General features: G+C 70.6%; 93 protein-coding genes, 4 pseudogenes and 1 riboswitch (2 of these 98 only partly in view). Of the genes and pseudogenes, 55 read left to right on the top strand and 42 right to left on the bottom strand.

Features of this window, described 5'->3' with window-relative positions; translation table 11 throughout:
• Together ACFYPA_RS01760 and ACFYPA_RS01755 are read right to left on the bottom strand one after the other, a co-directional pair.
• Positions 1–517: the 5' end (the start) of a glycosyl hydrolase family 18 protein gene (locus ACFYPA_RS01760; RefSeq protein WP_359084076.1), read on the bottom strand. It extends 1,250 nt beyond the left edge of the window; 517 of the gene's 1,767 nt are visible here — the first part of the coding sequence; the start codon lies at positions 515–517; its stop codon lies beyond the left edge, outside the window.
• A gap of 235 nt (positions 518–752) precedes the next feature.
• The gene (locus ACFYPA_RS01755; RefSeq protein WP_389128774.1) at positions 753–3,176 is read right to left on the bottom strand and encodes an ABC transporter; all 2,424 of its coding nucleotides are present in this window, start codon (positions 3,174–3,176) and stop codon (positions 753–755) included.
• A 139-nt stretch (positions 3,177–3,315) separates the two neighbouring features.
• On the opposite strand from ACFYPA_RS01755, the gene ACFYPA_RS01750 reads away from it, so the two are divergent.
• Entirely contained in the window at positions 3,316–3,807 is a 492-nt protein-coding gene (locus ACFYPA_RS01750; protein ID WP_359084073.1) for a hypothetical protein, read from the top strand.
• Between the two features lie 15 nt (positions 3,808–3,822).
• Here the strand turns inward: ACFYPA_RS01750 and ACFYPA_RS01745 are convergent, their stop codons facing one another.
• Entirely contained in the window at positions 3,823–4,038 is a 216-nt protein-coding gene (locus ACFYPA_RS01745; RefSeq protein WP_359084072.1) for a dodecin, read from the bottom strand.
• A gap of 202 nt (positions 4,039–4,240) precedes the next feature.
• Here ACFYPA_RS01745 and ACFYPA_RS01740 point away from each other — a divergent pair, with 202 nt between their 5' ends.
• The 3 genes and pseudogenes from ACFYPA_RS01740 to ACFYPA_RS01730 all read left to right on the top strand — a co-directional run bounded on the left by ACFYPA_RS01740 (position 4,241) and on the right by ACFYPA_RS01730 (position 7,361).
• Positions 4,241–5,497 carry an extracellular solute-binding protein gene (locus tag ACFYPA_RS01740; protein ID WP_359084071.1) on the top strand — a complete coding sequence of 419 codons (1,257 nt, stop codon included), beginning with the start codon at positions 4,241–4,243 and terminating at the stop codon, positions 5,495–5,497.
• Between the two features lie 206 nt (positions 5,498–5,703).
• Positions 5,704–6,519 (top strand): annotated as a pseudogene (locus tag ACFYPA_RS01735) (GNAT family N-acetyltransferase).
• Positions 6,516–7,361 (top strand): lysophospholipid acyltransferase family protein, encoded by an 846-nt coding sequence (locus ACFYPA_RS01730; protein WP_389128771.1) that lies wholly within the window; start codon positions 6,516–6,518, stop codon positions 7,359–7,361. Before ACFYPA_RS01735 ends, ACFYPA_RS01730 begins: the two are co-directional and overlap by 4 nt.
• On the opposite strand, the gene egtD is transcribed toward ACFYPA_RS01730, so the two are convergent.
• From egtD to egtA, 4 genes are read right to left on the bottom strand one after another with little or no spacing between them, the layout of a single operon-like run.
• Positions 7,304–8,266: an L-histidine N(alpha)-methyltransferase gene (gene egtD, locus ACFYPA_RS01725; protein WP_389128768.1), complete on the bottom strand. Its 963-nt coding sequence runs from the start codon at positions 8,264–8,266 to the stop codon at positions 7,304–7,306. The two genes, ACFYPA_RS01730 and egtD, sit on opposite strands and share 58 nt — an antisense overlap.
• Entirely contained in the window at positions 8,263–9,018 is a 756-nt protein-coding gene (gene egtC / locus ACFYPA_RS01720) for an ergothioneine biosynthesis protein EgtC (protein WP_389128765.1), read from the bottom strand. The genes egtD and egtC overlap by 4 nt, the downstream gene beginning before the upstream one ends.
• On the bottom strand, positions 9,018–10,367 hold the full coding sequence (gene egtB / locus ACFYPA_RS01715) for an ergothioneine biosynthesis protein EgtB (RefSeq protein ID WP_359311855.1): 1,350 nt from the start codon (positions 10,365–10,367) through the stop codon (positions 9,018–9,020). The genes egtC and egtB overlap by 1 nt, the downstream gene beginning before the upstream one ends.
• Positions 10,364–11,680, bottom strand: coding sequence for an ergothioneine biosynthesis glutamate--cysteine ligase EgtA (gene egtA, locus ACFYPA_RS01710; RefSeq protein ID WP_389128762.1), 1,317 nt, complete (start codon positions 11,678–11,680; stop codon positions 10,364–10,366). Before egtA ends, egtB begins: the two co-directional genes overlap by 4 nt.
• 147 nt (positions 11,681–11,827) lie before the next feature.
• On the opposite strand from egtA, the gene ACFYPA_RS01705 reads away from it, so the two are divergent.
• Complete coding sequence (locus tag ACFYPA_RS01705) at positions 11,828–12,670, top strand: TIGR02452 family protein (protein ID WP_359311858.1); 843 nt, start codon at positions 11,828–11,830, stop codon at positions 12,668–12,670.
• A gap of 111 nt (positions 12,671–12,781) precedes the next feature.
• Here the strand turns inward: ACFYPA_RS01705 and ACFYPA_RS01700 are convergent, their stop codons facing one another.
• A complete protein-coding gene (locus ACFYPA_RS01700; protein ID WP_359084062.1) occupies positions 12,782–13,249 on the bottom strand; it encodes a type II toxin-antitoxin system PemK/MazF family toxin in 468 nt (155 codons plus the stop codon).
• A gap of 177 nt (positions 13,250–13,426) precedes the next feature.
• Between ACFYPA_RS01700 and ACFYPA_RS01695 the strand changes: the two genes are divergently transcribed.
• Both ACFYPA_RS01695 and ACFYPA_RS01690 read left to right on the top strand, forming a co-directional pair.
• A complete protein-coding gene (locus ACFYPA_RS01695) occupies positions 13,427–14,449 on the top strand; it encodes a LacI family DNA-binding transcriptional regulator (protein ID WP_359311860.1) in 1,023 nt (340 codons plus the stop codon).
• Between the two features lie 359 nt (positions 14,450–14,808).
• A pseudogene (locus ACFYPA_RS01690) lies at positions 14,809–15,006 on the top strand (hypothetical protein); the annotation flags it as partial.
• Between the two features lie 83 nt (positions 15,007–15,089).
• Here the strand turns inward: ACFYPA_RS01690 and trxA are convergent.
• Positions 15,090–15,470 carry a thioredoxin gene (trxA, locus tag ACFYPA_RS01685; protein ID WP_359311863.1) on the bottom strand — a complete coding sequence of 127 codons (381 nt, stop codon included), beginning with the start codon at positions 15,468–15,470 and terminating at the stop codon, positions 15,090–15,092.
• 116 nt (positions 15,471–15,586) lie between these two features.
• Between trxA and ACFYPA_RS01680 the strand changes: the two genes are divergently transcribed.
• The 4 genes from ACFYPA_RS01680 to ACFYPA_RS01665 all read left to right on the top strand — a co-directional run bounded on the left by ACFYPA_RS01680 (position 15,587) and on the right by ACFYPA_RS01665 (position 20,744).
• Entirely contained in the window at positions 15,587–17,035 is a 1,449-nt protein-coding gene (locus tag ACFYPA_RS01680; RefSeq protein ID WP_359311865.1) for an NAD(P)/FAD-dependent oxidoreductase, read from the top strand.
• A 103-nt stretch (positions 17,036–17,138) separates the two neighbouring features.
• On the top strand, positions 17,139–17,729 hold the full coding sequence (locus ACFYPA_RS01675; RefSeq protein WP_389128757.1) for a gluconokinase: 591 nt from the start codon (positions 17,139–17,141) through the stop codon (positions 17,727–17,729).
• Positions 17,730–17,952: 223 nt separating this feature from the next.
• Positions 17,953–18,795, top strand: coding sequence for an SDR family oxidoreductase (locus tag ACFYPA_RS01670; RefSeq protein WP_389128754.1), 843 nt, complete (start codon positions 17,953–17,955; stop codon positions 18,793–18,795).
• Positions 18,796–18,890: 95 nt separating this feature from the next.
• A complete protein-coding gene (locus tag ACFYPA_RS01665; protein WP_389128751.1) occupies positions 18,891–20,744 on the top strand; it encodes a glycoside hydrolase family 15 protein in 1,854 nt (617 codons plus the stop codon).
• A gap of 106 nt (positions 20,745–20,850) precedes the next feature.
• On the opposite strand, the gene ACFYPA_RS01660 is transcribed toward ACFYPA_RS01665, so the two are convergent.
• The gene (locus ACFYPA_RS01660) at positions 20,851–21,486 is read right to left on the bottom strand and encodes a histidine phosphatase family protein (RefSeq protein WP_359311870.1); all 636 of its coding nucleotides are present in this window, start codon (positions 21,484–21,486) and stop codon (positions 20,851–20,853) included.
• A 124-nt stretch (positions 21,487–21,610) separates the two neighbouring features.
• Positions 21,611–21,704: riboswitch (adenosylcobalamin (AdoCbl) riboswitch) on the top strand.
• Positions 21,705–21,749: 45 nt separating this feature from the next.
• Between ACFYPA_RS01660 and ACFYPA_RS01655 the strand changes: the two genes are divergently transcribed.
• Together ACFYPA_RS01655 and ACFYPA_RS01650 are read left to right on the top strand one after the other, a co-directional pair.
• Entirely contained in the window at positions 21,750–21,965 is a 216-nt protein-coding gene (locus tag ACFYPA_RS01655) for a CbtB-domain containing protein (protein ID WP_359311872.1), read from the top strand.
• 29 nt (positions 21,966–21,994) lie between these two features.
• Complete coding sequence (locus tag ACFYPA_RS01650) at positions 21,995–22,783, top strand: CbtA family protein (protein WP_389128748.1); 789 nt, start codon at positions 21,995–21,997, stop codon at positions 22,781–22,783.
• Between the two features lie 147 nt (positions 22,784–22,930).
• On the opposite strand, the gene ACFYPA_RS01645 is transcribed toward ACFYPA_RS01650, so the two are convergent.
• Positions 22,931–23,440, bottom strand: coding sequence for a GNAT family N-acetyltransferase (locus ACFYPA_RS01645; RefSeq protein ID WP_359084049.1), 510 nt, complete (start codon positions 23,438–23,440; stop codon positions 22,931–22,933).
• Positions 23,441–23,548: 108 nt separating this feature from the next.
• The gene (locus ACFYPA_RS01640; protein WP_359079844.1) at positions 23,549–23,905 is read right to left on the bottom strand and encodes a tetratricopeptide repeat protein; all 357 of its coding nucleotides are present in this window, start codon (positions 23,903–23,905) and stop codon (positions 23,549–23,551) included.
• A 143-nt stretch (positions 23,906–24,048) separates the two neighbouring features.
• On the opposite strand from ACFYPA_RS01640, the gene ACFYPA_RS01635 reads away from it, so the two are divergent.
• The gene (locus ACFYPA_RS01635) at positions 24,049–25,014 is read left to right on the top strand and encodes a pirin family protein (RefSeq protein WP_389128745.1); all 966 of its coding nucleotides are present in this window, start codon (positions 24,049–24,051) and stop codon (positions 25,012–25,014) included.
• Positions 25,015–25,137: 123 nt separating this feature from the next.
• On the opposite strand, the gene ACFYPA_RS01630 is transcribed toward ACFYPA_RS01635, so the two are convergent.
• Positions 25,138–25,506, bottom strand: coding sequence for an MmcQ/YjbR family DNA-binding protein (locus ACFYPA_RS01630; protein ID WP_389128742.1), 369 nt, complete (start codon positions 25,504–25,506; stop codon positions 25,138–25,140).
• Positions 25,503–25,898, bottom strand: coding sequence for an MmcQ/YjbR family DNA-binding protein (locus ACFYPA_RS01625; RefSeq protein ID WP_389128739.1), 396 nt, complete (start codon positions 25,896–25,898; stop codon positions 25,503–25,505). The genes ACFYPA_RS01630 and ACFYPA_RS01625 overlap by 4 nt, the downstream gene beginning before the upstream one ends.
• Here ACFYPA_RS01625 and ACFYPA_RS01620 point away from each other — a divergent pair.
• Both ACFYPA_RS01620 and ACFYPA_RS01615 read left to right on the top strand, forming a co-directional pair.
• Positions 25,897–26,245 (top strand): annotated as a pseudogene (locus tag ACFYPA_RS01620) (hypothetical protein); the annotation flags it as partial. The gene ACFYPA_RS01625 and the pseudogene ACFYPA_RS01620 sit on opposite strands and share 2 nt — an antisense overlap.
• A gap of 131 nt (positions 26,246–26,376) precedes the next feature.
• Positions 26,377–26,967, top strand: a complete 591-nt coding sequence (locus ACFYPA_RS01615; RefSeq protein WP_359079852.1) for a TetR family transcriptional regulator — start codon at positions 26,377–26,379, stop codon at positions 26,965–26,967.
• A 65-nt stretch (positions 26,968–27,032) separates the two neighbouring features.
• Here ACFYPA_RS01615 and ACFYPA_RS01610 read toward each other — a convergent pair whose 3' ends face one another.
• From ACFYPA_RS01610 to ACFYPA_RS01600, 3 genes are all read right to left on the bottom strand, one after another.
• Positions 27,033–27,326, bottom strand: coding sequence for an antibiotic biosynthesis monooxygenase (locus ACFYPA_RS01610; protein WP_359080472.1), 294 nt, complete (start codon positions 27,324–27,326; stop codon positions 27,033–27,035).
• A 32-nt stretch (positions 27,327–27,358) separates the two neighbouring features.
• Positions 27,359–29,920, bottom strand: coding sequence for a GH32 C-terminal domain-containing protein (locus ACFYPA_RS01605; RefSeq protein ID WP_389128736.1), 2,562 nt, complete (start codon positions 29,918–29,920; stop codon positions 27,359–27,361).
• A 217-nt stretch (positions 29,921–30,137) separates the two neighbouring features.
• The gene (locus ACFYPA_RS01600; protein ID WP_359079856.1) at positions 30,138–31,100 is read right to left on the bottom strand and encodes a carbohydrate kinase; all 963 of its coding nucleotides are present in this window, start codon (positions 31,098–31,100) and stop codon (positions 30,138–30,140) included.
• 247 nt (positions 31,101–31,347) lie between these two features.
• Here ACFYPA_RS01600 and ACFYPA_RS01595 point away from each other — a divergent pair, with 247 nt between their 5' ends.
• The 4 genes from ACFYPA_RS01595 (at position 31,348) to ACFYPA_RS01580 (ending at position 35,414) form a co-directional block, all read left to right on the top strand.
• Positions 31,348–32,370, top strand: coding sequence for a substrate-binding domain-containing protein (locus tag ACFYPA_RS01595; RefSeq protein WP_359079857.1), 1,023 nt, complete (start codon positions 31,348–31,350; stop codon positions 32,368–32,370).
• Positions 32,371–32,498: 128 nt separating this feature from the next.
• Positions 32,499–33,494: an ABC transporter permease gene (locus tag ACFYPA_RS01590; RefSeq protein WP_359079859.1), complete on the top strand. Its 996-nt coding sequence runs from the start codon at positions 32,499–32,501 to the stop codon at positions 33,492–33,494.
• Positions 33,491–34,324, top strand: coding sequence for an ATP-binding cassette domain-containing protein (locus ACFYPA_RS01585; protein ID WP_359079861.1), 834 nt, complete (start codon positions 33,491–33,493; stop codon positions 34,322–34,324). Before ACFYPA_RS01590 ends, ACFYPA_RS01585 begins: the two co-directional genes overlap by 4 nt.
• 73 nt (positions 34,325–34,397) lie before the next feature.
• Complete coding sequence (locus ACFYPA_RS01580; protein WP_359079863.1) at positions 34,398–35,414, top strand: LacI family DNA-binding transcriptional regulator; 1,017 nt, start codon at positions 34,398–34,400, stop codon at positions 35,412–35,414.
• 138 nt (positions 35,415–35,552) lie between these two features.
• Here ACFYPA_RS01580 and ACFYPA_RS01575 read toward each other — a convergent pair whose 3' ends face one another.
• The 5 genes from ACFYPA_RS01575 to ACFYPA_RS01555 all read right to left on the bottom strand — a co-directional run bounded on the left by ACFYPA_RS01575 (position 35,553) and on the right by ACFYPA_RS01555 (position 41,464).
• Positions 35,553–37,034, bottom strand: coding sequence for a glycoside hydrolase family 32 protein (locus ACFYPA_RS01575; protein WP_389128731.1), 1,482 nt, complete (start codon positions 37,032–37,034; stop codon positions 35,553–35,555).
• Between the two features lie 76 nt (positions 37,035–37,110).
• Positions 37,111–37,983 (bottom strand): carbohydrate ABC transporter permease, encoded by an 873-nt coding sequence (locus tag ACFYPA_RS01570; protein ID WP_389128728.1) that lies wholly within the window; start codon positions 37,981–37,983, stop codon positions 37,111–37,113.
• A gap of 1 nt (position 37,984) precedes the next feature.
• Positions 37,985–38,911, bottom strand: a complete 927-nt coding sequence (locus ACFYPA_RS01565) for a sugar ABC transporter permease (RefSeq protein ID WP_359312407.1) — start codon at positions 38,909–38,911, stop codon at positions 37,985–37,987.
• Positions 38,912–38,983: 72 nt separating this feature from the next.
• A complete protein-coding gene (locus tag ACFYPA_RS01560; RefSeq protein ID WP_389128725.1) occupies positions 38,984–40,285 on the bottom strand; it encodes an extracellular solute-binding protein in 1,302 nt (433 codons plus the stop codon).
• Between the two features lie 144 nt (positions 40,286–40,429).
• Positions 40,430–41,464, bottom strand: a complete 1,035-nt coding sequence (locus ACFYPA_RS01555) for a LacI family DNA-binding transcriptional regulator (RefSeq protein ID WP_359079869.1) — start codon at positions 41,462–41,464, stop codon at positions 40,430–40,432.
• A gap of 607 nt (positions 41,465–42,071) precedes the next feature.
• On the opposite strand from ACFYPA_RS01555, the gene ACFYPA_RS01550 reads away from it, so the two are divergent.
• The 4 genes from ACFYPA_RS01550 to ACFYPA_RS01535 all read left to right on the top strand — a co-directional run bounded on the left by ACFYPA_RS01550 (position 42,072) and on the right by ACFYPA_RS01535 (position 49,695).
• The gene (locus tag ACFYPA_RS01550) at positions 42,072–44,861 is read left to right on the top strand and encodes a GH32 C-terminal domain-containing protein (protein ID WP_389128722.1); all 2,790 of its coding nucleotides are present in this window, start codon (positions 42,072–42,074) and stop codon (positions 44,859–44,861) included.
• A 334-nt stretch (positions 44,862–45,195) separates the two neighbouring features.
• Positions 45,196–46,545, top strand: a complete 1,350-nt coding sequence (locus ACFYPA_RS01545) for a VCBS repeat-containing protein (RefSeq protein WP_359311895.1) — start codon at positions 45,196–45,198, stop codon at positions 46,543–46,545.
• Between the two features lie 317 nt (positions 46,546–46,862).
• On the top strand, positions 46,863–48,983 hold the full coding sequence (locus ACFYPA_RS01540; RefSeq protein WP_389128718.1) for a phosphocholine-specific phospholipase C: 2,121 nt from the start codon (positions 46,863–46,865) through the stop codon (positions 48,981–48,983).
• A gap of 208 nt (positions 48,984–49,191) precedes the next feature.
• A complete protein-coding gene (locus tag ACFYPA_RS01535) occupies positions 49,192–49,695 on the top strand; it encodes a MarR family winged helix-turn-helix transcriptional regulator (RefSeq protein WP_389128715.1) in 504 nt (167 codons plus the stop codon).
• Positions 49,696–49,986: 291 nt separating this feature from the next.
• On the opposite strand, the gene ACFYPA_RS01530 is transcribed toward ACFYPA_RS01535, so the two are convergent.
• Positions 49,987–51,441, bottom strand: coding sequence for a glycoside hydrolase family 76 protein (locus ACFYPA_RS01530; RefSeq protein ID WP_359311902.1), 1,455 nt, complete (start codon positions 51,439–51,441; stop codon positions 49,987–49,989).
• A gap of 488 nt (positions 51,442–51,929) precedes the next feature.
• Between ACFYPA_RS01530 and ACFYPA_RS01525 the strand changes: the two genes are divergently transcribed.
• Both ACFYPA_RS01525 and ACFYPA_RS01520 read left to right on the top strand, forming a co-directional pair.
• The gene (locus ACFYPA_RS01525; protein ID WP_389128712.1) at positions 51,930–54,752 is read left to right on the top strand and encodes a PQQ-dependent sugar dehydrogenase; all 2,823 of its coding nucleotides are present in this window, start codon (positions 51,930–51,932) and stop codon (positions 54,750–54,752) included.
• The gene (locus tag ACFYPA_RS01520; RefSeq protein ID WP_389128709.1) at positions 54,749–56,527 is read left to right on the top strand and encodes a ThuA domain-containing protein; all 1,779 of its coding nucleotides are present in this window, start codon (positions 54,749–54,751) and stop codon (positions 56,525–56,527) included. Before ACFYPA_RS01525 ends, ACFYPA_RS01520 begins: the two co-directional genes overlap by 4 nt.
• Before the next feature lie 579 nt (positions 56,528–57,106).
• Here the strand turns inward: ACFYPA_RS01520 and ACFYPA_RS01515 are convergent.
• Positions 57,107–57,520, bottom strand: a complete 414-nt coding sequence (locus ACFYPA_RS01515) for an arsenate reductase ArsC (protein WP_389128706.1) — start codon at positions 57,518–57,520, stop codon at positions 57,107–57,109.
• Positions 57,521–57,612: 92 nt separating this feature from the next.
• On the opposite strand from ACFYPA_RS01515, the gene ACFYPA_RS01510 reads away from it, so the two are divergent.
• Positions 57,613–57,921 carry a metalloregulator ArsR/SmtB family transcription factor gene (locus tag ACFYPA_RS01510; RefSeq protein ID WP_359079885.1) on the top strand — a complete coding sequence of 103 codons (309 nt, stop codon included), beginning with the start codon at positions 57,613–57,615 and terminating at the stop codon, positions 57,919–57,921.
• A complete protein-coding gene (arsB, locus tag ACFYPA_RS01505; protein ID WP_389128703.1) occupies positions 57,918–59,039 on the top strand; it encodes an ACR3 family arsenite efflux transporter in 1,122 nt (373 codons plus the stop codon). Before ACFYPA_RS01510 ends, arsB begins: the two co-directional genes overlap by 4 nt.
• 190 nt (positions 59,040–59,229) lie before the next feature.
• On the opposite strand, the gene ACFYPA_RS01500 is transcribed toward arsB, so the two are convergent.
• Entirely contained in the window at positions 59,230–59,604 is a 375-nt protein-coding gene (locus tag ACFYPA_RS01500; protein WP_359311919.1) for a metalloregulator ArsR/SmtB family transcription factor, read from the bottom strand.
• A 103-nt stretch (positions 59,605–59,707) separates the two neighbouring features.
• On the opposite strand from ACFYPA_RS01500, the gene ACFYPA_RS01495 reads away from it, so the two are divergent.
• Together ACFYPA_RS01495 and ACFYPA_RS01490 are read left to right on the top strand one after the other, a co-directional pair.
• Positions 59,708–61,090, top strand: coding sequence for an NAD(P)-binding domain-containing protein (locus ACFYPA_RS01495; RefSeq protein ID WP_389128700.1), 1,383 nt, complete (start codon positions 59,708–59,710; stop codon positions 61,088–61,090).
• Between the two features lie 232 nt (positions 61,091–61,322).
• Positions 61,323–62,108 (top strand): VOC family protein, encoded by a 786-nt coding sequence (locus ACFYPA_RS01490; protein ID WP_359079893.1) that lies wholly within the window; start codon positions 61,323–61,325, stop codon positions 62,106–62,108.
• A gap of 15 nt (positions 62,109–62,123) precedes the next feature.
• On the opposite strand, the gene ACFYPA_RS01485 is transcribed toward ACFYPA_RS01490, so the two are convergent.
• From ACFYPA_RS01485 to ACFYPA_RS01475, 3 genes are all read right to left on the bottom strand, one after another.
• Positions 62,124–63,653, bottom strand: a complete 1,530-nt coding sequence (locus tag ACFYPA_RS01485) for an FAD-dependent monooxygenase (protein ID WP_389128697.1) — start codon at positions 63,651–63,653, stop codon at positions 62,124–62,126.
• 55 nt (positions 63,654–63,708) lie between these two features.
• Complete coding sequence (locus tag ACFYPA_RS01480; RefSeq protein WP_359079897.1) at positions 63,709–64,401, bottom strand: helix-turn-helix domain-containing protein; 693 nt, start codon at positions 64,399–64,401, stop codon at positions 63,709–63,711.
• A 217-nt stretch (positions 64,402–64,618) separates the two neighbouring features.
• Entirely contained in the window at positions 64,619–66,151 is a 1,533-nt protein-coding gene (locus ACFYPA_RS01475) for an FAD-dependent oxidoreductase (protein ID WP_359311929.1), read from the bottom strand.
• Positions 66,152–66,649: 498 nt separating this feature from the next.
• Between ACFYPA_RS01475 and ACFYPA_RS01470 the strand changes: the two genes are divergently transcribed.
• Together ACFYPA_RS01470 and ACFYPA_RS01465 are read left to right on the top strand one after the other, a co-directional pair.
• Positions 66,650–67,324 carry an HAD family hydrolase gene (locus ACFYPA_RS01470; protein ID WP_389128693.1) on the top strand — a complete coding sequence of 225 codons (675 nt, stop codon included), beginning with the start codon at positions 66,650–66,652 and terminating at the stop codon, positions 67,322–67,324.
• Between the two features lie 465 nt (positions 67,325–67,789).
• A complete protein-coding gene (locus ACFYPA_RS01465) occupies positions 67,790–68,830 on the top strand; it encodes an NAD-dependent epimerase/dehydratase family protein (RefSeq protein WP_359079903.1) in 1,041 nt (346 codons plus the stop codon).
• A 120-nt stretch (positions 68,831–68,950) separates the two neighbouring features.
• Here ACFYPA_RS01465 and ACFYPA_RS01460 read toward each other — a convergent pair whose 3' ends face one another.
• Positions 68,951–70,054 carry a lytic polysaccharide monooxygenase gene (locus ACFYPA_RS01460; RefSeq protein ID WP_389128691.1) on the bottom strand — a complete coding sequence of 368 codons (1,104 nt, stop codon included), beginning with the start codon at positions 70,052–70,054 and terminating at the stop codon, positions 68,951–68,953.
• Between the two features lie 440 nt (positions 70,055–70,494).
• On the bottom strand, positions 70,495–71,517 hold the full coding sequence (locus ACFYPA_RS01455; protein ID WP_359079907.1) for a LacI family DNA-binding transcriptional regulator: 1,023 nt from the start codon (positions 71,515–71,517) through the stop codon (positions 70,495–70,497).
• Positions 71,518–71,928: 411 nt separating this feature from the next.
• Between ACFYPA_RS01455 and ACFYPA_RS01450 the strand changes: the two genes are divergently transcribed.
• From ACFYPA_RS01450 to ACFYPA_RS01440, 3 genes are all read left to right on the top strand, one after another.
• Positions 71,929–73,302 (top strand): cellulase family glycosylhydrolase, encoded by a 1,374-nt coding sequence (locus ACFYPA_RS01450; protein ID WP_359079909.1) that lies wholly within the window; start codon positions 71,929–71,931, stop codon positions 73,300–73,302.
• A 169-nt stretch (positions 73,303–73,471) separates the two neighbouring features.
• Positions 73,472–74,791 carry a M20 family metallopeptidase gene (locus tag ACFYPA_RS01445; RefSeq protein ID WP_359351938.1) on the top strand — a complete coding sequence of 440 codons (1,320 nt, stop codon included), beginning with the start codon at positions 73,472–73,474 and terminating at the stop codon, positions 74,789–74,791.
• A 112-nt stretch (positions 74,792–74,903) separates the two neighbouring features.
• Positions 74,904–75,371 carry an Asp23/Gls24 family envelope stress response protein gene (locus tag ACFYPA_RS01440; RefSeq protein WP_359311938.1) on the top strand — a complete coding sequence of 156 codons (468 nt, stop codon included), beginning with the start codon at positions 74,904–74,906 and terminating at the stop codon, positions 75,369–75,371.
• A gap of 71 nt (positions 75,372–75,442) precedes the next feature.
• On the opposite strand, the gene ACFYPA_RS01435 is transcribed toward ACFYPA_RS01440, so the two are convergent.
• Together ACFYPA_RS01435 and ACFYPA_RS01430 are read right to left on the bottom strand one after the other, a co-directional pair.
• Complete coding sequence (locus tag ACFYPA_RS01435; protein WP_359079915.1) at positions 75,443–77,059, bottom strand: NAD(P)/FAD-dependent oxidoreductase; 1,617 nt, start codon at positions 77,057–77,059, stop codon at positions 75,443–75,445.
• 63 nt (positions 77,060–77,122) lie between these two features.
• Positions 77,123–77,608 carry an SRPBCC family protein gene (locus ACFYPA_RS01430; RefSeq protein WP_359079917.1) on the bottom strand — a complete coding sequence of 162 codons (486 nt, stop codon included), beginning with the start codon at positions 77,606–77,608 and terminating at the stop codon, positions 77,123–77,125.
• A 358-nt stretch (positions 77,609–77,966) separates the two neighbouring features.
• On the opposite strand from ACFYPA_RS01430, the gene ACFYPA_RS01425 reads away from it, so the two are divergent.
• The 5 genes and pseudogenes from ACFYPA_RS01425 (at position 77,967) to ACFYPA_RS01405 (ending at position 86,344) form a co-directional block, all read left to right on the top strand.
• Entirely contained in the window at positions 77,967–81,053 is a 3,087-nt protein-coding gene (locus tag ACFYPA_RS01425; RefSeq protein WP_389128685.1) for an FAD-binding and (Fe-S)-binding domain-containing protein, read from the top strand.
• Positions 81,054–81,076: 23 nt separating this feature from the next.
• Entirely contained in the window at positions 81,077–82,888 is a 1,812-nt protein-coding gene (locus ACFYPA_RS01420) for a thiamine pyrophosphate-requiring protein (RefSeq protein WP_359080476.1), read from the top strand.
• 7 nt (positions 82,889–82,895) lie between these two features.
• Positions 82,896–83,420, top strand: a pseudogene (locus tag ACFYPA_RS01415) (enolase C-terminal domain-like protein); the annotation flags it as partial.
• Between the two features lie 68 nt (positions 83,421–83,488).
• Positions 83,489–85,273, top strand: a complete 1,785-nt coding sequence (locus ACFYPA_RS01410; RefSeq protein ID WP_389128682.1) for a glycoside hydrolase family 15 protein — start codon at positions 83,489–83,491, stop codon at positions 85,271–85,273.
• 66 nt (positions 85,274–85,339) lie between these two features.
• Entirely contained in the window at positions 85,340–86,344 is a 1,005-nt protein-coding gene (locus ACFYPA_RS01405) for an SDR family oxidoreductase (protein ID WP_389128679.1), read from the top strand.
• A gap of 18 nt (positions 86,345–86,362) precedes the next feature.
• On the opposite strand, the gene ACFYPA_RS01400 is transcribed toward ACFYPA_RS01405, so the two are convergent.
• The gene (locus ACFYPA_RS01400; RefSeq protein ID WP_389128677.1) at positions 86,363–87,229 is read right to left on the bottom strand and encodes an alpha/beta fold hydrolase; all 867 of its coding nucleotides are present in this window, start codon (positions 87,227–87,229) and stop codon (positions 86,363–86,365) included.
• A 75-nt stretch (positions 87,230–87,304) separates the two neighbouring features.
• On the opposite strand from ACFYPA_RS01400, the gene ACFYPA_RS01395 reads away from it, so the two are divergent.
• Positions 87,305–88,162 (top strand): helix-turn-helix domain-containing protein, encoded by an 858-nt coding sequence (locus ACFYPA_RS01395; RefSeq protein ID WP_359079927.1) that lies wholly within the window; start codon positions 87,305–87,307, stop codon positions 88,160–88,162.
• Here the strand turns inward: ACFYPA_RS01395 and ACFYPA_RS01390 are convergent.
• Positions 88,083–88,979 carry a methyltransferase domain-containing protein gene (locus ACFYPA_RS01390; RefSeq protein WP_389128674.1) on the bottom strand — a complete coding sequence of 299 codons (897 nt, stop codon included), beginning with the start codon at positions 88,977–88,979 and terminating at the stop codon, positions 88,083–88,085. The genes ACFYPA_RS01395 and ACFYPA_RS01390 overlap by 80 nt on opposite strands.
• Before the next feature lie 28 nt (positions 88,980–89,007).
• Between ACFYPA_RS01390 and ACFYPA_RS01385 the strand changes: the two genes are divergently transcribed.
• Positions 89,008–90,513 carry a PLP-dependent aminotransferase family protein gene (locus ACFYPA_RS01385; RefSeq protein WP_389128672.1) on the top strand — a complete coding sequence of 502 codons (1,506 nt, stop codon included), beginning with the start codon at positions 89,008–89,010 and terminating at the stop codon, positions 90,511–90,513.
• Positions 90,514–90,556: 43 nt separating this feature from the next.
• Here the strand turns inward: ACFYPA_RS01385 and ACFYPA_RS01380 are convergent, their stop codons facing one another.
• Positions 90,557–91,384: an MBL fold metallo-hydrolase gene (locus ACFYPA_RS01380; protein ID WP_389129290.1), complete on the bottom strand. Its 828-nt coding sequence runs from the start codon at positions 91,382–91,384 to the stop codon at positions 90,557–90,559.
• A gap of 322 nt (positions 91,385–91,706) precedes the next feature.
• Here ACFYPA_RS01380 and ACFYPA_RS01375 point away from each other — a divergent pair, with 322 nt between their 5' ends.
• Positions 91,707–92,198: a hypothetical protein gene (locus ACFYPA_RS01375; protein ID WP_389128670.1), complete on the top strand. Its 492-nt coding sequence runs from the start codon at positions 91,707–91,709 to the stop codon at positions 92,196–92,198.
• The gene (locus ACFYPA_RS01370; protein ID WP_389128668.1) at positions 92,195–92,560 is read left to right on the top strand and encodes a transcriptional regulator; all 366 of its coding nucleotides are present in this window, start codon (positions 92,195–92,197) and stop codon (positions 92,558–92,560) included. Before ACFYPA_RS01375 ends, ACFYPA_RS01370 begins: the two co-directional genes overlap by 4 nt.
• On the opposite strand, the gene ACFYPA_RS01365 is transcribed toward ACFYPA_RS01370, so the two are convergent.
• Entirely contained in the window at positions 92,542–93,147 is a 606-nt protein-coding gene (locus tag ACFYPA_RS01365) for an NAD(P)H-dependent oxidoreductase (RefSeq protein ID WP_359079936.1), read from the bottom strand. The genes ACFYPA_RS01370 and ACFYPA_RS01365 overlap by 19 nt on opposite strands.
• Before the next feature lie 366 nt (positions 93,148–93,513).
• On the opposite strand from ACFYPA_RS01365, the gene ACFYPA_RS01360 reads away from it, so the two are divergent.
• Positions 93,514–94,194, top strand: coding sequence for a HemK2/MTQ2 family protein methyltransferase (locus ACFYPA_RS01360; protein WP_359311956.1), 681 nt, complete (start codon positions 93,514–93,516; stop codon positions 94,192–94,194).
• Complete coding sequence (locus tag ACFYPA_RS01355) at positions 94,178–94,408, top strand: CDGSH iron-sulfur domain-containing protein (protein WP_359079940.1); 231 nt, start codon at positions 94,178–94,180, stop codon at positions 94,406–94,408. Before ACFYPA_RS01360 ends, ACFYPA_RS01355 begins: the two co-directional genes overlap by 17 nt.
• 103 nt (positions 94,409–94,511) lie before the next feature.
• Here the strand turns inward: ACFYPA_RS01355 and ACFYPA_RS01350 are convergent, their stop codons facing one another.
• Positions 94,512–95,078 carry a DinB family protein gene (locus tag ACFYPA_RS01350; protein WP_389128664.1) on the bottom strand — a complete coding sequence of 189 codons (567 nt, stop codon included), beginning with the start codon at positions 95,076–95,078 and terminating at the stop codon, positions 94,512–94,514.
• Positions 95,079–95,213: 135 nt separating this feature from the next.
• Positions 95,214–96,836 (bottom strand): family 20 glycosylhydrolase, encoded by a 1,623-nt coding sequence (locus ACFYPA_RS01345; RefSeq protein ID WP_389128661.1) that lies wholly within the window; start codon positions 96,834–96,836, stop codon positions 95,214–95,216.
• Between the two features lie 217 nt (positions 96,837–97,053).
• On the opposite strand from ACFYPA_RS01345, the gene ACFYPA_RS01340 reads away from it, so the two are divergent.
• Both ACFYPA_RS01340 and ACFYPA_RS01335 read left to right on the top strand, forming a co-directional pair.
• Entirely contained in the window at positions 97,054–98,349 is a 1,296-nt protein-coding gene (locus ACFYPA_RS01340) for a family 1 glycosylhydrolase (RefSeq protein WP_359079946.1), read from the top strand.
• Positions 98,350–98,359: 10 nt separating this feature from the next.
• Positions 98,360–98,947: a TetR/AcrR family transcriptional regulator gene (locus tag ACFYPA_RS01335; protein ID WP_359079948.1), complete on the top strand. Its 588-nt coding sequence runs from the start codon at positions 98,360–98,362 to the stop codon at positions 98,945–98,947.
• Between the two features lie 63 nt (positions 98,948–99,010).
• Here ACFYPA_RS01335 and ACFYPA_RS01330 read toward each other — a convergent pair whose 3' ends face one another.
• Together ACFYPA_RS01330 and ACFYPA_RS01325 are read right to left on the bottom strand one after the other, a co-directional pair.
• Positions 99,011–100,282: a serine hydrolase domain-containing protein gene (locus tag ACFYPA_RS01330; RefSeq protein ID WP_389128656.1), complete on the bottom strand. Its 1,272-nt coding sequence runs from the start codon at positions 100,280–100,282 to the stop codon at positions 99,011–99,013.
• Between the two features lies 1 nt (position 100,283).
• Positions 100,284–102,614: a glycoside hydrolase family 3 C-terminal domain-containing protein gene (locus tag ACFYPA_RS01325; RefSeq protein WP_359351900.1), complete on the bottom strand. Its 2,331-nt coding sequence runs from the start codon at positions 102,612–102,614 to the stop codon at positions 100,284–100,286.
• A 365-nt stretch (positions 102,615–102,979) separates the two neighbouring features.
• Between ACFYPA_RS01325 and ACFYPA_RS01320 the strand changes: the two genes are divergently transcribed.
• Positions 102,980–103,912 (top strand): SGNH/GDSL hydrolase family protein, encoded by a 933-nt coding sequence (locus ACFYPA_RS01320; protein ID WP_359351897.1) that lies wholly within the window; start codon positions 102,980–102,982, stop codon positions 103,910–103,912.
• Here the strand turns inward: ACFYPA_RS01320 and ACFYPA_RS01315 are convergent.
• Positions 103,902–104,561, bottom strand: a complete 660-nt coding sequence (locus tag ACFYPA_RS01315) for a TetR/AcrR family transcriptional regulator (RefSeq protein ID WP_389128652.1) — start codon at positions 104,559–104,561, stop codon at positions 103,902–103,904. The genes ACFYPA_RS01320 and ACFYPA_RS01315 overlap by 11 nt on opposite strands.
• A 275-nt stretch (positions 104,562–104,836) precedes the next feature.
• Here ACFYPA_RS01315 and ACFYPA_RS01310 point away from each other — a divergent pair, with 275 nt between their 5' ends.
• The 5 genes from ACFYPA_RS01310 to ACFYPA_RS01290 all read left to right on the top strand — a co-directional run bounded on the left by ACFYPA_RS01310 (position 104,837) and on the right by ACFYPA_RS01290 (position 112,130).
• A complete protein-coding gene (locus ACFYPA_RS01310; protein ID WP_389128649.1) occupies positions 104,837–106,372 on the top strand; it encodes an ABC transporter substrate-binding protein in 1,536 nt (511 codons plus the stop codon).
• Between the two features lie 28 nt (positions 106,373–106,400).
• Positions 106,401–107,342, top strand: coding sequence for an ABC transporter permease (locus tag ACFYPA_RS01305; RefSeq protein ID WP_359079960.1), 942 nt, complete (start codon positions 106,401–106,403; stop codon positions 107,340–107,342).
• Complete coding sequence (locus ACFYPA_RS01300) at positions 107,339–109,159, top strand: dipeptide/oligopeptide/nickel ABC transporter permease/ATP-binding protein (protein WP_359079962.1); 1,821 nt, start codon at positions 107,339–107,341, stop codon at positions 109,157–109,159. The genes ACFYPA_RS01305 and ACFYPA_RS01300 overlap by 4 nt, the downstream gene beginning before the upstream one ends.
• A complete protein-coding gene (locus ACFYPA_RS01295; protein ID WP_359079964.1) occupies positions 109,156–110,001 on the top strand; it encodes an ATP-binding cassette domain-containing protein in 846 nt (281 codons plus the stop codon). The genes ACFYPA_RS01300 and ACFYPA_RS01295 overlap by 4 nt, the downstream gene beginning before the upstream one ends.
• Positions 110,002–110,315: 314 nt before the next feature.
• Positions 110,316–112,130: an ABC transporter ATP-binding protein gene (locus tag ACFYPA_RS01290; RefSeq protein WP_359079966.1), complete on the top strand. Its 1,815-nt coding sequence runs from the start codon at positions 110,316–110,318 to the stop codon at positions 112,128–112,130.
• Positions 112,131–112,161: 31 nt separating this feature from the next.
• Here the strand turns inward: ACFYPA_RS01290 and ACFYPA_RS01285 are convergent, their stop codons facing one another.
• Entirely contained in the window at positions 112,162–113,145 is a 984-nt protein-coding gene (locus tag ACFYPA_RS01285) for a LuxR family transcriptional regulator (RefSeq protein WP_359079968.1), read from the bottom strand.
• 192 nt (positions 113,146–113,337) lie between these two features.
• Between ACFYPA_RS01285 and ACFYPA_RS01280 the strand changes: the two genes are divergently transcribed.
• Positions 113,338–114,469 carry the 5' portion of an aminopeptidase P family protein gene (locus tag ACFYPA_RS01280; protein WP_359079969.1) on the top strand. The gene runs 281 nt beyond the window's last position, so only the first 1,132 of its 1,413 coding nucleotides appear in the window; the start codon lies at positions 113,338–113,340; its stop codon lies beyond the right edge, outside the window.

Below are 114,469 nucleotides of genomic sequence, written 5' to 3'. Positions count from 1 at the left end.
GGTCGATCCCGGCACTGTTCTCCAGCGAGTTGTCCTCGATGTCCATGTCGAGGCGGGACACGTCGTAGGTCGTGATGACCTTCTCGTACGCCGCCGCGATGGAGTCGACGCTCGTACAGCTGTCGGCGATCTCGGTACCGCCGTTGTCCGCCGAGTAGCCGCCGAACGACGGGATCACATCGCCGCCTCGCGAGCGGATGGTGGTGAAGTCGGCGCCGAACTCGGACTGGGCGATGGGGGTGCCCGCATCCCCGTTCCAGTAGGGGGTGCAGGAACCTCGGGCCTCCGTCTGGATGAAGGCCATGGTCAGGTACTTGGCGCCGGACGCCTGGGAGAGCGCGGCCGGGCTGTCGCCGTTCCACGCCTCGAAGTACGGGGCGAAGACGTGCGCGGGCAGGGGAGTGGCGGCGGTCGCGGCGGCGTGCGCGCCGGCGCCTGATCCGAGGACCAGGCCTGCGGACGCGACGACGGTGGCCAAGGCGCCGAGGACGGCGCCGGCTGTTCTTGGACGTCTCATGGGGCAGCTCCCAGCGGGGTGGGACAACGGGGGATCGCACGGCTCGGCCGCGCCCGGTGAGGGGCGCGGCCCGTTCCTGTGATTCCCGGCCGGGGTCACATGCCGCACGGCAAGGAACGACCGTGAGGCATGCCCATGATTGGTCTGGACCAGCTAACTGTCAACGTTCTTTACTGTTTCATTCCTCTTTGCTTGCCGGAGGTGGCAACTCGTATGTCCTCAGAGGGAGTTGTGGTCAGTCGAGATGAAGCGCCGCCCGCAGGTACGGGGCCGTCCGGCTTCCCCGCACGCGGGCCACCTCCGGGGGCGGCCCTGCCGCCACGATCCTGCCGCCCCGGTCGCCGCCGCCCGGACCGAGATCGATCACCCAGTCGGCGCCCGCGACCACCGCCATGTCGTGCTCCACGACCACCACCGTGCTGCCCTGGTCGACCAGCCCGTGCAACTGCCGCATCAGCACCTCGACATCGGCCGGATGCAGCCCCGTCGTCGGCTCGTCGAGCAGATACAGGGTGTGACCCCGGCGGGCGCGCTGCAGTTCCGCCGCCAGCTTGATGCGCTGCGCCTCACCACCGGACAGCTCCGTCGCCGGCTGCCCGAGCCGCAGATAGCCGAGCCCGACATCGAGCAGCGTCCGCAGGCTCCGCCCGGCTGCGGGCGTGTCCGCGAAGAACCCGGCCGCCGACTCCACCGTCAGGTCCAGCACCTGAGCGATGTTCAGCCCGCGCAGGGTGACATCGAGCGTCTCCGGGTTGTACCGCGCGCCGTGGCAGTCCGGGCAGGGCGCGTAGGTGCTGGGCAGGAAGAGCAGCTCCACCGAGACGAACCCCTCGCCCTGGCAGGTCTCGCACCGCCCGCCCGTCACGTTGAAGGAGAACCGGCCGGCCCGGTACCCCCGCGCACGCGCCATGTCCGTCGCGGCGAACAGCTTGCGCACGACGTCGAAGAGGCCGGTGTACGTGGCCAGGTTGGAACGGGGCGTACGGCCGATGGGCCGCTGGTCGACCTGGACCAGCCGGTCCACCGCCGCCAGCCCCTCCGCCGAGGCGCAGCCGGGAGCCGGTCGTTCCACAACCTCCTCCGGGGCGTCCACGGCCCGCCGGTCGGCCAGTACACCCGCCAGCACCTGACCCACCAGCGTCGACTTGCCCGAGCCCGAGACCCCGGTGACGGCCGTGAACACCCCGAGCGGGAAGGCCGCGTCCACGCCGCGCACGTTGTGCCGGTCCACCCCGCGCAGCCGCAGCCACCCCGAGGGCGTGCGCACCTCGCGCACGGGGGCGGGTGCGTCGTCGAAGAGGAAGCGCCGCGTCGCCGACTCCGTCACCTCGGCGAGCCCGGCCGGTGGCCCGCTGTGCAGGACCCGGCCGCCGTGCTCACCGGCCAGCGGCCCCACGTCGACCAGCCAGTCCGCCTGCCGCACCACGTCCATCTGGTGCTCCACGACGAAGACCGTGTTCCCGGCCTCCTTGAGCCGGCCGAGCACCGCGAGCAGCGACTCCGTGTCCGCCGGGTGGAGCCCGGCCGACGGCTCGTCCAGGACGTAGACGACGCCGAAGAGCCCCGACCGCAGCTGGGTGGCCAGCCGCAGCCGCTGGAGCTCGCCGGAGGAGAGCGTAGGAGCCGTACGGTCGAGGCTGAGATAGCCGAGCCCCAGCTCGGTGACCGTCCCGATCCGGGCCAGCAGATCTCCCGTCAGCACCCGGGCGGTGTCGTCCCCGTCGGCCGCCGTCAGCACCTCGGCGAGATCCGTGAGCGCGAGGCCCGCCAGCTCCGCGACGTTACGGCCCGCGAAGGTCACCGCCATGGCCTCCGGCCGCAGCCGGCTGCCACCGCAGACCGGGCAGGGCGCGCTCGTCAGGAAGCGTTCGGCCTTCGCGCGCAGCGTACGGCTGCGGGAGTCGGCGAACGTGTGCATCACATAGCGCCGCGCGCTCATGTACGTGCCCTGGTACGGGCGTTGGATCCGGCTCGCGTCGCGCACCGGGTGGACGGTGACCACCGGCTGCTCGTCGGTGAACAGGATCCACTCCCGGTCGGCCGGATCGAGCTCGCGCCACGGCCGGTCGATGTCGTAACCGAGGGCGTCCAGCACATCGCGCAGGTTCTTGCCCTGCCACGCTCCCGGCCAGGCCGCGATCGCCCCGGCCCTGATGGACAGCCCGGGGTCGGGGACGAGGAGTTCCTCGGTGGTGCGGTGGATCCGGCCGAGACCGTGGCACTGCGGGCAGGCTCCGACGGCGGTGTTCGGCGAGAAGGAGTCCGAGTCCAGCCGCTCCGCCCCCGGCGGGTACTGCCCGGCTCGCGAGAACAGCATCCGCAGGGAGTTGGACAGCGTGGTCACCGTACCGACGGACGAGCGGGCGCCGGGCGCCGAGCGGCGCTGCTCCAGCGAGACGGCGGGCGGCAGCCCGGTGATCTCCCCGACCTTCGGTGCGCCCACCTGGTGGATGAGCCGCCGGGCGTAGGGCGCGACGGACTCGAAGTAGCGGCGCTGGGCCTCCGCGTAGATCGTCCCGAAGGCCAGTGACGACTTCCCGGAGCCGGAGACGCCCGTGAAGACGGTGAGGGTGTCGCGCGGGATGTCGACCCGGACGTCCCGCAGGTTGTTCTCGCGTGCGCCGCGGACCCTGACGTACGCATCGTGGGGGGTGGGCATGAGGGCGGGGCTCCGTAGGGCTCGGGGCGGGCTGACCGGGACAAACGGTTCGATTCTAGGTGCCGGCGCCCGGGCGCGGAGAGGTGCGGCCGGACGTGCCGGGTCGTCGATCGCCGCCATGCCTTGGTTTGCTGAGCACATGAGAGACGACGACGCGCGGCCGCTGGCCGTTTTCGATCTGGACGGCACACTCGCCGACACCGCCCACCGCCAGCACTACCTGGAGGGCCCCCGGCGCGACTGGGCGGGCTTCTTCTCGGCCGCTCCCGCCGACCCGCCGCTGCCCGAAGGCGTACGCCTCGCCCTGAGCAGTGCCGAGGAGTGCGAGGTCGTCTACCTCACCGGCCGGCCGGAGCGCTGCCGCAAGGACACCGTGGCCTGGCTGACCCGGCAGGGGCTGCCCGGGGGGCGGCTCCACATGCGGCGCGACGACGACCGCCGGCCGGCCCGCAGAACCAAGCTGGAGATCCTGCGACAGCTGGCCCGGGGCCGTGCGGTGCGCATGCTGGTGGATGACGACGAGCTGGTCTGCGACGCCGCCGAACTGGCCGGATTCACCGTCGTGCGCGCCCGCTGGACGCCCGCCTCGGCCGCCCTGAAGGACGCCCAGGAACGCGAGGGCCGCACCTGACCGGGGGCGGAGCGGTCACTCCGGGTCGTCGAGGCGGAAGCCGACTTTCAGGCCGACCTGGTAGTGCTCGATCCGGCCATCCTTGATCTGTCCGCGCACCTGTGTGATCTCGAACCAGTCGAGATTGTGCAACGTTTCCGAAGCTCTCGCGACGCCGTTGCGGATCGCCGCATCGATGCCGTCATGGGAGGTTCCTACGATCTCTGTGACGCGATACGTGTGATTGGACATGGTTTGTCTCCTCTCGCTTTTACCAAGGTGCCCCACCTGGGCGAGGTTCGCGAGAGGTCGCGGGGAGCCGGTCTGTCCGGAACCGCCCTTGACCAAAGGATTGGTCCATACCAAAATCCAGCCACGCCCGTGCGAGCGCAGCCCGCAGTCCCCCACACCGGGTCCGCAAGTCTGTCCTGCCGTTTCGCAGAAGGTGACCCCCGTGAAGAACCGCGTGCTCGTCGGAGCCATTGCCCTGCTTTCCACCGTCGCGCTGGGCGGGTGCGGAATGCTGCCCGGCGCGGGCGGTTCGGGCGACAAGAAGGTCACGATCTGGCTGATGAAGGACAGTGTCACCGCCGACTTCCTGGACCGCTTCAAGAAGTCGTACGAGGACGAGCACTCCTCGGTCGAACTGGAGTTCAAGATTCAGAACTGGAGCGGAATCGGGCCGAAGGTGCTCGAAGCGCTGGGCGGCAAGGACACGCCGGACGTCATCGAGGTCGGGAACACCCAGGTCGCCCAGTACGCGGAGAGCGGCAATCTGCGTGACCTCACCCTGGAGTCCATGCGTGACCTGGGAAGCGAGGACTGGCTGCCCGGCCTCGCCGAGCCGGGCAGCATCGGCGGCGTGCAGTACGGAATCCCCTGGTACGCCGCCAACCGCGTCGTGATCTACAACAGGGACCTGTTCGAGCAGGCGGGAATCAAGAGCCCGCCGAAGACGCGCAAGCAGTGGATAGAGGACAGCGAGAAGCTGAACCAGGGCGGCAATCAGGGCATGTACCTGCCGGGCCAGAACTGGTACGTACTCGCCGGATTCATCTGGGACGAGGGCGGTGAACTCGCCGGCGACAAGGACGGCGACTGGCAGGGAGCGCTCGGCAGCTCCGCCGCGCTCAAGGGCATGGACTTCTACGCGGAGCTCCAGGCGCTCGGCGACGGGCCCAAGGACGCGGACGAGGAAAAGCCCCCGCAGAGCGACGTGTTCGCCAAGGGAAATGTCGCGCAGATCATCTCGACCCCCAGCAGCGCGACCCTGATCGAGAAGGCGAATCCCGAACTCCAGGGAAAGCTGGGCTATTTCCCGATCCCGGGCAAAACCGCGCAGGCTCCCGGTTCCGTGTTCACCGGCGGCTCCGACCTGATCATCCCGCAGAAGGCGGACGAGCGCAGCGCGGGATTCGAGGTCATCAAGGCACTGGCCGGGGCGAAGTGGCAGGAGGAGCTCGCCAAGGTCATGAGCTACGTGCCCAACAAGCCCTCCCTGGCCCATGTCATCGAGGGGGAGGAAAGCACCGCGGCGATGGCCGCAGGTGCCGCGCGCGGCCACGCCACCCCCAACTCGCCGCAGTGGGCGGCCGTCGAGGCGGCCAACCCGATCAAGCCGTACATGACGGCGGTCCTCCAGGGCGGGGACCCGGCGACCGAGGCGAAGACCGCTTCCGAGAAGATCACCGCACTCCTCGCGGGCAGCTGACCGGCGACCGTCGCCCGGGCCCGCGCCGCACAACCGCCGCGCACCGAGGGCCCGCAGCGCACCGCGGGATTCAGCCGCCGCACATCCGCGCTCCCCATGGCGGACACGTCGAATCCAGCCAGTCACGGAAGAAGTAGGGAGCCGGGCCTCCGCACCAGTGCGCAGGCCCGGCAGCCGCCCCTGCCGACCCGTCCCCGGAGTCCGTCATGCATGTGCTGCCACCCGCTTCCCCCCTCGTTTCCCCCGTCCCGCTACAGCGCCCCGACCCCGCCGGCCCGCCCGCACCGCCGCGCTACCGGGTCTCCCTCGCCGTGGACCAGGCGGAGATACGTGCCGCCCAGCGCCTGCGCCACCAGGTCTTCGCCGCCGAATTCGGCGCCCGGCTCGACGGCCCCGAACCCGGTCTGGACAGCGACGCGTTCGACGCGTACTGCGACCACCTCCTGGTCCGGGAGACGGCCACCGGCGAGATCGTCGCCACGTACCGGCTGCTGCCGCCCGAGCGCGCCCGCATCGCCGGACGTCTCTATGCCGAGAGCGAGTTCGACCTCACCCGGCTCGAACCGGTCCGGGACGACCTGGTCGAGGTCGGCCGCTCCTGAGTCCACCCCGCCCACCGCGACGGCGCCGTCATCGCCCTCATCTGGGCCGGCCTGGCCCGCTACATGCAGCGCGGCGGGTACGACTGGCTGGCCGGCTGCTGCTCGATCCCCCTCTCCGACGGCGGTACGGCCGCCGCCCGGGCCTGGGAGACCGTACGGACGAAGCACCTGGCACCCGAGGAGTACTGGGTCTCTCCGCACCGGCTGTGGCAGCCTCCGGCCGCGCTCCCGGACGGCCCCGGAGGGCTGTCCTCGCTCCCGCCCCTGCTGCGCGGCTATCTGCGGCTCGGCGCCCGGGTGTGCGGCGCACCCGCCCACGACCCCGAGTTCAACGCCGCCGATCTGTACGTCCTGCTCTCGCTGCGTGCCACCGACCCCCGCTACCTGCGCCACTTCCTCTCGCTCGTCCCGCAGCAGTGAGCACCTGGCTGCCCGCCTCGCCCTGCACCCCGCCGGGCTGCGCCACCCACGACGGGCCCGCCCGGCACCCGCTCCCGGCAGCGGCCCTGCTGCTCGCCGGCTGCGCGCTCGCCCTCACCGGCGCGCTCTGCACCCCGATCGCCCTGCTCCTGGGCCGGGACCACCGGGAGCGGCTGACCCGGGCCTGGGCGTACGGGGTGGTCCGGGCCTTCGGGGTGCGGGTACGCGTCGTCGGCCGGCCGGACGCGCACCGGGGCGGGCCGGGGGTCCTCGTCGTCGCCAACCACGTCTCCTGGCTGGACATCCCCCTGATCGCGGCCGTGTGCCCCGGCCGGATACTGGCCAAGAGCGACATCAGGCACTGGCCGCTGCTCGGGCCGCTGGCCGCGCTCGGCGGCACCCTCTTCGTGGAGCGCGAACGGCTGCGCGCGCTGCCCGCGACCGTGTACGCCATCGCCTCGGCGCTACGGAGCGGGGCACGGGTCGTGGTCTTCCCGGAAGACAGCACCTGGTGCGGCCGCGGGCCCGGAGGCCGGTTCCGGCCCGCCGCGTTCCAGGCGGCGATCGACGCCGGAGCCGCGGTCCAGCCGGTGCGCGTCCGCTACTTCGGTGCTGCCGCCCGGCGCCGGGCGGCAGCGGGGGCCGCCGCGTTCGTGGGTGACGATCCGCTGGCCGCCTCCCTGTGGCGGGTGGTGCGGGCGGCCGGGCTGACCGCCGAGATCCACGTCATGGAGCCGATCCCGGCGAGCACTGTCCACGGCCGCCGCGCACTGGCGGGGCTGGCTCAGTCCACGGTGGCCAGCGACAGGGCGAACCTGCCGGCCGAGTCGGTCCACCACTGACTCAGCCGAAGGCCCGCAGCGGCGAGTTCCCCGCGTACACCCTCCTTGCGGAACTTCGCCGACACCTCCGTCCGCATCTCCTCACCGGCCTCGAACGGCACCAGCAGATCCAGCTCGGGGATCTTCACCGTGAGCGCCCGGCGGGCCCGCAGCCGCATCTCGATCCACTCCTGCCGCGGGTCCCACCGGGCCACGTGCTCGAAGTCGTCCGGTGCGAAGTCCGCGCCCAGCTCACGGTCGACGACCGACAGGACGTTCCGGTTGAACGCGGCCGTCACCCCGGCCGCGTCGTCGTACGCCGCGACCAGCACCTCCTCGTCCTTCACCAGGTCCGTCCCCAGCAGCAGCGTGTCACCGGGGGACAGCAGCGACCGCACCGACGACAGGAACGCGGCCCGTTCGTCCGGGAGCAGATTGCCGATGGTGCCGCCGAGGAACGCCACCAGCCGGGGGCCCGGAGTGTCCGGCAGCGACAGCTTCGCGGTGAAGTCGGCGATCAACGCGTGCACCGACAGGTCCGGCCGCTCCTGGAGCAGGGCGTTCGCCGCACCGCGCAGCGCGCTCTCGCTCACGTCGACCGGCACGTAGGTGTGCAGGTCCGGCAGCGCGTCCAGCAGGTGCCGGGTCTTCTCCGAGGAACCCGAACCCAGCTCGATGAGTGTCCGGGCACCGGAAGCGGCCGCGATCTCGGCCGCCCGGTCGATCAGGATCTCCCGCTCCGCGCGCGTCGGGTAGTACTCGGGCAGGCGGGTGATCTCCTCGAACAGCTCACTGCCGCGGGCGTCGTAGAACCACTTGGGCGGAAGCGTCTTGGGCTGCCGTGTCAGACCGGCCAGCACATCGGCGCGCAGCGCCGCGTCCGTCGCGTCCACCGGCAGGGTTCGGGTCAGCAGGAAGGGACTCACTGGGCGGGCTCCTTGAGCGGGGTCAGCAGGACATCGGCGCGGGTCGCGGTCAGCAGCGTGCGGTCGGGCACCTCGCGCCATCGTGGATCGTCGTCGTACGGCTCCGAGGCGACGACCGTGTGCCTGCCGGGGTCGGCCAGATACCACAGGGTGTCTCCCCAGGCCGTCGCCACGATCGTGCCGCCGTCGGTGAGCAGCAGGTTGAGCCGGGAGCCGGGGGCCGCACCCGCGACCTCCAGCACGGTGTCCGCGACGGCCTGCGGGAGCGCGTCGCCCACCGCCAGCCGTCGTTGGATCAGCGCCCAGACCAGCGCGGAGTCGCAGCGCGCGGTGAGCCGGAGCAGTTCGGCCGGCGGCAGCGTCGCCGCCAGCGGTGCCACCGATCCGGGCCAGCCCTTTACCGCGCCGTTGTGGCTGAAGAGCACACTGCCGCCGCTGAAGGGCGCGGCCGCGGCCTCGCCGTCGGGGTCCGCCTCGGTCGCGTCCCGGACCGCGGCGAGGAGGGCCTGGCTGCGCACCACCCGGGCCAGATCGGCGAAGGTCCGGTCGCCCCAGACAGGGCCCTGCCGGCGGTACCGTCCCGGCACCGGGTCCCCGTCCGCGTACCAGCCGACACCGAAACCGTCCGCGTTGACGGTCCCGTGCCGCTGCCGGCGCGGCTCCCAGGACTGCCGCACCAGCGAGTGCGCCGGCTGCGTCAGAATCGCGCCCAGCGGCACCGGCGGCCCCACGTACGCGATGTGACGGCACATCAGGCGTCCCTGGCCGTGCGGAAGCCGGAGAAGATCTGGCGCCGCACCGGCAGGTCCCAGTTGCGGAACGTGCCCCGGCAGGCCACCGCGTCCACCGCGAACGAACCGCCGCGCAGCACCTTGTGCTCCGGGCCGAAGAACACCTCCGAGTACTCGCGGTAGGGGAACGGGGCGAAACCCGGATACGGCAGGAAGTCGCTCGACGTCCACTCCCACACGTCACCGATCAACTGCCCGGCACCCGACGGTGCGCGCCCGGCGGCGTATGCCCCCGCCGGTGCCGGCCGCAGATGGCGCTGCCCGAGATTGGCGTGTTCCGCCGTCGGGTCCTCGTCGCCCCACGGGTAGCGCCGGGAGCGCCCGGAGCCGGGATCGTGGCGGGCCGCCTTCTCCCACTCCGACTCGGTGGGCAGCCTGCGGCCGGCCCAGCGGGCGTACGCGTCCGCCTCGTACCAGCTCACGTGCAGCACCGGCTCGTCCGCCGGGACCGGCTCGGTGACCCCGAACCGGCGGCGCAGCCACTGCCCGGCGTCCCGGTGCCAGAACAGCGGCGCGGTCAGCTCGTGCTCCCGCACCATCGCCCATCCCTCGCCCGTCCACCAGCGCCGCTCCGTGTAGCCGCCGTCCTGGATGAAGGCGAGGTAGGCGCCGCAGGTCACCGGTGCGGTGTCGATGAAGAAGCCGGGTACCTCACGCCGGTGCGCGGGGCGTTCGTTGTCGAGCGCCCACGGTTCGGTGGACGTACCCATGGTGAACGGGCCGCCGGGCACCAGGACTTCCGGAGCCAGGGTGACCGCGTCGACAGCCTGCGGCGGCTCGGGCGCGCTGAGGGCCGCCGGCCCGGTGCGCAGCTGATGGGTGATCAGCATGGTCTCGTCGTGCTGCTGTTCGTGCTGGGCGATCATCCCGAAGACGAATCCGGACCGCAGCAGCGGCCGGTCGCCCAGTGGGGTCGACTCCAGTACGTCCAGCGCGTGGCCGCGCACCTGCGAGGCGTACGAACGGGCCTCGGCGGGTGCCAGCAGGGGCAGGGAGGGCCGGGCGGCCCGGGGGTGCTCGAAGGCGTCGTAGAGACCGTCGATCTCCGGACGCATGGCCTCGCGGCCGGCGACACCGCGCAGCAGCCACAGCTCCTCCTGGTTGCCGATGTGCGCGAGGTCCCAGACCAGCGGCGACATCAACGGGGAATGCTGTGCGGTGAGTTCGTGGTCGTCCACGCTGTCGGTCAGCAGTCCCGTGCGCTCGCGGGCGGTGAGCAGCGCGGCGAGCGCGCGCTCCCGGAGCACCTCGGGGTCCTGTGCGTCCTGGGCCTGCGGGCCGTACCGCGACGGTGCGGGGGAGTCGGTCATGAGAGGGTCCCCTTCGGATGGGCCGGACCGTGGTGCCGGTCCGTGGTGAGCAGATCCCGCAGGTCGTCCGCCGGACACCGGCCCCGCGCGACGTAGCGGTCCCGGAAGCCGGCCACCGCGTCCTGTACCGTCCTCGTCGCTCCCATGCGCGGCAGTGCCTCCAGAGCGAGGTCGAAGCAGGAGGCCGCCGCCGCGCGCAGTTCCGGATCGCTCAGCCCGTCGCGGGCGGCCGCGACCCACAGCGGATTGCGCGGCGCGGCCGACGGGCCCGCCGTCTCGGCCAGGGGTTTGACGGTGCGGTACACGGTCTCGGCGGCCTCCGGGTCGTCGAACAGTGCGGTGGTCACGGCAAGCGGCACGAGCCAGCCGTCGTCGCCGGACTGCGCGTCGATCATGCGCAGCTCCAGGTGCCCGCGCGGGCGTACCGGCGGGAACAGCGTGGTGATGTGGTAGTCGAGATCGGCCCGTACGGGCCGCCGGGGTTCCCCGCGGCGGATCCAGTCACGGAAGGTCAGCCCCTCGGGCGCCTCCCATGGCCCCTCGTCGCCCCGGATGCACAGGACGGGGGTGTCGAGCACATGGGCCGCCCAGGCGTCCCGGGGCGGCAGCTGCCCGGCCGGGGCCAGCGTGCGCAGCGGATCGAGGCCGGCCCACAGCGACTGGCGCGTCGACCGCCACGGCGCCGGCTTCCCCAGCCGGAACGGAGAGTTGGCGAACGCGGCCACGAGTACCGCGCCCAGGAGGTGGGACAGCTGCCAGCGCCGTCCGTACCCGAGCGGACCCGGCTCCTCCTCACCCGCGTCGAGACAGACCTGGACGGACGCGGTCGTGCACATCATGGCCCGGCCCGCCGGGCCCGACCGGTCGAATGCGGTCTCCATGGCGTCGTAGCGGGGCTGGTGCAGCAGCCGGCGCGGCGGATGCCAGGGATCGACGCCGATCCCCGCCGGAGCGAGGCCCAGCCGGCCGAGGGTGTCGCGTACGGCGACGAGATCGGCGGCCGTATCGTCGATACAGGCCATCAGGGAGTCGGCGGGGCGCGAGCTGAGCTCCAGCTGGCCGCCGGGTTCGAAGGTGAGCGCCGCGCTCAGCGGCAGCGCCCGGACGGCTTCCGCCGCCTCTTCGAGACGCTGGGGCGTGACGGGCAGGTCGGGCCGTTCACGGTCGTGCAGGAGCCATTCGAGCTCGACCCCCACGACGCGGGGCGGTCCTGTCTTGAAGCAGATACAGCGCAGTAAATCCTCGGCCTCGACCTCGCCGATGGGCGAGGTCCGTCCGGGCGGACCGTATGCGCCTGGTGTGTCGGGTGACATGCCGGGCCTCCTGTTCCGGTGCGACCGTCCTACCCAAACCCGTGCCGGGAGATCGCACAAGAGTGCCCCTGTGCGTCGGAAACTCACTTGCGGCCATGCGGTGGGGACATCGAGGATGCCCCGTATGCACCATAAGGGGGAGGGGTGATGAGCGCCCGGCTGCGCGGCATCGCGCGAGAGACCGAGACCATCGTCGAGGCGGGTCACTACCGCACACCGCAGGGCCGCGAGGTCAGCATCGAGCGTGCGCTGACGGCCGCCCTGTCGGGTACCAGGCTGTACGGCCCCGAGCCGGTGCACGTCGCGGCCCTGGACGGGGACCGCACCCCGCGCATCGAGGTCACCGCGGAGAGCAGCCTGCAAGCGGCTGCCCGACTGACCGGCGAGCGGCCCGGCAAGGTCGCCGTCCTGAGCTACGCCTCCGCCCGCAACCCCGGCGGCGGCTATCTCAACGGGGCACAGGCGCAGGAGGAGGCCCTGTGCCGCGGCTCCGCCCTGTACGCGACGCTGCTGCGGGCCCCCGACTACTACGCCCACCACCGGGCCGAACGCAGCGCCTTCTACACCGACCGCGTCATCCACTCTCCGGGCGTGCCCGTCTTCCGCGACGACCGCGGCCGACTGCTCGACACCCCGTACGCGGCGGGATTCCTCACCTCTCCGGCGCCCAACGCCGGGGTGATCCGCAGCACGACCCCGGACGCCGCGCACCGCATCCCCGCCGCCCTCGCCTCGCGCGGCGAACGGGTACTGGAGGTCGCGGCGGTGCGGGGCTACCGCAGGCTGGTGCTGGGCGCCTGGGGATGCGGCGTGTTCCGCAACGATCCGGCCGAGGTGGCGGGCGCCTTCCGCGCGCTGCTCACCGGCGGCGGCCGTTTCGCGGGCCACTTCGAGCAGATCGTCTTCGGCATCTTCGACCGCAACGACGATTCGCCCACCAGGGCTGCCTTCGAGTACGCGTTCGCTACCGAGGGTCAACCCTCAGGCTGATGCTGAGCCATAGGGTTCGACTTCGGCCGACGCGCCGGGCCTGGGCCGTTCGGGTCGGCGGGCCCGCCACAGCCGCATGGACAGCCGGGGCGTGACGGGCGCCGACGAGCGTCACTTCCAGCCGTAACGCTCCCGCAGCCGCTCGACGACCAGATCGAACCTGTCCCGGTCCAGCGCGCACGCCTCACGCCGCATGCCGTCCTCGTGCACCCGCAGCACCCGGTCCAGGTCAGCCCACGACGGACGGCCCGAACTGTCCCACGGGCCCGCGCCCAGCCCCACCCATTCGCGGTCCTGGTCATGCTGCTTGCTGGAGAGCTGCACGGCGAGCAGCGTCCCCGCCGCCTCGCGGGCGACCACGAGAACCGGACGGTCCTTGCCGCGCCCGTCGTTCTCCTCGAACGGAACCCAGGTCCAGACGATCTCGCCCGGATCGGGATCGCCGTCGCGGTCGGGGGCGTACGAGGTACGGACCGGGCCCACGTCATGCGGGTCGGCCTGGGAAGTGGCGGTGGGGCCGGCCTGGCCGGGGAAGCCCGCCGTGAGGTCATTGCTGTCGCTGCGGTGCTGGATGGTCATCGCAATACCGTAGGACCTGCACGGCCCCGCGCGTGGATCGGGTCCGGCGTACGGGCCGCGGGCCGTGACCCCGAGCCCCCGCCCCCGGCCGGGTCCGGACCCGGACCCGGGGCCGACGCCCGGTCGGGGCCCCGGCGCGTTCCCGTGCCGAACGGGTCTGGGAGACTGCCCGACGCCATGATTCAGTTACCCGAGCAGCCCGCCGAAGGCCCCGTTCCGACCAGCGCCGACGTGGCGCGGCTCGCGAGGGTCTCGCGGGCCACCGTGTCGTACGTACTGAACAACAACACGGCCGTACGGATCAGCGATCCGACCCGCCGCCGGGTGCGGGAGGCCGCCACCGAACTCGGTTACGTACCGCACGCGGCCGCCCGGAGTCTGCGCGCCGGACACTCACGCATGGTGCTCCTGCCGACCGCCAACCTTCCCCCGGCGCCGCTGCACCACCGCTTCCTGCACGGGCTGGAATCCGGCTTGCGGCGCCTCGACTACACAGTCGTCCAGTACGGATCCATCGGCCTGGCCCCGGACGAAGCCGCCCGTGCGTGGGCCGAACTGCGGCCCGTCGCCGTCATCGCGCCGGGCTCGGTTCCCGTCACCTCGCACGGCATCGCCGTACTCCGGCGCTCCGGCGCGAAAGCCGTCATCACTCTCGGGCCGCAGCCGGTGCCCGGCGCCCACGCGCTGATCACGGACCAGCGGGAGGTGGGCGACAGCGCCGTCCGGCATCTGCTGGAGCGCGGACGGCGCCGGATCGGCGTGGTGATGCCCGGAGATCCCGGTCTCGCGCTGTTCGCCGGCCCCAGACTGGCCGGCGCGCGGCGGGCCGCGGAGTCGGGCGGGGCCCGGGTCGAGGAGCTCCCGCTCCGGTACACGGAGGAATCGGCCGCCGGCCTGGCAGCCCGCTGGCACACGCTCGGTCTGGACGCGGTCTTCGCGTACGACGACAGCTACGCGATGCTGTTGATGCGGGCCCTCCAGGACGCCGGCATCGAGGTGCCCGCCGAGACCGCGGTCATCGGCGCGGACGATTCCATGCTGGGAAGGCTCCTGCGGCCCAGGCTCAGCAGCGTACGGATGGAACTGGCCACGGTGCAGCCGCTGGCCGACCTCGTCGACCGGCTGGTCCGGTACCCGGGGGCGGAACCGGAGCGGCACGAACTGCTGCGCACCCGGACCGTCCACCGCGAGTCCAGCTGAACCGCCCTCAGCGCGGCAACATGCGCGCCGGACGCCCCGTGCTTAGCGTCATGACCATGAGCCATCCGCAGAGCTACGAGATCCTGTTGGTCCCCGCGTTCACCGACGGCAGGGGCACGGCGGACAAGGCAGCCGACAAGGACCCGACAGCAGCCGCGAAGCCGACAGCGGACGCCGAGCCGGCTGCTGACACGAAGCAGGCAGACGACGCCAGGACAACAACCGACACCGGCCCGGCAGCCGGCACCGAGGCGTCCGGCGCCGAGGAATACCGCCCCGCGGACGCCGGAGCCGAGGACCCCGACACACAGGACGCGGCCCCCGAGGACTCCGGCAGTCGCGCTGCCGGGAGCCTCCGGCCCGGCACGGCCATCCGCTCGGCGATCGTGGCAGCCACGGGGGAGACGGGCGCGTCGGGATACCCCCGCTACGCCGGCGACGGGATGGTGGCGGACATCGACCCCGCCACCCACACCGTCGAGGCCCTGCTCATCGACGGTTTCGAGCTGGACTACGGGCTCTCGGTCCGTGTCTCGGAGCGCGACGTGAACGGCTGAGCCGCGCGGCTCGCGGCACCCGCACAGTCAGGGCCCGGCCGTCACCGGCCGGGCCCTGAGGTACGCGCGGCCAGTGGCCTCGCCTACTGCTGCTCCTTCTGGTCCTTCTGCTGCTCCTCGACGGACTTGCGGACCTCGTCCATGTCCAGCTTCCTGGCCTGGCCGATCACGTCCTCCAGGGCAGCCTCGGGCAGCGCGCCCGGCTGCGAGAAGACGGCCACGTTGTCCCGGACGATCATCAGCGTCGGGATGGACCGGATATCGAAGGCCGCCGCCAGCTCCTGCTGGGCCTCAGTGTCGACCTTGGCGAAGACCAGGTCGGCGTGACGCTCGGACGCCGCGTCGTAAACCGGCGCGAACTGCCGGCACGGGCCGCACCAGGAAGCCCAGAAGTCGATCAGCACGAACTCGCTCTCACTGACGACCTGATCGAAGTTTTCCTTGGTGAGCTCTACGGTGCTCATGCTGCGCTACCTCTTCCTGTGCCCGTGACGACGTGTCCGGGACAACGGTGGCTGTGCTTGCGCTATTCCGCCTGCCCATGTGGCCTCCGCGCACACCCATGACCAGAATGGGGGCCATGACACAAGCTGTGGAGTCCGTCGCGTACGACGTCGTGGTCATCGGTGCGGGTCCGGTGGGGGAGAACGTGGCCGACCGCGCCCGGGCCGCCGGGCTGAGCGCCGCGATCGTGGAGTCCGAACTCATCGGCGGCGAATGCTCCTACTGGGCCTGCATGCCCAGCAAGGCCCTCCTGCGCCCCGTCGTCGCACGCGCCGACGCCCGCCGGGTACCGGGCCTCGCCGCGGCCGTCCAGGGGCCGCTCGATACCGCCGCCGTGCTCGCGCACCGCGACACGTACGCCTCGCACTGGAAGGACGATGGCCAGGTCGCCTGGCTCGAGGGGATCGGTGCCGACATCTTCCGCGGGCACGGCCGGCTGGCCGGCCCCAAGGCGGTCACCGTCACGGCGCCCGACGGTACGGAACACCGGCTCACGGCCCGGCACGCGGTGGCCGTCTGCACGGGCAGCAAGGCCGTCGTGCCCGAGCTGCCCGGCATCGACGGTGCCCGCCCCTGGACCAGCCGGGAGGCGACGAGTGCCAAGGAGGTGCCCGGCCGCCTCGTCGTCGTCGGCGGGGGAGTGGTCGGCGTGGAGATGGCCACCGTGTGGGGCGCCCTGGGAGCCCGGATCACGATGCTGGTCCGCGGCAAGGGGCTGCTGCCCCGCATGGAACCGTTCGCCGGTGAGCTCGTCGCCGAAGCGCTGACCGACGCGGGGGCCGACATCCGTACGGGCGTCTCGGCCACCTCCGTGCAGCGCTCCGCACCGGACGGACCGGTCACCGTGGAACTCGACAACGGCGAACGGATCGAGGCCGACGAGATCCTCTTCGCCACCGGCCGCGCCCCGCGCACCGATGACCTGGGCCTGGAGACGGTCGGGCTGAAGCCGGGCTCCTGGCTGACCGTCGACGACAGCTGCCAGGTCGAGAACACCCCGTGGCTCTACGCCGTCGGCGACGTCAACCACCGGGCGCTCCTGACCCACCAGGGCAAGTACCAGGCCCGCATCGCGGGCGCGGCGATCGCGGCACGGGCCAAGGACGTCACGTCCCTGGACACGGACCGCTGGGGCGCCCACGCGGCCACCGCCGATCACGCCGCCGTTCCGCAGGTCGTCTTCACCGACCCGGAGGCCGCCTCGGTCGGCCTCACCCTCGCCGAGGCGGAGCAGGCCGGTCACCGGGTCCGGGCCGTCGACCACGATCTGGCAGCGGTCGCGGGCTCCGGCCTGTACGCGGACGGCTACCGGGGCCGGGCCCGCATGATCGTCGACCTGGACCGGGAGATCCTCCTGGGGGTCACCTTCGTGGGCCCGGGCATCGGCGAGCTGCTGCACTCGGCGACCGTCGCGGTCGCGGGAGAGGTCCCACTCGCCCGCCTCTGGCACGCGGTTCCCGCCTACCCCACGATCAGTGAGATCTGGCTCCGGCTGCTGGAGACGTACCGGGACAGCGGAGCGTGAACCGCGTGGGGCCGGCTCGTCCGCCGGCCCGCACCCCGGTGTCCGTCACGGCGGAGGCACGCCTCCTGCGGGCCGCCCCTGCGGGCCGGTCCGAGAGTCTGTGATGTCCGGCCCGCCGGCGGACGAGACCCACGGCGGGGCGGCCGGGCCGGCGCTGGTCGTCGGGATGGCGGGCTCCGGCAAGACCACCGTGGGCCGGCTTCTCGCCGAGCGGCTCGGCTGGATCTACCGGGACGCGGACGATTTCCACTCACCGGACGCCCGCGCCGGGATGGCGGCCGGCCGGGCCCTCACCGACATCGATCGCGGACCCTGGCTCGACGCCATCGCCGCCTGGCTCGACCACGCGATCGCCACGGGGCGGCCGGCGGTGGTGAGCTGTTCCGCTCTCAAGCGCGCCTATCGCGACCGGCTGCTGCGCGGGAGACCCGAGGTACGGCTGGTGTACCTGCACGGCACACCGGAACTGATCGCCGCGCGCCTGGCCGCCAGGCAGGGCCACTTCTTCCCGGCCGGCCTGCTGGAAAGCCAGCTCGCCGACTTCGAGGAGCCGGAGCCGGACGAACATCCGCTGGTGGTGGAGATCGATCAGCCGCCCGAGGCGATCGTCGCCGCGCTCGTCCCGCTGCTGCGCCCCTCCACCGGCTCCGGCCGGCCGGAGGGCGGTCCGCGCAATTCCCGGCCTCCTGGATGATGTGCGCGAGCCCCTTCGGCTGCGACCGTGATGACGGCGACGCGGCTGCTCGGCTGCCGTACGCGAGCCTCCGGGGTTGAGCCGAGGGGGGCGGCCGATCCGCCGGACGGCCCAACAGCGGCCCCCCGGGGCTGCCGACAGGGTCTTCCGGTGGTTGCCTGTAGCCCGCGTGCCGGCCGGAGACGGCCGTACCGGAGCGGGCCAGCGAGGAGACGGAAACGCCATGGATTCCCACGTAGAGGCACCGAAGGCGGCCGCGCTGCCGACCGACCTGCTGAAGGGCCAGACAGCACTGGTGACGGGCGCCAATTCAGGCCTTGGCAAGGCCACCGCCCTCGCCCTCGGCCGGGCGGGGGCCGACGTGATGGTCAACTACGTGAGCGACCGCGAGACGGCGGAGGAAGTGGTCCGGGAGATCTCCTCGTTCGGCGTGCGCGCGGTGGCCCACGAGGCCGATGTCTCGCAGGAGACCCAGGTGGCCGCGATGGTGGACCGCGCGGTCCAGGAATTCGGAACCCTCGACATCCTCGTCGCCAATGCCGGAATGCAGCGCGATGCCCCGTTCACCGAGATGACTCTCGCGCAGTGGCAGAAGGTGCTGGACGTCAACCTGACCGGCCAGTTCCTGTGCGCACGTGCCGCGACCGAGGAGTTCCGCCGGCGCGGAGTGGTTCCCGAGGTGTCCCGGGCGGCCGGAAAGATCATCTGCATGAGCTCGGTGCACCAGGTCATCCCCTGGGCGGGGCACGTGAACTACGCCTCGTCCAAGGGCGGCGTACAGATGATGATGCAGACCCTGGCCCAGGAGCTCGCACCGGAGAAGATCCGGGTGAACGCGGTGGCCCCGGGGGCGATCAGGACTCCCATCAACCGCAGTGCCTGGGAGACGCCGGAGGCCCGCGAGGACCTGCTGCGGCTGATCCCCTATGACCGGATCGGGGATCCCGAGGACATCGCCCACGCCGTCGTCCTGCTCGCGTCCGACCTCATGGACTACGTGGTGGGGACGACGCTCTACGTCGACGGCGGGATGACGCTCTTCCCCGGCTTCGCGACAGGCGGCTGACCTCCACCTCGTCGCCTCCGCGCTTCATTTTCCCGGGAGGACGTCGTCCTGCCCGTCGGCATACGATGAGCAACCGGTGCCGAAAGGGGCGCAAAGTGGATGAATACCCCCTGATCGAGAATCACGGTCTGATCGGTGATCTGCAGACCGCGGCCCTCGTGACCACGGACGCGACGATCGACTGGTTCTGCTGTCCGCGCTTCGATTCACCCAGTGTCTTCGGCGCCCTGCTCGACCGTCGCAAGGGCGGTCACTTCACCGTCAGGCCGGTCGCGGAGACCTACACCAGCAAGCAGCTCTACCATCCCGACACGGCCGTGCTGGTGACGCGTTTCATGACCGAGGCCGGCACCGGTGAGGTGGTGGACTTCATGCCGGTGACCGGAACGACGGCGACGGACCGGCACCGCCTGGTGCGGATGCTGCGCTGCGTCCGGGGCAGCGTGACTTTCGAAGGGGAGATCGCTCCGCGCTTCGACTACGGCCGCCAACCGCACGAGCTGCACATCACGGAGCGCGGGGCGCTGTTCACTTCACCGGACATGAACCTCGCCGTCCACGCGGTCCGCGAGCCCGGGGACGAGCGGCTGCTGAACATCCTCTCGGGTGACAACGATCTGCGCTTCACCCTGACCTTGCGGGCCGGCCAGCAGCGCGGCCTGGTCATCGAGTCGTCCCCCGACGGGCCGCCGCACGAGGTCCCCGTGGCGGAGTTCCAGCAACTCTTCGACGACACCGTCCAGTTCTGGCGCACTTGGCTGGGCCAGTCCACCTACGCGGGCCGGTGGCGGGAAGCGGTGGAACGCTCGGCCGTGACCCTGAAGCTCATGACGTACGCGCCCACCGGCGCCCTGGTGGCCGCCCCCACGGCGGGCCTGCCCGAACAACTGGGCGGAGAGCGCAACTGGGACTACCGGTTCACCTGGATCCGTGACGCGTCGTTCTCCGTGTACGCGTTGCTGGGTCTCGGATTCAGGGAAGAGGCAAGGGCGTTCATCAGCTGGCTGCACGACCGCGTGAAGGAGGAGGCCGGCCACGAGGGCGGCACCGGCCCACTGAACATCATGTACCGCGTGGACGGCTCCTCCGACCTGGTCGAGGAGACCTTGGGTCACTGGGAGGGGTACGGCGGATCGGCCCCGGTTCGCATCGGCAACGGTGCGGCGGGCCAGCTGCAACTGGACATCTACGGTGAGGCGCTCGACAGCATCTACTTCGCGCACCAGCACGGCATGCACCTGGACACCAGGGGCTGGGGCGCGCTGCACACCCTTCTCGACTGGCTGGTCGATCACTGGGACCAGCCCGGTGAGGGGCTGTGGGAGACCCGCGGCGGCAAGAAGGACTTCACCTATGGCCGCGTCATGTCCTGGGTCGCCTTCGACCGCGCCGTCCGCATCGCCTACGACGACGGCCGCCCCGCGGCCCGCGGCCGCTGGGTGGACGCGCGGGACACGATCTACCAGCAGGTGCTGAACCGGGGCTGGAACCCGGAGAAGCAGGCCTTCGTCCAGCACTACGGCGACGACGTGCTCGACTCGTCCCTGCTGCGCATGCCGACGGTCGGCTTCATCACGCCGGACGATCCGATGTGGACGACCACGCTGGACGCGATGGAACACGAGCTGGTCAGCGACAGCCTCGTCTACCGCTACAACCCCGAGGCATCACCCGACGGCCTGCGCGGTTCGGAGGGAACGTTCTCCCTGTGCACGTTCATGTACGTCGACGCCCTGGCGCGGGCCGGACGCGTCGACCAGGCCCGGCTGGTCCTGGAGAAGATGCTCACCTACGCCAACCATCTGGGCCTGTACTCGGAGGAGATCGCCCTGACGGGTCAACAACTGGGCAACTTCCCACAGGCGTTCACTCATCTCGCCCTGATCGACGCCGCCATCACCCTGGACGCGAGGCTCAACGCGGCACGCGGGGGCGCGGGCAGGGTGTGAAGACGCCGGTTGTTCCCGCTTACGTCGTCCCCACTAGGAGCGCGCCCCCCCGGCCCGTACGGTGCCCGCTCCTCCCGATGCTCCCGCTCCTCCCGCGCCGAAATCGTCAGATGCTCGCTTCCGCACCGAGTGGCCGGCCGCAACGCAAGTTCCACCGCCCCGACCTGCCGCTGAGCTCCGTCACCGTCAGCGGGGCCACGTCCAGCCGCCAGAATGCCTGCGGCGGGAGGCCCAACGCATGGACGACCGCGGCCCGGACCACGCCGGGCTCGACCACTCCCAGGACCCGGCCCACATCCTTCCCGCCCGCACCGGACTCGGCCACTTCCTCCCGGACCTGACCGGAAGTCGCTCCGTGCAGGGAGTCGAGCCAAGCGCCCACGCGGGCGCACAGCTCCCGCAGTGACTCGCCGCCGTGCGGAGCGGCCGACGGGTCCGCCAGCCAGGCCGCCACCCCGTCCGGCTCGTCCACGCTCACCTCGGCCAGTCGTGCGCCGGACCAGCGTCCCATCTCCCAGTCCCGCAGGGCGTGTTCGGCGTCGGGGCGCAGGCCGAGGGCCTTCGCGGTCGCGGTGCAGCGCCGGGACGGACCGCTCAACCACCGGTCCGCGGCGGGCACCGAGCCGGCGGCAGCCCGTGCCTGGGCGAGCCCGGAGCCGTCGAGGGGTGCGTCGCCCGCGAACCGGGCCTCGCGCAGGGCGGCGTTCATACCCGGTGAGACCAACATCACCCGTACCGTCATTCCCGCTCTCAACTCCCTGAACTATGGCCACGTTGCCATGCACACCTTGGCATCCGGGGCCTTCCGGCCGATCCACGGGCACCATGGCGGCTCTCCCGCCCAGGCGGTATGGTCGCGACGACATGACGAGGGTGTGACGGAAGTCCGGTGAGAATCCGGCACGGTCGCGCCACTGTGAACCCGTACGTGTGCGGGAAGTCAGACCCAGCACCTTCGTCTCAGGCACCACGATCGGGACGCGTGTTCCCTCAGGAGGTTCTGCCATGGCACAGACTGCTGCCCCCGCCACGGTCTCACCCGCCATCACCCCCATCTCGCTGAAGGCCATCGCCCCTTGGGCGGTCTTCTTCGGCGTCCTCATGCTGATCCTGCTGTACTTCGTCGGCGCGGAGCAGGGCGCCACCGCGCTCATCTCCGGCGAAGGCGTGCACGAGTGGGTCCACGACGGACGCCACCTCCTCGGTTTCCCCTGCCACTGATCCATCCGGCTGATCCAGGGGAATCCCTCATGAACTCCATATCTGTCAGAGCTCTGCTGGTCCGCGGCATGCTGGCCGGTCTCGTCGCGGGTGCGCTCGCACTCGTGGTGGCCTACTTCCTCGGGGAGTCGCGCGTCGACGCGGCCATCGCCCTCGAAGAGGCGCACAGCCACAGCCACAGCCACGACCACGGCGGCGGCGAGGAACTCGTCAGCCGGGGCATGCAGGCCACCGGGGGCCTCGCCACCGGTGTACTCGTCTTCGGCGTCGCCGTCGGCGGCATCGCCGCACTCGTCTTCTGTTACGCCCTCGGCCGGTTGGGGCGGTTCGGCCCCCGGGCGACGGCTGCCCTGATCGCGGGAGCGGCCCTGCTGACGGTGTACATCGTGCCGTTCCTGAAGTACCCGGCCAATCCGCCGGCGGTCGGCGAAGCGGACACCATCGGCCGGCGCACCGCGTTGTTCTTCCTGATGGTCGCGCTCAGCGTCCTGCTGGCCGTGGCCGCCGTCATTCTCGGAAGACGGCTCGCTCCGCGCCTGGGCAACTGGAACGCCACCATCGCTGCCGCCACCGGCTATGTGCTGGTGACCGGCCTCGCCTACGCCTTCCTGCCCTCGTTCGACGAGGTCGGGAAGGACTTCCCGGCTTCTCTGCTCTGGGAGTTCAGACTGGCCACGCTCGCGGTGCAGGTCACACTCTGGACCACTTTCGGGCTGGTCTTCGGTTATCTCACCGAACGCCTGCTGGTGCCGGGGCCGGATGTGGCTGCGGCAACGGACGGCACGATGAGCCGGCCCGCCACCACCGCCGCAGGCTGACTCCGGGAGCCGTCACGGCCCTGACAGGCCGGCGCGGAGCGGCGTGACGTGGGCGGCAGGACGGTGCGAGCCGCGTCCACGGCACGTATGGAGCCCGCCGGGGTGACCCCGGCGGGCTCCATACGTGTGCGGGAGCAGTCCGCTGCCTCACTCCTCGGCGGCGGGCCCGTCCCAGTCGATCCGATAGTGCTTCAGCGAGGCGTCCTCCTGCACCAGGCGCATGCCTGCCGCGGTCATGACGTGCTGGGAGGCGATGTTGTCGAGGTCGGTGTCGCCGTGGACGCAGGCGATGCCCCGGTCGCGGGTGAAGCGCAGCAGCCCGCGAAGCGCCTCGGAGGCGTATCCCTGTCCTCGTGCCGACTCCACGAGGCCGTACCCGATCGTGACGTGTCCGTTCTCGTCGGGCGCCCCGTGGAACCCTGCCCCGCCGATCAGCAGCCCGTCCTCACGCCGCCGTATCGCGTACGGACCGTAGGGGCTCGGGTCGCCCGTGTCGGCGCAGGTCTCCAGGAACCGCTGGGCCGCCCTCATCTCGCCCGGTGAGGGATAACCGGGAGCCCAGCGCGCACCGTCGGCGGGCCGGCCCGACGCCACCTGCCCGGCTTCCACAGCGGTCATCGGGCTCAGGAGCAGGCGTGGGGTGACGAGGTTGGTCATGCTCTGTGAAGTATCACGCGACGCGGCTCGGCCGCACCCGGATATCCGGGTGCGGCCGAGCCGCGTACGGCACTCCGACGTCGGGGTGCCCCTGGGTGCGTGCCGCGGTCAGGCACCGCCTGCCGGAGGGAAGTCCCCCGACAGGGCGGCCGCCATCCGCAGTTGCGTGTCCGCCTCGGCCTGCCGGCCCTGACGCTCCAGCGTGCGGCCGAGCATCAGCCGGGCGTACTGCTCGACCGGGTCGAGTTCGAGCACCGCCCGCAGTTCCGTCTCGGCCGGGCCGAGGCGCGCCGAGTGGTAGTAGGACCGCGCCAGCAGCAACCGCGGTGCGACCTGCTCCGGCACCTCCTCGACCAGTCCGCCCAGGATCCGGGCCGCGATCGTGTACTCCTTCGACCCGAAGAAGAACTGAGCGCGCTCCCAGCGCTCGGCAGCGGTACCGAACTCGTAGTAGGTGTCGCTCATGTGACCTCCTCGGTCGAGGGGTGCCGCCGGGCCGCTCCCGTAGGTATCCAACCGCCACAACACCCACAGATGGTTTAACATTCCACTAAATATTCGGCGTGGGTACGGCCCGCCCGAAGTCGCACGGGAATAGGTTGACCGCCATGAGCAATCTCGATCGCCAAGCTTCGCCCTCCGTCTGCGGAGGGCGGGGCTTCGTCGTCGCCGAACCCGTACGTGAACTCCTCACGCCACGTCATGTCCGGCTCGGCGAGTCCACCGAGGTCCGCAGGCTGCTGCCCAATCTGGGCCGCCGCATGGTCGGGGCCTGGGCCTTCGTCGACCACTACGGCCCCGACGACATCGCCGACGAGCCCGGGATGCAGGTGCCGCCGCACCCCCACATGGGACTGCAGACGGTCAGCTGGCTGCATGAGGGCGAGGTCCTGCACCGCGACAGCCTGGGCAGCCTGGAGACGATCCGTCCGCGCGAGCTCGGCCTGATGACGTCCGGTCGCGCCATCAGCCACTCCGAGGAGAGCCCCAGGCCGCACGCCGCGCTGCTGCACGGCGCCCAGCTCTGGGTCGCCCTCCCCGCTGCCCACCGGGACGTCGAGCCGCACTTCCAGCACCACACGGACCTCCCGAAGGTCACCGCCCCAGGCCTCACGGCCACGGTGATCCTCGGCAGCCTCGACGGAGCCACCTCGCCCGGCACCGCGTACACCCCGATCGTCGGCGCCGACCTCGCCCTGAGCGGCGGGGCCGAAGTGCGCCTCCCGATGGACCCCGACTTCGAGTACGCCGTGCTGTCGATGTCGGGCGAGGCGGAGGTCGACGGAGTCCCCGTCCTGCCCGGCTCCATGCTCTATCTCGGCTGCGGCCGCACGGAGCTCCCGCTGCGCGCGAAGTCCGACGCCGGTCTGATGCTCCTGGGCGGTGAGCCCTTCGAGGAGGAGATCGTCATGTGGTGGAACTTCGTGGGCAGGACCCAGGCCGATATCACGCAGGCCCGTGAGGACTGGATGAACGGTGACCGGTTCGGCTCAGTACGCGGGTACGACGGTGCGCCGCTCCCTGCTCCGGCGTTGCCCCCTGTGCCCTTGAAGGCCCGGGGGCGCGTGCGCTGACCTCGCGTTTCCCGTCGCGGCATGCACGCCCCGTCCTGGCCGTCGGCGACGGTGCCTCGGTTTTCGGAACCACGGGGCACTGACAGGCGCGGGCTCAGAGGCGCGTGAGCGCGCTTGCGGTGCTCATCGGGTACGGGGGCGGTCGCGCCCGGGCAGCCGCTCGACGGCCAGGTCATAGGAGTCCTCGACTGCGTCGGTGACCAGCCGCTCGGCGATGCCGGGGCCCGGCCCGAGCGAGATCCAGTGCCGTTTGTCGAGGTAGCGGCCCGGTGTGATCGAGGCATAGCCGTGAACGAGCGCGCGGGCGTGTTCGGGTTCGCACTTGACCGTGATGATCTGTTCGTCAGGGTCGTCGGTGATGATCAGGAACACCTTGCCCGCGACCTTGTACACGTCCAGGTGCTTGGTGAACGGGTAACCGTGGTCCGTCCCGGGCAGCGCGAGGGCCGCCTGGCGGGCGATGTCCTGGAGCCGTTCACCGGCCGTGCTCACCGGGCCGCCCGCGTGCGGCTGCCGTAGGTGTGCGGGTCGACAGGTCGCTCGGCCCGGGGCAGGTGAGCGACCACGAGCCGGTAGGAGTCGGTGACGAGCTCATCGACGAGTTCCTTGTCGACGCCGTCCCTGCCCTCCAGCGTGATCCAGTGCTTCTTGTTCATGTGGTATCCGGGGGTGATGTGGCTGTACTGCTCCCGCAGTGCGTGGGCCTCACCGGGGTCCGCCTTGAGGATCACGACGGGGCGCCCCGGGACTTCGGTCATCAGCGTGAACACCTTGCCGCGCACCTTGAAGACCTCCCAGTCGTCGCCGAATGGATGCTCCAGCCGGGATCCGGGAAGCTCCTCGGCACAGTCGGCGGCGGTCTTGTGCAGGGCCGTTCCGTTCATGGGGCGTTGCCTTCCTCACGGGGTGGTCGCGGCGGTACACCCCATTCTTCCGCCCCGTCCGGGGCGCGCCACCTTCCACTACCTCATTGCCGTCACCGAGGGCGAGTTGCGGCACCACGTCGACCACGTCACCCGGACCGTCGCCCCCGGCCAGTGGCTGTGGGTGCGCCCGGGGCAAGCGCAGTGCCGGCATCCTCTCGGTGCCGCCCGCGGCCCGTTCATCCTGTTCGAACCGGATGTACTGCGGCCCGACGTCGCCCGCCTGCCGGCCCCGCTCACCGTCCGACCCGGTCTGGCTCCAGCAGACGGCACTCCAGCTTCTGGACGAAGACCGCGCACTCGGGCGCTTCTTCCGTGACCGCACCGGCCTCACCCCGGCCGCCTTCACGGCCCGCGACACCACGGCCCACCCGTGACAGCAGCCGGGCTCCGGAAGTTCATGCGGCGGGACCGTTGGTCGATTCACAGGTCCGTTTGAGTGGGGGGCAGACCCGCACGCCAGCGCATTCTCACCGCTGCCATGGAGGAGTTCGCCGGGCACGGCATCGCCGGCGCCCGAGTGGACCGCATCGCCAAGCTCGTCAGGACCAGCAAAGAACGCGTCTACGCCTACTTCCGGGGCAAGGACGCCCTTTATGGCGCCGTCGCCGCACGGGAGTACGTCGTCATCGCCGAGGCCACCCAGATGGACCCGTCAGACCTCCCCGGCTACGCGGGCCGCCTGTTCGACTACTTCGCCTCCCGACCGGACCACTACCGTCCGATCACCTGGGGCCGCCTCGAACTGCCGGGCACCACAGCCGTTGCCGACGATCCCGACCAGGCGCTGATCGCCCGCACGATCGACCAGCTCCGCCAGGCGCAACGGGCCGGAAAGCTCGACCCCGGCCGGGATCCGGCCGACGTCCTCGCCCTGGTCAACCAGATCGCCATGACCTGGGCGTCCCAACCCGAACTCGGCGAGGCCGCCGCCGCCCACGCCGCGGATCCCACCACTGCCGCCCGCCGCGGCGCGGCCTTGTCTGTGCCTATCCGGTGCCGCCGGCCCTCGGGAGGACGTGGAAGGTGATGTGCGCTCGCCCTGCCGACCGGAAGTTACTGGGTTCGCGCAGCGTCCTGGCAGTCACTATGCCGTCAGGACTCGGCATCAAGGAAGGTCAGGCGAGAGGCGGTCTCCTCGATCAGTGGGGCGAGGGCTGTGTTGAAAGGGTCGGCGTACGGAGCCGTGAGGTGACGCTGAAACGCGGCCTCGTCCTGGTACGCCTCGAAAATGAGGTAGGCGCGAGAGTTGGACGCCTTGGTGTAGACCTCGAAGGACAGGTTGCCGACCTCCTTGCGCACCGTCCGGGTGTACTCCCGCAGAAGGTGTGCGACCGCGTTCTCCGCTCCCTCGCAGGCGGTGAATTCGGCAAGCAGAGTCTTCTTCACATCCGGTCCCTTGCGGTCGGGGATCACGCGCGTCACTTCCGAGAGGATTCGACGTGCCAGACGCGGGCGTGGTCCAGCTTCACCGAGCCGTTCTCGGCGAAGACCTCCACTCCCTGGCTGGCGGGATCGGGGAAGATCTGGTCCGTGATCACCGCTTCGCCGCTGCCGCCGAAGACCTCCACGGATGACCAGTCGACCACGATCCGCAGCTTCACCTTGCCCTTCACAGCGTGCAGGGGCGCGCGCTGGACGCCGGCAAAGGTGTCGCTGAAGTCCACGGCGCCGGATCGGGTCCGGTCGACGTACAGCTCCTGCGTCGTGGTGTCGTAACCGATGACGGTCTCCTCTTCGCCTGCACCCGTGCGCACTTTGATGCCGAACCTTTCGGCGTCCTTGAGGGAGAAGGCCGCCTCGATGTCGAGGGCCTTGCCCTTGGCCGCGCCGCGTCCCAGGGGCCGTGACGTGCTGGTCAACGTGGTGCCGGCCGACGCCACCGGTCGGCCCTCTCGCAGGGAGGTCAGGCTCCTCACCGGTTCGCTGGTCAGCTTGATCCGGCCGTCCACGGTGCGCAGGCCCATCTGGCGGGGGATGCTCTGCGCGCTGCGCCAGGGGGACGTGGGGATGGAACCGCTGTAGTCCCAGTTGTTCATCCACCCGATCATGTGCCGCGTGTCGCCCGGTGTGTCCTCCCAGGACACGGCCGCGTAGTAGTCCCTGCCGTAGTCGGCCCAGTCGGCACGCTGCACGGCGGACCTGGCGGGCGTTGCCGCAGCGGTGAACTGATCGGCCATGATCTGGCCCCAGCCGCCGGTGTTCATGTCGACGATCTGGATCTGAGCCTTCTTGCCGGCGTACGGGTGCATGTCGATGGAGGCCCAGTCCAGCGTCTCGCTGTTGGATCCGGTCGCGCTGCCGACGACCTTGCCGTCGACGACCAGGTTGACGGACGTCTCCCGGGAGATGGGCTGGGCCCGGGTGTCGGAGAGCACGATGTGGTCGACGTTGATGTGACCCCAGCCGCTCGCATTACCGTCGACGATCTGGATCCGGGCCTTCTTGCCGAGGAGCTCGCGGACGTCCCATGAGTCCCAGTTGAGTGCCTCGCCGTCGTGGCCGGTGGCGCTGCGCACCACCTTGCCGTCCACGAGGAGTTCGACGGCGGTGGGCTCGGCCTGGTTCGCGGGATGGTTGCCGCCGCCGATGAGGAAGTTGACGTAGTTCTTGTCGATGGTGAACTCCGGCGAGGTGAGGCTGCCGGTCGTGGAGTCTCCGTTCAGGAACGAGTTGGCCAGACCACCGCCGAGGAAGCCGGTGACCTCCTGCTGGCCGGCGTGACTGCCGGTGGCCGGCGCGGTTCCGAAGGCGTCGCCCGCGACCGTCCAGCCGCCGTAGGTGCCGCCTTCGAAGTCGGCGAGGGTCGTTCCCTCGGGCGCAGGTCCTCGTTCCTGTACGGTGCCGGCCTGGTGGGGGTGCCGCCCGCCGGCGACCTTGAAGTTGAGGTAGGGGCTGTCGACGGTGAAGGCCGGGGAGGAGAGGGTCCCGGTGCCGCCGTCACCCGCGTGGAAGCTGTTGGCAAGGCCCTTGCCCTCGAAGCCGCCGACGGGTCCTTGCCCGGTCAGTGCCCCGCTCGTCGGACCCTGGCCGAATGCGGTGCCGGTAGCCGTCCATGTGCCGAAGTCAGGCTTCTCGAAGTCCTGCATGACGGTGCCGGTGGGCGGGGTGTAGGAGCCCTGGTCGTCGGCGGTGAACTTCGTGCCGTCGAAGTCACCGACGAAGTACTGGGCGCCCGAGCCGCCGGCGATGCCACCGGGGTTGATGTTGACGACCAGGACCCACTTGACGTTCTTCTTGTTGCCGTCGACCGCGAGAGGGAACAGGTCGGGGCATTCCCATACGCCGCCGGCCGCCCCGGACGGCCCGAACTCGCTGAGCAGGTCCCAGTCCTTGAGATCCTTCGAGGAGTAGAACCGCACCTTGTGCTCGGTGGAGAGCGACACCGTCATCAACCAGCTCTTGGTCGGCGCGTACCACTGGACTTTGGGGTCGCGGAACTCCTTTGAGCCGATGTCGATGACGGGATTGCCGTCGTACTTGGTGAACGTACGTCCGCGGTCGGTGCTGTAGGCGAGCGACTGGGCCTGCGTACCGGTGCTTCTGTCGTAGCTGGTGTAGATCGCCACCATGGGCGGGTTCTTCTTCGTGCCGAAGCCGGTGGTGTTGTGCCAGTCGATGACGGCGCTGCCGGAGAACACCATCTCCTCGTCGTCGTGGGACAGGGCGAGCGGCAGCTCCTTCCAGTGCATGAGGTCGGTGCTCACCGCGTGTCCCCAGGACATGTCGCCCCAGGAGTTGCCGTTGGGGTTGTACTGGTAGAAGAGGTGGTACTCGCCCTTGTAGTACACCAGTCCGTTGGGGTCGTTCATCCAGTTCTTCTGCGGCGTGTAGTGGAACTGAGGCCGGTAGGTCTCGGTGTACGGCCGGGTTCCGGAGGCTACGGCCTCGGGTGTCAGCAGGGCCGCGGACAGGGCGCATACGGTTGCGGTCGCCGCGATCATCCGTGTGCGGGCATGCCGGGTCATGCGTCTTGAAGTCATGGTGTCTCCTGGGCTGCGGCCGTTTCCGCAACCGGGTGCTTCCCGGCGCGCGGACGGAACGAGAGGGGAGGATCTGCCGACGCTTCGCACCGCGTCGGCCATGAATGTCATCGTTGACTTATGTCAGCGATGACACCTGGTGGGCCGATGATGGACGCATCCCGGCCGACGCGTCAACGGTCGGGACGCGTTTTCCCCGGTTCGACCGGGCCGCCCGTCACACGATGCTCTGTGATGTGTACTGCGGCAGCTGGCTCGGCCACGGAGGATTCGGGCCGGCGACCGAGCAGGTCAGGGCCGCGACGTGGGCGGCGAACAGGCAGGATTCCGCCACCTCGTCCAGGCGGAGAGCGGTCAGCCGCCCCCCGAGGAGTCCACGTGCGCCCAGGTGGTGCAGCAGACCCGCCGTGAAGGAGTCACCCGCCCCGACCGTATCGACGACCCGCGTCGTCACGGCCGGCACGTGCATCCGCTCGCCGTCCAGCGAGACAAGCGCGCCATCGGCGCCACGTGTGACCACGACGAGGCGTGCGCCGGCGGCGTGCCAGACGTCGCATGCCTGCTCGAGGGGCATTTCCGGCAGCAGGAGCCCGAGGTCTTCCTCGCTCAGCCGCAGGATGTCCGCGAGGTCGCACCAGCGCCGCAGTTTCGCGCGGTAGGTCTCTGGACGCACCAGCAGCGGCCGGACGTTGGGGTCGATGCTGATGGTGGCCTGGGGCGAGGCCGTTGCCAGGAACTCCTCGACCGCCGCCGCCCCGGGCTCCCGGACCAGGGCGAGCGAACCCGTATGCAGGCAAGCGGTGGAGGAGAGGTCCACACCGGCCAGTTCGGCGCTCGACCACTGCCAGTCGGCCGTGCCCTGCGCGTGGAACGAGTACGCGGCCTGTCCCTGGGCGTCCAGCTCCGCCACCGCCAACGTGCTCGGCTCCGACGCCACGACGGTGTGCGACAAGTCCACCCCTGAAGCCTCCAGGTGAGCCCGGAACAGCCGGCCGAACACATCCCCGGACAGTCGAGCGAGGAAGCGGGACGGAGTGCCCAGGCGAGCCAGGGCCACGGCCGTGTTCGCCGGCCCCCCACCGGGCAGTACACGCAGGTCGAGCTCATTCGGAACACTTGCGGGCCGGGCGAACGCGTCCGCGACGCATTCGCCCAGGACGGTGATCTGACGCGGACTCATGGACTGCTCTTCTCTGACGAACGGATGGGCAAACCGAGTTCGCCGCGGCACGGGCGTTGCGGCTGCGGGTGAGTGACGGCCGGGGACGTTGCCGATTTGTAACATCGGCAAACCATTGACGTGCCCGGGAGACGGAGTCCATCATCCTCGGCAAGCAGTGTCAACGATGACATAAGTCAACGATGACATCCCGGGACGGCATGCTTCGATGCCGGCCGAGCCGCACGAGATCCTGCAGGAGTCGTTCATGCCTCGCACCATTCGTCTGACCCCCTCTCTGATCAGAGCCGCTGCATGCACGGGTATCGCGGCTCTCACCCTGACGGCCTGCGGGTCCGGGTCCGGCTCGGACTCCGCGAACTCCGGCTCGGGCCGCGTCAAGGTCGGCTTGATCACCAAGACCGACACCAACCCCTTCTTCGTGAAGATGAAGGAGGGCGCGGAAAAGGCGGCCAAGGAGAGCGGCGCCCAACTGATCTCCTCAGCAGGCAAGTTCGACGGAGACAATGCCGGTCAGGTCACCGCCATCGAGAACATGGTCGCCTCGGGAGTGAAGGGCATCCTCATCACCCCCAGTGACTCCAAGGCGATCGTGCCCGCCCTCGAGAAGGCACGGGCCAAGGGGATCATGGTCATCGCCCTGGACTCCCCGACCGATCCCCAGAGCGCGGTCGACGCCCTCTTCGCCACCGACAACCTCGCGGCCGGCAAGCTGATCGGCGCCTACGCCAAGGCTGCCATGAAGGGCAAGGCAGCCAAGATCGCCACCCTCGACCTGGCGCCGGGCGTCGCCGTCGGCGTCCAGCGGCACGACGGCTTCCTCAAGGGCTTCGGCCTCGGCGAGAACGACCCGGCCATCGTCTGCTCCCAGGACACCGGAGGCGACCAGGCAAAGGGCCAGACCGCCATGGAGAACTGCCTGCAGAAGGCACCCGGCATCAACGTCGTCTACACCATCAACGAGCCGGCCGCGCTCGGCGCGTACACCGCCCTGAAGGCCAAGGGAAGGGAGAAGGACGTTCTGATCGTCTCCGTGGACGGCGGCTGCACCGGGACGCAGGCCGTCAAGGACGGCAAGATCGCCGCCACCTCCCAGCAGTATCCGCTGAAGATGGCCGCCGAAGGTGTCGGGGCGGTCGTGAAGTACGCCGAGGACGGCAAGAAGGCGACCGGTTACACCGACACCGGCGTCAGCCTGATCACCGACAAGGCACAGGCGGGGGTCGGATCGAAGGACACCGCCTACGGCCTGGACAACTGCTGGGGCTGAGTCGCCCCTCCGGCCCGAGCGGCCGCAGTCCGAAACCCATGGGCGGGGTGGCCGGCCCTGCCCGATCAGGGGCGGCCGCCCCCACCCGTCCTCCCCGAGGACCGCTGCTTTTCCGACAAGGACTTCGCATGACAGCCACAATCGCGCCGTACGCCGAGCTCAAAACGCCGACCACGGCCCGCAGACTTCTCACCGCGCCGACCACCGGCCCCCTGGCCGCTCTCCTCCTCGCCTGTGTGTTCTTCTCCCTGTCGACGGACCAGTTCCTCACAGGCGGGAACTTCTCGCTGATCGTGCAGCAGGTCATGGTCGTCGGCACCCTCGCCATCGGCCAGACCCTGATCATCCTCACCGCCGGCATCGACCTGTCGTGCGGCGCCGTCATGGCGTTCGGCAGCATCGTGATCGCCAAGACGGCGGCCGAGGGCACCCTGTCCCCGCTCCTCGCCATCACCATGGGTCTGGTCGTCTGCGGCGGCTTCGGACTCCTCAACGGGCTTCTGGTGCAGAAGATCCCGCTGCCTCCGTTCATCGTGACACTCGGCATGCTCAACGTGGCGTTCGCCCTGACGCACATCTACTCCGAGGAGCAGACCGTTACCGGCCTTCCCGGCCCGCTGACCGCCCTCGGAAAGACCTTCCCCCTCGGCCGGACGGACATCACCTACGGCTCCCTGGTCACCATCGTTCTCTTCCTGCTCCTGGCCTACGCCCTCAGCAGCACCGGCTGGGGCCGGCACGTCTACGCCCTCGGCAACAGCCAGGAAGCCGCACGCCTCAACGGCATCCGCACCTCCCGTCTGACCATCGGCATCTACACCGTGGCCGGCGTGCTGTACGGACTCGCCGCCCTGCTGCTCATCTCCCGCACCGGCGTCGGCGACCCGCAGGCAGGACAGACCGAGAACCTCGACAGCATCACCGCCGTGGTCCTCGGCGGTACCAGCCTCTTCGGTGGACGCGGTTCGGTCCTGGGCACCTTCATCGGTGTCCTCATCGTCGGTGTCTTCCGCAACGGCCTCCAACTGATGGGTGTGGCCTCCATCTACCAGACCCTGATCACCGGGATCCTCGTGATCCTCGCGGTGACCGTCGACCAGATGTCCCGGAGGAAGGCCCGATGACCACCACCACTCCCACCCCCGTTCTGCAGGCCCGCGGTCTGGTCAAGCGCTACGGGCAGGTCACCGCCATCGACGGCGCGGACTTCGACCTGATGCCCGGCGAGGTCCTCGCGGTCATCGGCGACAACGGCGCCGGCAAGACCAGCCTGATCAAGGCCCTCACCGGTGCGGTGACACCCGATGCGGGCGAAATACGCCTCAACGGTGAACTCATCCACTTCTCCGGGCCGCAGAGCGCGCGCGCCCACGGCATCGAGACGGTCTACCAGGACCTGGCCGTGGCCGCCTCGATGGACATCGCCTCGAACATGTTCCTGGGACGTGAACTGCGCCGGCCCGGTGTCCTGGGAAGCGCCTTCCGCATGCTGGACAAGAAGCGCATGCGCCAGGAAGCTGCCGAGCACATGGCCGACCTCAAGATCGGTCTCCGGTCGCTCACGCAGGCCGTCGAGACCCTGTCAGGCGGACAGCGGCAAGCCGTGGCGGTCGCGCGTTCCGTCGCCTGGGCGCGCAGCGTCGTCGTCATGGACGAGCCCACCGCCGCCCTCGGCGTCAAGGAGTCCGGGCAGGTCCTCGACCTGATCCGCCGGGTCCGCGACAGAGGCATGCCCGTGGTCCTGATCAGCCACAACATGCCGCACGTCTTCGAGATAGCCGACCGGATCCACGTGCACCGGCTGGGGCGTCGCGCCGCCGTGATCAAGCCCTCCGACCACAGCATGGCCGAAGTCGTCGCCATCATGACCGGCGCGCTGACCCTTGACGAGGGCGGAGGTACTGTCATAGCGGATTCCCAGGCCGCCAAGGCAGCGGGAGTCCAGGCCACCTGACACCCGACGAACCACTCACAGGTTCCGGCCGAGGCCGCGGCCGGAACCGACGAGCACAGGAGAGCCCCGCTCCATGGCAGCGAACCGCCGCCCCACGTTGGCCGACGTCGCGCGAGAAGTAGGCGTCAGCGCCAAGACGGTCTCCCGGGTGCTCAACGAGGACGGACCCGCCTCGGCCCGAACCAGGGAACAGGTTCTCGCCGCCGTGGCCAAACTCGGCTTCCAGCCGAATCTCATGGCTCGCAACATCCGTGTCGGAGGACCCGACACGACCATCGGTCTCGTCGTTCCCGACCTCGGGAATCCCTTCTTCGGAGCGGTGGCCGGTGGCATCGAGGACGTCGTGCGTGACCGCGGCCTGACCTTGCTCATGGGGTCCTCCGCAGACGAACCCGCACGCGAACGGGGCCTGACCGACAAGTTCCTGGCCCGTCGCATCAGCATCCTGATGGTCATCCCGTCCGTCGGCTCCGACCACTCCCACCTGCGGAGCCATCGGAGCACGGGGCTGCCCGTCGTCTTTGTCGACCGGCCGGGAGCCGGGCTGACCACGGACAGCGTCGTGAGTTCCAACCTCGCGGGGGCACACGAGGGTGTCGCCCATCTGATCGCCCACGGCCACCGCCGCATCGGCTTCGTCGGTGACCTCCCCACCAGCCTCTACACCCGCCGTGAACGCCTGGCCGGATACCGCTCGGCCCTGGCGGAAGCCGGCCTCCCTCACGACCGCTCCCTGGTCATCAACGCCCACGACCAGCGCGAGGCCTCCGTCTGCACTTCCCGCCTGCTGGGGTTGGCGACTCCCCCCACCGCCCTGTTCGCCGGCAACAACATCGTCGCACTGGGCATGGTCGCCGAACTGGCCCGGATCGAGCGGAAGGACGTCGCCGTGGTCGCCTTCGACGACGTGCCACTCGCCGAAGCACTCGAACCCGCCCTGACCGTCGTGGCCCAGGACCCCGAGGAGATCGGCCGAAAGGCAGCGGAGACGGCCCTGGCACGTCTGGACGGCGACCGCTCCCGCGCCCGCACCATCACCGTCCCCACCCGGCTGATCGTCCGAGGATCGGGCGAACTCGCTCTTTCCTAGGCGCAGGAGGCCGAAGACAGTGCGGGCCGGCAGCCCGTCTGCCCGGGATTCCCCGTACGCCGACGATACTCGTCGCGACTGTCGCAGGACTGCGTAGAGCGGGCACCGCGCTGAACAGGTCCGGTCAGGCGCGCCCGGTCAGACAGGGAGACAGCCGGTCGGCACCCATCCTCCAGCCGCAGGAGTCGGCTCCCTCAAGGCGTCTGCCTGGCACAGGTCCCAGGCTTCGACCGCGAACTCGCTGCGCAGGGTGCCCGTCGTACGGGCCTGGAGCCGCCACGGCCCTTCGCCCAGTGGGTAGAACCGCAGGGTGAGGACCTGTTCGTCGGCCAGGTAGATCTCGGCTATCGAGCGGTCCACGATCACGCGTAGTTCGACGGGGCTGCCCGGGCGCTTCATCGCTGGGAAGGGCAGGGTGTACGAGCCTCCCCTGGCCCGCGTGTCGAGCGAGGCGTGAGTGCGGTCCACGGTGAGGTGCCCAGCCGTGGGGTCGAGACGAATGTCGAGGTATTCGGCGCCATCGGCGGAGGTGATCAGTCGCAGCCCGCTCGTCCCAGTGGCGTCCGGAACGAGGGCGGCGGCCAGATCGAAGGTATGGCCGACTTGGCCGAGCTCGGCCGGTTCGGCCTGTGTGACGTGTCCGGTTCGGTGCAGCGTGCGTGCACCGCGCTGAGCGAGTACTTCGCGAGCGGGGCGTTGGACGACCGTTCCTTCGGCCGTCAGACTCACCTCACGGGGGAGGGTGAGGACACCGGCCCAGCCCGCCTCACGCGCCCAGGCGTCCTCGCGGGCCTCCCACGCCCAGGCCCACAACAGCCACCGGTCGTCCCCGGGGGCCTTCAGCAACGCGGGGGCGTAGAAGTCAGGGCCGTGATCCAGAGGCGCAGGGGGCGAGTCCGCTGCGAAGCGGCCGTCTTTCTCGCGGCCGGTGTGGACGGTGGTGTGACTGGGACCGTTCTGCGGGGTCCAGTCACTGACGATCAGTGCGCTCCGGTCGCCGAACGTCGCGTACTGCGGGCACTCCCAGCCGACCGGGGCGGTGCCGGCCGCGGCGCCGCTGGTGTGGAAGGGTCCGCGGTACGTCCAGTTCTCCATGTCATCGGACTCGTACAGCAACGCCGCGGCGCAGCCGTCGTCGAGGGCGGAGCCGACCAGCATCCGCCAGCGGTCGTCCTGCCACCACACGTACGGGTCTCGGTACATGGTGGTGCCGGCAGGGGGCTCAGGGATGAGCAGTTGGGGGCGTTTGGCCCAGGTGCGGCCGTTGTCCCGTGACTCGGCGGTGGTGATGGGCTGCCACCAGCGGTCGTTTCGGTGGGCGGAGTAGAAGGCCACTATGCGGTCGTCGACGGAGACGGCGTTGCCCGAGTAGCAGCCGTCGGCGTCGTAGCCGTCGGGCGTGGGGGCAAGGGCGACGGGGAGGGGCTCCCAGTTGATCAGATCGGGGCTGCGGAAGTGGCCCCAGTGCACGTTCGAGTGCTGCGGTCCGTACGGGTTGTACTGGAAGAACACGTGGTAGTGGCCGTTGTGGAAGACCAGCCCGTTGGGGTCGTTGATCCAGTTGTGGGGCGGTCGCAAATGGAGGACCGGGAGGTGGGGGTCGGCAGGCAACGCGGACACACAGGGCCTTTCTCGGGGTGCGCGAAGCACACGGAAGTCATCAGGAGGAGGGCGAGCGGCTCGGGGGTGCCGCGGATCAGCCCTTGACGCCGCTGGAGGCGATGCTGTTGACGAAGGAGCGCTGGAACGCCACGAAGAGCGCCAGGATCGGCACGGTGATCATGGAGGAATACGCCATGATCTGGCCCCATCCCACATTCAGCTGGAAGAAGTAGGAGATACCCACCATCACCGGCCGCAGCTCCTCGCTCTGCACGACCATCAGCGGCCACATGTAGGAGTTCCAGGCCGGCAGGAAGGTCAGGATCGCCACGGTGGCGACGGCCGGCCCGGACAGCGGCATGACGATGCGGCGGTAGATGGTGAACCAGCCGGCGCCGTCCACGATCGCTGCCTCGTCCAGTTCCCTGGGGATGCTCTGGAAGTACTGGTGGAAGAAGAAGATGGAGAAGGCGTTGGCGACGAACGGCAGGATCTGCACCTGGTAGGTGTCCATCCAATCGGTGCTCCACTCCAGGTGGAATCCGTTGACGTTCAGCAGCGGAAGCTGGTTGACCCACCACACCAGCGGCAGTGCGAAGGTCTCGAACGGCACGATGAGAGTGGCGATGATCGCGGTCAGGACGAGCTTGCGGCCGGGCCACCGCATCCGTGACAGGGCGAAGGCGGCCAAGCTGTTGACGACGATGCCGAACACCACGGTGACCGAGGAGATCAGCACCGAGTTCAACAGGAACCGTGCCGCCGGAACTCGCTCGAACACCGCTGTGTAGTTGTCCAGCGACAGGGCCCCGACCGGCAGGAACGCGCGCAGGGAGTCCAGGTCGCCGAAGATCTGGTCGTCCGGCTTGAACGACGAGACGAACATGAAGACGAGTGGCAGTGCGAAGACCAGGGCCAGGACGATGCGGCCGGTGTGACCGCCGAGGTGCTTGAGGAAGGAAGCCATGTCAGTCCTTCTCCCGGGTCAGGAAACGCTGGACGAGTGACACGCTCAGTACGAGCACGAAGAAGATCAGCGAGACGGCCGCCGCGTAGGCGGTCTGCTGCTGGTCGTAGCCGCTGTGCACCGCCTGGTACACGACAGTGGTGGTGGAGTCGAGTGGGCCGCCCTGCGTCATCACCCTGATCTGGGTGAAGAGGCTGAGTGCCGCGATCGTGATGGTGACGAGCACGAACGTGCGGGTGGCGCGCAGTCCCGGCCAGGTGACGTGGAGGAAGCGGTGCCGGCCGGTGGCTCCGTCGAGGTCAGCCGCCTCGTACAGCTCGGCGGGGATGGTCTGCAGCCCGGCCAGCCAGATGATCATGTGGAAGCCGACGCCCTGCCACACCGACATCAGGATGATGGCGGGCATCGCGGTGGCCGGGTCGCCCAGCCAGTCCGGCCCGTGCACATGGCCGAGGGTGAGCGTGGAGAGAACGTGGTTGACCAGTCCGTCCTCCCGGTACAGGAAAGTCCACAGGAGGGACACCACGACCATCGAGGTGACGACCGGCAGGAAGTACACGGTACGGAAGAAGTTGACGCCGCGTACCTTGGCGTTGACCAGCAGCGCCAGCACCAGGGCGAGTCCGGCCTGGAGGGGGACGACGACCGCGGCGAAGTAGGCCGTGTTGCGCAGGGACTTGTAGAAGGTCGGATCCTGGAAGAGAAGGGTGAAGTTCCTCAGGCCCACGTAGCGGGCCGGAGTGGGTGAGACGAGTTTCGCGTCGGTGAACGCCAGGGTGAAGGCCAGAACGACCGGGACGACGAGGAAGACGATCAGCAGCACGACGGCCGGGGTGGCCATGCCGAAGGCGGTGAAGCCCTCACGGCGACGGGCGTTGGTCGTTCGGGTTCGCCGGACCGGACGCAGCCGCTCGCGGGCTGCGAACATGGTGGGCACGGAATCTCCAGGGGAGCGGTCCGGTTCGGACGGCGTGGTCGCGCCCGAACCGGACCGGACGGGTCAGTTGGAGTAGTAGTTGTTCGTCTTCAGGTTGTTGTCGATGCCCTTCGCGGCCTGACCGAGAGCGTCCTTCGGGTCGGCGCCGGCCAGGATGTCCTTGGATGCCTTCTCGAACTCGGTGGAGATGTATGGGTAGGCCGGGGTCGCGGGGCGCACCATCGCGTACTTGCGCGCGAACTCGACCAGCACGTCGAACTTGCCGCCCGGCTGGTAGTCCGCGATCTGCTGCGCGGCCTCGTCAGTGGCCGGGATGGTACTGGTGGCCTTGGCGTAGTCGACGAAGTACTTCGTCTGACGGGAGAACTTCAGCCACTCCTGCGCACCGGCCTTGTTGGAGCAGGTGGAGCTCATCGCCCACTGCCAGGAGGCGCCGCCGATCTTGGGCCCGTCACCGAAGTCCACCGGCGGGATGATCGCCAGGTCGTCGCCGAGCTTCTCGGCGTTCTTGGCCGCATTCCAGCTGCCGTCCCACTGGATGGCGCTCTTGCCGGCCAGGAAGTCCTTGTTGGGGTCGGCTCCGGACTTCTTCGCCATGTAGTCCTTGGCCACCAGCGAGTGGAACCAGGTGGCCCACTCCACGGCGTTCTCACCGTCCAGGGTGCCGGAGGCTGTCTTGTAGTCGCCACGGTCGACCAGGTCCCCGCCGAAGCTTTGCAGCTGCGGGGAGTAGGCGTAGGACCACCACTCGCCGGTGCCGCCGGTGCCCATCTCCAGTGGGTACTCGAACTTTCCGCTCTTCTTCAGCTTGGCGAGTGCCGCGTCGAACTCGTTCTTCGTCCAGGGCGTGTCCATGGCGGGGACACGGACACCGTTCGCGTTCAGTACGGACTTGCGGGCGAAGAAGCCCAGCGAGACATCGTAGAAGCCGAACGAATAGAGCTTGTCGTCGTACCGCCCCACGGTGCTGGCCAGTTGGCTGAGTACGGGCACTTCACTGTCGGAGACGTCGATCGGGGACAGGTAGCCGCCCCACGCCCAGTTCGCCACGTTGGGGCCGTCCACGTCGAGCAGGCAGGGCAACTTGCGGGCGGAGGCAGCCGCGACGACCGAGTTGTTGTAGTCGCTCTGCGGAAATGCCTGAAGCTTGACCTTGTAGGTGTCCTGGGAGCCGTTGAAGTCCTTGATGATCTTCTTGACGACATCGAGTTCCACCGAGTTGCCGGCGTTGTGCGTCCACAGGGTCAGCGTGTCGCCGCTGGCACCGGACGTACCCCCGCTCCCGGACGTACACCCCGCGACCAGGGCGGTCGCCGCCGTGACGGCTACACTGACAACAGCGAGGCGTCTTGTTCTGAACAGCATGAGGTTCCTCCATCTCACTGAGACGGGTCTTGCAGGACCCGGCCTCGGCGACCGGTTACGACGGTCGCTGTTTTTGGTGGTCGTCCCGCCACCTGCCCGAAGTCATCGGTGCGGGCGGCGGGACGACTGTCTTCGGTGCCGGTGTCAGCCGCTGGTGGGTGCGGCGAGGGAGGCACGGTTCTGCAGTGGCATGGGCACGCGGTGCACGACTGCCTCGAGCGGGCCCGGGCGGAGAATCAACTCCATCGCCAGATGCCCGAGCCGGTAGTGCGGCAGCCGTAGCGTGGTAAGCGCCGGACGCAGCACGGAGGCGATGTCCTGGTCGTCGAACGAGATGACCGACACATCGCCGGGCACCGACAGCCCTGCCTCTCCGAGTGCCTGGTAGGCGCCGAAGGAGACGCGATCTGCCAGACACACCAGGGCGCGGGGCCGGTGACCGGCCGCCAGCAGGGTGGACACCTCGCGGTGACCGTCAAGCGTGTCCCAGTCGCACTCGATGACGCCTTCCAGTCGTGCCCCGCCCTCTCGCAGGACCTCCTCCAGACCGCGCATGCGCTCGTTGCCGGCGATGATTCCCTCAGGGGTGGCCGGAACGGCCTGGTGGCCGCCGATCGCCCAGATGCCCTCACTGTGACCGGCCGCGAGCAGCGCCCGGGCCGCATCCCGTCCCGCCTCGAACTCGTCCGGGACGACGGAGGGCGCGTCGAAGTCGGGGGCCAGGCAGTTCAGCAGGACCACGCGGCGCCCGAACAGCTCCTTCGGCGGGGTCACGTACCGGGTGAACATGGACGCGTAGACCACCGCGTCGACCTGACGGTCCAGCAGTGCGTGGACCAGTGACGACTCGGTGGCGCGATCGCCGCCCGCCTCGGTGATGAACAGCAGGTGGTCGCGCTCCCGGGCAGCCTCCATGGCCCCGCGGATCACTTCGCCGGCGAACGGTGTCGTGGTGATCCGGTCCGAAACGAGCCCGATCGTCTGGGTGGACTTCGTCCGCAGACTGCGCGCCGTGACGTTCGGGCGGTATCCCAGATCCCGGGCGGCCTCCAGGACTCGTTCGCGGGAGGCGTCGGAGATGCGCATGTCGGTCCGGCCCGACAGGGCGAACGACGCGGTCGTCGGCGAGACGCCCGCCCTGCGGGCAACGTCGGCCATGGTCACGCGGCGTTCGGACATCAGAGGATCAGCCCCGTTCAGCTAAATCGGATTAGCAAGGTGTGACGAGATTGCTCCACCCGTCATCCACTGTCAACACCCCGGACATCTCACCTGCGTAACGACGTCCTTATGTGCCGATTCCGGCGCCTCCGGGGGATGCAAAGCGAAGTGTGTCTGCGTTAGCTCTTGCTTTAGCTGCGTCGGCGCACGAACCATGCCGACCCATGACCTAAATCGAATTGGCGACCCGTCAGGTGACGGTCGGCGACCCGTGGGCGCCTCCCGTGTGCACGGCACGGCAATGGCAGGGCCCGCCGGCCGCCGCACCAAGTGACCCCTCCGCACCGCCTTCGGCCTCACCCTCCACATCGGCGACCGGAAGCCGGGGACACAGCGTCGTAGCCGATGCCGACATCCCCTTCAAACCCCTCGCCTCCCATAGCCGCTGCCTCGGCCGTGTCGCGTCCGGGGTCGGTGCCCCGCTCCACCCGCTCATCTCGACCCCACACCACCGGAGGTTCGTATGCGAACCCGCTCGACAGCGAAACCCGCGACAGCGAGCAGAGGCAACGTGCTGCGCCTTCTGCTCGCGCTCGCGATATGTCTCGGTCTGACGTCACCTCTGATGTCGGAGCCCGCCAGTGCCAGCGGGACCACCCTGTCCAACCCCGGCTTCGAGACCGGCGACCTCAGCGGTTGGACCGCCACCGGGACGGCCTTCAACGGGGCCGTCACCGACGACCCCGGCTGGGGGTGGGGATGCTGCTTCAACCAGGAAGGCACCCACCACCTGTGGGGCTTCGCCGGTGGCGGGGACGCCGCCACCGGAACCGTCACGTCCGAACCCTTCACTCTGACCGGCACGGGAATGGTCAGTGCCCTGGTCTCCGGCGGCCGCAACGAAGCTCAGTTGTACGTCGCACTGACCACCCTGGACGGAACCGTCCTCCACAAGGCGACGGGCACCGACGACGAGGCGTACCACCGCGTCACCTGGGACGCCCGCGATCACCTCGGGGAACAATTGCGTATCACCGTGGTCGACCGGGCCACCGGCGGCTGGGGTCACATCAACCTCGACGACGCGCGAGTCGGAATCGACAGGGCACCCACCCCCGCCCAGGAAGGGCTCGCCGCCTACTGGGACTTCGCCGAGGGCCGGGGCACCGCGACAACGGAGCAGATCAGCCAGGCCGCGGACCCCATCAGCTACGTCTTCAACGACGCGGTGTACAAGCCGGACAGCGACCCCCTGTGGCGCACAGAGCGCGAGGAGGAAGGCGTGCTGTCCGGCGCCCTTCTGTTCGACGGCTATTCGACCTGGGTCACACGCGCTGCCTCACAGACGCAGCTCCCCACCGACGGCATGACCGTCGAAGGGTGGGTCGCACCGCGCGCCTTCGAATGGGGCGACGACGGCAAGCCCTCGGCCATCGTCAACCAGCAGGACAAGGCCGCACACCGCGGCTTCTCCCTCGGCGTCGGCCGGCACGGGGTATGGGAATTCGGTGTCGGCACCGGTGACGCCTGGTACGAGATCAAGGTGCCGAAGTCCGCCGCCCTGGCTGCCGGGAAGTGGGCCCACCTTGCCGCAGTGTTCGCGCCGGGCGAAGGCGCCATCAGGCTCTACCTGAACGGCGAACAGGTTGCCCGGACCACCATCCCCACGAATGCCCGGATGGCCAAGGCCGACGTCCCGATGATCATCGGACGCCACAACCAGCCCACCATCATCAACGGCACGTTCGCCGTAAACATGTTCAACGGCTTGATCGACGAGGTGAAGGTCCACACCGGCCCGCTCACCGCCGCCTCGGTCGCGGCGAGCCATCAGCAGGATCTCCGGACGTTCAGCGGGAGCCGCATTCCGGAGGCCCGTATGGCCATGGACCGCTCGCGCTACGACGGTGACCGCTACCGCCCCGGCTACCACTTCACCGCCCCCAACCACTGGATGAACGAGCCCCACGCGCCCATCCAGGTCAATGGCAAGTACCACCTCTTCTACCAGCACAACTCCCACGGCCCTTACTGGCACAACATCGGCTGGGGTCACGCGGTCAGCGAAGACCTCGTCCACTGGCGGGACCTGCCCGTCGCTCTCGCCCCCACCGCCGACAGCGTGGCACCCGACGGCGTGTGGTCCGGGGACTCGACGCTCGATGAGAACGGAGTCCCGGTCCTGCTGTTCACGGCCGGCAACGACTCCCAGCGCCCCAACCAGGCCACCGGCCTCGCGCGCCCCGTCGATCCCAGCGACCCCGACCTGGTCGAGTGGAAGATGCACCCCACCCTGGTGACGAGTCAGACAGCCGACCTGAACGTCGGCGCCGGACGGAAGGTCCGCTTCGGTGACTTCCGCGACCCGTACGTCTGGAAGGAGGGGGACATCTGGTTCCAGCTGATGGGCTCGGGTGTCCAGACCACCTCGGGCACCGACATCGGCGGAACCGCCCTCCTCTACACCTCCGAGAACCTCACCGACTGGACGTACGCGGGCCCCCTGATGGTCGGTGACGTCGCGGCTCATCCCAAGACCGGCCAGGTATGGGAACTGCCCACCTTCCTGCCCATCGGGAAAGACGCCCAGGGCCGCCAGCGCCGAGCACTGCTCGTCAACCCGGCGTTCCCCGCCGGCCCCGGCGAGTACAGCAGCAAGTACGTCTACTACTGGGTCGGCACCTGGGACGCCCAGGCCCGCCGATGGACACCCGACACGACCGAGCCCAAGCTGATGGACTACGGCGACCACTTCACCGGCCCGAGCGGAACGGTCGACGACAAGGGGCGTTCCCTTGTCTTCAGCATCGCGCAGGACCGGCGCACGGAACGCGCCCACTACGACGCCGGGTGGGCCCACAACGCCGGCCTCCCCATCGAGCTGTCCATGCTTCCTGACGGAGACCTCGGGTTCAGCCCCGTGGAGGAGGTCTCCCGACTCCACACCGGCGCGCCGCTCCTGGACATCAGCGAACCGACCTCCGTCAACGACGCCAACACACGCCTGGCCGGCGTCGGGGGAGACATGCTCCACATCAAGCTGACCATGGAGCAAGGCACCGCCGGCACCTTCGGACTCGACGTGCTGCGCAGCCCCGGGGACGAGGAGCGGACCCGCCTGTTCTACGACGCCCCCGCAGGACAACTGGGCGTCGACCGCACACGATCCGGGAACAACTCCAGCGCGGAATCCGACCTCGGGATCCAGAAGGGCCCGCTCACGCTGTCCAACGGGAACCTGACCCTCGACGTGTTCCTGGACCGCTCGATGATCGAGGCATACGCGAACTCACACAAGTCCATCACCACTCGCGCCTACCCCTTCCGGCAGGACTCCCTGGGCCTGCGGCTGTTCGGCGAGGGCAGCGTCATCAAGTCCATGACCGTCTGGAAGATGGGCAGCATGGCCGACTGACCGGACCGCACATACAGAGAGCACGGTGGCTACCGGCCCCCTGTCCGCACCCGTTCGGTCCACAGCCTCATGGCTGCGGACCGAACGGGTGCTTCCAGCGCCTCGGAGTCGCGGCAGCTGACGCCGTAGGCAGGAGCCCCTTCCCCATGAACCGGTCATACCCAAGCCCGCGGGACTACCCGGACGACGCCGGGATCCAGCCGGAAGAAGCTCTGGTTCAGCGCCGTACGCACCCCGTGGACGGGCAAGGGGGACAGGATCGTCGTGCATCACCCCCGTAACGAAATGATCCCCTTCCTTGTGCGGGCCGCGTCCACGCCCGTGAAGTGGGCTGATGCACTTTCCGACAGCAGGCGGACCGTTCTTCCGCCACTTGCGAATCCGGCACGCCGTGGCGGCCTCCCTCGTAGTGGTGGCGGTGGTGGCGGTGGTGGCGTTCCTCGTCCTTCGGCCGTCCGGCGGCGCGCGTGCGGTCCCCAACAGCCCCTGCCGGGCCGTCGCTTCGGCGCGTGAGGCCACACCCGCGACCCCCGACCTCGATGGGGACGGCTTCGTCGATCTGGTGCACGAGGTCTCCGAGACGGAGAACTTCGACCTGTTCGTCGTGCCCGGCTCCGAGCACGGTCCTGACCCCGACCGCACGACCGTCTTCGCGCACGACGACCTCGGTGTGCCGCACGACGTCCAGACGGGCGACGACCCCTTGCAGCCCACGGTCGCCGACCTGGACGAGGACGGCCACCCCGACCTCGTCGTGAGCGGCGCCGCCCAGGTCCTGTGGGGAGGCCCCCGGGGCCCGCGGGTCGGCGGAGCGCACGGGCGGGTGGCGCTGCCGGGCAGTGGATACAGCACCGCGCCGGTCGCCGGCGACTTCGACGGGGACGGCCACACCGACCTCGCGGTGTTCAGGGACTCGAGCGAGGCTCGACAACTGGTGCTCCTCAAGGGGCCGTTCAAGCGCTCCGGCGCCCCGGCCGGGGCCGTGGAGCTCCCCAGCCCGGTCCACGAGGGCGCGTCACCCGTGCTGGTCGCCGGGGACGCGAACGACGACCGCGCCACCGACCTCGCGCTCTACGACTCTCCGTGGGATCCGCCCCTGCTGTTCACAGGCGGCGCCCGTACCCCCGGTGGCCTGAGCAAGGAGCCGGAGCGGCTGCCGGAGGGCGAGAACATCGTCTTCGGCGACTTCGACGGCGACGGGCGCCAGGACACCGCCATCGGTCGGAGCTTCGTCGACAGCTACGACGAGGTCGACACACCCCACCGGCGCGGCCAGGTCAGCGTTCGCTACGGGAAGGAGCCGGGGAAGTGGGTGACCATGGACGGCGGCGACTTCAAGGAGGGCTTCGGCGCCAGGCTCGCCGTCGGGGACTTCGACGGCGATGGCTGCGACGACCTGGCCGTTCAGCTCACCAAGAAGAAGGAGGCGGGGGACGCGCGGATCGAGGTGCTGCGGGGCGGCTCCGAGCACGGGCTCGGATCGAAGCCCTGGCGCTCCACCAAGCGGTCCGTGCCGGGTGACGAAGGCCCCCACGACGGCACGCTCTTCGCCGTCCACGACTGGGACGGCGACGGCCGCGCGGAACTGATCCTTCTCGGCGAGGACAGGTGGTGGATCACCGACGGAACGGGCCACGACGAGGCATCCTTCCCGGTCGCCCCCGGCAAGGATCAAGGTGCGTAGGCACATCTTGCCGTCCCGTGCACGTAGTCCCGGGCCCCGTACCGTTGCCACTCGGCCGCCTCGGCGATCACGCCGTCCGGCAGACCCTCGACGGCTCAGGCGTCCCCGCACCGCCGAAACCGGTTGTGCACGGTGGACCAGGCGCCGTATAGGCGGCGAGCTATGCGGGCGGAGCGGGTGCTGGGGTGCGTGCCGGGCGGTTGGACTTTCCCGCACGACCTGTTGGAGGTTCACCGCGAAGCCGTACAAAATCCTTCCCCGCGCCACCCTGCTTGATTAGCTTCCCGGCTGGTACGACAGAACTCGGGAGGCTCAACTTGGCCACGGACATTTCACGGCGACGGCTCTTCGCGCTCGGTGGCGGTGCGCTCGGCGCTGCGGCGGCGGGGTCGCTGCTGCCGCCTTCGCTGCAGGCCGCGATAGCTGCTCAGCCGGCACATTCGGCGGGGCCTGGAGGGCGTAACGGGCTCGGAGCCATCAAGCACGTGGTGATCCTGATGCAGGAGAACCGTTCCTTCGACCACTATTTCGGGACGCTCCGGGGCGTACGCGGCTTCGGTGACCGCAACGCCGTCGAGCTGCCCTCGGGCAAGCCGGTCTTCGAGCAGCCCGCACCGCTGGGTGCCTCCGTGCTGCCGTTCCCGGTGCGCAGCGCCGCCGAGACGCAGAAGAAGGACCTCCAGTACATCGGTGCGCTCGACCACTCCTGGAGCGGCGGCGGCAAGGCGTGGGCCGGCGGGTGGATGAACGGCTGGGTGACCGCGAAGACGGCCGCCACCATGGCGTACTACGACCGCCGTGACATCCCGCTGCACTACGAGTTGGCCGACACCTTCACGGTCTGCGACGCCTACCACTCCTCCATCCACTCCTCGACCAGCCCCAACCGCAACCATCTGTGGAGCGGGAAGACGGGCAACGAGCCGAACGGCAAGCGGGCCGTCGGCAACGACGCGTACGACGAGGGCACCCACCCCGGATACGACTGGGGCACGTACGCGGAGCGGCTGGAGAAGGCCGGGCACAGCTGGCGCACGTACACCGAGTGGGAGAACTTCACCGACAACCAGATCGAGTTCTTCGCCACCTTCAAGGCCATCGCCCGCAAGGCGCTGGCGAAGACCGGCGGGCACACGTACATGGAGTCGTTCTACTCCGCCGTGCGGGACGCGGACGCAGCCGAGCGGGAGCGGCTGTCCGGTCTGCTGGAGGAGGGTGTCGCCGCCCTGGACAAGGCTGAACGCCGCCTCTTCGAGCGGGCGTTGCGCCGGGTGGAGACCGGGACGCTGGCCGACGAGTTCGCCAAGGACGTGGCGGCGGGCACACTGCCGGAGGTGTCCTATCTGGTGCCCTCCGCTGTCGACTCGGAGCACCCGAGTGTCTCCTCGCCGATCCACAGCGCGACGATCGTCTACAAGGTCCTGGACGCGCTGGGCAAGCACCCTGACGTGTGGCGGCACACCGCCGTCATCATCAACTACGACGAGAACGATGGCTTCTTCGACCACGTGCCGCCGCCGGTCGCCCCGCCCGAGGTGGCCGAGGAGCGGTGGGAGGGCAAGCCCACCGGTCTCGGCATGCGGGTGCCGATGCTCGTCGTGTCGCCCTGGACCGTCGGTGGCTACGTCTGCTCCGAGGTCTTCGACCACACCTCCGTGATCCGCTTCCTGGAGCGCTGGACCGGGGTGAAGGAACCGAACATCGGCGAGTGGCGGCGCACCGTCACCGGCGACCTGACCTCCGCTTTCGACTTCTCGCGAGGACGTCGCCGACCCGAGGTGGAGCAGCCGGGCGTCATTCCGCCGTTCAGCGGTCGCTGGTCGCCGAGGCCGCCACTCGTGCAGCACATGCCCGTGCAGGAGCCGGGGGCGCGCCCGGCTCGTGCACTGCCGTACCAGCCGGACGCACAGGCGACGGTGGTGGATGGCGCGGTGCGGGTGGCCCTCAGTAACACGGGGCGTTCGTCGGCGCACTTCGCGCTGTATCCGTATGCGGGCGAGTTCCCCGTGCCGCAGCACCGGGACGTGAGGGGCGCGGCGCAGTGGACGGTGCCCGTCACCGGCCCGGCGTACTGGTTCACGGTGACGGGGCCGAACGGCTTCCGCCGCGAGTTCGCCGGGTCCGCGAAGGACGGCGCCCCGGCCGAGGTCGCGTCGCGGGTCGACGCCCGTGAGCGCGATCTGCACCTCACGCTGCGCAACACGGGGCGGACGACGCTCACCTTCAGCGTGCGGCCGCGGGGATACGTCGACGAGGCGGACCTGCGCGACTGGAGCAGGACCGTCAAGGTCAAGCCGGGGCGCAGCCGTACCGTGGTGCACTCGGCGGCCGACGCGCACGGCTGGTACGACCTGGACGTCACCGTCGACGGGGACGACGCGTTCCGGCGCCGACTGATGGGGCACATCGAGAACGGCCGGGCGAGCGTCTCGGGCTGACCCGGGTCGGTACGGTGGGGCGCCCTCGGCACCGGCGGCCCACCGTGTCGGCATCAGGCCGGCGAGCCGGTCGAGGGTGAGCCATCGGCGCCGGCGACTGCGACGGGCCGATGACGCGGCCGACGGTCGCGATGCGCGCCCGGGACGAGTCGCAGCGAACACCGCATTCCGATGGTTCGGTGCGTCGGGGGAATGTAGCGTCGCGATCATGGAATCACTGACCCGAACCACCACCGATCAGGCACCGGCGAACCCAGCCGCCACTGACGACGTGCTGACCGCTCAGCCGGTCGGCTATTGGTGCGGTCTGACGCAGACGATCGTCACCCGGCATCTACAGGACGCCATGGCCAAGGTCGACGTCACGCAGCCGCAGTACTGGGTACTCAACTGTGTGCGCGGCGGCCCCACGGCGCCGAGCCGTGACGAGGTCGTCACGCAGTTGGCGCACCTTGCCGACGGGCCGCCCGAAATCGCCAGGGTCATCGACCAGTTGCTCCACCGCGAATGGCTTCGGATCGGCGACGGGCGACGCCTGCACCTCACGGATGCCGGGGAGGCCGCCAGGGCGCGGCTCCGTGAACTGGTAACCGAGGTACGCGCCGTGGTCCACCAGGGCATCAGCGACGAAGAGTACGTGGCCGCGCTCAAGGTCCTGCGCAAGATGGTGGCCAACGTCGAGGGCTACGGGACTCCTGGCGGCCCGTCCTGATCTTGCGATCTCGTGACGTACCCAGTCGGGGACGGGTACGGCCACCGCGTGATCATCGGGGGTTGAGTGGACTCCTGAAGATCGTGCGGCTGCGGGCCATCGCGCAGAACCTGCTGACGTCCCTGACGAAAGGGCAGGCGCTGTCGGCGCACCGCCGGAGGTTTCTGCTGACTCCTGGCGGTGCGGCGCATGTGGGGTGCTGGGGGAGCGGAGAGCGGGCGTTGTGGTGATGTCGCAATCCGGCCCGGCCGGTCACCACTCACATCTCTGACGGCCTTGCCGCAGGATTCCTCAGCCCGCGGCGGCGTTGAGCAGGTCGAGGACGCTCTGTTGACAGCCGTAGTCGGTGGAGCCGTTGCCGCCGCTCCAGTGCGGGCCGTACTGGTCGAGCCGGTTGCGGTCGCGATCGTAGGCGCTGTTCGCCCATCGGGTCAGGGCCGGAGTGTAGGGGCGGGCGGACAGTTGGCGGTTGAGTGTGCCGAGGCCCCGGACATAGGCACCCTTGAAGCTGGGGCCGTCGCCCGTGCAGCTGTCGCCCTCGCCCGGTTCGCGGAGAACGCCGTTCGTCTCGAGCCGCGTGGTGGAGGCGTCGGCCAGTTCGCGTGCGGTCGTCAGGAGTCCGCCGTCTCCGGTGGCCTTGTGGAACTCGGCCAGGGCGCCCAGGATGACGCCCTGGTTGTACGTCCAGGTGGGCTGGCCATTATTGGCGCACGCATCGGTGAGACCGTCGTTGATCATGCGGTCGCCGTTGATCATGCCGCTGCCCCGGAACCAGTTCCACTCGCTCCTGGCCCGGTCCAGATACTCGGTGTCACCGGGGATGCGGTTGTGCAGGGCCGAGTTGAGCTGGAGGAACAGCTCGTTGGTGATGGCGTTCTTGTAGTTGCCGTTCGTGTTCCAGCGCACTCCGCCGCCACAGGTGTCGTTCCAGTTCGCGTGCATGTGGTCCGCGTCGGCCCGCGCGGTGTTCAGGTAGCGGCTGTCGCCGGTCACGTCGTAGGCGGCGACCCAGGCCAGACCCCACCACCCCGTGTCGTCGAGGTACTCGTTGCGGAACTGCCCGCCCTGTGCGTTGACGTTCTTGTCGTACGTCTCGGCGATGGCGTAGGTGTAGCTGCCCATGCCGCTGATCCGGCTGTTGTCGATGACCGCGGTCAGGGCGTTGGCGGCGGTCCACCAGCCGTTGCCGCCGAAGAGCTTGCTGCTCCGGTCGAACGACATCATGAGCGCGGTGGCTGCCGCGGTGCTCCGGGTGCCCGCGTTCCAGGTGGTCCGGGCCCAGGGGGTGCACGCGATGGCACCACCGGTTGGCTGCCCGCAGGCCCGAAGGGCTCCGACGCCCCTGGTGTTCCAGTCGTCGACGTTGTACATCTGGGTGCGCCAGCCCGTGCCCCCGGACGGAACGGCGGTGTCGCCGAGGCGGCTGCCCCCGTCCCAGGTCCGGCCGCCGTCCATGGACCGGTCCAGCCACACGCGATCGTCGGAGCCGCCGCTGTCGATGGACGCCCAGCCCATTGCGCCGGCGTCGTCGAAGTGGAGCGCGATCGACCTCCCGGAGACCGAGGCGGTGACGGGGATGCGGTCCTGGGCGCTCGACGCCGGGTCGCGGGCATCGCAGTACCTGTTGCACACGACTGCGGGGGCCGCAGCGGCGGCGGGAAGCGCGGACACGCCACCGAGAAGGAGAGAGGACAACGTTGTCAGTGTGGCGAGCAAGGCGGTGGGGACGGGGCTGAGTGGCTTCATGGGGGGAGGCTCCCGAAACGGTTGGCCGACTGGGGGAGAGCGCTCCCTGAAATTAGCCAGGTTGCATGGTCACGTCAACATATCGGCTGTGCCTGTGCCTGTGCCTGTTCGTGGGCGCCGGGGCGGGCGGGGTGCGGCAAGTGTCGTCGGATCGCGCTGAGGGGCGGGGCGCGTGCGACCTGCGAACAGAGCAGGGAGACGTCTGTCGGGGCGCGTACACGCATGCGCTCCGCGAGAAACCAGCGCCCGGAGCAAGGGAGTTGGATGCGGGCGTCCGGACGACCGGCACTTTGTCCCTCCACAGATAAAAGTTCGGGTCTGACGTGTCAAAGGGGTTTCTGGCTGATGGAAAAGCCATTACCTTCCTGCTCTGTACCGGATAACAAGGACGCGTTCGCCCGACTCCCTCCCAGGGTGCCCGCGTTCCCGGCGCGACGGCGCGCGCCTGTGCGAGACCCCCCAGCCTCGTTGACTCACGGAGGACGCGCGTGCACAGGAGACTCACCCGGCCCCTCGCGGCACTCGCCAGCACCCTGCTGGCCGCTGCGGGCGCCCTCACCGTTCAGCAGAACCAGGCCGAAGCGGCTCCGGCCGCACCCGAGTTCCAACAGGTCACCCTCGCCAAGGGGGTGGCCGAGACCGGCGAGCCGATGACGCTCACGGTCCTGCCCGACCGGTCCGTCCTGCACACCTCGCGGGACGGCACCCTGCGCCTCACCGACGCGGCCGGCACCACCAAGGTCGCCGGAAAGCTGGACGTCTACTCGCACGACGAGGAGGGCCTCCAGGGCGTCGGCGTCGACCCGGCCTTCGCCACCAACCGCTTCGTCTACCTCTACTACGCCCCGAAGCTCTCCACCCCCTCCGGAGACGCCCCCGCGGACGGCTCGGCCGCCGACTTCGCCCCCTTCGACGGCGTCAACCGGCTCTCCCGATTCGTCCTGAAGGCGGACGGCACCCTGGACAGCGCCAGCGAGAGGAAGGTCCTGGACGTCCCCGCGAGCCGGGGGCTGTGCTGCCACGTCGGCGGCGACATCGACTTCGACGCCCAGGGCAACCTGTACCTCTCCACCGGCGACGACAGCAATCCCTTCGCCTCCGACGGCTACACGCCCATCGACGAGCGCCCCACCCGCAACCCCGCGTACGACGCCCAGCGCTCGGCGGGCAACACCAATGACCTTCGCGGCAAGGTCCTTCGGATCAAGGTCAACGCCGACGGAAGCTACTCCGTGCCGGCGGGCAACCTCTTTGCTCCCGGCACCGCGAAGACCCGGCCCGAGATCTACGCCATGGGCTTCCGCAACCCCTTCCGGATGACCGTCGACAAGCCCACCGGCACGGTCTACCTGGGTGACTACGGCCCCGACGCCGGCACCGCGAGCGCCACCCGCGGGCCCGCCGGGCAGGTCGAGTTCAACCGGATCACCAAGGCCGGCAACTACGGCTGGCCCTACTGCACCGGAAACAACAACGCCTACATCGACTACGACTTCGCCACCTCGACGTCCGGCGCCGCGTTCTCCTGCTCGGCGCCCAGGAACACCTCCCCGAACAACACCGGCCTGACCGACCTCCCCCCGGTCCAGCCCGCCTGGATCCCGTACGACGGCGGCTCGGTCCCGGAGTTCGGCAGCGGCTCGGAGTCGCCCATGGGGGGCCCGGTCTACCACTACGACGCGACCTCGACCTCCGAGGTCAAGTTCCCCGAGAGCTTCGACGGGGACTTCTTCGCGGGCGAGTTCGGCCGCAAGTGGATCAAGCGCATCGAGCAGGCCGGCGACGGCACCGTACAGTCCATCAACGCCTTCCCCTGGCAGGGCACTCAGGTCATGGACATGGCCTTCGGTCCCGACGGTGCGCTGTACGTGCTCGACTACGGCACCGGCTACTTCAACGGGGACGAGAACAGCGCGGTCTACCGCATCGAGAACGTCACCGGCGGTCGGTCCCCGCTCGCCCAGGCCTCGGCCGACCGCACCTCGGGCACGTCCCCGCTCGCCGTACGGTTCTCCTCGGCGGGAACCTCCGACCCCGATGGTGATCCCCTGGCCTACGCCTGGAAGTTCGGTGACGGCGGCACCTCGACGGCGGCCAACCCCGCGCACACCTACACCGCCAACGGCCAGTACACCGCGGAGCTGACCGTCTCCGACGGCACCGGCCGGACGGCGACCGCCTCCGTGACCGTCACGGTGGGCAACACCGCGCCCACCGTGAAGCTGGAACTGCCCCTGGACGGCCGGATCATCGACCCGGGCGCCGCGGTGCCGTTCAAAGTGACCGTCACCGATCCGGAGGACGGCGCCATCGACTGCTCCAAGGTCAAGGTCACCTTCATCATCGGCCACGACAGTCACGGCCACCCGCAGACCTCGGCGACCGGCTGCTCCGGCACCGTACAGACCATCGCCGACGGCGAGCACGACCCCAACGCCAACATCTTCGGCGTCTGGGACGCGGAATACACCGACAAGGGAGCGAACGGACAGCCCGCCCTCACCACGCACGACGAGCACATCAGCCAGCCCAGCCACCGCCAGGCCGAGCACTACGGGGGCTCCGCCGGGGTGTCGGTCGTCAGCCACACCGCAGCCCATGGCGGCAAGACCGTGGGCAACATCGAGAACGGCGACTGGATCTCCTTCAAGCCCTACGCCCTCGACAACGCCACCAAGCTGACCGCCCGCGTCTCCTCCGCCGGCGCCGGCGGCACGCTCGAGGTACGCGCCGGGTCACCCACCGGCGCCCTGCTCGGTTCCGCGGCCGTCCCCGTCACCGGAAGCTGGGAGACGTTCCAGGACGTCTCCACCGACTTGACCGGCCGCCCGGCCGGCACCACCACGCTCCACCTCGTCTTCAAGGGCGGCAGCGGATCCCTCTTCGACGTGGACGAGTTCACCGTCACCACCTCGGGTGCCACCGGTCCTCGGGAGGGTGCCGTCACGGGTATCGGTGGCAAGTGTGTGGATGTGGATGGGGCGGCGTCGGCGGACGGGACGCAGATCCAGCTGTATACGTGCAATCAGACGGCCGCGCAGAAGTGGACGGTCGGTTTGGACAGCACGTTGCGGGCGTTGGGCAAGTGCATGGACGTCAGTGGTGGTGGTTCGGCGGACGGTACGAAGGTCCAGTTGTACGGGTGCAATGGTTCCGGGGCGCAGAAGTGGGCGCCGGGAGCTGATGGGACGCTGCGGAATCCGCAGTCGGGCAAGTGTCTCGACGCGGAGGGTGTCTCCTCGGCGGACCGCACCAGGCTGCACCTGTGGACCTGCGGCACCGGCGCCAACCAGAAATGGATCCTGCCATGAGCCGACGACCGCACCGACCCCTCGGACGCCTCGCCTGCTGGGCCGCCTGCGGTCTGCTCGGCGTCGCGGTCCTCCCTGCCACGGCCGCGAACGCCGCGCCCGAGCCCGCCGCCCTCGACCGTTCGGCCGCCGCCCCGACGAAGGCCGCCGCCGACCCCGCGTACGACGTGCTGGTCTTCTCCAGGACCGCCGGCTTCCGCCACTCCTCCATCGATGAAGGCGTCACCGCCCTGCGCGAGCTGGGCGCCGCCAACAACGTCACCGTCACCGCGACCGAGGACGCCAACGCCTTCACCCCGTCGAACCTCGCCGGATACGAGGCCGTGGTCTTTCTCTCGACCACGGGCGATGTCCTCGACGTCACCCAACAGACCGCCTTCGAGGGATACATGGCGGCCGGCGGCGGCTACGTCGGCGTCCACGCGGCGGCCGACACCGAGTACGACTGGAGCTGGTACGCGGGCCTGGCCGGCGCACTCTTCCAGTCGCACCCGGCCATCCAGTCCGCCACGGTCAAGGTGGAGGACCGCGCGCACGATGCCACGGCTCACCTCGGCCCCACCTGGCAGCGGACCGACGAGTGGTACAACTACCGTACGAATCCGCGCACTTCGGCTCACGTCCTCGCTTCGCTCGACGAGTCCAGCTACAGCGGCGGCAGCATGAGCGGCGACCACCCCATCGCCTGGTGCAAGGACTACGCCGGCGGGCGTGCCTTCTACACGGGGGGCGGTCACACCGAGGGCTCGTACAGCGACCCGGCCTTCCGCCGCCACCTGCTCGGCGGCATCCGCTGGGCAGCTGAGCTGACCGAGGCGGACTGCCGGCCGGAGACCGGCTACACCACGCTCTATGGGACCTCGGGGACCAGCGGCTGGAAGCAGGCCGGCCCGGGCTCGTTCGCCGAATCCGACGCCACCCTGACCTCGCGTGGTGGCCTCGGGCTCCTCCGGTACCAGGCCAGGGAGTACACGTCGTACTCCCTGAAACTCGACTGGCGGCAGGCCGGTGACGACAACTCCGGTGTCTTCGTGGGCTTTCCCGCCTCCGACGACCCCTGGTCGGCCGTCGACAACGGCTACGAGATCCAGATCGACGCCACCGACACCCCCGACCGCACCACCGGCTCCGTGTACGGCTTCAAGTCCGCCGATCTCGCCGCCCGTGACGCGGCCCTGAACCCGCCGGGGGAGTGGAACACCTACGAGATCCGGGTCGAGGGAGAGCGCCTCCAGGTCTTCCTCAACGGTCGCCGGATCAACGACTTCACCAACACCGACCCCGTCCGCAGCCTCCAGCAGGGCTCCATCGGTCTGCAGAATCACGGGGACGGTGACGACGTGTCCTTCCGCAACGTCCGCATCAAGGAACTCGGCGGCGCGCCTGGTCCTCGGGAGGGTGCCGTCACGGGCATCGGTGGCAAGTGTGTGGATGTGGATGGGGCGGCGTCGGCGGACGGGACGCAGATCCAGTTGTATACGTGCAATCAGACGGCCGCGCAGAAGTGGACGGTCGGTTTGGACAGCACGTTGCGGGCGTTGGGCAAGTGCATGGACGTCAGTGGTGGTGGTTCGGCCGACGGTACGAAGGTCCAGTTGTACGGGTGCAATGGTTCCGGGGCGCAGAAGTGGGCGCCGGGATCTGATGGGACGCTGCGGAATCCGCAGTCCGGCAAGTGTCTCGACGCGGAGGGTGTCTCCTCGGCGGACCGCACCAGGCTGCACCTGTGGACCTGCGGCACCGGAGCCAACCAGAAATGGGTCCTCCCCGGCTGAGTGACCCGCTCGACACCGTCATCGGCGCGGAGGGCGCCGGTGGCGGGACCGGCCGCTCCGCTGGGCCGGTGTCGGCGGCAGGGTGCGACGCCGAAGCGCCCTGCCGCCGTCCCTCGCGGACCGCGTCATGCCCTCCAGACGGGGGCCGTTGGACACCGGGACCGGTTACCTGGGCTGCTGGTCCCGCTCGGGCGAAGGCGCCGCCGACATGCTCGAAGCCCGTGCCTGGCAACGCGGGACGGGCCAGGCATGGTCGGTGGGGCGTCGGTGCGGAGGAGCAGAATGGATTCCACACAGAAGGCCCGGTGGCAGCCCGTGATTCGCTGACCGGACGCATGCGGGGAGTCGACAGCTGGATCGACTCGAAGGTGCCGACGATGCGCAGGCGCTCCCGAAAGCTGCGGCTTCGCCATCGTCGGGCCGGGTGGCCGGCGGGGTGCTCGGCCCCGGGGAGGGCTGCCCCGGATCGTGGCCTGCCCTCACATCGGCAGACCGCGAATTCCATCCCGGCACTGCAGACGCGATGACCAAACCCCGGCCACGACCCATGACGTCTCGCCCATACCGTGCCCGAGCCTGTCAGACGTCCGGGCCTTGATCGATTTCCTCGATGAGGGCTTCGACGAGGATTCTGATTTTGTCGCGTATGGGGCGTACCGCTGCGACGCCCTGCCCTGCGGGGTCTTCGAGCTTCCAGTCGAGGTAGCGCTTGCCCGGGAAGACGGGGCAGGTGTCCCCGCAGCCCATCGTGATGCAGACGTCCGACACCCTTACGGCGTCCACGGTGAGGATCTTCGGTGCCTGGCCGGAGATGTCGATACCGACCTCCGCCATGGCCTCCACCGCGGCGGGGTTGACCGCGTCGCCGGGTGCGGAGCCGGCGGAGCGGACTTCGATGCGGTCGCCGGCGAGGTGGCGGAGCCAGGCGGCGGCCATCTGGGAGCGGCCGGCGTTGTGCACGCAGACGAACAGCACTGACGGCTTGTCGGACATCTGGAGGGCTCTCTTGTCGCACTGTGGGATCGGGCATTGTAGACATCAGCCGTGTATGGCGTCAGTGGATACTGATGTGACAGTATCAGTCCATGATGACGTCAGTCGATGCTGAATTGATCAGGGTTCTGGGTGACCCGCTCAGGCTCAAGATCGTGACCCTGCTCGCCCACGAGACCCTGTGCACCACGCACCTGGTGGAGGAGACGGGGGCCAGGCAGACGAACCTGTCCAATCACCTGCGGGTGCTGCGAGAGGCGGGGGTGGTGGAGACGGAACCCTGTGGCCGCTTCACCTACTACAGGCTCTGCCCCGACGTCATCGGCCGGCTCGCGGACCAGTTCGCCGGCCTGGCGGCTTCCGCCCGTAATGCTGTCGAGAACAAGAGGGCCTGCCCGTGACCCCGTCCGAAGCCCCCGCGCACGCACCCGCGACGAACGAGGATGCGTCGGTCGTGCGCAAGCTCTCGACCCTCGACCGCTTCCTCGCTGTCTGGATCCTCCTGGCCATGGCCCTCGGGCTCGGCCTCGGGAGGCTCGTTCCCGGAATGAACGACGGGCTCGCGAAGATCGAGGTCGGTGGTATCTCCCTGCCGATCGCGCTCGGACTGCTGGTGATGATGTATCCGGTGCTGGCCAAGGTCCGCTATGACAGGCTCGACACGGTGACCGGCGACCGCAAGCTGATGGTCTCCTCGCTGGTCATCAACTGGATCATCGGCCCGGCCGTGATGTTCGCCCTCGCGTGGATCTTCCTGCCGGACCTGCCCGAGTACCGGACCGGCCTGATCATCGTGGGCCTCGCCCGCTGCATCGCCATGGTCATCATCTGGAACGACCTCGCCTGCGGAGACCGCGAAGCCGCGGCCGTCCTCGTCGCCCTCAACTCGGTGTTCCAAGTGCTCGCGTTCGGCCTGCTGGGCTGGTTCTACCTCGACCTGCTGCCCCGTTGGATGAACCTCGGCGACGGTCAGGGCCTGGACGTGTCCGTCTGGCACATCGCGCTGAACGTCCTCGTCTTCCTCGGCATCCCGCTGCTCGCCGGTTTCCTCACCCGGCGCATCGGCGAGCGGAAGATGGGCCGCGAGACCTACGAAGCGAAGTTCCTGCCGAAGATCGGGCCCTGGGCGCTGTACGGGCTGCTCTTCACGATCGTCATTCTCTTCGCCCTCCAGGGGAAGACCATCACCTCGCAGCCGCTGGACGTCGTACGCATCGCACTGCCGCTGCTCGTGTACTTCGCGATCATGTTCTTCGGTACCTTCCTCCTCGGCAAGGCGCTCGGCCTTGCGTACGAGCGCACCACCACGCTCGCGTTCACCGCCGCGGGCAACAACTTCGAGCTGGCCATCGCCGTCGCCATCGCCACCTTCGGCGTCACCTCCGGCCAGGCGCTCTCCGGCGTGGTCGGCCCGCTCATCGAGGTCCCCGTCCTGATCGGCCTCGTGTACGTCGCGCTGGCGTGGCGCAAGAAGTTTTCCCCTGCGGTGGCCCCCATCGCGCCAGGAGGGAATGCCTGACGCAGTGCCCCGACGGCCGCCCCGGAGGGACGGGCCGGCCACTGGCGGGATCTGCAACGGATACGGAGCCGTGGTCCGCCGGATGCTGCGCCCGGTGCGCACTCCGGACCCTGCGGGAGCGGCAGTACCTGACGTCTAGACCTGGTGGCGACCCGGCCCATGCCCCCGCCCCCGGTCGCGCTGAGCGGTGTCAGGGGCGCAGGTCGAGCATGGCGGACATGGCCGCCACGACGGGCGGGGAGACCTGGTAGTAGACCCAGGTCCCGCGCCGCTCGGAGGTCAGCAGTCCGGCCTCGCGCAGCTTCTTCAGGTGGTGGGAGACGGTCGGCTGGGAGACGCCGACGTCGGAGATGTCGCACACGCACGCCTCGCCGCCCGGATGTGAGGCGACCTTGGAGAACAGGCGCAGCCGGACCGGGTCGGACAGCGCCTTGAACATCGCGGCCATCTTCTCCGCGTTGTCCTGCGACAGCTCCCCTGCGGTGATCGGCGGGCAGCACGGCACCACCGCTCCGGGGTCCAGCACCGGTAGCTCCGTCATCTCCACCCTCTCGAACTTCGACATGCATCTATGTTGACACTCATCGATGCCAGTGACAAGCTTCGAATATAGACAGCAATCGAAACAGCGGCCCGGAGTGGTCGCCCATTCCCGAGGAGTCACCGCCATGGCCACCACTGCAGTTCTCCCGGTTGTCGTCATCGGCGCCGGCCCCGCCGGGCTGGCGGCCGCCGCCCACCTGGTCGAACGTGGCATCGAACCGCTGGTCCTGGAGGCCGGCCCGGCCGCCGCCACCGCGGTGCGCGGCTGGGCACACGTGCGGCTCTTCTCCACCTGGGCGGAACTCGTCGACCCGGCCGCCGAGAAGCTCCTGGCACCCACCGGATGGGCTCGGCCCGACGCGGGCACCTACCCCACGGGCGGTGACTGGGCGGAGCAGTACCTTCAGCCGCTCGCCGATGTGCTCGGGGACCGTGTCCGCTACGGCGCCACCGTCACCGGCGTCTCGCGCCTGGGCCGTGACCGGATCGTCGACGCGGATCGCGAGCAGCAGCCCTTCACCCTGCGCATCACGCGCGCCGACGGCGGCGAGGAGCGGCTGTTGGGCCGTGCCGTGATCGACGCGTCCGGCACCTGGTCCACCCCCGGCCCGATCGGCGCCGACGGCCTCCCCGCCCTCGGTGAACACGCCGCGTCCGCCCGGATCTCCTACCGCATCCCCGACCTGAAGGACCCCGCCGTCCGCGCCCGGTACGCCGGAAGGCGCACTGCCGTCATCGGCTCGGGGGCCTCCGCCTTCACCGCCCTGGCCACCCTCGCCGACATCGCGAAGGACGAACCGGGCACCCACTCCGTGTGGATCCTGCGCCGCGGCATCAGCGGTTCCACCTTCGGCGGCGGAAGCGCCGACCAGCTGCCCGCCCGCGGCGCACTGGGCCTGGCCGCCAAGGCCGCCGTCGACAACGGATACGCCGACGCCGCGACCGGATTCCGTACCGAGGTCATCGAGGCCGGCGAAGACGGCCGCCTGGTCCTCGTCGCTGAGGACGGCCGGCGTCTCGACCCGGTGGACGAGATCATCGTCCTGACGGGCCTGCGCCCCGACCTGTCCTTCCTGTCCGAGCTCCGCCTCGCCCTGGACGAGCGTCTGCAGGCACCGGTGGGCCTCGCTCCGCTCATCGACCCCAACCAGCACTCCTGCGGCACCGTCTACCCGCACGGCCACCGCGAACTGTCCCACCCCGAACCGGGCGTCCACCTGGTCGGCATGAAGTCCTACGGCCGGGCCCCCACCTTCCTGGCCATGACCGGATACGAGCAGGTCCGCTCCGTCGCCGCCGCGCTCGCCGGTGACACCGAAGCCGCCGACCGCGTCGAACTCACCCTTCCCGAGACCGGGGTGTGCGGCGGCGCCGGGCTCTTCGACGACCCGGCCCCCGGCCAGGCCGACGAGGGCGGCTGCTGCACCCCCGCGGCCCCAGATCTCGTACAGATCGGAACCGGCCTCCCGCTTACGCCCGCAGCCGGTGCCGGTGGCTGCTGTTCCTGACCGGCCCCGCCGACCGCGGTGCCGCGACCGGAACAGGGGACCGGTCGCGTACCCGCGCCCTGCCTCGCCCTGCGCACCGCGCAGGACCCACGTCGGGCTTCGGCCAACGGGATCCGCGCCGACCCCTGTCACCGGCACGGCGAATCCTGGCGAGTAGGGTTACCGGGGGAGTCCTTTCGTCGGGGACGGTCCCGTCAAAGGCCGGTGAACGCGGTGAAGGAGCGCGAGAGTGATGGCTGTGGCTGCTGCGAAGCAGGTGGTGCCGGTGCTGGGCCTGCCGTGCTGGGTCAACCTGATGGTCGGCGACCTGAACGCCGCTCGGACCTTCTACTCCAAGGTGCTGGGGTGGAAGTTCGGGAAGAGCTCGCTGGGGGATCAGTTTCTCGTCGCCTCCGCCCACGGCATGCCGGTCGCCGGTATCGGAGAGCGCCACCCGGGTGTTGCCCCCGCCTCGATATGGACGCCGTACTTCGCGGTGGACGACGCCGACACCACTGCGGCGAGGATCCAGGAACGGGGAGCCACCGTCGCGGTGGGCCCGATCGCTCTGGGTGACGGACGGGTCGGTCTCGCCGCGGACCGTGACGGCGCCACCTTCGGGTTCTGGGAGGGCGCCGCGCTCACGTGGTCGGTGGGGCAGGGAAGCGCGCCCGCCCGCATCGATCTGCAGACACGTGACGTGTTCGACGCCTCGCTCTTCTACGGAGATGTCTTCGGCTGGGACCGAGCACATGGCATCGACATCGCCTACCGACGCGATCACGTCCTGGTCGAACGCGACGGGCGGACCGTCCTCTCACTGCGCGGCGGCGGCGTGCAGACGTCCCGCGATGCCGGTGTACGACCGCGCTGGCTCGTCAACTTCGCCGTTGACGACATCGAGCGCGCCGTTGCCGTCGCCCTCGCGCTCGGCGGCAGTAAGCACCAGCCTCCCTCCGCACCTTGGGCGCCCGAGGGTTTCTCGCGGACGCTCCAGGACCCGGACGGAGGTCTCTTCACCCTCACCCGCCGAGCCTGATCCAGATGGAAGACCCTAGTCTTCCGCGCTGCCGAACCAGCGCGCGGCAGCCCGCTCGAACATGACGCGGTCGTCGGGGTGCTCGCCGGCCCAGGCCACGACGCCGTCGGGGCGGATGAGCAGCGCGGAGAGGCCGAGGTCGTCGCGCGGCGAGCCCGGCACGTACCGGATGCGGCCGTTCCATCTCCTGGCCGCGGGCTCCAGCGCCCGGTCGCGGCTGAAATCGAGCACGACACCCTGGCCCTGCCGCAGGAGCTTCCCGAGGCTGGTGCCGTCCTCGTAGCGGTAGTCGGGAGCCGTGCAGCCGATGAGCGGGTGCTCGCCGCCCAGGTCGTAGCGGTGGAACAGTCCCGTCGTCTGCCGGTGGACATGGGTTGTTCCGGACGGGGTGCTCATCAGGTCGTGGACGAGCCGCCGCAGGGCGGGGGCGTTGGGGCCCGGCTTCATCGTCGCCACCTGGGCGCGTGACCAGTCCAGTACCGCCGCGCCGACGGGGTGGCGCTCGCCGGTGTAGGTGTCGAGCACGTCCTCGGGAGCGGTGCCGTGCACGGTGGCCGCGAGCTTCCAGCCGAGATTCACGGCATCACCGATGCCGAGGTTGAGTCCCTGGCCGCCCAGCGGGGAGTGGATGTGCGCGGCGTCGCCGGCCAGCAGCACGCGCCCCTCACGGTACGTCGTCACCTGCATCGCACGGTCGGTGAAGCTCGACGCCCGGTGCACACCGTTCAGCGTCACGTCCGTACCGGTGATGCGACGCAGTACGTCTTGCAGGTGCTCGCGCGTCAGCGGCTGCGAGCGGTCGAAGGCACCGCCGTCGAAATCCATCATGCCCAGGTGCCCTTCGAACGGCGTGCGCAGATACATGCCGTTCGCCGTCAGATTGAAGCCGAACGGAAGCTTCGCCGGATCGGGGTCGGCGAATTCGACCTTTGCGACGTAACCGGTGAACAACGGCTCGGTCCCCACGAAGTCGAAGCCGGCAAGTCGGCGGACCGTGCTGCGCCCGCCGTCGCAGCCCACCAGCCAGCGTGCCCCGTACTCCTGCCCGCCCGCCGTGGCGACGACTGACTCGTCCTCCTGCGTCACCGCCGTGACGGCAGCGCCCCGCACGACGTGGACGCCGGCGGCGGCGGCGCGTTCGGCCAGGACTGTGCCGACCGCTTCGAGGCTCGTCATGAACCCCTCCATCGCCGGGCTGGGCAGCCGGAACGGGAGGGAGGCCACGTCGATGTCAGCCGCGTCGAGCCCCATCCCCGCGAAATGGCTCACATCACGGGGGGCCGGCGCCTCGACCGCGCCGGGGGCGGCGCCGACCTTCGTCGCGTCGGCGCGTGAAGCACCGATCACGGCGTCGAGCAGCCCGCGGCGGTAGAACGTCTCGGCCGACCCGGCATTCAGGCCGCGCAGTCCGAGCGGCAGCGCCTTCCACGGTGAGCTGAGCGCGTCGTCCCGCTCCAGGACGAGGACGGAGCAGCCTGCCAGGGCCAGCTCGCCCGCGAGGAAGAGGCCGACCGGGCCGGCGCCCGCGATCACTACGTCGTGCATGGGGGAGTGCCTTCCGATGGGAACAGGTGGAGCCCACCCGAGCTGTGGATGCGGTTCAGCCGAGACGGGTGAGGCCGTCGAGCACGACGGCGATGCCCGTGAGGAACTGCTCGCGGTCGTCGTGCCGACTGATCTGGCCGGCGATGGCGTGCATGAACGGGTACGCCTCCGGGTCGAGCCCCTGCCACGCCGTGGCCGTCGCGTCGAAGAATTCTTCGCGGTCGGGTTCGACGTCCGAGACGTCCCCGTCGATGCGCGCGTTCTGGCTGATCGCCCCGAGGATGTAGTGCACGAGCGTCGAGGCCGCGTCGAACCAGGAGCTTCGGGGGACGCCCAGTGCGCCCACCTGCCGCCCGATCCTCTCGAAGATCGCCACGGTCACAGGGCCGACCGGATTCCGTACGACCTGGAGGAGCAGCCGAGTGGCGAGCCACGGATGCTCGGCGACAGCGTCGAACAGTGCCAGCGCCACGAGACGGATCTCGTCGCCGGGCGTGGCCGCACCCCGGCTGGGCCCGGCCGCCAGAGCCGCGGTGATCACCGCCCCCGTCACCGCGTCCAGCAACTCGTCACGCGTACCCACCTGGTAGTAGACCGCTCCCGAGCCGGTGGCCAGGCGCTCGGTCAGCGCCCGGACGGTCAGAGCACCCTCACCGCCTGCATCGAGCAGTTCGATCGCGGTGGCAATGATCTGCTCCCGGGAGAGCACCTGGTTGCGCCGCCCAGGACGGCTGTTTCGCGGGGCCATGCCCCCACGGTGACACATTTGGAGCGCTGCACCAAAGTGGTGCGGTGTTCCAAAGCTCGGGCGGGGCGTGTGAAGCCGAGCGCGACGCTCGTGCTTGGTGGATGGCCGGGCGGCCCGCAGTCGCCCTGGAGATCGACGACCTGCGCACGTCCCTTCCCGATGACCCCTCGCGGGCAGCCTGGCGAACGGGCCGCGCCCTTCCCGAGCCGATCCCCGCTCAGACGGAGCGTGGTGGCAGCGGCCGCAGAGCGGGACCTTGGACGACGTCACCGTCGATGCCGAACCGCGAACCGTGGCACGGACACTCCCACATGGTCTCCGCCTCGTTGAACGCGACCAGACAGCCAAGATGCGTACAGCGCGCCGACAGGGCGTGGACTTCGCCGCCCTCGTCGCGGTAGACGGCACAGCGTCGCCCGTCCACGCGCACCACCGCACCCGTGCCGGGAGCGATGTCGTCGACGGAGTCGACATGGGTGCTCCGCAGCCGGTCACCGACGAAGTGGCGGACCACATCGGCCTGCTGCTTCAACAGCCCCGTCCCCTCCCGGACGGTGGACCACAGCCGGCGCGGGTCGTAGAGGCCCGCCCATTCCGGCTCGGTGCCGGTCAGCGTCGAGGACAGCAACTGCCCGGCCATGGCGCCGCCGCTCATGCCCCAGCCGCCGAACCCGGTCGCCACGTACACGTGGCGCGCGCCCGGGTGGAAGGGGCCGACCAGGGGGACGCCGTCGCTCACGTCGTTGTCCTGAGCTGCCCACCGGTAGGCCGTGGGGCCGACCGGGAAGTGCTCGTGCATCCAGCTGTCCAGCCGCAGGAACCGTTCGCGGCTGTCGCCCGTCCCGGGCGTGAAGCTCTCGCCCGTGACGATCAGCAGACGTCGCTTCTCGTCGAGCGGCGCCGTGCGAACCGATCGTTTGCCCAGGTCCTCGGTGATGTACATGTGATCCGGTGCCTCGGCCGCCGAGAGAGGAGCGGCGACGACGAGTTCGCGACGCGGCGAGAGGCGCGCGAAGAGAAGCGCCCGGTCGAAGACCGGGTAGTGCGTGGCGACGACGACATCCGCAGCCGTGATCGTCGCGCCGTTCTCCGTGCTCACCCGGCACGGGTTGCCCTCGGTGAGGCCGGTCACCCGGGTCCGTTCATGCACGGCGCCACCTCGCGCGACGATGCCGTCCGCGAGACCCAGAAGGTACTTGCGCGGGTGGAACTGCGCCTGGTGGTCGACCCGTACGGCAGCGGCGACCGGGAACGGCAGGTCGGTTTCCGTCACGAAGTGTGCGTCCAGCCCCGCTTCCGACGCGGCCTCGGCCTCGGCCTCGAACACGGCACTCCGGTGCGGATCGGTCGTGTAGGTCAGAGCGGAGGAGCGTTCGAAGTCGCAGTCGAGGCCCAGCTCGGCCGCGACCGCCCCGACCCGCTCGACTGCCGCCTGCTGTGACCGGGCGTACTGGCGGGCGCCCTGCTGCCCTCGCGTACGCCGCAGGCGCTCGTAGACGAGCGAGTGGGCCGCGGTGAGTTTGGCCGTCGTGTACCCGCTGACGCCGGCGGCGATACGGTCCGCCTCCAGCACTGTCACGTTCCGTCCGGCCACGGTGAGCTCCCAGGCGATACTCAGCCCGGCCATGCCGCCGCCGATCACGATGACGTCCGCCGTCGTGTCGGTGGACGGCGCGGGCCGTGGTACGGCGGGCACTGTGGCCATCCAGTAGGACTCGGCCACGCCAGGCAGTTCAGATCGGATGGTCATGGGCCACGTGTTCCCCCCACGGCCGGAACGACTCGGTGAGGGGCGGCTTCTTCGCCCGAGCGGCCCTGCGGTTCCGTGGCCCCGACACCAGACAGCCACCCCAGCTGACCGGCGCTTCCAACTGCCGCAACTGCTGCTCGTGGTAGGCAGCGACGCCGGCAACTGACTGGGTGAACCAGGACACGGGGCCGACCCCGGTTCGTCGAGCCGCTCGGCCGGGCCGTGGCCGCCGTCCGTGGTGAAGGCCGGAGCGGGCACTGCCGCGTCAGTGGACGTCGGCCGTCCGACATCCTGCGCCAGGTGGGGGCAGTCCGCCCCGCGTACGGCGCCGGACGCGCACGTACCGCGTCCGGCCACTACGATTCCGCAGGACGGTGTCGTCCACATCCCAGGATGTTCCGTCGTACGGTCTTGGCGGCGGGGCCACGGTGCGGTCGGCCGCACCGCCGGAGCCCGTGTCTCCCCGGACGTCCCGGCTTCCGACCGGAAGGAACCGACATGACCCGCGCAGCTCTGTTCGATGTGGACGGAACCCTCGTCGACACCAACTACCTTCACGTCGGCGCCTGGTGGGAGGCGTTCCGACAAGCGGGGCACTCGGTTCCGATGAGCGCCGTGCACGGGGCGATCGGCCTCGGATCGGCCGACCTGATCGAGCATCTCCTCGGAGCCGACCGGGACCGCGACCAGGACGCGGACATCAGCAGCACGCACTCCGCTCTCTACGCGACCTACTTCGAGCGCCTGCCCGCGCTGGAGGGTGCGGCCGCTCTCCTGCGCACCCTGGCGGCGCGGGGGTGGACCATCGTTCTGGCGACCTCGGCGACCGGTCCCGAGCTCCAGGCGCTGCGGAGGGCCCTCGACGCCGATGACGTGATCACCGACACGGCCAGTGCCGATGACGTGAGCGAGGGGAAACCCGCCCCCGCGCCGATCCGGCACGCGATGGAGCTCGTCGGCGGGAAGAGCGACGAGACGGTCTACGTGGGGGACTCGGTCTGGGACATGAAGGCCGCCGGTCGCGCGTCGGTCACCGCGGTGGCGCTCCTCTCGGGCGGCATTCCCCGCGAGGACCTGTTGGGTGCCGGGGCGGCCGAGGTGCACCAGGACCCCGCCGACCTTCTCGCGCACCTGGACACCAGCATCATCGCCCGCATCGGCGCGGCCGGCTGAGGCACCGGCGCCCGCACAGGTACGGGGAGCCGTCCGGCCTGAGGTCCTTCTTCGCCGCCGCGCCAGTGATGCGGATCTTGGCGTTCCGGGAAGCGGGCGGATTTCACCCCGGCCTCTGGCTCGGAGACGAGGAGTACCTACTCGGCATCGATCCGCGGCCACCGAGCGGCCCCCCGCCCCCTCGCGCCGGCGGCGCCGGAGAAGGGCCCGCTACCCGTCCGGTCTCCCTGCGCACGTTCGGCAGGGGGCCGGACGGCGTCATGTCAAATCGGTACATTCTGGTTTAACTCGCACCGCGCGGGTATCCCCGTCAGACAGGGGCGGGCATCAAGCAGCCCGCGCGCTACGACTGGGAGGGCCGGAGAAAGTTGAGGGCGGCCCGCCACTGAGGCGGCCCGGCAGCGGCTTCGGCACGTCGGTCCCACGGCCGTACGCCGGAGCCGCCGACGCATGCGAGGAGGCACGATGAACGCATCGCAAGGTCTGCGTGTCGTGGTGACGGGCGCGACCGGCAATGTGGGTACGAGCGTGGTCCGCGCGCTGTCGGACGACCCGGCGGTGGGATCGGTCCTCGGGCTCGCGCGACGGCTGCCCGGCCACAAGCCGCTTCCCGGTGTCGCATGGGACACCGTGGACCTGTCGCGTCCGGACAGCACGCGGACGCTCGACACGTTGCTGGCCGGCGCCGACGCCGTGATCCATCTGGCCTGGCGTTTCCAGCCGACTCACCGTCCAGTCGTCACCTGGCGGAGCAACGTGGAGGGCTCGCTGCGCGTCTTCGACGCGGTGCGCAGGGCGGGTGTGCCCGCCCTGATTCACGCTTCGTCCGTAGGCGCCTACTCGCCGGGCCCGAAGTGGGAGCCGGGGGTCGACGAACAGTGGCCGACGCATGGCTGGCCCGATGCGGCCTACTGCCGCGAAAAGGCGTATCTGGAGCGTGTCCTCGACACGTTCGAACTGCGCCATCCGCAGGTCCGGGTAGTGCGGATGAGGCCGGGATTCCTGTTCAAGGAAGGGGCGGCCAGCGAACAGCGGCGCATCTTCGGCGGCCGCTACCTGCCGGGGGTTCTGCTCCGCCCCGATCTGCTGCCCTTCGTTCCCGACCTCGAGGGCCTGAGATTCCAGGTGCTGCACTCGGACGATGCGGCCGACGCGTACCGCCTCGCCGTGCTCCGCGATGTTCGTGGCCCCTTCAACCTGGCTGCCGACACCGTCACGGACGCCCGGGCACTCGGCGAACTGCTGGACTCGCGGGTGGTACGAGCCCCCTCCCCGCTGGTACGGGGCGCACTGGCGACCGCTTGGCGGATGCGTGTCGTTCCGGCCTCACCGCACCTCTTCGACGCGGTGCTGCGACTCCCGGTCATGGACTGTGGGCGGGCCCGCGAAGAGCTCGGCTGGCGGCCGGTCCGCTCGGCCTCGGATGCTCTGTCGTCCTTCCTGCGCGGTGTCGCCCGCGGGGAGGGTGAGGCAACGGCCCCGCTGGCCGGCAACCGGTGGGCCTGACGCGGCCCGGCCGGATGCCGGCTTGTTCGTGTCGCGACTGCCTCCCCGGCACCGGGGCACCGGGGGAGAGCGGTGCCGGTTCCCGCACGCTCCGGGCACCGGCACCGCCCGCATCAGCGGCTACGGGTTGACGCAGCCGATCGAGCCGACCGGGAAGTCGTTGCCGGTCGATGTCGCCGTGAACCCGAAGGTGGTACTGCCGTCCGGCGCGATGGTCCGGTTGTAGTCGGCGTTCTTGACCTTGAGCGTCCCATCGGACCCCGTGGTCAGCACCCCGTTCCACACACTGCTGACATGGGTGCCCGTACCGGGCGTCCACTGCACGGCCCAGCCGTCACGTGCCGTCGTGCCGTGGTTCATGACCTCGACGGATCCCTGGAAGCCACCGCTCCAGGAGTTGGTCACGCTGTAGACCGCCATGCACCCGGTGTGCGGGTCGGTGGGCGTGGGGTCCGGTGTGGGCGTCGGGTCGGTGGGCGTCGGGTCAGGAGTAGGAGTGCCGCCCGAGCCGCGGATGCCCGTCACCTCACCGTTGCCGCCGTCGAAGACGACGTCCGAGCAGGAGAAGAAGTTCTCCTGGCTGTCCGAGCGGACCCACTGGATGAACATCACCGCGTCACCCGAGCGGCCCGAGGGCAGGGCCAGATCCCAGTAGTAGTGGCCGCCGTCCGTGCCCGGCGAGCCGCTCTGCGGCGGGTTGACGACGGTGTCGATCAACTCCAGGTCGTCCCAGCCCAGTTCGGTGCTGGGCGAGTATCCCGGCTTGGACAGGTATATCCGGAACGAGCCCGGGTGCGCTGCCCAGTTGCTGTGTTTGACCTGGATCGTGTTGCCGGACGTCAGGTGCGTGCGCGGCCAGTCGGCGCGGGCGGCGTTGTAGCCGGTGAAGTTGTACGGGGACCGGTCGCCGGCGCTGCAGAGCTTTCCGTCCGGAACGTAGCCGGCTCCTCGCCCACCCGCGTTGGAGTCGAGCACGGCGAACCAGTTGTACAGCGCGGTCGCGCCGCTCTCGTTGAGCGCGGCCTTGCACGCCGGGTTGGTCGGGTCCAGGGCGCCGGTGCTGGTCTGGGCGTCCAGCCAGCAGAGGTAGGTACGCGATCCCGGTGTCATGGCCACGCCGTGCGCCTGCGCGCTGCCCTGGCCCAGGAGCGTCAGGGCCAACCCGCCGAGGAGCGTCGCGAGCACCGTGGCCAGGGAGGCGAGTTGTTTCCTGCGTCGAGTCATGGGGTCTCCTGTACCTGTGGGGGTCACTTCCGGTTGAGCCGGTCTTTCTGGCGGTCACCGCCCGGCGGGGAAGGGGGACGTGCCTGCCGGGCGGGTGTGGAGCTTCTGCGGCGGCCGGGATGCCGGTGCAGCCGTGGCCGTTGCCCAGTTGTGCGGGCCGCAGGGGGAGGGGGGAATGGAGTGTGCGCCGCCGCCAGTGGGTGGGAGCGCTCCCACTCGCAGCGTTGTAGGGGACTGTAAGAGCGTCGCCGTGTTCCTGACAACCCGTCGGCACGGAATGCGTCGAATGGATTCCCCAAGGGCAGGTCAGGGGTGGTGGCAATGTGCGACGGCGCTCACCCGGGCAGCGCCGGCTCGGGGGGAGCGCTCCCGAACCGCCCCTGGCCCGGGTCGGCAAGGCCCTGGCGGTCGTGCCGGCCGCTGAGGGGTGCGAAGGCGACTCAGGTCGACTCGCGCACCACCAGCCGCGTGCGCAGAAGCACGTGGCTCCAGGCCACCTGTGGCTGGTCCAACTGCTCCAGCAGCAGCCGCACCATGGTCCGGCCGATCTCCTCCATCGGCTGACGGACCGTTGTCAGCGGCGGTTCGGTCTGCTCAGCCAGCTCGAAGTCGTCGAAGCCGACCACCGCCACGTCCTGGGGGACCCGGCGCCCCGCCTCGCGCAGGGCGGCCAGCGCTCCGGCGGCCATGGTGTCCGATGCGGCGAAGACGGCGTCGACCTCCGGGTGCCGCTTGATGAGATGGGCCATCGCCCGACGACCGCTGGCCTCGGTGAAGTCCCCTTGGGCGACCAGGGACGGCACCTCGTCGAGCCCGGCGTCGCCCAGGGCTTCCCTGTAGCCGCGCAGCCTGCACTGGGCGGCGTACATCTCGGGCGGCCCGGTGATCGCGGCGATGGCCTTCCGTCCGCCGCGCGTCAGATGGGCGACCGCGGCCCGCGCGCCACCCACGTTGTCCGCGTCCACGTAGGTCACCCGCTCCTCGCTCGAGCGCCTGCCCAGCAACACCGTGGGCAGCCCGGCGTCGGCGAGCATGTCCGGCAACCGGTCCTCGGCCCGTACGGACATCAGCAGCGCCCCGTCGATCCGGCCACCGCGCACGTACTTCACGAGCCGCTGCCGCTCGGCGTCCGTGTGGACCAGCGTGAGCAGAAGTTGCACGTCCGCCTCGGTCAGGGCGTCCCCGACCGCCCGCACGACCTCCGAGAAGAAGGGCTCGCCGAACAGTCGCCAGTCCGTCTTCGTCATCACCAGCGCCACCGCGTCCGCGCGCCGCCCGGCCAGTGAGCGAGCCGCCAGATTGGGCACGTAGTCCAGTTCGTCGATGGCGCGCTGCACGGCACGCCGCGTGGACGCCTTCACCCCCGACGCGTTGTTGATCACTCGGGAGACCGTGCCCCGCCCCACCCCGGCAAGGGCGGCCACTTCCTCGAGCGTCGGTGTGCCGGAACTTCGCTTCAGCATGTCTCCACCCCCAGAACATCTGATCTTACGGCCCGACAAGTGTGCGGCCCGGTCGATGTGGTGGAAGAGGCGACCGGTGAAGAAAGCCGGGTGCGCCGTTGTCCGAACCTCCGCGGCGGCCCACGGACGCGTTCGCCCCCCTGAACACAACCGGGGCGGCGAATCCTGTCCGACAGCTTGACGGCACCTCACGCGCCCCACGAGATTGGGAGCGCTCCCAATTCCGTTGCGCCCAACCGGACGTGACGGCATGAAACGACCCGTTCTGCGGGGCGGCGTCACGGCGATGGGCGTCCAACTCATCCCATGTACAGGCGGGTTCCGTCCATCAGCGGAGTCGGCCGACCCGGCCCGAAGATCTACGGGAGCGCTCCCATCGCATCGTTCCCACTTCGCACGAGGAGGAATGTCATGAAACGCTTTCTGGCTCTACTGGCGGCTTGCGCGACGATCCTGGGCCTCACGGCCCTGTTCAGCCCCCAGGCGGTGGCTGCCGGCGGATGCAAGGTCGACTACACGGTCACCAGCCAGTGGGAGGGCGGCTTCCAGGCCGGAGTGAAGATCACCAACCTGGGAGACCCCGTGAGCGGGTGGACACTCGCGTTCGCCATGCCGGCCACAGGGCAGAAGGTGGTTCAAGGCTGGAACGCGACCTGGTCGCAGTCCGGGTCCACGGTCACCGCCGTCGGCGTCGACTGGAACCGCGCGCTGGCCACCGGCGCGGCGGCCGACCTGGGCCTGGTGGGCTCCTTCACGGGCGCCAACCCGAAGCCGACGGCGTTCACGCTCAACGGCGTCGCCTGCACGGGCTCCGTCGATGAGACCCCGTCGCCCGACCCGGACGGCGGCACTCCCCTGGACATCAACGGGCAGGTTCACGTCTGCGGCGTGCACCTCTGCAACCAGTACGACCGCCCCGTGCAGCTGCGAGGAATGAGCACGCACGGCATTCAGTGGTTCAGCCAGTGCTACAACGCCGCGTCCCTGGACGCGCTGGCGAACGACTGGAAGTCGGATCTGCTGCGCGTCGCCATGTACGTCCAGGAGGACGGCTACGAGACCGACCCGGCGGGCTTCACCAGCCGCGTGAACAGCCTCGTCGACATGGCCGAGGCCCGTGGCATGTACGCACTGATCGATTTCCACACCCTGACGCCGGGCGATCCGAACTTCAACCTCAACCGCGCGAAGACGTTCTTCGCGTCCGTCGCGGCCCGCAACGCCGGCAAGAAGAACGTGATCTACGAGATCGCCAATGAGCCCAACGGGGTGAGCTGGACGGCCATCAAGAGCTACGCCGAACAGGTCATCCCGGTGATCCGCGCCGCCGACCCGGACGCTGTCGTCATCGTCGGCACCCGCGGATGGTCCTCGCTGGGAGTCTCGGACGGCTCCAGCGAGAGCGAGGTCGTCAGCAATCCCGTCAACGCCGCCAACATCATGTACGCGTTCCACTTCTACGCCGCGAGCCACAAGGACTCCTACCGTGCCACGGTGAGCCGCGCGGCCGGCCGACTGCCGCTGTTCGTCACGGAGTTCGGTACGGTCAGCGCCACCGGTGGCGGAGCTCTGGACCGGGCGAGCACCACGGCCTGGCTGGACCTGCTCGATCAGCTGAAGATCGGCTACGCGAACTGGACCTACTCCGACGCCCCGGAGAGCAGTGCGGCGCTCAAGCCGGGCACCTGCGACGGCGCCGACTACAGCAGCAGCAATGTGCTGACCGAATCGGGGACGCTGCTCAAGAGCCGGATCAGCACCTCTGACAACTTCCCCACCAGCTGACCAGGGACGGGGTTCCGGCCGTGCCGGAGCCCCGTCCGACGCACGTCCGGGCTCTGCCCGGTTGCCCCGACCGGCGCCCCGGAACACCGTGGTCCCGACAGCGCCACGCATCGGTCCGGTGGCCCGGGACCGAGGACGCGGCGCAGCCCCGCCCACGCAAGGAGCCCCCATGACCGATCCTGCCCGGACCGTGCTGGCCGGCCTCGACGCGGTCCGCTCCCACGTGGAGGATCTCTACCGGGACCTGCACCGCCATCCCGAGCTGGGCCTGCGGGAGCACCGCACGGCGAAGAAGGCGGCGGACGCCCTGCGGGACGCGGGCTTCGAGGTCACCGAAGGCATCGGCGGCACCGGAGTGCTCGGGGTCCTCACGAACGGGGACGGCCCCGTCGTCATGGCCCGGGCGGACATGGACGCCCTCCCGGTACGCGAACGGACCGGTCTCCCGTACGCCTCCACCGAGGCCGTGACGGAAGGGGGCGGCGGCGAACAGCCGGTCATGCACGCCTGCGGCCACGACGTGCACGTGGCTTCCCTGATCGGCTGCGCCCGGCTGATGGCCGGGCACCGCGACACCTGGCGGGGCACGTTCGTGGCGCTCTTCCAGCCCTCGGAGGAGAACGGCGACGGCGCGGACGCCATGATCGACGACGGTCTGACAGCGAAGTCGCCGCGGCCCGACGTGGTGCTGGCCCAGCACGTCCTGCCCTTTCCCGCGGGCCTGGTCGGTACCCGCGCGGGCTCCTTCCTGTCGGCGGCCGACAGTCTGCGCATCACCGTTCACGGACGAGGGGCGCACGGCTCCATGCCGCAGGCCGCGGTCGACCCCGTGGTGATGGCCGCCATGATCGTCGTACGCCTGCAGACCGTCGTATCGCGGGAACTGGCCGCCACCACCCCCGCCGTCGTCACCGTGGGCAGCATCCACGCAGGCAGCGGCCCCAACGTCATCCCCGACCGGGCCGTCATCGAACTCAACGTCCGCTCCTACGACAACGCCACGCGCGCCCAGATCCTGGACGCGATCGCACGCATCGTCCGCGCCGAGTGCGAGGCTTCCCGCGCGCCCGAGGAGCCCGAGATCGAGCGGATCTCGTCCTTCCCGCCCACCGTCAACGACGAGGAGCCGACCCGGCGCGTCGCGGACGCGTTCGCCCGGTACTTCGGTGACGACGCCCGCACCGTCGAGCTCCAGACCGCCAGCGAGGACATGAGCGAGATCCCCCGGGCATTCGGGGCCCCGTTCACCTACTGGGCGATCGGCGGCATCGATCCGGAGCGTTATGCCGAGGCGGTGAGGAAGGGGACCGTCGCCCAGGACGTCCCGGTCAACCACAGCCCTGCCTTCGCCCCCGTCATCCAGCCGACCCTGGACACCGGTGTCAGCGCCCTGACCGTGGCCGCGCTCGCCTGGCTGGCTCCTGAGCCGCCGCCCGAGGCGTCCGGTCCGCAGGGGCCGGGCGTGGTGGTGACGGCACCACCCACCTGAATGGCGGAGGCCCGCCTTCCGGAGCACAGTGGAACTACTGGGGGGCACAGGTCGGCGGAGGAATTCCTCCGGTCCGGTCCGCCCTCCCCGAACAACTCTGTGCGAGGAACTCATGGCGACAATCGACAGCCGGAGCGGCACTGAACTGGGAACGAGCGGCACCTCGGGCGAGACCCGCGGGACCACCGTCATCGCGGACACCGTGGTATCGACGATCGCCGGCATAGCCGTGCGTGAGACGGAGGGAGTGCATTCCCTCGGCGGGGGCGCCACGCGGGCCCTGGGAGCGGTGAAGGACAGGGTTTCGCGGTCCAGCGACCACGGCCGCGGGGTGAAGGTGGAGGTCGGTGAGAAGCAGACCGCCATCGACGTCGACATTGTGGTGGAGTACGGCGTTCCCATCCTGGAGGCCGCGCAGAGCATCCGATCCCACGTCACGGACGCGGTCGAGACCATGACCGGTCTCGAGGTCGTCGAGATCAACATCAAGGTGCTCGACGTCCACGTGCCGGGCACCGACGACGACGAGGAAGAGAACGACGACAACGGCAGCTCTCCGTCGAAGCCCCGCGTCCAGTGACGCGCGGGCTGCCGGGCGCCGTGCTCGCGAGAGGCGGCCCTGTCGGCGCGGCTCGGGGGCGGCCGGGACCGTCAGCGCCGCCCCTTGCGGTCGCGATGAGTGAGCCCGCTCTGGAGGCGGGACAGCACGTCGGTGCGTGAGCGGCGCAGGGCCGCACGCGCGGCGTTGGCGCCGGGCGCGCCGTGGACTCCGCCGCCGGGGTGCGCGGAGGCGGAGGCGAGGTACAGCCCGCGGACGGGCGTCTCCGGGCGGCCGGTGCCGGGGGAGGGGCGGAAGACCAACTGCTGGTGCATGGCGGTGGTTCCGCCGTTGATCGCGCCGCCGTGGAGGTTGGCGTCCAGGCTCTCCAGCGTGGGAGGGGCCAGGATGCGCCGGGCCCTGATGAGGTCGCGGAAACCCGGGGCATAGCGTTCGACCTGGGCCTCGACCCGGTCCGCCATCGTCTCCTGCTCCCGGGCGTCCCACGTACCGGTCAGCCCCGCCTCGCCCGCGTCCCCCCGTACCTTGTGCGGGACGTGCGTGTACGCCCACGCGGACTCGGTACCCCGCGGCGAGCGGCTGGGGTCGGCCGTGGTCATCTGGCCGAGGAGCGCGAAGGGTTCGTCGGGGACGCGGCCCATCGCGATCTGCGCGGCGAAGCGGGTGAGGGCGTCCACGCCCTCCGCGAGGTGGACGGTGCCGGCCTGCGCGGCCTCCGGGCAGGTCCACGGCACCGGCCCGTTCAGGGCCCAGTCGACCTTGAACGTGGCGAAGTCCCACTGGAAGCGCTTCAGGTCGGCGAGGAGCCGCCCGGGAAGGTGGTGTTCGGCCACCAGGGATCCGTAGAGCGCGGGCGCCGACACATCGGCCAGGACCGCCCTGCCGGCCGGGACCGCCTCGCCGCCCGCGGTGCGGACGCCCACGGCCCGGCCGCCGCGCACGACGACCTCGGTGACCCGCTCCCCGCACCGGACGGTTCCGCCGCGCCGCACCAGCCGGCGGACGAGCGCGGTGGTGAGGGACCCCGCGCCTCCGCTGGGGACGGGGAAGCCGTAGGTCTGACCGAGCATGGACATGAGCCAGCCGAAGCCGCCACTGCCGGCCGCCTCCGGTGAGAGGTCCGCGTGCAGGGCGTTGCCCGCGAGCAGGAGCCTGCCGCCCTCGCCGCGGAACTCCTCCTCGCCCAGCCGCCGCACCGGCAGCACCATCGTCCTGGCCAGTCGCAGCCCGCCGGCCGCACGCAGCCGCAGCGCCATCCGGGCTCCGGCGCGGACCGGGGGGAACGGAGTGAACAGGGCTTCGAGGATGCCGGGCCGCAGCACCTCCCAGACCTCCCGCAGCTCCTTCCACGCGGCCCCGTCCCCGGGGGCGAACGCCTCCAGGCTCGCCGCCGTCTCGTCCGGGTCACGGCTGAGGACGGCGCAGCGGCCGTCCCGCAAGGGGTGCGCGAGCACCTTCGGGGCGTGGCTCCAGCGCAGCCCCTCCCGCTCCAGATGCAGGCCGGACAGGACCGGGGACGCGGCGGCGAGGGGGTAGAAGGCGCTGAAGAGGTCGTTGGTGAACTCGGGATCGAGCCCGCGGTCGTGCCGCACCGCCCCGCCCGGCTCGTCCTGGGCCTCCAGCACCTCCACGCTCCAGCCCGCGTCAGCCAGGAGATTCGCCGCGACCAGCCCGTTGGGGCCCGCCCCGATCACTACGGCGTCAGGCATGGGTTACTCCCGCCTCGATGGATGGCGCACCGCCGGGCGGAGCGACTGATTCCCGCTTCCCTTTCACGCCCGGTGCGGCCGCGGCCGCCGAGCCGTGTGACCTGGGTTCTCGTCAGCGTCTTCCGCTTCGCACAGCCGGGCGAGCCGGCCCAGCATCGCGCGGTGCCGTACTTGCTGAGCCAGGTCCACGAGTCCGTTGTGCAGGGCGCCCCCGGGGCCGCGCAGCGGGTGCTCGTCGAGGATGAGGAGGGTGTGTCCACCCCAGGGCCGTAGCTCCATCGCGATCCTCGCGGTCCCCAACGGCCCGCTGTCTGCCTCCAGTTCGAGCGCGGTAATCGGTTCGCTGCGGCGGACCACGGTCCTGTTGTGCAGGGTGGCCGGCCCGATCTTCACCTCGTAGCGCAGGGCCGCCCCCAGTTCCGGCCACTGCCCCTCGTCCGCTTCGGCCCGCGAGGCGCCGACCACCCAGTCCCCGTACCGTTCGGCGTCGGACAGGATCGCCCAGACATCCGCGGGGGGTTTTCTGATCAACCGGTGTCGTACGGCCATGCGGTGCCTCCGTGGTCCGAAGTGTCGCGTTCCCTGCTGCCGGTTCCCACGCTAGGCCCGGCTACACCCACCCGCGCGGCGCCACTCACCGGCTGCCGCCGGAGGGGAGACAGGCGGTGGGCCGGATGGCGCAGCGGGTTCCGTTGCGCCTCATTGGGGTGCTCTTTGCCCGGAAGGGGCGTTTCGATGGCGGATCGGCGGTTACCCGGCCCCCGTCGCCGTAATCGGTTCGGCGCCGCTCGGGCAGTAACGCAACGTGATTTTGTCGGTGGGTTCCGGTTGTGGGAACACGCGGCAGAGGAGTAGATGAAGCCATGGGATCTTCGCCAGCGCCCGCCGTCAGCGTCGGAGACGCACGGTGAGGCGCACATCGTCCGTGGACCTCACCGCTCTGGAACGAGCGCTGCGGGACCGGGTCGAGGGAGAAGTGCGGTTCGACTCCGGGAGCCGCGGCGCCTATGTCACGGACGGCTCGAACTACCGGCAGGTGCCGCTCGGGGTGGTGGTGCCCCGATCCGTGGAGGCCGGTGCGGAGACGGTCGCCGTGTGTCGCCGGTTCGGTGCGCCGGTGCTGTCCCGAGGAGGCGGGACCAGCCTCGGCGGACAGTGCACCAACGCCGCCGTCGTCATCGACTGGACGAAGCACTGCCACCGGCTGGTGTCGGTCGATGCCGGTGCGCGGACCTGCGTGGTGGAGCCGGGTCTGGTACTCGACGAGCTGAACCGTCAGCTCGCCGCGCACGGACTGCAGTTCGGGCCGAAGCCGGCCACACACAGTCACTGCTCGCTCGGCGGGATGATCGGCAACAACTCGTGCGGAGCCTCGGCGCAGGCGTACGGCAAGACGGTCGACAACGTGCGGCGCCTCGAGGTCCTGACGTATGACGGCACCCGGATGTGGGTGGGCCCGACCACGGATGCCGAGTACGAGGAGATCCTCGCCGGCGGCGGCCGGCGCGCGGAGCTGTACCGGGGGATGCGCGATCTCATCGGGGGCTGTCCGGGTGAGGTGCGGCAAGGTTTTCCGCGCATCCCCCGGCGCGTGTCCGGCTACAACCTGGACTCCCTGCTCCCCGAGAACGGCTTCGACGTCGCACGGGCGCTGGTCGGCAGCGAAGGCACCCTCGTCACCGTTCTGCGGGCCGAGCTGGACCTCGTACCCGTTCCGTCCACGCAATCGATGCTGGTGCTGGCATACAGCGACATCTGCGCCGCGGCCGATGACGTGCCGCGGCTGCTCGCACACAGTGAACCGACCCAGTTGGAGGCCCTGGACGGGCGGATGGCGCAGTTGATGCGGGAGGAGGGCGCCTACCTCGATTCGCTCGAGATCTTCCCGGCGGGGGAGAGCTGGCTGCTGCTCCAGTTCAGCGGCGACGACCAGCGCGACGTCGACGCGCAGGCTGAAGCCCTGCTGGAGGCGCTGGGGCGGAGCGAGAGCGACGACTCCGTCGCCTTCTCGGACGACCACGACCGGGAGCAGAGGATGCTGAGGGCCCGGGAAGCCGGTCTCGGCGTCACCGCCCGACCGCCCGACGGCCGCGAAACCTGGGAGGGCTGGGAGGACTCCGCGGTCCCGCCCGACCGTTTGGGCGACTACCTGCGTGATCTCAAGGACCTCTTCGCGGAGTTCGGCTACAGCCACCCCTCGCTGTACGGGCATTTCGGCCAGGGGTGTGTGCACACGCGGATCCCCTTCCAACTCACCACCGCGGACGGCGTCGCGCGTTTCCGCGCGTTCCTGCTCCGCGCCGCCGACCTCGTCTCCTCCTACGGGGGTTCCCTCTCCGGGGAGCACGGCGACGGGCAGGCGCGCGGCGAGCTGCTGCCACGGATGTTCGACGCGCGCATCGTCGACGCGTTCGGCCGGCTCAAAGCGCTGTTCGACCCCGACGACCTGATGAATCCCGGCAAGGTGGTCGCGCCCTACCGGGTGGACGAGAACCTCAGGCTCGGAGCGGACTGGAGGCCGGCCGGCCTGGACACCCACTTCGCCTATCCGGACGACGACCACTCCTTCACCCAGGCGGTGAAGCGCTGTGTCGGCATCGGTAACTGCCGCTCCCACGAAGGCGGCGTGATGTGCCCGTCCTACCGGGCGACGGGCGAGGAGGAGCACTCCACCCGCGGTCGCGCGCGGCTGCTCTTCGAAATGCTCGGCGGCCATGCCGACTCGCCGGTCACCGAAGGCTGGCGCTCCACCGAGGTACGGGACGCGCTGGACCTCTGCCTGGCCTGCAAGGGCTGCAAGTCCGACTGCCCGACCGGCGTCGACATGGCGACCTACAAAGCGGAGTTCCTCGCCCATCACTACGAGGGGCGGCTGCGCCCGGCCGCTCACTACGCCATGGGCTGGCTGCCGCTCTGGGCCCGGCTGGCGGCGTTCGCACCGCGGCTGACCAATGCCGTGCTGCACGCCCCCGGACTGTCCCGGGCGGGCAGACGACTGGCGGGCGTCGCCGCGGAGCGTGAGGCCCCCGCGTTCGCCGAGGAGAACTTCGTCCAGTGGTGGAAGGCCCGCGGGGCGCCGGAGCCGGACCCGAGAGACCCGCGCACGGTCGTGCTGTGGCCGGACACCTTCTCGGCCCGCTTCCACCCCGCCATCGCCAAGTCGGCGGTGCGGGTACTGGAGGACGCCGGATTCCGGGTCGCGGTGCCGACCGACGCGGTGTGCTGCGGCCTGACCTGGATCTCCACCGGCCAACTCGGCACGGCCAAACGGGTGTTGCTCCGTACCCTCGGTGTGCTGCGCCCTTGGATCGAGGCCGGCACACCGGTCGTGGGCCTGGAACCGTCGTGCACCGCGGTCTTCCGCTCCGACGCTCCTGAACTCATGCCGGACAACGAGGACGTGCGACGTCTCGCCCAGCAGTTCAGGACCTTCGCCGAACTGCTGGTGAACGAGGCCCCCGACGGCTGGCAGCCGCCACGTCTCGCCCGGGCCGCCACCGTACAGACGCACTGTCATCAGCACGCCGTGACGAAGTTCGACGCGGACCGGGAGCTGATGCGCCGCGCGGGGATCGACGCGGAGGTGCTGGACGCCGGATGCTGCGGACTCGCCGGCAACTTCGGTTTCGAACGGGGCCATCACGACGTCTCGTTGGCGATCGGTGAACTCGGGGTGCTGCCCGCCGTACGCGAGGCGGCGCCGGGCTCCCTGGTGATCGCGGACGGTTTCAGCTGCCGGACCCAGATCGAGCAGGGCGGCACCGGCCGCCGGGCGGTGCACCTCGCCGAAGTCCTCGCGCTGGGCCTCGACGGCCCGCTGCCGGCCGATCATCCCGAGAAACTCGTGTCCCGCCCCGACTCCCCGCACTGGGCGTCGCGCCTGGTCACCGCAGCGGTGGTGTCCGGCATCGGTGCGACGGCCGTGATCGGTGCGGCCGGTCTCGCCCGCAGGCACCGAAGCCGGCCGACCGCCCCGCGTCGGCCCCGCCCCTGAGAAGAAAGGCCAGTTCCGTGTCGATGAAAGTCTCGGACTACATCCTTCAGCGACTGCGCGAATGGGAGGTCGAGCATGTCTTCGCCTACGCCGGGGACGGCATCAACGGCCTGCTCGCCGCCTGGGGACGAGCCGACAACACGCCGAAGTTCGTGCAGGCCAGGCACGAGGAGATGGCCGCCTTCGAGGCGGTCGGGTACGCCAAGTTCTCCGGCAAGGTCGGGGTGTGCGCGGCGACGTCGGGGCCCGGAGCCATCCATCTGCTGAACGGTCTCTACGACGCGAAGCTGGATCACGTCCCGGTGGTCGCGATCGTCGGCCAGACCAACCGCACGGCCATGGGCGGCTCGTACCAGCAAGAGGTCGACCTGCTGAGTCTGTACAAGGACGTCGCCTCCGACTTCTGCGAAATGGTGACGGTTCCCGAACAACTCCCCAACGTCATCGACCGTGCCATGCGCACCGCTTACGCACACCGGACGGTGACCGCGATCATCGTGCCCGCGGACGTGCAGGAACTGGACTACTCACCGCCGACCCACGCGTTCAAGATGGTGCCCTCCAGCCTGGGCATGTCCCCGTACGCGCCCGTCCCGGCCGCCGCGGAGATCACCAGAGCCGCGGACGTGCTGAACGCCGGCGAGAAGGTGGCGATCCTCATCGGCCAGGGCGCGCGAGGCGCGCGCGCCGAGGTCGAGGTGGTCGCCGAGACGCTCGGCGCCGGGGTCGCCAAGGCACTGCTGGGCAAGGACGCGCTCCCCGACGACCTGCCGTACGTGACGGGTGCCATCGGGCTGCTGGGCACCCGCCCCAGTTACGAGCTCATGCAGGACTGCGACACGCTGCTCGTCATCGGCTCCAGCTTCCCCTACACCCAGTTCATGCCCGGCCTCGACCAGGCGCGGGCGGTGCAGATCGACATCGATCCGTTCATGATCGGGTTGCGGTACCCCTTCGAGGTCAACCTGGTGGGTGACGCCAAGGAGACGCTCGCAGCCCTGCTGCCGCAACTCAAGAAGAAGAAGCACGGCTCCTGGCGGAAGAAGATCGAGAAGGACACCGCGCGCTGGTGGGAGGTCATGGAGCGGCGGGCCGCCGTGGAGGCCGATCCCATCAACCCCGAGTACGTGGTCCACACCCTGGACGCCCTGTTGCCGAAGGACGTGATCCTCGCCGCCGACTCCGGCTCCGCAGCGAACTGGTACGCCCGGCACCTGCGCATGCGCGGGACGATGCGCGGCTCCCTGTCCGGCACCCTCGCCACCATGGGGCCCGGGGTTCCCTACGTGATCGGAGCGAAATTCGCCCATCCGCAGCGCCCGGCCATCGCGATCGTCGGTGACGGTGCCATGCAGATGAACGGGATGGCGGAGCTCATCACGGCCGCCAAGTACTGGCGCGAGTGGCAGGACCCGCGGTTGATCGTCGCCGTACTCAACAACCAGGACCTCAACCAGGTCACCTGGGAGATGCGGGCGATGTCCGGCGCGCCGCAGTTCCTCCCCTCGCAGGCACTTCCCGATGTGCCGTACGCGGACTTCGCCAAGTCGATCGGCCTCGACGGGGTGCGGGTGGAGAAGCCCGCGGACGTGGAAGCCGCCTGGCACCGTGCGCTCGGCGCCGACCGGCCGTTCGTCATCGACTTCCGCACGGACCCGGCGGTACCCCCGATCCCGCCGCACGCGAGCCTCGACCAGATCGAAGCGGCCGCACTGGCCGTGATCAAGGGCGACAGCGACCGGACGGACGTGATCCGGCAGGGCTTCAAGGCCAAGGTCCAGGAGCTGCTGCCGGGGCACCGGCACGGTGACGGCCCCGGGGGAACGGACAGCTGATGAGCGGGACCTCGAGGCACGACTGCCCGGCCTTCCGCTGGTCCACCTGCACGGCGCCGCCCGGGCGACGGTGCCGGTCCACGGCAGCGGCGGCTTCACCACGTACGACGATCAGGAGCAGGACCGCCGGCTGCGCGCGTGGGTGCAGGAGCAGGGCATCCCCCGCGTCAAGATCAAGATCGGCGAGTCGTGGGGGGGGCACGCGGCCCGGCGCGGTCTGCGACGCGTCGCGCAGGCCCGGCGAAGCATCGGCGACGAGGCCGGGTTGTACGTCGACGCCAACCGCGCGTACGCGGCCAAACAGCCCGTCCGCATCGCCCGGCACCTCGACGACCAGGGCGTCACCTGGTTCGAGGAACCGGTTTCGTCCGATGACCTGAAGGGGCTCGCGCGCATCCGGGACGCGGTGACGACCGAGGTCGCCGCCGGCGAGTACGGCTACACCCTCGCCTACTTCCGGCACATGCTCGACGCCGGAGCGGTGGACTGCCTGCAGGCCGACGTCACCCGCTGCGGGGGCGTCACCGTGTGGCGACCGCGTCTCCTGACCGGGACAGCACCCCGGACCCCCCCCGCCCCACCCGGAGAGGACTCCACGTCATGCCGGCACCCGCCACGATCGACACCGGCGAGGCCTTCCCTCCGCACGTGCTGCGGGAGTACGCCCTGCTGGCCGACGGTGAACGCGGCGCCCTGGTCGGGCCGCGCGGGGACATCGCCTGGATGTGCGCGCCGCACTGGGACTCCGACGCCGTCTTCTCGGCGCTCATCGGAGGCAGCGGGACCTTCGCCGTCACACCGCTCGACCAGCGGCACGTGTGGGGCGGCTACTACGAGAGCGGAAGCCTCATCTGGCGCAGCCGCTGGATCACCGGCGAGGGCCCCATCGAGTGCCGGGAAGCCCTCGCCTTCCCCGGCGAAGCGGACCGGGCGGTCCTGCTGCGACGGGTCCTGGCAGCGGACAGCCCCGCGCGGGTACGGGTACTGCTCGAGCCGCGCGGGGCATTCGGCAGCGAGGGCAGCCATCACATCGAGCGGCACGACGGCGTGTGGACGGGGAGGACGGGCGCGCTGAACTGGCGCCTGACCGGAGCAGCGGCAGCGACCAGGGCCGACTCGTCGCGCGGCGGCGGCCTGCTCACCCTCGACCTCACCGTTCCGCCCGGCGGGCACCACGACCTCGTACTGGAACTGTCGGACCGCACTCTGCCCGGCCGGCCCGTGCGCCCCGACGCCGCGTGGGACGACACCGCCAGGGGCTGGGCCCGGGCCTGCCCGGAGCCCGTGGACACCATCGCCACGACCGACGCACACCACGCCGTCGCCGTCCTGCGCGGCCTCACGAGCAGCAGCGACGGCATGGTGGCCGCTGCCACGATGTGCCTTCCGGAACGGTCCGGCGCAGGCCGCAACTACGACTACCGCTACGCGTGGATCCGGGACCAGTGCTACGCGGGGATCGCCGCAGCCGGCGTCGGTGCCACCGGCCTCCTGGATTCCGCCGTCGGCTTCGTCTCCGCCAGACTCCTCGGGGACGGACCGGACCTCAAACCCGCCTACACCGTCACCGGCGGACCGGTGCCCGGCGAGCGGACCCTGGACCTTCCGGGCTATCCGGGAGGGACCGACAGGATCGGCAACTGGGTCAACGAGCAGTTCCAGCTCGACGCGTTCGGTGAGGCGCTGCAGCTCCTGGCCGCCGCCGGCAGGGCGGACCGGCTCGACCGCGACGGCCTGCGCGCCGTGCGGGCCGCCGTCTCGGCCGTCGAAGAGCTGTGGAACCGGCCCGAGGCCGGCATCTGGGAGATCGACGACCGACGCTGGACCCACTCCCGGCTCACCTGCGTCGCGGGGCTGCGCGCCGTGGCCGCGCTGCCCGGCGCCGGCCGGGACGCGGCGCGCTGCACCTCGCTGGCCGACACCGTACTCACCGAAACGGAGCGCACCGGTCTGCACCCCGAAGGCCACTGGCAGCGGGCCCCCGAGATCCCCGGCGTGGACGCCGCGCTCCTCCTGCCACCCGTCCGGGGCGCCCTGCCGGGTTCCGATCCCCGTACGCGCGCCACCCTGCGCGCCGTACGGGAGGAACTGGCCCGCGACGAGTACGTCTACCGCTTCCGTCACGACCGGCGGCCGCTCGGTGAGGCGGAGGGGGCGTTCCTGTTGTGCGGGTTCATGATGGCGCTGGCCGAACACCAGCAGGGCCACACGGCCGGCGCCCTGCGCTACTTCGAACGCAACCGGGCAGCGTGCGGGCCGCCGGGGCTCTTCTCCGAGGAGTACGACATCACCCAGCGGCAACTGCGTGGAAACCTTCCCCAGGCCTTCGTCCACGCGATGCTCCTGGAATGCGCGGGCCGCCTCGGCGGACCCCCGCCGCCCTAGGAGATCCCCAGCCGCCACCCACCGAGTCCCGACCCGCACACCGTTCAGAAAGGCACCGTTTCAGCGATGACCCAGAACGTAGTGATCACCGGCGCGAGCGCGGGCATCGGCCGCGCCACCGCCCAGCACTTCGGCAGCCGCGGCGCGAACGTCACCCTCCTGGCGCGAGGCGAGGCAGGACTCCAGGGCGCGATGCGCGATGTCGAGGAGGCCGGAGGCAAGGCGTTGGCGATCCCCACCGACATGGCCGACTACGCGGCGGTCGAGAGCGCCGCCGAGCGGGCCGAGGAGCACTTCGGGCCCATCGACCTCTGGATCAACGTGGCGTTCACCTCGGTCTTCGCGCCCTTCGACGAGATCGACCCGCAGGAGTTCCGCAGAGTCACCGAGGTGACGTATCTGGGCTTCGTGCACGGCACGAGAGTGGCGCTGGAGCGGATGAAGCCGCGCAACCGCGGAACCATCGTGCAGGTCGGTTCCGCACTCGGTCTGCGGAGCATCCCGCTGCAGTCGGCCTACTGCGGCGCCAAGCACGCGGTGAACGGCTTCACCGAGTCGGTGCGGTGCGAACTCCTGCACGAGCGCAGCGGCGTGCGCATCACGATCGTGCAGATGCCGGCGGTGAACACCCCGCAGTTCACGTGGGTGCTCTCCCGGCTGCCCCGCAGCCCCCAGCCGGTCCCCCCGATCTATCAGCCCGAACTGGCGGCCCGCGCGGTCGCGTTCGCGGCCGACCACCCCCGGCGCAAGCAGTACTGGGTGGGCGGCAGCACGGCCGCCACGATCCTCGCGCAGAAGTTCGCGGCCCCGCTCCTCGACCGCTACCTCGCCCGGACCGGCTACGACTCCCAGCAGACCGGCGAAGAGGTGCGGCAGCGGCCCGGCAACCTGTGGGAGCCCGTCGACGGGGCCGGTGCGAGCGACCACGGAGCACACGGCCCCTTCGACGCGAACGCCCACACGCGCAGCCCTCAGGTCTGGGCGTCCCAGCACGCCCGGCTGCTCTCGGCCCTGGGCGCGGGCGCCGCCCTCGCGGTGGCGGGGGCGCTCGTCGGAGGGAGGAGGAAGTGACGGCCCGGCACGGCGAGGTCAGGTGGTCTTCCGGACGTCCGCGGTGTGCGTCACGGTGAAGGCCAGCAGGAGCGCGGCGGTCCGCGGCGGATCCTCCAGGATGGGGGTATGGCCGACGCCGGGCAGCCATTCGATCTCCGCGCCGGGGACGGCGCGGTAGCTGGCGGCGGACGACGGGCGCCATCTGCGGTCCTGGTCTCCGAAGATCACTCGCAGCGGCATGCCGAGGGCCGCCAGCCGGCCGGGGAGTGCCTGCCGGCTCAGATAGGCGAGGGACGCCTGCATCGACGTGGTGAACGCGCGGCGGGTCATCCCGCGCACTTCGTCCACCAGGTCCTGGGGGATCTCGTACCCCTCGCGGAAGCCGGTGCTCGCGAGTTGGCGGATCTGCTCGTCGGTCGGGGGCCACTGCGAAAGGCCGATCGGTTCGGAGGCCTCCGGTGGAATGAAGGCGTCCAGGCTGGGTCCGGTGTTGATGAGGACGAGTGCGGTCACGAGGCCGGGTCGTTGCTCGGCGAGAGCTGTGGCGGTGTAGCCGCCACTGGAATGGCCGACGACCACGGCGTGCTCGACGCCGAGCAGGTCCAGTGCCGTGCCGACCGCACGCCCCTGAGCGAGGGTCTCGTAGTCGCCGCCGGCCGGTTCGGACGACAGACCGTGCCCGGGCAGGTCGATGCGGATGACGCGGTGGGACGCGGCCAGCAGCGGAACCATCGCAGCCCATGAGCGGGCGGAGGCTGCGGAACCGTGGATGAGGAGGAGCGCCGGGGCGTCGCGAGGGCCGTCCTGGCACACATGGATGTCTCCGGAGTCCAGATGAAGGAGCGATTCCTCGGTTGCCGGGACGTCGCCGTTCGCGTGCGGTTGTCCGTCGTGAGTGGTCATGAGTCCACTGTCACCGTCCTGGGGGCGCCAGTTCTTGGACAAATGTTCCTACACCGGTCCGCGTAGCATGTGACCATGCGCTCCACCGAGAGTGAACGGGACGGACCGGCCGCGTGGGATGTCGCGCGCCCCCTGCGGCCGGGCCGGGTGGTTGGTGCGGACATGGCCGGGTTCGGTGTCCCCGGTCAACTGGGGGGCGGGTTGCGGGTGGTCCCGCACCCTGCCGTGATGCTGATCCTGGAAGTCGGTGCGAGCAGGGCCGTCGTGGACGACGGCGAGGGACGTCAACACCGGGGAAGTGTCGTCGCCGGGCCCGGGTTCGGCTCCGGAGGTGCGGCGCGGGCGTGGGGCGCGCAGGTGGAGTGCGTGCAGGTGCGCCTGTCTCCGGTGGTCGCCCGTACGGTTCTGGGCGAATCCCCGGCAGACCTGGCCGGTGCCATGGTGGTTCTCGACGACCTGTGGGGCCGGGAAGCGTCAAGGGCACGTGAGCAGTTGGGCGAAGCCTCCTCGTGGGAGGAACGGTTCGCGTTGACGGACGCTCTGCTCGCCCGGCGACGTGGGGGCCGGTCGCCGGTGGACCCCGAGGTGGCGTGGGCCTGGGACCGGATTGTCGTCAGCCGCGGCCTCGTCCGGGTCGGCCGGCTGGCGGACGAACTGGGCTGGAGCCGCAAGCGTCTGTGGTCGCGGTTCCACTCCCAGATCGGCATGCCACCCAAGCGCGCCGCCCGGCTGGTCCGGTTCGACCAAGCCGCCCACCGGCTGGTCGCGGGCGTCGGAGTGGCCGAAGTCGCCTCGGCAGGAGGCTACTTCGACCAGTCTCACCTGCATCGGGACGTCATGACGTACACCGGGCTCACTCCGGCGACCGTGGCGGGCGAGCCCTTTCTGACGGTGGACGACACGGCCTGGCCGGATTCACGGCGACGCCCTTGAAGAACGTGTAGTGGAAGCTTCCTCCGTCGCCGGTGGTCCGGTGCAGGTCGGCGATCCCCCGTTCCCACTCGCCCGCGGTGGTGAGGGCCGCGGCCAGCGCCTTGTCCCGAACGGATGCGACCATGGCGATGAAGGTGTTGCGGGTGAAGCCGTCGACCAACGCGGGCCGGGTCCGGTCGGTGTAGACCGTGAGCGGGCGGACCGCGACGTCCTCGTAGCCGGCGCCGGCGAGCAGCGGCTGCAACTGCCGGCCGAGGAGCGCGTCCCCTCCCGAGGCCGCCTGGAGACGGACCTGGCAGCCGATCGCGGCCCGGGCGTACGAGCTGTCGGGGTGGAAGAACGCCGACCCGTGGTCCCCCTCGATCACGGTGATGGTGCCCCCGGGCCGTAGTACGCGTCGCAGCCCGGCCAGCGCCCGCCCGGGGTCCGGCAGGTGTTCCAGGACGAAGCACACGAAGACGTGGTCGAACTCGGCGTCGGCGAAGGGCAGATCGAACACGTCGGCGCGGAGCCACTCCACCTTGGCCTCGGGCACCAGCCCCGCGATGCGGGTGCAGGCCTGGGCGAGAGACTCCTTGGACCGGTCGACCGCGACCATGTGCGCCCGGGGGCTGGAGCGGAGCAGATGGACGGTCTGGGCGCCGATCCCGCAGCCGATCTCCAGTACCCGGCTGTCCGCGGGGTAGGCCGTGCCCGCGTGCAGCAGTTGCGCCAGTGAGTCGGCCTGGTCGCCCAACCGCCTGCCCTCACGCGGTGAGTAGCCATGCACGTAGTCGCCCGCCGGGGCAGCGGCGGAAGAGGTTGTACCTGTGTTCATGCCTCCACTCTGTTGTCACTATGGCCCGATGAACAGATCCAATGGCGGCGCTCCCCACCGGTCCATAACGGCGGGGACCGACTTCCTCCATCTGGCCATCGAGGAGGCACCGGGGGGCGGGAAGTCCGACTGGCTGGCTTCACGGATCCGGCTCGCGCTGGCGGACGGCCGCCTGCCAATGGGAAGCAGGCTGCCCGCCACCCGGGTCCTGGCCGGCGAACTCGGTGTGTCGCGCGGTGTGGTCACCGAGGCCTACCAGCGCCTGATCGAGGACGGGCACCTCGCCGGGCGGGGGCGCAACGGAACGATCGTCGTCGGCGCCCCCGCGGCGGCGCCGAAGTCCCCTGCGCGCACCGCCCCGCCGCTGCCCCGCTCCGTGTTCGCCGCCGCACCCGGCACGGACGTCTTCGACACGATGCGCACGGCCCGGGCACGGATCGACCTCTCCCCGGGGCTCCCCGACCTCGCCGCATTCCCACGAGCGGCGTGGCTGCGTACCGAACGCCACGTCCTCGATCACCTCGCGGCATCCGACCTCGGATACGGAGATCCACGCGGTACACCGGCACTCCGCCGGGCCATCGCGAACTGGATCGCCCGCAACCGGGGCATCAGGGCGGACCCCGACGAGGTCCTCATCGTCGCCGGTACGGCCCAGACGCTCACCCTGCTCGGGCGGGTGCTGCGCGACGACGGCATCACCGCGGTGGCCGTGGAGGACCCTGGCTCCCTCGGAGCCCGCCAGCACCTGCACAACTGCCGGCTGGCCACCCCGCCCGTCGCGGTCGACTCCGAAGGCATACGTGTCGATGAACTGCGCGCCACGGGTGAGGCGGCCGTCCTCCTCACACCCGCGCACCAGTTCCCCACCGGCGTGGTCCTCCGGGGCAGCCGGCGCAGCGAACTGACGCGCTGGGCCCGGGAGGGCGGCGGGCTGATCATCGAGGACGACTACGACGCCGAGCACCGCTACGACCGGACCCCTGTGCCCGCCCTGCGGTCCGTGCTCACCGAGAACGTCGCATACGCCGGAAGCGTCTCGAAGCTCCTCGCGCCGGCCCTGCGCATCGGGTGGGTCCTCGCCCCGCCGCGGTACCGCGACGCCCTCGTGGACGCCAAACGGTTCACCGACCTCGGCAACGCGGCCCTGCCCCAGCTCGTACTGGCCCACTTCATGGAATCGGGCGCGATGGAACGCCAACTGCGCCATCTGCGCCGGCACCACCGCCACCGCCGCGACGCCATGATCAAAGCCATAGGTACGCACTTGCCGAGCGCGATCGTGCACGGCGCCGCGGCCGGCCTGCACCTGACGATCACCTTCGACGCCGAGTTCGCCGACACGGAGCTCGCGGCCATGGCACTCGCCCGCGACGTGAAGGTGCACCCCTTGTCCTGGCACAGCCAGCGGGCCCATCGGCCGGGACTGGTCCTGGGCTACGCCGCGAGCACACCCAGCGACATCGGCGAAGGCGTGGAGACACTCGGGGAGGTGCTGCGCCGAGGCGGCGCCGGCCCCGGGTTCGTACGGTGAATCCCGCGTCCGGCCGAAGGCCCTTCCCACGGCCGCGCCCGGGTCAGGACGGCCAGGGGTCGGCCCGGCTGCCGAGCAGGGGCAGGGCCAGGGCGACCCCGTCGGATGCGGCCTTGCGGGTCAGGAAGTCCATGGTGGCCGGGAAGTCGTCGAGGAAGGTGCGGAAGGGCCTGAGCGGGCGGTCGAGGGGACGGAAGAAGTCGTCCCAGTGGATGGGGACGACGCGCCGGGCGCCGGTGGCCGTGACCAGCCGGTGCCAGTACTCCTCCCGGAACGCCTCGTCCTGCTTGCCGAGTGCGCCGATCCCCAGGTACACGGTGTCGGCGGCGTGGCCGTCGAGGGCGCCGGGCAGGCTGTGCGCGCTGGCGTGGACGAGGAGTTGGTGTGAGCCGTGCCGGACGTGGAGGGTGTAGCAGTCGCCGGTCCGGTAGTCCGTGGCGCGGACCGGAGGCCGCAGCGGCCGGTCGATCCGGCCGGGGGCGATGTCGCCGGGACTGTGGCGGGCGGGCAGGGCGGTGAGCGTGAAGCGCCCGATGGTGAACGGCTCACCGATGACCGCCGGCTGGAACCGGTCGTCGGGGTACCCCTGCCCGCGGGCGATGTTGCGGGTGGACGCGGAGCCGATGAGCCGGGCGCCCGTCATGACGGCCACCTCGGGGGCGTCCAGGGCGTGGTCGTAGTGCGAGTGGACGACGAACACGGCGTCTAGACGGTCGGTTCCGGCCCGGCGCAGGCCGGCGGCGATGCGGGCGCGGTCCGGTCGCAGACGGCCGAACCGCATGCGCAGGAGGCCGGGTCGGCTGAAGAACCCGTCGGTGAGGATCGCGGTGTCGCCGTCGTCGAGCAGGAGTGTGGAGACCCCGAGGAACACGGTGCGCAAAGCTCCCGGGGCAGGCGGAGCCTCAGGCTCGTACAGGTGCGTCCACGGGGCGAGGCTGGGCGCTCGCAGGCCCCGCAGCACGTCCCGCGCGCGAGGCCCGCGGCGATCGGTGCCGGTGTCCATGTCTCGTCCTCGCTCACGTAGGGATGCTGCGCGGCGGGTGCCACGGCGTCAGTATCCACCGGGGGTCGCGGCCCGGGCGACGGTCGTCGTGGGCCCGGCGTCTTCGCGGGGTGTCCCAAGGTGCCGGTACGGGCACTGGCCACCCTCCGAACACTTTCCATACTGGAAACCGTCCACTACTCTTTCCGTTATGGAAACAGACGGGGTGGCGCTGACGCCCGAACAAGCCCGCTCGGCCCTCGCCGACGCCGAACGGGTCCGGGCCTCCGCCGCGGAACTCTCGGCCGCGCCCTGGCCGACCTGGTTCTTCGTCACCCTCACGCTCTACGTCGCGGCGCTCCCGGTCACCTGTGGAGGCATCGCGGCCGAAGCGGACTGGCTGCTGCCGCGCCCCGCCTGGCTGGGCGTCATGCTGGCGATCACCGCGGTGTACGGGGCGCTCCTCGCCGTCGCGGCCAGGGCGTGGCGCGACAGGACCGGGGTGGCGCTGCGGTGGGACGTGCTGCCGAAGCGGGCGACCGTGCCGCTTGCCGCCGGACTGCCGGTGCTGCTGGTGGGGGCGGCGTTCGCGTTCCGGGTCACGGGGTGGCCGGGATGGCTGCTCGCGGCCTCGCTGATGAGTGCCGCCGTGTCCGTCGGCTTCCACCTCGCCTTCGTCCGCCTGCACCGGAAGACCGCGTGAGCGCCGAACCCCCCGCCCCGCTGGACGGATTCGACGGCACGGTCCACGCCCCGAACCGGCTGCGCGTCTGTGCCCTGCTGGACACCGCCGGCGAGGCGGAGTTCGGACTGGTCCAGAAGCAACTCGGCCTCTCCGCCTCGGTGCTGAGCAAGCACGTCACCGTACTGATGGAGGCCGGGTACGTCGAGCAGCGCAAAGCCGTCCGCGACACGCGGCAACGCGTGTGGCTCCGGCTGACCCGGCAGGGGCGGGCCGCCTACCGCGGGCACCTGGCGGCGCTGCGGGCGATCGTGGGGTCCGGCATCGAGGCGGCTCCCGGCTACGACAGGGACGGGTCTCCCGGCTACGACACGGACGGGTAAGGGTTCTCCGCGAGCACCTTGGCGAGGTGCGCCGCATTGACGGCCAAGGTGTGGGTCGTGGCGGCGACCGCCTCGGGAGTCTCGTCCAGGTCCTGGTAGTCCGTGCCGTGCTGCGCCTCGCCGACCCAGTAGGACACGGCTCCGGGCGACAGGGTGAAGCCCAGGTCGTTGAGCCCCTGGAAGAGATCGGCGCTGACCTTGTGCGCCCCGTCCTCGTTCCCGACCACAGCGGCGAGGCCCACCTTGCCGGAGGTCAGCTGCCTGCCCTCGTCGTCGGTCTCGGAGATGTCGGCGTTCAGCCGCTCCAGCACGCGCTGGCACACGCTGGAGGGATGCCCGAGCCAGATGGGGGTGGCCACCAGCAGGATGTCCGCGGCCAGCACCTTACGGCGCAGCGCGGGCCACGCGTCGTTGTCACCCATGTCCTGCGCGACCCCCGGCCGCACGTCGTGGTCGACCACGCGTACGGTCTCTCCCTGCACGCCGAGGCCTGACAGCTCCGCCATGATCTGATCCGCCAGGAGCTGGCTGCTGGAGGGCTTCGGGGACGGAGACAGGGTGCAGACGAGAGCGAGAGCGCGTGCCATGTCGATGTACTCCTTCGGATGCCGTACACGGGACGGTCGCCCCGCCGGAACGTGAGGGGTGGCCGCAGCGCACCCCACAGGTGGCCGGGCAGGGCCCGGCCACCCTTCACGTGGTGCCGTATACCCGGTGCCGTGCGTGGCAGGCGGCACGTCCCCCGAATGCCCGCAAGCGCGGCGGCGAGGGGGCCCTCCGGCCGGGCCACGGCGCCCCGGCATGCGACAGCGGACCCGGGGCAGGAGCCCGGGGACCCCGTCGCTCGAGTGGCGGTGGACCGCAGGCACGCCGAGTCTGAGAGAGGTGGGCACGCGCCCGGCGAGGCGGAAGACGACGACCCGTTCCCGTTCGTACCCACGTGGAGGCTCCGGATGACGACTGCTGCCGCACCCCCCATCGACCTGGGGAACCTGTGGACCCTGCCAGGGGTCTACGCGCCCCAGGCCGACACCTACCTGCTGGCACAGGCGCTCCGCGCCGAAGGGATCACGGCGGACACGGACGTCCTGGACGTCTGCACGGGAAGCGGCGCGCTCGCCGTACTGGCCGCACGGATGGGGGCGCGGGTGGCTGCCACCGACATCTCCTGGCGCGCGGTGCTCACCGCACGGATGAACGCCGCCCGCGCGGGGCAAAGCGTCCGGGTGCTGCACGGCGACCTCACCGGACCGGTCGCCCGGCACCGCTTCGACGTGGTGGTGAGCAATCCGCCGTACGTCCCCGCTCCCCACCCCCACCGCAGTCACCGGCCATCGGTCGCCTGGGACGCCGGGCAGGGCGGACGGCAGGCCGTCGACCGGATCTGCGCCCACGCCAGGGACGTGCTGCGCCCGCACGGTGTGCTGCTCATGGTGCACTCCGGACTGTGCGGCGTCGAGGAGTCACTGACGCGGCTGACCGATACCGGTCTGCGCTGTTCGGTGACGCACCGCTCCCACGTCCCCTTCGGGCCGGTGCTCACCCAGAGGCTCCCCTGGCTGCGCGCCCGGGGTCTGCTCGGCGCCGATGAGGAGACGGAAGAACTGGTGGTCATTCGTGCCGAACGAAGCTGAACGTGCCAGGCGCGTGAGCGTCGACCGCAACGGCCCGATCCTGATCGAGGGACCGGTGGAGATCGTGCGGGAGGACGGGACGGTCGCCACCTCCGACCGCTTCGTCGTCGCCGTGTGCACCTGTCGGCGCAGCCGCATCTACCCGTGGTGCGACACCAGCCACCGCCGCCACTCACGACCTCCCGGGAACGGGCCGGAAGGTGAGGGCGGCTGACCTCGGCGGAGCAGGACCGCCTCCGGCCGTTCCCGACGTGGCGCCGGACCCCTTCTGAGGCCGCCGGCAGGGCGTCCCCCCTTCCGGGCTTGCGGGGGCCGTGCTACTGCCCCACCCGCCCGTCGACACACTCGCGCAGCAGATCGGCGTGCCCGCAGTGGCGCGCGTACTCGTCGATCCTGTGCACCATCAGCTCCCGGACCGCGATGCCGTCCTTCCCCAGGCGCTCGCCCAGATCGGGGTGCTCGGCCAGCGCGGCGTCCAACTCGCCCTGTTCGCGCGCCAGATCGGTGAAGGCGCCGTCCACGACTGCCTGATCGGCGACAGCCTCGTCGAAGTCCGCGTCACTCCCGCCGTACAGCTTCGGCAGCGGATCGCCGTCGCTGATCCAGTTGCGCCAATCCCTTTCCACTTCTGCCAGGTGCCGCACCAGCCCGAGCAGCGACATCGTCGACGGCGGCACCGACCGACGGGCCAACTGCTCCGGGCTCAGGCCCTCGCACTTCATCCGCAGTGTGAGGCGGTAGTCCCGCAGGAAGTCCTGCAACGTCGCAAGCTCACCTTCCGGGCCGGCCCCCGTGCCGTTGCTGTTGCGGGGGTCGTCGTCCGGGTCGGCCCACATGTCGGGATAGACAGTGGCCCGGGTCCATCGTGCGGGTTGCTCGCTCATGCGCGTCATGTTCGTTCGTGAGACGTGAGACCGCCACTGGATTTCCCCGCACGCCCGCAGTGGACGCCCCTCAGGATGGCCGGGCCCGGGCCGCAAACGGGGCCGGGGTGCGGCGGCCCGGCCCGCGAGCAGCGGCTACCCGGCCCAGGGGACCTCGGTGGTGGCGAAGTGGGCCAGCCCCCGCTCGTTCCACATCCGCCCGTGCCGGCCCAGGCGCTCGCGGTACTCCGCCCACTCGGGGGCGCGCCCGCACCACGCGGCCTCCGCCACCGATGCCAGCCGGGGCAGGAGCAGGACGGTGACGTCGTCGAAGCCCTCGAACCGCTCGGCGAACAGCGTCGCTTCGACCCCCGCGACGCAGTCGTCCGGGATCGCGTACGCGGCCGGTTCCCAGGACGCGGCGTGCTCGACGCCCCGGGGCCGGTAGCTGTCGAAGCCCAGGCTCTCGGCGGCCTCGGTCTGTTCGGGCGGTGCGAACCGGGTCGCGTACGGGCGGTCCAGGTACAGATGGGACTGGGGCGAGAGCAGCACCCGCCCGCCGCCCTCGACGACCCGCGCGACATCCTGGTCCGTGGGGGCGAAGAACTTCTTGAGTGTCTTGATGAAGGCCAGGGTCTGGCCCGCCGCGACGAGTTCGGGGCGGGCGGCGAGTTCCTCCTCGGTGTCGGGCAGGTCCATCATGGGGACGTCCACCCAGTGCTGGACGATGTCCCGCGGGTCGATGCCGGCGCGGGAGGACTCCTGCCAGGCGACGGGGTTCTTGCCGAACTGGCGCACGAGCGTGCGTAGTTCGCGTACGGACGCGGCGAAGCTCTCCGCCGTCGCGCCGAACGCCTCGTCCGCTCCGACGTGGACGAAGGGGCCGTCCGTCAGCGCGCAGACCTCCGCGAGCAGCCGGGCGACCGTGGCGCGGGTCGCTCCGTCAGTCAGGTCGAGCGGCGGGACGAAGGGGAAGCGCCCCTTGAGTCCGGCCGGGGCCGGCGCCTCCGCGAGCCCCGGCACCGCTTCCCTGAGCATGCCGCAGTGGCCCGGAAGGTCGATCTCGGGGACGACGGTGACGAAGCGCCGGGCCGCGTACTCCTGCAGCGACCGGAACTCGGCCACCGTGTAGAACGCGCGAACCGGTGCCTCGCCGGCGGCCGACGTGAGCCTGGGGAAGCTCGGCAGCTCGATGCGCCAGCCTTCGTTGTCCGTGAGGTGCAGGTGCAGCACATTGAGCTTGTAGAGCGCCGCGAGGTCGATGATCCGACGCAGTTCGTCCGGGGTGAGGAAGGTGCGGGCCGGGTCCACCATGAGCCCGCGCCAGGCGTATCGCGGGGCGTCCGTCACCTCCTGGAAGGGGAGTTCGCCGCCCGCCCCGGCCGTGGCGATCAGCTGGACCGCCGACGTCGCGGCCCGGAACACCCCTTCGACGGTGCGTGCCCGGCACTCGATGCCGTTCGCGGTGACCCTGAGCCGGTACGCCTCGTCGGCCGGGTGCGCGCCGCCGTCCGGGGCGACGCCCACGGTGGTGCGCGCGGCGGCGGCCGGAGGCGCGTCGTCGAGGGCGAGGACCAGTACGTGGGCGGCCGGGTCGTCGCTTCCGGCGGGCAGCAGGCGGCCGGGCAGGTGCGGTGCGAGCAGCTCCCGCAGGGTTTCCGCGAGCTGCTCCGGTACGGGACCGGCCGCCGCGATCCGCCAGGGGCCCGTGGCATGCGGTTCCCCCTCGCCGCGGCGAGGAACCGGCTCTGCGGAGGCGTGGGGGATGACGGCGTTCATGGAACTTCTCCCTGTGCGCGGGCGGGTCAGGGAGCCGGAGCGGCGTTGTCAGGTCCGGCGCTCCGGCCCGCTGGGCTTCGGTGCGGCCCCCGGAGCGAGTTCGGCTCAGCCGCCTCTTCTCCCGTACCGCTGCCACCTGTACGCTAACACGAAAACCGATCAATGAACGCTTTTTGCGGAGTGGGCGAGTCCCGTTCCGAGCGAAAGGAGAACCCCGATGGTGTACGCGGCCGGACCCGGTCCCGCTCTGCCGGAAGGCTTCCTCATGGGCGCCTCGACGTCGGCCCACCAGATCGAGGGGAACAACGTCTCCAGTGACTGGTGGAGTCTGGAGAACCGCCCCGGCGGCTTCGTCGCCGAGCCCAGCGGGGACGCGGCGGACAGCTTCCACCGGTGGCCCGAGGACATGGACCTGCTGCGCGAACTCGGCTTCGGAGCCTATCGGTTCAGCATCGAGTGGGCCCGGATCGAGCCGCGGCGGGGCATGATCTCGCGGGCGTCCCTGGAGCACTACCGGGCCATGGTGCGCGGCGCACTGGAGCGGGGCCTGGAACCGGTGGTGACGCTCCATCACTTCACGTCGCCGCACTGGTTCAGCGAACTCGGGGGCTGGACCGCGCCGGAGGCGCCCGAACTGTTCGCGTCCTATGCCCGCACGGTCGCCGACATCCTGCGCGAAGGCGTCCGGTACGTGGCCACGATCAACGAACCGAACATGATGGCCCTGATGTACGCCCTGAGGAGTCATGCCGCCGAGCACGGCTGGGAGAGTGTCGCGTCCGGTTCGCCCACGGCCCGCGAAGGGGGAGCGGCCGCCGTCGACCCGGCCTCGCTGGAACCCGATCCCGCGGTGGTGCGGGCGCTCGTGGAGGCCCACCGGGCCGCGACCGGAGTTCTGAAGGAAGAGGTCCCGCACCTGCGGGTCGGCTGGACCGTCGCCAACCAGGTCTACCAGGCCGAGCCAGGCGCCGAGGAAGCGACGGCCGCCTACGCGTGGCCGCGTGAGGACGTGTACCTCGAAGCGGCCCGCGAGGACGACTGGATCGGCGTCCAGGCGTACACGCGTCACCGCATGGACGTGGGCGGGACCCTTCCGCCGCCCGCCGGGGCCGAGACGACACTGACCGGGTGGGAGGTCTACCCCGAGGCGCTCGGCGAGGCCGTCCGGCACACGGCGGAGGTCGTCGGCCCGCACGTACCCGTCATCGTCACCGAGAACGGCATCGCCACCGAGGACGACGAGCAGCGCATCGCCTACACGGCCGCCGCGCTCACGAGCCTGGGGGAGGCGATGCGCGACGGCATCGACGTCCGCGGATACCTGCACTGGAGCGCCCTGGACAACTACGAGTGGGGTACCTACCGGCCCACGTTCGGACTCATCGCGGTCGACCGCACCACGTTCGCCCGCTCGCCCAAGGAATCGGCGCGCTGGCTCGGCGCGCTGTCCCGGGCCGGCCGGCTGCCGGACCCCGCGGCGCTCGGCTCGGTCACCGTGCCGTCCGGGCGTTAGGGTAACCGGCATGGCGAAACGGGGCCCGTACGAGAAGGGCGAGGCCAAGCGCAGCGAGATCCTGCACGCGGCACTGGAGATCTTCGCGGCGGAGGGGTACCGGGGTACCTCTCTGCGCAAGGTGGCGGCCAAGTGCAATCTCAGCCTGCCCGGGCTGATGCACTACTTCGACTCGAAGGAGGACCTGCTCACCCAGGTCCTGCGCATGCGCGACGAAACGGCGCGGGTGCGGCAGGTGGAGCGCGACGATCCGAAGAGCTACCGCGAAATCATCCGGGAAGGCGCGAAGACGCCCGGTCTGGTCGAGCTGTTCGTGTCCATGGCCGCAGCCGCCAGCGATCCGGCGCATCCCGCGCACGCACACTTCGCCGAGCGCTACCCGGTACTGAGGGAGCGCGTGGCGGACTTCGTCCGGGCGAGGGCGGACGAAGGACGCATCCGTACGTCCATTCCCCCGGAGCGGCTGGCCGTCCTCCTGATCGCCGTGGCCGACGGGATCCAGCTGCAGTGGCTGATCGACCGGTCGACGGACATGGAACAGCCCATCGAGGACCTCATGCGGATCCTCGATCCGCGCGAGGAGCCCGGCGAGGCCTGAAACGAAGAACCGGTCAGGTGGGGCGGGCCGGATGGTCGCGGCCTGCCCCACCTGCGTGGAGTCTCAGCCCCGCACCGGCTCGGTTGCCGCGGTCACCACGGCCCCGGTCCAGTCCCCCCAGCGCGGATCGGGGCCTGCCGCCGGCTCCCAGGACATCGCCGTACAGACGTACCCCACGGCCAGGCCGCTCTCCGGGCAGGCCATGCCCAGCCGCCCGCCCGCCCCCGCATGACCGAACGACCCCGCGCCCAGCATCGGCAGACCGGGTCGGGGCAGCTCGAAGCCGAGCCCGAAGCGGGAGCGGCCCGAGCCGTCGCCGCCGTCGAGAGGGGGCGGGGGCGCCAGGTGCTCGTTGCGCGGGGCCCGGGCCCGGGCCCGGTCGACCGTCCGCGGGGACAGCAGCCGCACACCGTCGACCGTTCCGACGAGTGCGGCATACAACCGGGACAAGGACCGGGCGTTGCCGATGCCTCCGGCGCCCGGCAACTCGGCGGCGCGCCCCTGCCGGGTCATCAGCGCCGCGGTCGCGGCCGCCAGTTCCGCAGCCGACGCACGAAGTGCGAGGGACAGCGGGTCGGCGGGGGAGAGGCCGAGACCTGCGAGGAGGTCGCGGATCTGCTCCTGAGTCGGCTCCGGACGGACGGAGAACTGCGGGACGAACCGGTGTTCCGCCTCCTGCGGCAGCCCGATCCACAGGTCGAGGCCGAGCGGCGCCGCCACCTCGGCGGCGAAGAAGGCCCCGACGCTCACCCCGCTCACCCGGCGGATGACCTCGCCGGCCAGGTGGCCGTATGTGAGCGCGTGGTAGAGGAACGCGGACCCGGGCTCCCACAGCGGCCGCATCGCCGCCAGTTCCGTGACACGGCTGTCCCAGTCCAGGAGCCCGGGCAGCCCGACCCCCGCCGCGTCGGAGGCGAAGGAGGGCAACCCGGCCCGGTGGGTGAGGAGATCGGCCACCGTCGTCGCGCCCTTTCCCGCTGCGGCGAACTCCGGCCAGTAACGGGCCACGGGCGCGTCCAGGTCCAGCATGCCGCGCCGGCTCAGCAGGTGTGCGCAGACGGCGACGAGCCCCTTCGTGACGGACATCAGCACGCCGACCGACTCCGTCCCGTAAGGTGCCGGCCCGACGGCCTCCGGGCCCGCCGAGGCGCGGTCGACCGGCGCCCGGCCGGCCACCCCCGGGCCGGCGGCCGCGAGGTCCACCACCAGCCGCCCATGGTGGTGGACGGCCAGTTGCGCCGAGCCGGGGTCGTACGCCTGGCCCCGGGCGAAGGCATCGCGTACCGCCTCCCAGCCGGGCGCCACCTGCCCGCTGACCGTGGCTCCGCCTGCCATGTCAGGCGCCTCGCCGTTCCAGGTCCTCAGCCATGCGCGCCTCGACCTCGTCGGCCAGTTCACCCAGGCTCGACGGCGGTACGGGGCTCTGCGGGAACTCGCAGATGACGTCGAGCGGTACGCCCGCGAGGAAGCGCCGCATCACCGGATCCGCCAGGGCGCCCCCGCCCTCCTGGGACGCCTCCGCGCGGGCGCGGGCGAACAACTCACCGAGCAGCGGCCCGCCCACCGGGTGTTCGAGCCACTCCGCGAGGGTGTTGCGGCCGGTCAGGCGGATCTTCGACGGATCACCCTCGACGTCCACCTCGACGGAGCCGCGGATGTCGCGCGAGGACGCGCCGGCTTCGAGGCGGTAGCGGCCGCCCTCGACCTTCCAGCCGTGCTCCCGCTCGCTGAAGTACGCCAGATCGTGCCGTGCCACCTCCACGACCACCTCCCGGCTCTCCCCGGCCTCCAGGAACAGCGAGACGAACCCGCGCAGTTCGCGTACGGGACGCAGGATCCGTGAGTCCGCCGGGCCGGCGCTGTAGATCTGGACGATCTCGCGACCGGCCCGGGCACCGGTGTTGGTGACGGTCAGTCCGACGCGGAACACGCCGTCGGCCTCGTCCACGCGCAGGCCGTCGTAGCCGAACGTCGTGTAGGAGAGGCCGTGGCCGAACGGGAAGGCGACCTCGGAGCGGCGGGCGTCGTAGCCGCGGTATCCGACGAAGACGCCCTCGCCGTACCGGGCCCTGCCCTCCTCGCCGGGGAACGACGGGTGACTGGGGGAGTCCTCCAGTCGCAGCGGTACGGTCTCCGCGAGCTTGCCGGACGGGTTGACGGAACCGAACAGCACCCGGGCGAGCGCGCCGCCGCCCGCCTGGCCGAGCAGCCACCCCTCGACGAGGGCGGGCACCCGTTCCTGCCAGGGGGCCGTGCGCACCACACCCCCGTTGGACAGCACCACCACGACGCGGGGGTTGACCGCCAGCACCCGCTCCAACAGCTCGGTCTGGGCGGCGGGAAGGTCGATGTGCTCGCGGTCGAAGCCCTCCGACTCGTCCTGCGGAGGCAGCCCCAGGAACAGCACGACTGTCTGACTGTCCGCCGCCAGGCGCACCGCGTCCTGCGCCAGTTGGTCTTCGGTGGCCGCGACCTCGGTGCCCGGGAGGGCGTACCCGGCGGCGAAGCGCACGTCGGCGCCGGTGGCCAGCTCGCGCAGGCTGTCCAGGGGTACGTCGAGCCGGGTCGGGGTCACCTGCGAGCTGCCGGCCCCCTGGAACCGTGGCGTGCGGGCGAACTCACCGATCACGGCCAGACGGCCGGCGGCCGGGTCCAGTGGCAGCAGCGCCGAGTCGTTCTTGAGGAGCACGACGCACTGGTCGGCCGCCGTGCCGGCCAGACGATGATGACCGTCCACGTATCCGTGCGCGTCCACGTCGAGGGGCCCCGAGGAGCCGGCCGGGTCCGTCGTGCGCTGTGCGAAGCGGACGAGCCGTTCGACGGCGAGGTCGAGGACCTCCTCGTCCAGTGCGCCCGACTCGGCGGCGGCGGCCACCTCCAGGTCAGTCCTTCCGCCGGTACCCGGCATCTGGAGGTCGAGTCCGGCGCGCAGGGCGGCGACCCGGTTCCGCACCGCTCCCCAGTCGGACATGACGATCCCGTCGAAGCCCCACTCTCCGCGCAGAATGCCGGTCAGCAGGCGGGCGTTCTCCGACACGGGGACGCCGTTGACGCCGTTGTAGGAGGCCATGACCGACCAGGGGCGGTCGCGGCGGACGACGCGTTCGAAGGCGCGCAGGTAGATCTCCCGCAGCGGGCGCTCGTCGATGTCGGCGCTGACCCGCATCCGGTCCGTTTCCTGGTTGTTGGCGGCATAGTGCTTGAGCGCCGCTCCCACCCCGGCGTTCTGCAGCCCGCGCACCATGGCGCCGCCGAGTTCGGACGAGACGAGGGGGTCCTCGGAGAAGTACTCGAAGTTGCGCCCGCACAGGGGCGACCGCTTGATGTTGATGCCGGGGCCGAGCACGACCCGGACACCGTACGCCGTGGCCTCGGCCGCGATCGCGCCGGCGACCTGCTCGGCGAGCTCCGGGTTCCAGCTGCTGCCGAGGGCGACGGCGGGCGGGAAGCAGGTCGCGGGGGCGGCGCTGTGCAGGTCGAGCTGGCCGCCGTCACCGCTCTCCTTGGGCAGGCGCAGGCCGTGCGGGCCGTCGGACATGGTGACGGCGGGAGCGAAGGCGGCCGAGGACTCCTGAGTGACGAAGTCCCCGGCCCCGCTGGTCAGTGCGGCCTTCTCGGTGAGGGAGAGCGCGTTGGCGGGCGACGGGCGGGACGGGTTCTGAGGCATACGGCGTACCTATCAGGCTTTCGTAGGAGCGGGGGCGCGCGGTGCGGGCCTTCGTCGGGAGGGGCCGGCGGCGGACGCGGCGTGCGCGGGCTGTGCGCGGATCGTGCCGGCTCGGCGATCCGGTACCGCGAATCGGGGCAGGACGGCATGCGACCCAAAAACGTATGGTGATCGGTTTTCAGTGTCAAGGGCTCGCGCGGACGGGGTGTGGGCGGCCTATCGGTCCGGGATTTCTTTTCGGCAGGGCTCTTGACGGCCAGAAACCGATCACCGTACGGTTTTCGTGCTCGGGCGGCCTGCTCCGATGAGCTCTCCTCTGCCGCCCGGCCCACCCGCTCCGCTCTGCCACGAATCGAGGAACGGTCATGTCGGTATCCGGTCGGTCATCCACCCCTGCGCACCGTGCGGCGGTCCCGTCCGCGTCAGTCACCGGCGCGGGCTCCCGTGCCCCGCGTCTGGCTTTCGCCGCGGCGGCCGCCGCCGCCCTGCTGATCGGCGCCGCGGCGCCCGGCGTCGCAGCACCGGCCGGCGAGCGGGCCGCGCAGGGGGAGCACTATGTCGCCCTCGGCGACTCGTACAGTTCCGGCCCCGGGATTCCGCAGCAGACCGACACGGTCTGCGGCCGCTCCGACCGGAACTACCCGTCACTCGTGGCGAACGCCGTCGGCGCGGCCGAGTTCACCGACGTCACGTGCGCCGGAGCCGACACCACGCACATGGCGGGCAGTCAGGAATCGGTGCCGCCCCAGCTCGACGCGCTCGGCCCGGACACCACGCTGGTCACCCTGGGGGTCGGCGGCAATGACCTCGACCTGACGGGAGTCATCACCCGCTGCGTGCTGGTGGCCTACCTGTCACCGTACGGCTCGCCGTGCAAGCACAGCTTCACGCTGTTCGGCACGGACGAGATCGGCTCCCGGATCAACTCGACGGCGCCGAAGATCGACGTGGTGCTGAACGAGATCCACGCCCGTTCGCCGCAGGCCAGGGTCCTGCTGGTCGGCTACCCCTCGCTCCTGCCGGACGACGGCACGGCCTGCCGCCAGACGATCCCGCTGGCCGTGGGCGACTTCCCGTGGGTGCGGGACAAGGAGAAGTACCTCAACACGATGCTGGCGCAGCGGGCCGGCGCCGACTACGTCGACACCTACGGGCCGTCCGTCGGGCACGACGCCTGCAAGGCGGCCGGTGACCGCTGGATCGAACCGGCGGACTCCGCCGAGGGCGCGGGGTTCCACCCGAACGCGACCGGGCACAGGAGCATGGCCGATGCGGTCCTCGCCACCCTCAACGACTGACGTCCCCAGCGGCTTCCCCGCGCTCCGGTCGCAGCCCGTGCATCCGCAGGAAGGCGCGGACCTGCTCCGCCATGTCCACGGTGTCCGGCTCCAGCAGCCACTGGGTCTGCAACCCGTCCATCAGGGCGAGCCACTGCTGGGCCACGGCCGCCGGATCGCCCCTGGCCCCCGGTCGGGCCGCCGCGAACAGCGCCTCCAGGAGTTCGGTCATCTCCCGGCGAAGCACGCGGTAGCGCTTCACGAAGTACTGGTGGGCGGGGTGTTCCGGATCGGACGCCTCCGCCGCCAGCTTCGCGTACAGGGCGACGAGGCCCGGCGTCCGGGCGTTACGGACGACGACCTCGACCAGCCGGTGCAGCCGCTCCTCGGGCTCCGGCTCAGGGGCGTCCGGTCGCAGGATGCCGGGGAAGAGCAGTCGCGCGTCGACTTCGTCCCGGAGGCTCAGTACCTCCAGGAGCAGCGCCTCCTTGCCGGGGAAGTGGTGCAGCAGGCCGGCGTGGGTGAGCCCGGCGTGTGCGGCGATGTCGCGGAGCGAGACCGCGTGGAAGCCGGAGCGGGCGAACAGTTCGGTCGCCGACCCGAGGATGCGGGCGCGGGTGCGTTCGCCCTTCGACAGGCGTTGCGGCACGCCCGGCCGATGATCGTTCACTTCGGAGGTCTCCAGCGGCAGTCGGTCGTTGCCCGGCAGTCTCGCGCATCTGCTGCCCGGGAGTGCCGGAGGGTCGCGCTACGGCTCCGGCGTGCGTCGCCGCCGCCGCGCGAAGGGCCCTTCCCCGCCTCGTTCCGAGGCGTCGGCCGGCAGAACTTACCGGCTGGTTGATTTCACAGATCGAAAACCTACCAAGTGGTTAATTCCGTGTGTAGGCTCACCCGCAATCTTCCCCGGGGCGCACACTCCCCGGCTCTCCAGACGGAGCGAAAGACATGAGCAGAACAGCCCGAATCGCGACGGCGGCCGCCTGCGTCGCGGCATCACTCGCCCTCGCGGGTTGCGGAGGCGCCGGCAACGGCGCCGAGGGCGCCGGGTCCTCGACGCTGACCATCGCGACGATGACCCTCCCGCAGAGCCTCGACCCCGCCGTGGCCACCGGGAGCGCGCTGCCGTTCTTCCAGACGGTGTACGACACCCTCATCAAGCGCGAGCCGGACGGCAGCTTCAGCCCGATGCTCGCGACGGAGTGGAAGTACGACGCGGATCGCACCCGGCTCGCCCTGACCCTGCGGGCGGACGTGAAGTTCGCCGACGGAAGCGTCTTCGACGGTGCGGCGGTCAAGGCGAACCTGGAGCGCTTCCGGAAGGGCGGCGGAGCCTCCGCGAAGTGGCTGGCCGACCTGGAGGCGGTCGAGGTCGTCGACGCCACCCACGTCACGCTGAAGCTCAAGCAGGCCGACCCGGCCCTGGAGTTCTACCTGAGCGACGCGCCCGGTCTGATGGCGAACCCCAAGCAGTTCGCAGGGGGCGAAAGCCTCACGACCACACCGGACGGCACGGGCCCGTACCGCCTGGACAAGGCCAGGACGACGGTCGGTACCAAGTGGTCCTACGCGCGCAACGCGGACTACTGGGGCAAGAAGCTCCCGTACGAGCACATCACCATCAGCTTCTTCGATAACGAGACCGCCATCTCCAACGGCCTCAAGACCGGACAGATCAACGCGGCTCTCCTGCAGACGGCGGACCAGCAGGTGGCCATCGAGGCCGGCTCCGAGGTCAAGACGCAGAAGCAGGAGATCGACTTCCAGGGCCTGCTGCTCTTCGACCGGGGAGGCAAGCTGACACCGGCGCTGCGCGACCCCCGCGTGCGGCAGGCGCTCAACTACGCCGTCGACCGTGACACGATGCTCGACCGGATCCGTCAGGGCCGCGGCGAGACCACCGACCAGGTCTTCGGCCCCGAGACCCAGGCGTACGACAAGAAGCTGGACTCGTACTACTCCCACGACCCGGCCAAGGGCAAGGCGCTGCTCAAGGAGGCCGGGTACGGAGACGGATTCACCCTCAAGCTGCCCCGGATCCAGGCGATCGTGAACGACGCACTCGCGTCCTCGCTCCAGTCGGACTTCGAGGCCATCGGTGTGAAGCTCGTGTGGGACAACCTGGACGGCGCGTCAGCGGTCCAGAAGGTGTTCAAGGACCGGGCCTACTCCGGCATGGTCATGAACATCGGCCAGCCCACCTCCGACTGGGCGGCCGCCAACGACCTCGTCACGCCCGGCGCGTTCAACATGTTCGGTACGACGGACGCGACCACCCAGAAGCTGCTGCCGCGCATCCGGACGGGCACCGCGGCCGAGGCGAAGCCGGCCGCACAGGAGCTCAACCGGCACCTCGTCGAGGACGGCTGGTTCGTGCCCTTCTACCGGATGAGCTACCTCCACGTCTCGGACGGCACCGTGAAGATCAGCCCGCAGTCCGGCATGGCCGTTCCCTCGATCTACAACTACGCGCCGGCCAAGTAGCGCACCGCTCCGACGGATACCGAGTGTCATGCTGAATTTCATCGCCCGCAGGATCGCCTCGGGCGCCGTGCTCCTGATCGTCATCTCCTTCCTCTCCTACCTGCTCCTGTCGATCCCGCACATCGACGTGGGACGGCAGTTGCTCGGGACGAGCGCCACGCAGGACGCCGTCGACGCCAAGAACGCCTCCCTGGGCCTCGACAGTTCGGTCGTGCGGCAGTACGGGAGCTGGCTGTCGCACGCCGTCCGGGGTGATCTCGGCAGCTCCTGGTTCACGAGTGAGGACGTGGGCCAGGCCGTCGGCAACCGGCTGCCGGTCACGGCGAGCCTGATGCTCGGAGTCACGGCCGTCACCACGGTCCTGGCGTTCCTCCTCGGCGTGTGGGCGGGCGTGCGCCGCGGAGCGGTCGACCGGTTCGTCCAGATACTCGGCGTGGTGGGGTACGCCCTGCCGGGGTTCCTGCTGACCCTGGTCCTGGTCCTGGTCTTCGCTGTCCGGCTGGACTGGTTCCCCGCCATCGGCTACACCGGCTTCACGGACTCGCCCAGCGGCTGGCTGTCCACCGTCACCCTGCCGGTCCTGTCCCTGTCCGTGGCGTCCGTAGCGGGCGTCTCCCAGCAGGTGCGCGGCGCCGTCATCGACGTCCTGCGACAGGACTACGTACGCACCCTGCGGGCCCGCGGACTGCCGCAGTCCCGGATCGTGTTCAAGCACGTGCTCCGCAACGCCTCCGCGCCCGCGCTGTCGGTGCTGGGCATGCAGTTCGTGGGACTGCTCGGCGGCGCCGTACTCGTCGAGCAGATCTTCGGCCTGCCCGGCATCGGCAGCATGACCGTCACCTACACCACCCGCGGCGACATCCCCGTGATCATGGCGCTCGTCATGCTCACCGTGGTCGGTGTCGTCCTGATCAACCTGCTCGTCGACGTCCTGATCGGCTGGCTCAACCCCAAGGCGAGGGCCGCATGAGCGAGAACCTCACAGCGACGGCCGCCCCCGGCCCCACCGTCGCCCCACCGCCGGGCGACAAGCCGAACCCGGTACGCCCCCGCGGCGCCATCCGGCGGGTGCTGCGCAACCCCCTGGGCGGAGCATCCGCGGTACTCCTCCTCCTCATCGTCCTGGCGGTCGTACTCGCGCCCCTGATCGCACCGCAGGAACCCGGCGCCTCCGTGCTCGCCGACGCGTTCGCCGACCCGAGCGCCGGGCACCCGCTCGGCATGGACTCGGCGGGACGCGACATCCTGTCCCGCGTGCTGTACGGCGGGCGCAACACGCTCGGCGGGGCCCTGCTCGCCCTCGCCATCGCCCTGGCACTCGGTGTGCCGTCCGGGCTCTTCGCCGGCTACCACGGCGGCCGGTTCGACTCGGTCGCCAACTGGACCGTCAACCTCGTCATGGCACTGCCCGCCATGGTCGTCCTGCTGGCGTCCCGCGCCATCCTCGGCCCCAATGTCTGGGTGCTGATGATCGTGCTCGGCGTCCTGGTGGCACCCAGCTTCTTCCGCCTGGTGCGCGGCATCGTCGCCAACGTACGGGGCGAGCTGTACGTGGATGCCGCGAAGGTCTCCGGCCTGTCCGACGCCCGCATCGTCGCCCGCCACGTGCTGACCGTCGTGCGCGGCCCCATCATCATCCAGGTCGCCCTCGTCGCCGGCATCGCCATCGCACTCCAGGCCGGTCTCGAGTTCCTCGGCGTCGGCAGCGGATCGACGGCCACCTGGGGCGCCATGCTCAACGAGGCGTTCCAGAACATCCAGCGCGCACCCCTGCTCATCCTGTGGCCGGGCCTCGCCCTCGGCCTCACCAACTGCGCCCTCGTCCTCATGGCCGGCGCGGTGCGGGACGCCCTGGAGGAGCAGACCCCGCGACCGCGGTCCGCACGCCGACGGCCCCCCGCCCCGGCCACCGCCGGTCAGCAGGATTCCGGCCGGCCGACGGCGCCCCGCGCTGCCCTCCTGTCCGTACGCGGCCTCGCCGTCGCCTACGCCCAGCCCGACGGAGCGGACAAGGAGGTCGTGCACGGCGTCGACCTCGACGTGCACCCCGGTGAAATCGTCGGACTCGTCGGCGAATCCGGCTCCGGCAAGACGCAGACCGCCTTCTCGATCCTCGGCATCCTGCCGGACGGCGGCCGCGTCACGCGCGGCAGCATCACCGTCAACGGCCGTGAGGCGGCCGGGATGAGCGAGCGCGACCACCGCGCCCTGCGCGGCAGGACAGTCGGGTACGTCCCGCAGGAACCGATGAGCAACCTCGACCCCGCGTTCACCATCGGCAGCCAGCTCATGGAACCCCTCCGCCACCACCTCGGGCTCTCCCGCAAGGAGGCAGCCGCCCGGGCCCTGGAACTCCTGCGCTTCGTGGAGATTCCCGAGCCGGAACGCGCCCTGCGCCTCTACCCGCACGAGATCTCCGGCGGTATGGCCCAGCGCGTCCTCATCGCCGGCGCGATGTCCTGCGACCCGGAACTCCTGATCGCCGACGAACCGACCACCGCGCTCGACGTACGGGTCCAGGCGGAGGTCCTCGGCCTGCTGCGCCGCCTGCAGAAGGAGCGCGGACTCGGCGTGCTGCTGGTCACCCACAACCTCGGAGTCGTCGCCGACGTCTGCGACCGGGTGGCGGTGATGAACACCGGCCGCATCGTGGAGACCGGCACCGCCGAGCAGGTCCTCGGCCAACCGCAGGACCCGTACACACGCACCCTGCTCGCCGCCGTACTCGACGACGCTCCCACGCGTGCCCCCTGGCACCCCCGAGCAGCAAGGACCGCCACCGCATGAACACGCAACAGGACGCCGGCCCTTCGAACGACCTGCTCACCGTCCGCGACCTGCGGGTCTCCTTCCCCGGCAAGGGCCGGCGCGTCCCCGACACCGAAGTCCTCAAGGGGGTGGACCTCACCGTCCGACCCGGCGAAACCCTCGGCCTGGTCGGCGAGTCCGGCTCGGGGAAGTCCACCATCGGCCGGGCGGTCCTCGGCCTCGTCCCCGTACGCTCCGGCTCCATCACCTTCGACGGAGAACGGATCGAACGGGCCGATGCCCGCCGCCGCCGCGCCCTCAGCCGCGACCTCCAGGTCATCTTCCAGGACCCCTACACCTCGCTGAACCCCGCCCGCACCATCGGCGACACCCTCGCCGAACCCCTCATCGGCCAGGGCGCGGCCACCCGCGATGCCCGGGGCAGGGTCGCGGACCTGCTGGACCGGGTCCACCTCCCCTCGGATGCCGCGGCCCGCCTGCCGAGGGAGTTCTCCGGTGGCCAGCGCCAGCGCGTCGCCATCGCCCGCGCCCTGGCCCTGCGCCCCCGCCTCGTCATCTGCGACGAACCCGTGTCCGCACTCGACCTCACCACCCAGCGCACGGTCCTCGACCTCCTCCTGGAGATCCAGGAGGACACGGGCGTCTCGTACCTGTTCGTCTCCCACGATCTGTCCGTGGTCCGCTTCATGAGTCACCGGGTGTCGGTGATCCACCGGGGCGAGATCGTGGAGACGGGCGACGCGGCGACGGTCACCTCGCAACCCGGCCACAGCTACACCCGCACCCTGCTGCTCTCATCACCGGTGGCGGACGTGGCCGAGCAACGGCGGCGGCGCGCCGCGGCGCCTACGGGCCGCTGACCGGGCCACGTCGCTCCGGGTCCGCCCATCGCGAGAGCGAAGCGCGGATTTCGGCAGTGCGGGCGGCCACACTTCCGTCGGCAGACCGCCACCCGGAAAAACGCTTGGACTCGGCGGGTGCGGGGGCGGGACACTGAAACCCCTCGCCGAACCCCTCTCGTACTCACCCCGGCACACCGCCGCACGCCGTGTGCCGCAGGATCACCCCGGCGAGGGCACTCCACTCGAAACCGAAGTTCCGCGCGGCCGGTGAGGCAAGCGCCTCCTTCCGCAGCAGCACGTGGCGGGCGGCCGCACGACCACACAGGGTTGGTATGGGATCGCCTGAATCACACGAAGCGCCGGGCAGGGGCTCCGTGCTCCTCGCACTTCGTTACTACGGAAAGGAGCTGGCCCGCCGAAAACGGCTGACCTTACCCGCGATGCTGATGCCGGCCATGGGCAACATCGGCATCAACTACGTCGCCCCGCTCGTCGTCGCCAAGCTCGTCGGCCACATCGCCGGTGACGGGGACGACGACATCGGCTCGATGCTCCCCTACGTCCTCGCCTTCGCCGGCGTGCTGCTCCTCGCGGAGGTCTGCTGGCGCGTGGGCGTGCACTTCCTCAACCGCCTCGACTCCCTCGGCATCGAGCACCTGTACGTGCAGGGCATGGATGAGCTGTACGCCAAGGACGCCTCGTTCTTCCACGACAACTTCGCCGGATCGCTCACCAAGCGAGTCCTGAGCTTCGCCTCGCGCTTCGAGGAGTTCGTCGACACGCTGACGTTCTCCGTCGTGGGCAGCTTCGTGCCGCTGATCTTCGGATCGGTGGTGCTGTGGCGTTACGAACCCCTGCTCGTCATCGTCCTGTTGACGATGATCGCGACGACGGCGCTGTGCGCGGCCCCGCTCATCCGCCGCCGGCAGGCCCTCGTCGGAGAGCGGGAGCAGGCGATCGCCCGGGTGGCCGGCCACGTGGCCGACAGCCTCATGAATATGGACACGGTCCGGGCGTTCGCCGCCGAGGGCCGCGAGGCGGCCGAGCACCGTACCCGCGTCGCGGAGTCCCGACGGCTCACGCTGCGTTCCTGGGACTACGGCAACCTCCGCATCGACACGCTCGTCGCGCCGATGTCCGTGCTGACCAACGCCCTGGGCCTGCTGCTCGCCGTTGCTCTCAGCGGAGGCGGGAACGGCGTCGAGGCGGTGGTCGTCGCCTTCATGTACTACTCCAACGCCACACGGATCATGTTCGAGTTCAACCAGATCTACCGCCGGCTGGAGAGCTCGATGACGGAGGCCGCCCAGTTCACCGAACTGCTGCTGACGCCGCCGGCCCTGCGCGACCCGGAGTCGCCCGAACCGCTGCTGTCCCGGGCGGCCGACGTACGCTTCGAGCAGGTGACGTTCGCCCACGCGGGAGCGCCGCCGCTGTTCGAGTCCCTCGACCTGTCCGTGTGCAGCGGTGCGAAGATCGGCCTGGTCGGCCGGTCCGGTGGCGGCAAGACCACGCTCAGCCGTCTGCTGCTGCGGATGACGGACATCGACGGCGGCCGGATCCTGATCGGCGGTCAGGACATCAGCAGACTGCGCCAGGCCGACGTGCGGAGCATGATCGCCTATGTGCCGCAGGACCCCGCGATGTTCCACCGCACACTGCGGGACAACATCGCGTTCGCCCGGCCCGACGCCACCGACGCCGAGATCCGCCGCGCGGCCAGGGCCGCACACGTCACGGAGTTCGCCGACGCGTTGCCCGAGGGCTTCGACACGATGGTGGGGGAGCGCGGCGTGAAGCTGTCCGGCGGACAGCGCCAGCGTGTCGCCCTCGCCAGGGCGATCCTGCGCGACGCGCCGATCCTGCTGCTCGACGAGGCGACCAGCGCCCTGGACTCGGAGAGCGAGATCCTCGTCCAGGAAGCGCTGTGGCGGCTCATGGACGGGCGGACGGCCCTCGTGGTGGCACACCGGCTGAGCACGGTCGCCACCATGGACCGGCTCGTGGTGCTGGACCGCGGCCGGATCATCGAGCAGGGCACGCACCACGAACTGCTCGCGTCGGACGGGGCCTACGCGAAGCTGTGGCAGCACCAGTCCGGCGGCTTCCTCGACGATCCGGCCCGGCCGCAGGCCGACGTGATCTGAACGGGAGCGGGCGCGGCCCGGCCGCGCCCGCTCACAGCCACCCCGAGCGCTGTGCCTGCAGAGCCATCTGGAAGCGGTTCGCGGCGCCCAGCCGGGCCATCAGGATCGACAGACGGCGAAACAGCGTCCGGCGGCTGATGCCCATCTCACGGGCGATCACATCGTCGCTCGCGCCGCCGGCCAGGAGCCACAGGAGGCGGCGGTCGCCGGGTGGCAGACCGCCCGGCCGGGTGGCGTGACCGTGGAACGGCAGGGCGTTCCGCCAGGACTGTTCGAACAGCGCCACGAGTGCCGAGAGCAGACCGCAAGGCTGCACGACGAGCATCGTGTTGTGCACGTCGGCCTCCTTGATCGACAACGACACGAGCGCGTACGCCTCGTCGATGATCACCAGCTTGACCGGCACGGAGGGCAGGACCCGGGCCTGTTCGCCGGCGCTGACGCACGGCTCGATGACGTCCCGCAGATGGCCCGGATGTTCCAGCGACTCCCGCGAGTACACGACACGCTGCGTCACCCCGCGGGCGAGCGTGGCCAGCGCGTCGTCCGTCGCACCGGGCAGCGGGAAGTACGGCGGCGACTCGAACTGCCGGATCTGGTCCCGGGCACTGGCCCAGGCCTGACGGATCCTGGGACCGACGGCGTCACCGGTCACCACCTCGACGAGATGGTCGTTGTACGCCGCGAGCCGCTGTCGCCGGAACGACTCGAACGCGCCCCCGACCGCGATGCGTGACTCCTCGACCTCGGCCGCCCGGTGCCGCGCCAGGATCTCCAGCCCCGCGGTGGGCGGAACCGGTGCCACTACCTCCTCGCCCTCCTCGGCGGCACTGGCCAGACCGGCGTCGACCAGCGCCGCGTACGCCGTGGCGAACTCCGTGCGGTCGAGGCCGGCCGCGGATCCGATCGCGTCCAGCGGGGCGGGGGCCAGATCCAGGAGGGCCAGATAGACGCGGCTCGCCGTCCGGTCGATGCCCAGGAGCCGCAGGGCCTCCCCGAGTTTCACGTTCGTCATACCCGCCATTATCGACCGCCCCCGCCCGAGGTCTGGCTGATCTGTGCCACTGGCGGGACTGGGCGTCAGGGCCCCGCCCTGCGGGATAGCGTCCGGGAGCCGCCGGCGACCGGCGGCAGCGAGGGTGCGCGTCCGGAGGTCTCCGTTCGCGCGCCCTCGCGCCGAGGAACCATCCCGAAGAAGGAGAATGACGTGGCGAAGGGCCGAAAGAACGGTCTCTACTCAGGGATCTCGGAGGAACTGTCCGCCCTGATGCGCACCGGTTGGGCCGACACCGAGCAGCACGACCTGCGGCCCGACGAGCAGGCCCCGCACGCGGCGCTCCGCCGTGCCGCGCTCTCCGCCCGCTTCCCCGGCGAGCGCCTCGTGATCCCCTCCGGCAACCTCAAGGTCCGGTCGAACGACGACACCTACCCCTTCCGCCCGTACTCGGGCTACGTACACATGACGGGCGACCGGGCCCGGGACGGCGCGCTCGTCCTCGAACCGCGCCCGGACGGCGGCCACGACGCCTACTGCTTCCAGCTGCCCCGGGACAGCAGGGACAACGACGAGTTCTGGACCGGCCCCACGGCGGAGCTCTGGATGGGCCGGCGCCGCTCCCTCGCCGAGTCGGAACGCGTGCTCGGTCTGCCCTGCCGCGACGTCCGCACGGCGGCCGGTGACCTGGCGGCCGCCTCCCGTGTGCCGACCCGGATCGTGCGCGGTGTCGACCCGGCCCTGGAGGCCGCCGTCAGCACCGACGAGGAGCGCGACGCCGACCTCGAAGAGGCACTCGGCGACCTCCGCCTCGTCAAGGACGACTGGGAGATAGGCGAGCTCCGCAAAGCGGTCGACTCCACCGTGCGCGGGTTCACCGACGCGGTCGGCGAGCTCTCCGGGGCGGTCGCCTCCTCCGAGCGCTGGATCGAGGGCACGTTCCTGCGCCGCGCCCGGCTGGAAGGCAACTCCGTGGGCTACGGCACCATCTGCGCCGCCGGCGACCACGCCACGATCATGCACTGGACGGACAACGACGGCCCGGTGCGCCCGGGCGAGCTGCTCCTGTTCGACGCCGGCGTGGAGACCCACACCCTCTACACCGCGGACGTCACCCGCACGCTGCCGATCAGCGGAACGTTCACCCCCGTGCAGCGCAAGGTCTACGACGCGGTGTACGAAGCCCAGGAGGCCGGCATGGCGGCCGTCAAGCCGGGCGCCGCGTACCGCGACTTCCACGAGGCGGCCCAGCGACACCTCGCGGTCCGGCTGGTCGAGTGGGGCTTCATCGAGGGTCCGGCGGAGCGTGCGTACGCACTCGGCCTCCAGCGCCGCTTCACCATGG

This window comes from Streptomyces sp. NPDC005775 (assembly GCF_042871565.1).
In the GTDB taxonomy this organism is placed as follows: domain Bacteria; phylum Actinomycetota; class Actinomycetes; order Streptomycetales; family Streptomycetaceae; genus Streptomyces.
The sequence above is the reverse complement of the archived record's forward strand: the minus strand, read 5'-3'. Positions and strand labels throughout refer to the sequence as shown.

Bases quoted from the DNA above. Each gene is read 5' to 3' on its own strand.
- ACFYPA_RS01755 (WP_389128774.1), bottom strand. From the start codon at position 3,176: ATGCCCACCCCCCACGATGCGTACGTCAGGGTCCGCGGCGCACGCGAG.
- ACFYPA_RS01750 (WP_359084073.1), top strand. From the start codon at position 3,316: ATGAGAGACGACGACGCGCGGCCGCTGGCCGTTTTCGATCTGGACGGC.
- ACFYPA_RS01745 (WP_359084072.1), bottom strand. From the start codon at position 4,038: ATGTCCAATCACACGTATCGCGTCACAGAGATCGTAGGAACCTCCCAT.
- egtC (WP_389128765.1), bottom strand. From the start codon at position 9,018: ATGTGCCGTCACATCGCGTACGTGGGGCCGCCGGTGCCGCTGGGCGCG.
- egtB (WP_359311855.1), bottom strand. From the start codon at position 10,367: ATGACCGACTCCCCCGCACCGTCGCGGTACGGCCCGCAGGCCCAGGAC.
- egtA (WP_389128762.1), bottom strand. From the start codon at position 11,680: ATGTCACCCGACACACCAGGCGCATACGGTCCGCCCGGACGGACCTCG.
- ACFYPA_RS01705 (WP_359311858.1), top strand. From the start codon at position 11,828: ATGAGCGCCCGGCTGCGCGGCATCGCGCGAGAGACCGAGACCATCGTC.
- ACFYPA_RS01700 (WP_359084062.1), bottom strand. From the start codon at position 13,249: ATGACCATCCAGCACCGCAGCGACAGCAATGACCTCACGGCGGGCTTC.
- ACFYPA_RS01695 (WP_359311860.1), top strand. From the start codon at position 13,427: ATGATTCAGTTACCCGAGCAGCCCGCCGAAGGCCCCGTTCCGACCAGC.
- trxA (WP_359311863.1), bottom strand. From the start codon at position 15,470: ATGAGCACCGTAGAGCTCACCAAGGAAAACTTCGATCAGGTCGTCAGT.
- ACFYPA_RS01680 (WP_359311865.1), top strand. From the start codon at position 15,587: ATGACACAAGCTGTGGAGTCCGTCGCGTACGACGTCGTGGTCATCGGT.
- ACFYPA_RS01675 (WP_389128757.1), top strand. From the start codon at position 17,139: ATGTCCGGCCCGCCGGCGGACGAGACCCACGGCGGGGCGGCCGGGCCG.
- ACFYPA_RS01670 (WP_389128754.1), top strand. From the start codon at position 17,953: ATGGATTCCCACGTAGAGGCACCGAAGGCGGCCGCGCTGCCGACCGAC.
- ACFYPA_RS01660 (WP_359311870.1), bottom strand. From the start codon at position 21,486: ATGACGGTACGGGTGATGTTGGTCTCACCGGGTATGAACGCCGCCCTG.
- ACFYPA_RS01655 (WP_359311872.1), top strand. From the start codon at position 21,750: ATGGCACAGACTGCTGCCCCCGCCACGGTCTCACCCGCCATCACCCCC.
- ACFYPA_RS01650 (WP_389128748.1), top strand. From the start codon at position 21,995: ATGAACTCCATATCTGTCAGAGCTCTGCTGGTCCGCGGCATGCTGGCC.
- ACFYPA_RS01645 (WP_359084049.1), bottom strand. From the start codon at position 23,440: ATGACCAACCTCGTCACCCCACGCCTGCTCCTGAGCCCGATGACCGCT.
- ACFYPA_RS01640 (WP_359079844.1), bottom strand. From the start codon at position 23,905: ATGAGCGACACCTACTACGAGTTCGGTACCGCTGCCGAGCGCTGGGAG.
- ACFYPA_RS01635 (WP_389128745.1), top strand. From the start codon at position 24,049: ATGAGCAATCTCGATCGCCAAGCTTCGCCCTCCGTCTGCGGAGGGCGG.
- ACFYPA_RS01625 (WP_389128739.1), bottom strand. From the start codon at position 25,898: ATGAACGGAACGGCCCTGCACAAGACCGCCGCCGACTGTGCCGAGGAG.
- ACFYPA_RS01605 (WP_389128736.1), bottom strand. From the start codon at position 29,920: ATGACTTCAAGACGCATGACCCGGCATGCCCGCACACGGATGATCGCG.
- ACFYPA_RS01600 (WP_359079856.1), bottom strand. From the start codon at position 31,100: ATGAGTCCGCGTCAGATCACCGTCCTGGGCGAATGCGTCGCGGACGCG.
- ACFYPA_RS01595 (WP_359079857.1), top strand. From the start codon at position 31,348: ATGCCTCGCACCATTCGTCTGACCCCCTCTCTGATCAGAGCCGCTGCA.
- ACFYPA_RS01590 (WP_359079859.1), top strand. From the start codon at position 32,499: ATGACAGCCACAATCGCGCCGTACGCCGAGCTCAAAACGCCGACCACG.
- ACFYPA_RS01585 (WP_359079861.1), top strand. From the start codon at position 33,491: ATGACCACCACCACTCCCACCCCCGTTCTGCAGGCCCGCGGTCTGGTC.
- ACFYPA_RS01580 (WP_359079863.1), top strand. From the start codon at position 34,398: ATGGCAGCGAACCGCCGCCCCACGTTGGCCGACGTCGCGCGAGAAGTA.
- ACFYPA_RS01570 (WP_389128728.1), bottom strand. From the start codon at position 37,983: ATGGCTTCCTTCCTCAAGCACCTCGGCGGTCACACCGGCCGCATCGTC.
- ACFYPA_RS01565 (WP_359312407.1), bottom strand. From the start codon at position 38,911: ATGTTCGCAGCCCGCGAGCGGCTGCGTCCGGTCCGGCGAACCCGAACG.
- ACFYPA_RS01560 (WP_389128725.1), bottom strand. From the start codon at position 40,285: ATGCTGTTCAGAACAAGACGCCTCGCTGTTGTCAGTGTAGCCGTCACG.
- ACFYPA_RS01555 (WP_359079869.1), bottom strand. From the start codon at position 41,464: ATGTCCGAACGCCGCGTGACCATGGCCGACGTTGCCCGCAGGGCGGGC.
- ACFYPA_RS01550 (WP_389128722.1), top strand. From the start codon at position 42,072: ATGTCGGAGCCCGCCAGTGCCAGCGGGACCACCCTGTCCAACCCCGGC.
- ACFYPA_RS01545 (WP_359311895.1), top strand. From the start codon at position 45,196: ATGCACTTTCCGACAGCAGGCGGACCGTTCTTCCGCCACTTGCGAATC.
- ACFYPA_RS01535 (WP_389128715.1), top strand. From the start codon at position 49,192: ATGGAATCACTGACCCGAACCACCACCGATCAGGCACCGGCGAACCCA.
- ACFYPA_RS01530 (WP_359311902.1), bottom strand. From the start codon at position 51,441: ATGAAGCCACTCAGCCCCGTCCCCACCGCCTTGCTCGCCACACTGACA.
- ACFYPA_RS01520 (WP_389128709.1), top strand. From the start codon at position 54,749: ATGAGCCGACGACCGCACCGACCCCTCGGACGCCTCGCCTGCTGGGCC.
- ACFYPA_RS01515 (WP_389128706.1), bottom strand. From the start codon at position 57,520: ATGTCCGACAAGCCGTCAGTGCTGTTCGTCTGCGTGCACAACGCCGGC.
- ACFYPA_RS01510 (WP_359079885.1), top strand. From the start codon at position 57,613: ATGATGACGTCAGTCGATGCTGAATTGATCAGGGTTCTGGGTGACCCG.
- ACFYPA_RS01500 (WP_359311919.1), bottom strand. From the start codon at position 59,604: ATGTCGAAGTTCGAGAGGGTGGAGATGACGGAGCTACCGGTGCTGGAC.
- ACFYPA_RS01495 (WP_389128700.1), top strand. From the start codon at position 59,708: ATGGCCACCACTGCAGTTCTCCCGGTTGTCGTCATCGGCGCCGGCCCC.
- ACFYPA_RS01490 (WP_359079893.1), top strand. From the start codon at position 61,323: ATGGCTGTGGCTGCTGCGAAGCAGGTGGTGCCGGTGCTGGGCCTGCCG.
- ACFYPA_RS01485 (WP_389128697.1), bottom strand. From the start codon at position 63,653: ATGCACGACGTAGTGATCGCGGGCGCCGGCCCGGTCGGCCTCTTCCTC.
- ACFYPA_RS01480 (WP_359079897.1), bottom strand. From the start codon at position 64,401: ATGGCCCCGCGAAACAGCCGTCCTGGGCGGCGCAACCAGGTGCTCTCC.
- ACFYPA_RS01475 (WP_359311929.1), bottom strand. From the start codon at position 66,151: ATGACCATCCGATCTGAACTGCCTGGCGTGGCCGAGTCCTACTGGATG.
- ACFYPA_RS01470 (WP_389128693.1), top strand. From the start codon at position 66,650: ATGACCCGCGCAGCTCTGTTCGATGTGGACGGAACCCTCGTCGACACC.
- ACFYPA_RS01465 (WP_359079903.1), top strand. From the start codon at position 67,790: ATGAACGCATCGCAAGGTCTGCGTGTCGTGGTGACGGGCGCGACCGGC.
- ACFYPA_RS01460 (WP_389128691.1), bottom strand. From the start codon at position 70,054: ATGACTCGACGCAGGAAACAACTCGCCTCCCTGGCCACGGTGCTCGCG.
- ACFYPA_RS01455 (WP_359079907.1), bottom strand. From the start codon at position 71,517: ATGCTGAAGCGAAGTTCCGGCACACCGACGCTCGAGGAAGTGGCCGCC.
- ACFYPA_RS01450 (WP_359079909.1), top strand. From the start codon at position 71,929: ATGAAACGCTTTCTGGCTCTACTGGCGGCTTGCGCGACGATCCTGGGC.
- ACFYPA_RS01445 (WP_359351938.1), top strand. From the start codon at position 73,472: ATGACCGATCCTGCCCGGACCGTGCTGGCCGGCCTCGACGCGGTCCGC.
- ACFYPA_RS01440 (WP_359311938.1), top strand. From the start codon at position 74,904: ATGGCGACAATCGACAGCCGGAGCGGCACTGAACTGGGAACGAGCGGC.
- ACFYPA_RS01435 (WP_359079915.1), bottom strand. From the start codon at position 77,059: ATGCCTGACGCCGTAGTGATCGGGGCGGGCCCCAACGGGCTGGTCGCG.
- ACFYPA_RS01430 (WP_359079917.1), bottom strand. From the start codon at position 77,608: ATGGCCGTACGACACCGGTTGATCAGAAAACCCCCCGCGGATGTCTGG.
- ACFYPA_RS01420 (WP_359080476.1), top strand. From the start codon at position 81,077: ATGAAAGTCTCGGACTACATCCTTCAGCGACTGCGCGAATGGGAGGTC.
- ACFYPA_RS01410 (WP_389128682.1), top strand. From the start codon at position 83,489: ATGCCGGCACCCGCCACGATCGACACCGGCGAGGCCTTCCCTCCGCAC.
- ACFYPA_RS01405 (WP_389128679.1), top strand. From the start codon at position 85,340: ATGACCCAGAACGTAGTGATCACCGGCGCGAGCGCGGGCATCGGCCGC.
- ACFYPA_RS01400 (WP_389128677.1), bottom strand. From the start codon at position 87,229: ATGACCACTCACGACGGACAACCGCACGCGAACGGCGACGTCCCGGCA.
- ACFYPA_RS01395 (WP_359079927.1), top strand. From the start codon at position 87,305: ATGCGCTCCACCGAGAGTGAACGGGACGGACCGGCCGCGTGGGATGTC.
- ACFYPA_RS01390 (WP_389128674.1), bottom strand. From the start codon at position 88,979: ATGAACACAGGTACAACCTCTTCCGCCGCTGCCCCGGCGGGCGACTAC.
- ACFYPA_RS01385 (WP_389128672.1), top strand. From the start codon at position 89,008: ATGAACAGATCCAATGGCGGCGCTCCCCACCGGTCCATAACGGCGGGG.
- ACFYPA_RS01375 (WP_389128670.1), top strand. From the start codon at position 91,707: ATGGAAACAGACGGGGTGGCGCTGACGCCCGAACAAGCCCGCTCGGCC.
- ACFYPA_RS01365 (WP_359079936.1), bottom strand. From the start codon at position 93,147: ATGGCACGCGCTCTCGCTCTCGTCTGCACCCTGTCTCCGTCCCCGAAG.
- ACFYPA_RS01360 (WP_359311956.1), top strand. From the start codon at position 93,514: ATGACGACTGCTGCCGCACCCCCCATCGACCTGGGGAACCTGTGGACC.
- ACFYPA_RS01350 (WP_389128664.1), bottom strand. From the start codon at position 95,078: ATGAGCGAGCAACCCGCACGATGGACCCGGGCCACTGTCTATCCCGAC.
- ACFYPA_RS01345 (WP_389128661.1), bottom strand. From the start codon at position 96,836: ATGAACGCCGTCATCCCCCACGCCTCCGCAGAGCCGGTTCCTCGCCGC.
- ACFYPA_RS01340 (WP_359079946.1), top strand. From the start codon at position 97,054: ATGGTGTACGCGGCCGGACCCGGTCCCGCTCTGCCGGAAGGCTTCCTC.
- ACFYPA_RS01335 (WP_359079948.1), top strand. From the start codon at position 98,360: ATGGCGAAACGGGGCCCGTACGAGAAGGGCGAGGCCAAGCGCAGCGAG.
- ACFYPA_RS01330 (WP_389128656.1), bottom strand. From the start codon at position 100,282: ATGGCAGGCGGAGCCACGGTCAGCGGGCAGGTGGCGCCCGGCTGGGAG.
- ACFYPA_RS01325 (WP_359351900.1), bottom strand. From the start codon at position 102,614: ATGCCTCAGAACCCGTCCCGCCCGTCGCCCGCCAACGCGCTCTCCCTC.
- ACFYPA_RS01320 (WP_359351897.1), top strand. From the start codon at position 102,980: ATGTCGGTATCCGGTCGGTCATCCACCCCTGCGCACCGTGCGGCGGTC.
- ACFYPA_RS01310 (WP_389128649.1), top strand. From the start codon at position 104,837: ATGAGCAGAACAGCCCGAATCGCGACGGCGGCCGCCTGCGTCGCGGCA.
- ACFYPA_RS01305 (WP_359079960.1), top strand. From the start codon at position 106,401: ATGCTGAATTTCATCGCCCGCAGGATCGCCTCGGGCGCCGTGCTCCTG.
- ACFYPA_RS01300 (WP_359079962.1), top strand. From the start codon at position 107,339: ATGAGCGAGAACCTCACAGCGACGGCCGCCCCCGGCCCCACCGTCGCC.
- ACFYPA_RS01295 (WP_359079964.1), top strand. From the start codon at position 109,156: ATGAACACGCAACAGGACGCCGGCCCTTCGAACGACCTGCTCACCGTC.
- ACFYPA_RS01290 (WP_359079966.1), top strand. From the start codon at position 110,316: ATGGGATCGCCTGAATCACACGAAGCGCCGGGCAGGGGCTCCGTGCTC.
- ACFYPA_RS01285 (WP_359079968.1), bottom strand. From the start codon at position 113,145: ATGACGAACGTGAAACTCGGGGAGGCCCTGCGGCTCCTGGGCATCGAC.